Origin of the sequence: Pseudomonas sp. CFBP 13711 (genome assembly GCF_014842265.1) — a bacterium.
Lineage (GTDB): Bacteria > Pseudomonadota > Gammaproteobacteria > Pseudomonadales > Pseudomonadaceae > Aquipseudomonas.
The window spans coordinates 1-115,343 of the sequence record NZ_JACYVI010000007.1; the positions used below are offsets into that span (position 1 = coordinate 1).

The 115,343-nt window shown below is 61.1% G+C and carries 90 protein-coding genes and 2 pseudogenes (1 of these 92 running past the window's edge); 43 read left to right on the forward strand and 49 right to left on the reverse strand.

Going from position 1 to position 115,343, the window contains the following annotated elements; genetic code table 11:
• Positions 1 to 333: 333 nt before the first annotated feature.
• Together IFT47_RS14470 and IFT47_RS14475 are read right to left on the reverse strand one after the other, a co-directional pair.
• Complete coding sequence (locus IFT47_RS14470; protein WP_192171273.1) at positions 334 to 972, reverse strand: TetR/AcrR family transcriptional regulator; 639 nt, start codon at positions 970 to 972, stop codon at positions 334 to 336.
• A 108-nt stretch (positions 973 to 1,080) separates the two neighbouring features.
• A complete protein-coding gene (locus tag IFT47_RS14475; RefSeq protein ID WP_065987362.1) occupies positions 1,081 to 2,457 on the reverse strand; it encodes a glutamine synthetase family protein in 1,377 nt (458 codons plus the stop codon).
• A gap of 652 nt (positions 2,458 to 3,109) precedes the next feature.
• On the opposite strand from IFT47_RS14475, the gene IFT47_RS14480 reads away from it, so the two are divergent.
• The 7 genes from IFT47_RS14480 to IFT47_RS14510 all read left to right on the forward strand — a co-directional run bounded on the left by IFT47_RS14480 (position 3,110) and on the right by IFT47_RS14510 (position 11,446).
• On the forward strand, positions 3,110 to 4,468 hold the full coding sequence (locus IFT47_RS14480) for a glutamine synthetase family protein (protein WP_037016227.1): 1,359 nt from the start codon (positions 3,110 to 3,112) through the stop codon (positions 4,466 to 4,468).
• Positions 4,469 to 4,537: 69 nt separating this feature from the next.
• Positions 4,538 to 5,902: an aspartate aminotransferase family protein gene (locus IFT47_RS14485; protein WP_192171272.1), complete on the forward strand. Its 1,365-nt coding sequence runs from the start codon at positions 4,538 to 4,540 to the stop codon at positions 5,900 to 5,902.
• Positions 5,903 to 5,974: 72 nt separating this feature from the next.
• Entirely contained in the window at positions 5,975 to 7,072 is a 1,098-nt protein-coding gene (locus tag IFT47_RS14490; RefSeq protein WP_192171271.1) for a polyamine ABC transporter substrate-binding protein, read from the forward strand.
• Positions 7,073 to 7,348: 276 nt separating this feature from the next.
• Positions 7,349 to 8,443 (forward strand): polyamine ABC transporter substrate-binding protein, encoded by a 1,095-nt coding sequence (locus IFT47_RS14495; RefSeq protein WP_192171270.1) that lies wholly within the window; start codon positions 7,349 to 7,351, stop codon positions 8,441 to 8,443.
• Positions 8,444 to 8,499: 56 nt separating this feature from the next.
• Entirely contained in the window at positions 8,500 to 9,642 is a 1,143-nt protein-coding gene (gene potA, locus IFT47_RS14500) for a polyamine ABC transporter ATP-binding protein (RefSeq protein ID WP_192171269.1), read from the forward strand.
• Positions 9,639 to 10,559, forward strand: coding sequence for an ABC transporter permease subunit (locus tag IFT47_RS14505; protein ID WP_037016213.1), 921 nt, complete (start codon positions 9,639 to 9,641; stop codon positions 10,557 to 10,559). Before potA ends, IFT47_RS14505 begins: the two co-directional genes overlap by 4 nt.
• Positions 10,556 to 11,446, forward strand: a complete 891-nt coding sequence (locus tag IFT47_RS14510) for an ABC transporter permease subunit (protein ID WP_192171268.1) — start codon at positions 10,556 to 10,558, stop codon at positions 11,444 to 11,446. The genes IFT47_RS14505 and IFT47_RS14510 overlap by 4 nt, the downstream gene beginning before the upstream one ends.
• A gap of 318 nt (positions 11,447 to 11,764) precedes the next feature.
• Here IFT47_RS14510 and IFT47_RS14515 read toward each other — a convergent pair whose 3' ends face one another.
• Positions 11,765 to 14,164, reverse strand: a complete 2,400-nt coding sequence (locus tag IFT47_RS14515) for a penicillin acylase family protein (protein WP_192171267.1) — start codon at positions 14,162 to 14,164, stop codon at positions 11,765 to 11,767.
• A 167-nt stretch (positions 14,165 to 14,331) separates the two neighbouring features.
• Between IFT47_RS14515 and IFT47_RS14520 the strand changes: the two genes are divergently transcribed.
• Positions 14,332 to 15,273 (forward strand): alpha/beta hydrolase, encoded by a 942-nt coding sequence (locus tag IFT47_RS14520; RefSeq protein ID WP_192171266.1) that lies wholly within the window; start codon positions 14,332 to 14,334, stop codon positions 15,271 to 15,273.
• Between the two features lie 119 nt (positions 15,274 to 15,392).
• On the opposite strand, the gene IFT47_RS14525 is transcribed toward IFT47_RS14520, so the two are convergent.
• Positions 15,393 to 16,133, reverse strand: coding sequence for a DUF2059 domain-containing protein (locus IFT47_RS14525; RefSeq protein WP_192171265.1), 741 nt, complete (start codon positions 16,131 to 16,133; stop codon positions 15,393 to 15,395).
• A 195-nt stretch (positions 16,134 to 16,328) separates the two neighbouring features.
• Between IFT47_RS14525 and IFT47_RS14530 the strand changes: the two genes are divergently transcribed.
• Together IFT47_RS14530 and IFT47_RS14535 are read left to right on the forward strand one after the other, a co-directional pair.
• Entirely contained in the window at positions 16,329 to 16,967 is a 639-nt protein-coding gene (locus tag IFT47_RS14530) for a 2OG-Fe(II) oxygenase (protein ID WP_065987352.1), read from the forward strand.
• A 647-nt stretch (positions 16,968 to 17,614) separates the two neighbouring features.
• Entirely contained in the window at positions 17,615 to 18,052 is a 438-nt protein-coding gene (locus tag IFT47_RS14535) for a DUF4399 domain-containing protein (RefSeq protein WP_192171264.1), read from the forward strand.
• A 105-nt stretch (positions 18,053 to 18,157) separates the two neighbouring features.
• Here IFT47_RS14535 and serA read toward each other — a convergent pair whose 3' ends face one another.
• Positions 18,158 to 19,387 carry a phosphoglycerate dehydrogenase gene (gene serA, locus IFT47_RS14540; RefSeq protein ID WP_192171263.1) on the reverse strand — a complete coding sequence of 410 codons (1,230 nt, stop codon included), beginning with the start codon at positions 19,385 to 19,387 and terminating at the stop codon, positions 18,158 to 18,160.
• Between the two features lie 170 nt (positions 19,388 to 19,557).
• Between serA and IFT47_RS14545 the strand changes: the two genes are divergently transcribed.
• From IFT47_RS14545 to IFT47_RS14560, 4 genes are all read left to right on the forward strand, one after another.
• Positions 19,558 to 20,952 carry an FAD-binding oxidoreductase gene (locus IFT47_RS14545; protein WP_192171480.1) on the forward strand — a complete coding sequence of 465 codons (1,395 nt, stop codon included), beginning with the start codon at positions 19,558 to 19,560 and terminating at the stop codon, positions 20,950 to 20,952.
• 37 nt (positions 20,953 to 20,989) lie between these two features.
• Complete coding sequence (locus tag IFT47_RS14550) at positions 20,990 to 21,658, forward strand: fumarylacetoacetate hydrolase family protein (RefSeq protein ID WP_065987348.1); 669 nt, start codon at positions 20,990 to 20,992, stop codon at positions 21,656 to 21,658.
• Positions 21,655 to 22,554, forward strand: coding sequence for an SdiA-regulated domain-containing protein (locus tag IFT47_RS14555; RefSeq protein ID WP_192171262.1), 900 nt, complete (start codon positions 21,655 to 21,657; stop codon positions 22,552 to 22,554). Before IFT47_RS14550 ends, IFT47_RS14555 begins: the two co-directional genes overlap by 4 nt.
• 139 nt (positions 22,555 to 22,693) lie before the next feature.
• A complete protein-coding gene (locus tag IFT47_RS14560; protein ID WP_192171261.1) occupies positions 22,694 to 23,605 on the forward strand; it encodes an SdiA-regulated domain-containing protein in 912 nt (303 codons plus the stop codon).
• An 814-nt stretch (positions 23,606 to 24,419) separates the two neighbouring features.
• Here the strand turns inward: IFT47_RS14560 and rpiA are convergent.
• Complete coding sequence (rpiA, locus tag IFT47_RS14565; RefSeq protein WP_192171260.1) at positions 24,420 to 25,091, reverse strand: ribose-5-phosphate isomerase RpiA; 672 nt, start codon at positions 25,089 to 25,091, stop codon at positions 24,420 to 24,422.
• 154 nt (positions 25,092 to 25,245) lie between these two features.
• Here rpiA and ilvA point away from each other — a divergent pair, with 154 nt between their 5' ends.
• Positions 25,246 to 26,760, forward strand: coding sequence for a threonine ammonia-lyase, biosynthetic (ilvA, locus tag IFT47_RS14570; protein WP_192171259.1), 1,515 nt, complete (start codon positions 25,246 to 25,248; stop codon positions 26,758 to 26,760).
• Between the two features lie 259 nt (positions 26,761 to 27,019).
• Positions 27,020 to 27,448, forward strand: a complete 429-nt coding sequence (locus IFT47_RS14575; RefSeq protein WP_192171258.1) for a DUF2269 family protein — start codon at positions 27,020 to 27,022, stop codon at positions 27,446 to 27,448.
• Between the two features lie 81 nt (positions 27,449 to 27,529).
• On the opposite strand, the gene IFT47_RS14580 is transcribed toward IFT47_RS14575, so the two are convergent.
• The gene (locus IFT47_RS14580; protein WP_192171257.1) at positions 27,530 to 28,186 is read right to left on the reverse strand and encodes a histidinol-phosphatase; all 657 of its coding nucleotides are present in this window, start codon (positions 28,184 to 28,186) and stop codon (positions 27,530 to 27,532) included.
• 166 nt (positions 28,187 to 28,352) lie between these two features.
• Between IFT47_RS14580 and IFT47_RS14585 the strand changes: the two genes are divergently transcribed.
• Positions 28,353 to 28,832 carry an RNA pyrophosphohydrolase gene (locus IFT47_RS14585; RefSeq protein ID WP_062379340.1) on the forward strand — a complete coding sequence of 160 codons (480 nt, stop codon included), beginning with the start codon at positions 28,353 to 28,355 and terminating at the stop codon, positions 28,830 to 28,832.
• Positions 28,833 to 28,853: 21 nt separating this feature from the next.
• Positions 28,854 to 31,133, forward strand: coding sequence for a phosphoenolpyruvate--protein phosphotransferase (gene ptsP, locus IFT47_RS14590; RefSeq protein WP_122533979.1), 2,280 nt, complete (start codon positions 28,854 to 28,856; stop codon positions 31,131 to 31,133).
• A gap of 133 nt (positions 31,134 to 31,266) precedes the next feature.
• Here the strand turns inward: ptsP and IFT47_RS14595 are convergent, their stop codons facing one another.
• A complete protein-coding gene (locus IFT47_RS14595; protein WP_192171256.1) occupies positions 31,267 to 32,013 on the reverse strand; it encodes an NRDE family protein in 747 nt (248 codons plus the stop codon).
• 266 nt (positions 32,014 to 32,279) lie between these two features.
• On the opposite strand from IFT47_RS14595, the gene lgt reads away from it, so the two are divergent.
• The 3 genes from lgt to IFT47_RS14610 all read left to right on the forward strand — a co-directional run bounded on the left by lgt (position 32,280) and on the right by IFT47_RS14610 (position 35,625).
• On the forward strand, positions 32,280 to 33,086 hold the full coding sequence (lgt, locus tag IFT47_RS14600; protein WP_192171255.1) for a prolipoprotein diacylglyceryl transferase: 807 nt from the start codon (positions 32,280 to 32,282) through the stop codon (positions 33,084 to 33,086).
• A 73-nt stretch (positions 33,087 to 33,159) separates the two neighbouring features.
• A complete protein-coding gene (locus IFT47_RS14605; RefSeq protein ID WP_074889717.1) occupies positions 33,160 to 33,993 on the forward strand; it encodes a thymidylate synthase in 834 nt (277 codons plus the stop codon).
• A 183-nt stretch (positions 33,994 to 34,176) separates the two neighbouring features.
• Positions 34,177 to 35,625: a catalase gene (locus IFT47_RS14610; protein ID WP_192171254.1), complete on the forward strand. Its 1,449-nt coding sequence runs from the start codon at positions 34,177 to 34,179 to the stop codon at positions 35,623 to 35,625.
• Between the two features lie 382 nt (positions 35,626 to 36,007).
• On the opposite strand, the gene cadR is transcribed toward IFT47_RS14610, so the two are convergent.
• The gene (gene cadR, locus IFT47_RS14615; protein WP_122533975.1) at positions 36,008 to 36,466 is read right to left on the reverse strand and encodes a Cd(II)/Pb(II)-responsive transcriptional regulator; all 459 of its coding nucleotides are present in this window, start codon (positions 36,464 to 36,466) and stop codon (positions 36,008 to 36,010) included.
• Positions 36,467 to 36,550: 84 nt separating this feature from the next.
• Here cadR and IFT47_RS14620 point away from each other — a divergent pair, with 84 nt between their 5' ends.
• Positions 36,551 to 38,884, forward strand: a complete 2,334-nt coding sequence (locus IFT47_RS14620; protein ID WP_192171253.1) for a heavy metal translocating P-type ATPase — start codon at positions 36,551 to 36,553, stop codon at positions 38,882 to 38,884.
• Positions 38,885 to 39,082: 198 nt separating this feature from the next.
• Here the strand turns inward: IFT47_RS14620 and hutG are convergent, their stop codons facing one another.
• The 13 genes from hutG to hutC all read right to left on the reverse strand — a co-directional run bounded on the left by hutG (position 39,083) and on the right by hutC (position 55,380).
• The gene (gene hutG / locus IFT47_RS14625) at positions 39,083 to 39,886 is read right to left on the reverse strand and encodes an N-formylglutamate deformylase (protein ID WP_192171252.1); all 804 of its coding nucleotides are present in this window, start codon (positions 39,884 to 39,886) and stop codon (positions 39,083 to 39,085) included.
• 13 nt (positions 39,887 to 39,899) lie between these two features.
• On the reverse strand, positions 39,900 to 41,105 hold the full coding sequence (gene hutI, locus IFT47_RS14630) for an imidazolonepropionase (protein WP_192171251.1): 1,206 nt from the start codon (positions 41,103 to 41,105) through the stop codon (positions 39,900 to 39,902).
• Between the two features lie 163 nt (positions 41,106 to 41,268).
• The gene (locus IFT47_RS14635; RefSeq protein ID WP_192171250.1) at positions 41,269 to 42,663 is read right to left on the reverse strand and encodes an amino acid permease; all 1,395 of its coding nucleotides are present in this window, start codon (positions 42,661 to 42,663) and stop codon (positions 41,269 to 41,271) included.
• A gap of 187 nt (positions 42,664 to 42,850) precedes the next feature.
• Positions 42,851 to 44,401, reverse strand: coding sequence for a histidine ammonia-lyase (hutH, locus tag IFT47_RS14640; RefSeq protein WP_407073211.1), 1,551 nt, complete (start codon positions 44,399 to 44,401; stop codon positions 42,851 to 42,853).
• Entirely contained in the window at positions 44,398 to 46,047 is a 1,650-nt protein-coding gene (hutH, locus tag IFT47_RS14645; protein ID WP_192171249.1) for a histidine ammonia-lyase, read from the reverse strand. Before hutH (IFT47_RS14645) ends, hutH (IFT47_RS14640) begins: the two co-directional genes overlap by 4 nt.
• A 13-nt stretch (positions 46,048 to 46,060) precedes the next feature.
• A complete protein-coding gene (locus IFT47_RS14650) occupies positions 46,061 to 46,945 on the reverse strand; it encodes a quaternary amine ABC transporter ATP-binding protein (protein WP_244655849.1) in 885 nt (294 codons plus the stop codon).
• Positions 46,942 to 47,793 carry an ABC transporter permease gene (locus tag IFT47_RS14655; protein WP_192171248.1) on the reverse strand — a complete coding sequence of 284 codons (852 nt, stop codon included), beginning with the start codon at positions 47,791 to 47,793 and terminating at the stop codon, positions 46,942 to 46,944. The genes IFT47_RS14650 and IFT47_RS14655 overlap by 4 nt, the downstream gene beginning before the upstream one ends.
• A gap of 205 nt (positions 47,794 to 47,998) precedes the next feature.
• Positions 47,999 to 48,964 carry an ABC transporter substrate-binding protein gene (locus IFT47_RS14660; protein WP_192171247.1) on the reverse strand — a complete coding sequence of 322 codons (966 nt, stop codon included), beginning with the start codon at positions 48,962 to 48,964 and terminating at the stop codon, positions 47,999 to 48,001.
• A 139-nt stretch (positions 48,965 to 49,103) separates the two neighbouring features.
• Entirely contained in the window at positions 49,104 to 50,573 is a 1,470-nt protein-coding gene (locus tag IFT47_RS14665; RefSeq protein ID WP_192171246.1) for a purine-cytosine permease family protein, read from the reverse strand.
• A gap of 176 nt (positions 50,574 to 50,749) precedes the next feature.
• A complete protein-coding gene (gene hutU, locus IFT47_RS14670) occupies positions 50,750 to 52,447 on the reverse strand; it encodes a urocanate hydratase (protein WP_192171245.1) in 1,698 nt (565 codons plus the stop codon).
• Positions 52,448 to 52,846: 399 nt separating this feature from the next.
• Positions 52,847 to 54,025, reverse strand: a complete 1,179-nt coding sequence (gene nhaA / locus IFT47_RS14675; RefSeq protein WP_192171244.1) for a Na+/H+ antiporter NhaA — start codon at positions 54,023 to 54,025, stop codon at positions 52,847 to 52,849.
• Positions 54,026 to 54,079: 54 nt separating this feature from the next.
• Positions 54,080 to 54,673, reverse strand: coding sequence for a HutD/Ves family protein (locus IFT47_RS14680; RefSeq protein ID WP_192171243.1), 594 nt, complete (start codon positions 54,671 to 54,673; stop codon positions 54,080 to 54,082).
• Positions 54,670 to 55,380, reverse strand: coding sequence for a histidine utilization repressor (gene hutC / locus IFT47_RS14685; protein WP_192171477.1), 711 nt, complete (start codon positions 55,378 to 55,380; stop codon positions 54,670 to 54,672). The genes IFT47_RS14680 and hutC overlap by 4 nt, the downstream gene beginning before the upstream one ends.
• A 190-nt stretch (positions 55,381 to 55,570) precedes the next feature.
• Here hutC and IFT47_RS14690 point away from each other — a divergent pair, with 190 nt between their 5' ends.
• Positions 55,571 to 56,935, forward strand: a complete 1,365-nt coding sequence (locus IFT47_RS14690; RefSeq protein WP_192171242.1) for a formimidoylglutamate deiminase — start codon at positions 55,571 to 55,573, stop codon at positions 56,933 to 56,935.
• A 127-nt stretch (positions 56,936 to 57,062) separates the two neighbouring features.
• Here IFT47_RS14690 and IFT47_RS14695 read toward each other — a convergent pair whose 3' ends face one another.
• From IFT47_RS14695 to IFT47_RS14720, 6 genes are all read right to left on the reverse strand, one after another.
• Positions 57,063 to 57,560 carry a lipocalin family protein gene (locus tag IFT47_RS14695; RefSeq protein ID WP_244655860.1) on the reverse strand — a complete coding sequence of 166 codons (498 nt, stop codon included), beginning with the start codon at positions 57,558 to 57,560 and terminating at the stop codon, positions 57,063 to 57,065.
• Between the two features lie 86 nt (positions 57,561 to 57,646).
• Positions 57,647 to 57,901: an outer membrane protein assembly factor BamE domain-containing protein gene (gene bamE / locus IFT47_RS14700; RefSeq protein WP_192171240.1), complete on the reverse strand. Its 255-nt coding sequence runs from the start codon at positions 57,899 to 57,901 to the stop codon at positions 57,647 to 57,649.
• A 310-nt stretch (positions 57,902 to 58,211) separates the two neighbouring features.
• A complete protein-coding gene (locus IFT47_RS14705; protein ID WP_192171239.1) occupies positions 58,212 to 59,222 on the reverse strand; it encodes a class 1 fructose-bisphosphatase in 1,011 nt (336 codons plus the stop codon).
• A 367-nt stretch (positions 59,223 to 59,589) separates the two neighbouring features.
• Positions 59,590 to 60,936, reverse strand: coding sequence for a DUF3999 domain-containing protein (locus IFT47_RS14710; protein WP_244655859.1), 1,347 nt, complete (start codon positions 60,934 to 60,936; stop codon positions 59,590 to 59,592).
• A 50-nt stretch (positions 60,937 to 60,986) separates the two neighbouring features.
• On the reverse strand, positions 60,987 to 63,857 hold the full coding sequence (locus IFT47_RS14715) for a DUF2339 domain-containing protein (RefSeq protein ID WP_192171237.1): 2,871 nt from the start codon (positions 63,855 to 63,857) through the stop codon (positions 60,987 to 60,989).
• A 278-nt stretch (positions 63,858 to 64,135) separates the two neighbouring features.
• Positions 64,136 to 66,619 (reverse strand): glycogen/starch/alpha-glucan phosphorylase, encoded by a 2,484-nt coding sequence (locus IFT47_RS14720; protein WP_192171236.1) that lies wholly within the window; start codon positions 66,617 to 66,619, stop codon positions 64,136 to 64,138.
• 380 nt (positions 66,620 to 66,999) lie between these two features.
• On the opposite strand from IFT47_RS14720, the gene pip reads away from it, so the two are divergent.
• From pip to mdoH, 4 genes are all read left to right on the forward strand, one after another.
• Entirely contained in the window at positions 67,000 to 67,971 is a 972-nt protein-coding gene (pip, locus tag IFT47_RS14725; RefSeq protein ID WP_192171235.1) for a prolyl aminopeptidase, read from the forward strand.
• Positions 67,972 to 68,409 carry a D-aminoacyl-tRNA deacylase gene (gene dtd, locus IFT47_RS14730; protein WP_192171234.1) on the forward strand — a complete coding sequence of 146 codons (438 nt, stop codon included), beginning with the start codon at positions 67,972 to 67,974 and terminating at the stop codon, positions 68,407 to 68,409.
• Positions 68,410 to 68,673: 264 nt separating this feature from the next.
• The gene (locus IFT47_RS14735; RefSeq protein ID WP_192171233.1) at positions 68,674 to 70,629 is read left to right on the forward strand and encodes a glucan biosynthesis protein; all 1,956 of its coding nucleotides are present in this window, start codon (positions 68,674 to 68,676) and stop codon (positions 70,627 to 70,629) included.
• Positions 70,622 to 73,219 (forward strand): glucans biosynthesis glucosyltransferase MdoH, encoded by a 2,598-nt coding sequence (gene mdoH, locus IFT47_RS14740; protein ID WP_192171232.1) that lies wholly within the window; start codon positions 70,622 to 70,624, stop codon positions 73,217 to 73,219. The genes IFT47_RS14735 and mdoH overlap by 8 nt, the downstream gene beginning before the upstream one ends.
• Before the next feature lie 88 nt (positions 73,220 to 73,307).
• Here the strand turns inward: mdoH and IFT47_RS28150 are convergent, their stop codons facing one another.
• The 13 genes and pseudogenes from IFT47_RS28150 to ubiE all read right to left on the reverse strand — a co-directional run bounded on the left by IFT47_RS28150 (position 73,308) and on the right by ubiE (position 84,543).
• On the reverse strand, positions 73,308 to 74,183 hold the full coding sequence (locus tag IFT47_RS28150; protein ID WP_446731161.1) for a methyl-accepting chemotaxis protein: 876 nt from the start codon (positions 74,181 to 74,183) through the stop codon (positions 73,308 to 73,310).
• A pseudogene (locus IFT47_RS28155) lies at positions 74,166 to 75,251 on the reverse strand (methyl-accepting chemotaxis protein); the annotation flags it as partial. The pseudogene IFT47_RS28155 and the gene IFT47_RS28150, both read right to left, overlap by 18 nt.
• Positions 75,252 to 75,433: 182 nt before the next feature.
• Positions 75,434 to 76,297 (reverse strand): methyl-accepting chemotaxis protein, encoded by an 864-nt coding sequence (locus IFT47_RS28160; protein WP_446731162.1) that lies wholly within the window; start codon positions 76,295 to 76,297, stop codon positions 75,434 to 75,436.
• A gap of 39 nt (positions 76,298 to 76,336) precedes the next feature.
• A pseudogene (locus tag IFT47_RS28165) lies at positions 76,337 to 77,350 on the reverse strand (methyl-accepting chemotaxis protein); the annotation flags it as partial.
• A 994-nt stretch (positions 77,351 to 78,344) separates the two neighbouring features.
• Positions 78,345 to 79,052 carry a 16S rRNA (uracil(1498)-N(3))-methyltransferase gene (locus IFT47_RS14755; protein WP_192171229.1) on the reverse strand — a complete coding sequence of 236 codons (708 nt, stop codon included), beginning with the start codon at positions 79,050 to 79,052 and terminating at the stop codon, positions 78,345 to 78,347.
• Positions 79,049 to 79,843 (reverse strand): twin-arginine translocase subunit TatC, encoded by a 795-nt coding sequence (gene tatC / locus IFT47_RS14760; RefSeq protein ID WP_065986665.1) that lies wholly within the window; start codon positions 79,841 to 79,843, stop codon positions 79,049 to 79,051. Before tatC ends, IFT47_RS14755 begins: the two co-directional genes overlap by 4 nt.
• The gene (gene tatB / locus IFT47_RS14765; RefSeq protein ID WP_192171228.1) at positions 79,840 to 80,412 is read right to left on the reverse strand and encodes a Sec-independent protein translocase protein TatB; all 573 of its coding nucleotides are present in this window, start codon (positions 80,410 to 80,412) and stop codon (positions 79,840 to 79,842) included. The genes tatC and tatB overlap by 4 nt, the downstream gene beginning before the upstream one ends.
• A 10-nt stretch (positions 80,413 to 80,422) precedes the next feature.
• The gene (locus tag IFT47_RS14770; protein ID WP_192171227.1) at positions 80,423 to 80,707 is read right to left on the reverse strand and encodes a twin-arginine translocase TatA/TatE family subunit; all 285 of its coding nucleotides are present in this window, start codon (positions 80,705 to 80,707) and stop codon (positions 80,423 to 80,425) included.
• A 42-nt stretch (positions 80,708 to 80,749) separates the two neighbouring features.
• Positions 80,750 to 81,082, reverse strand: coding sequence for a phosphoribosyl-ATP diphosphatase (locus IFT47_RS14775; RefSeq protein ID WP_192171226.1), 333 nt, complete (start codon positions 81,080 to 81,082; stop codon positions 80,750 to 80,752).
• A 2-nt stretch (positions 81,083 to 81,084) separates the two neighbouring features.
• On the reverse strand, positions 81,085 to 81,477 hold the full coding sequence (gene hisI / locus IFT47_RS14780; RefSeq protein WP_192171225.1) for a phosphoribosyl-AMP cyclohydrolase: 393 nt from the start codon (positions 81,475 to 81,477) through the stop codon (positions 81,085 to 81,087).
• Positions 81,478 to 81,533: 56 nt separating this feature from the next.
• Entirely contained in the window at positions 81,534 to 83,153 is a 1,620-nt protein-coding gene (ubiB, locus tag IFT47_RS14785; RefSeq protein WP_192171224.1) for a ubiquinone biosynthesis regulatory protein kinase UbiB, read from the reverse strand.
• A complete protein-coding gene (locus IFT47_RS14790) occupies positions 83,150 to 83,773 on the reverse strand; it encodes a ubiquinone biosynthesis accessory factor UbiJ (RefSeq protein ID WP_192171223.1) in 624 nt (207 codons plus the stop codon). The genes ubiB and IFT47_RS14790 overlap by 4 nt, the downstream gene beginning before the upstream one ends.
• Entirely contained in the window at positions 83,773 to 84,543 is a 771-nt protein-coding gene (gene ubiE / locus IFT47_RS14795) for a bifunctional demethylmenaquinone methyltransferase/2-methoxy-6-polyprenyl-1,4-benzoquinol methylase UbiE (protein WP_122534362.1), read from the reverse strand. Before ubiE ends, IFT47_RS14790 begins: the two co-directional genes overlap by 1 nt.
• A 141-nt stretch (positions 84,544 to 84,684) precedes the next feature.
• On the opposite strand from ubiE, the gene IFT47_RS14800 reads away from it, so the two are divergent.
• Complete coding sequence (locus tag IFT47_RS14800; protein ID WP_192171222.1) at positions 84,685 to 84,963, forward strand: polyhydroxyalkanoic acid system family protein; 279 nt, start codon at positions 84,685 to 84,687, stop codon at positions 84,961 to 84,963.
• A gap of 15 nt (positions 84,964 to 84,978) precedes the next feature.
• On the opposite strand, the gene IFT47_RS14805 is transcribed toward IFT47_RS14800, so the two are convergent.
• From IFT47_RS14805 to IFT47_RS14830, 6 genes are all read right to left on the reverse strand, one after another.
• Positions 84,979 to 85,356: a gamma-butyrobetaine hydroxylase-like domain-containing protein gene (locus tag IFT47_RS14805; RefSeq protein ID WP_192171221.1), complete on the reverse strand. Its 378-nt coding sequence runs from the start codon at positions 85,354 to 85,356 to the stop codon at positions 84,979 to 84,981.
• Positions 85,357 to 85,483: 127 nt separating this feature from the next.
• Entirely contained in the window at positions 85,484 to 86,821 is a 1,338-nt protein-coding gene (gene hslU / locus IFT47_RS14810; RefSeq protein ID WP_192171220.1) for an ATP-dependent protease ATPase subunit HslU, read from the reverse strand.
• A gap of 69 nt (positions 86,822 to 86,890) precedes the next feature.
• Positions 86,891 to 87,421, reverse strand: a complete 531-nt coding sequence (gene hslV / locus IFT47_RS14815; protein WP_065986638.1) for an ATP-dependent protease subunit HslV — start codon at positions 87,419 to 87,421, stop codon at positions 86,891 to 86,893.
• Positions 87,422 to 87,697: 276 nt separating this feature from the next.
• Complete coding sequence (locus IFT47_RS14820; protein ID WP_192171219.1) at positions 87,698 to 88,387, reverse strand: SPOR domain-containing protein; 690 nt, start codon at positions 88,385 to 88,387, stop codon at positions 87,698 to 87,700.
• A 1-nt stretch (position 88,388) separates the two neighbouring features.
• Entirely contained in the window at positions 88,389 to 90,134 is a 1,746-nt protein-coding gene (gene argS, locus IFT47_RS14825; RefSeq protein WP_192171218.1) for an arginine--tRNA ligase, read from the reverse strand.
• Between the two features lie 120 nt (positions 90,135 to 90,254).
• Positions 90,255 to 92,474 (reverse strand): primosomal protein N', encoded by a 2,220-nt coding sequence (locus tag IFT47_RS14830; RefSeq protein WP_192171217.1) that lies wholly within the window; start codon positions 92,472 to 92,474, stop codon positions 90,255 to 90,257.
• Between the two features lie 168 nt (positions 92,475 to 92,642).
• Here IFT47_RS14830 and rpmE point away from each other — a divergent pair, with 168 nt between their 5' ends.
• The 3 genes from rpmE (at position 92,643) to IFT47_RS14845 (ending at position 95,150) form a co-directional block, all read left to right on the forward strand.
• Positions 92,643 to 92,876 carry a 50S ribosomal protein L31 gene (gene rpmE / locus IFT47_RS14835; protein ID WP_065986634.1) on the forward strand — a complete coding sequence of 78 codons (234 nt, stop codon included), beginning with the start codon at positions 92,643 to 92,645 and terminating at the stop codon, positions 92,874 to 92,876.
• 23 nt (positions 92,877 to 92,899) lie between these two features.
• The gene (locus tag IFT47_RS14840; protein WP_192171216.1) at positions 92,900 to 93,703 is read left to right on the forward strand and encodes a thermonuclease family protein; all 804 of its coding nucleotides are present in this window, start codon (positions 92,900 to 92,902) and stop codon (positions 93,701 to 93,703) included.
• A 178-nt stretch (positions 93,704 to 93,881) separates the two neighbouring features.
• Positions 93,882 to 95,150 carry a malic enzyme-like NAD(P)-binding protein gene (locus IFT47_RS14845; protein WP_122533933.1) on the forward strand — a complete coding sequence of 423 codons (1,269 nt, stop codon included), beginning with the start codon at positions 93,882 to 93,884 and terminating at the stop codon, positions 95,148 to 95,150.
• 243 nt (positions 95,151 to 95,393) lie between these two features.
• Here the strand turns inward: IFT47_RS14845 and IFT47_RS14850 are convergent, their stop codons facing one another.
• Entirely contained in the window at positions 95,394 to 97,868 is a 2,475-nt protein-coding gene (locus tag IFT47_RS14850) for a penicillin-binding protein 1A (protein WP_407073213.1), read from the reverse strand.
• Positions 97,869 to 98,077: 209 nt separating this feature from the next.
• Between IFT47_RS14850 and IFT47_RS14855 the strand changes: the two genes are divergently transcribed.
• The 12 genes from IFT47_RS14855 to hemE all read left to right on the forward strand — a co-directional run bounded on the left by IFT47_RS14855 (position 98,078) and on the right by hemE (position 115,036).
• Positions 98,078 to 99,142 (forward strand): pilus assembly protein PilM, encoded by a 1,065-nt coding sequence (locus IFT47_RS14855; protein WP_074890782.1) that lies wholly within the window; start codon positions 98,078 to 98,080, stop codon positions 99,140 to 99,142.
• Positions 99,142 to 99,711 (forward strand): PilN domain-containing protein, encoded by a 570-nt coding sequence (locus IFT47_RS14860; RefSeq protein WP_192171214.1) that lies wholly within the window; start codon positions 99,142 to 99,144, stop codon positions 99,709 to 99,711. Before IFT47_RS14855 ends, IFT47_RS14860 begins: the two co-directional genes overlap by 1 nt.
• On the forward strand, positions 99,708 to 100,355 hold the full coding sequence (gene pilO, locus IFT47_RS14865) for a type 4a pilus biogenesis protein PilO (protein ID WP_192171213.1): 648 nt from the start codon (positions 99,708 to 99,710) through the stop codon (positions 100,353 to 100,355). The genes IFT47_RS14860 and pilO overlap by 4 nt, the downstream gene beginning before the upstream one ends.
• Positions 100,352 to 100,879: a pilus assembly protein PilP gene (locus IFT47_RS14870; protein WP_065986622.1), complete on the forward strand. Its 528-nt coding sequence runs from the start codon at positions 100,352 to 100,354 to the stop codon at positions 100,877 to 100,879. The genes pilO and IFT47_RS14870 overlap by 4 nt, the downstream gene beginning before the upstream one ends.
• Before the next feature lie 53 nt (positions 100,880 to 100,932).
• Positions 100,933 to 103,017, forward strand: coding sequence for a type IV pilus secretin PilQ (pilQ, locus tag IFT47_RS14875; RefSeq protein ID WP_192171212.1), 2,085 nt, complete (start codon positions 100,933 to 100,935; stop codon positions 103,015 to 103,017).
• Positions 103,018 to 103,021: 4 nt separating this feature from the next.
• On the forward strand, positions 103,022 to 103,540 hold the full coding sequence (gene aroK, locus IFT47_RS14880) for a shikimate kinase AroK (RefSeq protein ID WP_192171211.1): 519 nt from the start codon (positions 103,022 to 103,024) through the stop codon (positions 103,538 to 103,540).
• Between the two features lie 130 nt (positions 103,541 to 103,670).
• Entirely contained in the window at positions 103,671 to 104,774 is a 1,104-nt protein-coding gene (aroB, locus tag IFT47_RS14885; protein WP_122625541.1) for a 3-dehydroquinate synthase, read from the forward strand.
• Positions 104,775 to 104,784: 10 nt separating this feature from the next.
• Positions 104,785 to 106,410, forward strand: a complete 1,626-nt coding sequence (locus tag IFT47_RS14890; RefSeq protein ID WP_192171210.1) for an SPOR domain-containing protein — start codon at positions 104,785 to 104,787, stop codon at positions 106,408 to 106,410.
• Between the two features lie 358 nt (positions 106,411 to 106,768).
• Positions 106,769 to 111,214 (forward strand): glutamate synthase large subunit, encoded by a 4,446-nt coding sequence (gene gltB / locus IFT47_RS14895; RefSeq protein ID WP_192171209.1) that lies wholly within the window; start codon positions 106,769 to 106,771, stop codon positions 111,212 to 111,214.
• A 121-nt stretch (positions 111,215 to 111,335) separates the two neighbouring features.
• On the forward strand, positions 111,336 to 112,754 hold the full coding sequence (locus IFT47_RS14900; RefSeq protein WP_192171208.1) for an FAD-dependent oxidoreductase: 1,419 nt from the start codon (positions 111,336 to 111,338) through the stop codon (positions 112,752 to 112,754).
• A 320-nt stretch (positions 112,755 to 113,074) separates the two neighbouring features.
• Positions 113,075 to 113,839 carry a S1 family peptidase gene (locus tag IFT47_RS14905; protein WP_192171207.1) on the forward strand — a complete coding sequence of 255 codons (765 nt, stop codon included), beginning with the start codon at positions 113,075 to 113,077 and terminating at the stop codon, positions 113,837 to 113,839.
• A 132-nt stretch (positions 113,840 to 113,971) separates the two neighbouring features.
• A complete protein-coding gene (gene hemE / locus IFT47_RS14910; RefSeq protein ID WP_192171206.1) occupies positions 113,972 to 115,036 on the forward strand; it encodes a uroporphyrinogen decarboxylase in 1,065 nt (354 codons plus the stop codon).
• A gap of 53 nt (positions 115,037 to 115,089) precedes the next feature.
• Here the strand turns inward: hemE and IFT47_RS14915 are convergent, their stop codons facing one another.
• Positions 115,090 to 115,343, reverse strand: partial view of a HigA family addiction module antitoxin gene (locus IFT47_RS14915; RefSeq protein WP_192171205.1) — the 3' portion only. Its footprint extends 46 nt past the window's final position; the window shows 254 of its 300 coding nt (coding positions 47-300); the start codon falls outside the window, past its right edge — the gene reads right to left on this strand; the stop codon is at positions 115,090 to 115,092.

The window sequence follows — 115,343 nt, forward strand, 5'->3', positions numbered from 1 at the left end:
CAACATGACGCCCAATCAGTACGAGCGGCAAGCGGTCTGACAATCACCGATTGAGGTGTCCGGAAAAAGTTGACCACTTCAGGCTGACAGAATGCTTTCGCGAGCAAGCTCCCACTGGTCCTCCGAACTAGCCGAAATATCGAGTCAGCCCACCATCCTGTGGGAGTCGAGCTTGCTCGCGAAAATTTAGCTTCAGCCACCGAGAAAGTGGCTGAATGCCCCGGCCTCTTCGCGAGCAAGCTCGCTCCCACAGGTTTAGCGTCTGACTCAGGCTTCGGGTTGGTCGAGGACGTGTGGGCGTGATCGGGGTGGCGCCTCCACAACTGACCTGCGTTATTGCTCGATTAACCGCTTCGGCAAATACGGCGGCAGGTACAACCCCAGATACGCATCGAATACCCGCAATCCTTCCTCGGCCATGCGCGGGGTAATCGCGTTGTGCAGTTGCACCGAGCGCGCGTACACCCGATCGGCCAGTTCCAGCGCCAGGGCAAACACCTCAACATCATCGGGCAGCGTCGGCAGTTGGAAATGCCGGGCGAACAGCGCGTGCATGAGGTTGCCCAGTTCAATGTCGTGCTGACGATCCGCCTGAGTGACTTCGGTCAAACCGTGCTGGGCGAGGATCAGCTGTCGCGCGGCAGCGTCGTCGCTGTAAATCGCGAGCATGCGCGACTCCACCACATGGGACAGGTCTCGCCACTGGTTCAATTGATCATGATCGATGGGCTGCTGCAGGCTTTCGCGAAACGCCTCGTGGACATCAGCCGTCAGCGCTTCCAGCAACGCCGGAACGCTGGCGAAGAAGTGATACACGGAGGAGGGCGGAATCTCGGCCCGCTCGGCGACGCTGTAGATGGAAAGGCTCGCCACGCCGTCCGAGGCCAGCAGCGCACGTGCGGCATCGAGGATCGAGTCGATCCGCGCCTGACTGCGTGCACGCGGTTTGCGGGGTGGGGCAAGGCGGGTCATCGGCGCTCTCTCGGTCGGTGGCGCGGGCATTCTACAGTGGCAGCCGGGAGAATGAAAAACGCCACCGATTCTCTCGAAAAGGTGGCGTTTTCGTAACTCGTGCAGCCATCAAACCGTGTGCAGATACCAGTTGTATTCAAGGTCGGAGATGGAGTGCTCGAACTCCTCCAGCTCACTTTCCTTACACGCAACGAAGATATCGATGTACTTCGGATCGATGTACTTGGCCATGACTTCGCTGTCGTCCAGCTCGCGCAGTGCATCACGCAGGTTGTTCGGCAAGCTTTGCTCGTTCTGCTCGTAGGAGTTGCCTTCCACGGGCGGACCGGGCTCGATCTGGTTGGTCAGGCCATGGTGAATGCCTGCCAGCACCGATGCCATCAGCAGATACGGGTTGGCATCCGCACCGGCAACCCGGTGCTCGATACGTACCGAGTCGGCCGTCCCGGTAGGCACGCGCACGGCCACGGTCCGGTTATCCAGACCCCAGCACGGCGAGTTTGGAACATAGAACTGAGCACCAAACCTGCGGTACGAATTGACGTTCGGGCAAAGGAACGCCATCTGCGCGGGTAGGGTCTCGAGCACACCGCCGATCGCATGACGCAATGCGGCGTTCTGCTCGGGATCCTCACTGGTGAAGATGTTTTTGCCATCACGATCAAGGATCGAAATGTGCACGTGCAGGCCGTTACCCGCCTGGCCTGGATACGGCTTGGCCATGAAGGTGGTGTCCATCTCATGGTCGTAAGCGATGTTCTTGATCAGGCGTTTGAGCAGTACCGCGTAATCACAGGCTTTCAGCGCATCCGCAGTGTGGTGCAGGTTCACTTCGAACTGCGCCGGAGCACTTTCCTTGACGATCGCGTCGGCGGGAATGCCTTGCTCTTTCGCGCCTTCCAGAATGTCCTGGAGGCAGTCGACGTATTCGTCCAGGTCATCGATCAGGTAAACCTGTGTCGAGTGCGGACGTTTGCCGGAAATCGGCGAGCGCGGCGGCTGGGGTCGGCCGTTCACATTTTCCTGATCGATCAGGTAGAACTCAAGCTCGAATGCAGCGCAGATGGTCAGGCCCATCTCGTCGAACTTGCTGACAACCTGGCGCAGCACTTCGCGCGGATCGGCGAAGAAGGGCGTGCCTTCCAGCTCGTGCATGGTCATCAGGAGTTGTGCGGTAGGACGCTTCTGCCAGGGCTCATTGCAGAGAGTGTCGGGGATTGGATAGCAGATTCGGTCAGCGTCACCGATGTCCAGACCCAGACCGGTGCTTTCCACCGTCGAGCCGTTGATATCCAGTGCGAATAGGGAAGCTGGGAGGTTGATGCCTTTTTCGTAAACCTTATGAAGGCTGGTGCGTTCGATGCGCTTGCCGCGCACCACTCCATTCATATCTGCAATCAGAAGGTCAACGTATAGAACCTCAGGATGTTCCTTAAGGAACGCGTTCGCTTCGTTGAGCTGAACGGCACGCGGGGGTACCGACATGATGCAACACCTTTGTTGTTGAAAATATCAATCATCGAGCATTACGGGTTTCAGTCAATCCGAAAGGCCAGACGAAGTCAAGGGAGCCCTGATTTGCCCTAAAAGGGCGCCAAAGAGCCATTTTCGCCGCACTTTAGGGCAAATGTTGTGCGCCAAAGGTCATGCAAACTGCGGGTTTGAGCAGGGCGTGTTTTATTTTTTACGGGTGTGTTGTGGAAAAAAATGAACAACGCTAAGCTCGATTGCAACCCATAACAGCAATAATACCGGGGGTCTCATGCTTCGCCTTCCGCTGATCGGCCTCACCGCCTGCACTCAGCCATTCGGGCACCTGCTTTTTCACATCACATGCTTTCAGTGTAGCGGCCCAGTCAGCGCGCCGGGCACTGCGCATGCCTCTGTGCGGCACCTCGACACCTTACTCTTTATCCGCGCAGCGGTTCCAGCGGGCGCGTCTTTTGCTTCCGCTGACGTATCCGGCCCTGACTTTCCGCGGCATCCGCCGCCGCGCTTTTTGCACAAGCACGACTATCTTTGAGTCTTCCAGGCAATTGGCGATGCCTGTGGAAAACGAGCAGCACCGTAACGCCAGCGCTTCAAAGAACGCCTGACCGCCATGACGGCGACCAGGAATTAAAACCCTGAGGTATTTATGAGTACCAACCTCGACCAGCTCACCGATTGGTTGAAAGAACACAGGATTACCGAAGTCGAATGCATGATCGCCGACCTCACCGGTATCACACGGGGCAAGATTTCACCGACCAACAAGTTCATTGCTGAAAAGGGCATGCGCTTGCCGGAAAGCGTACTGCTCCAGACCGTGACGGGCGATTACGTCGAAGACGACATCTACTACGAATTGCTGGACCCCGCAGACATCGACATGTTCTGCCGTCCTGACCAGAGCGCGGTGTTTCTGGTGCCCTGGGCCATCGAGCCGACTGCGCAGGTGATTCACGACACCTACGACAAGCAAGGCAACCCCATCGAGCTGTCCCCGCGCAACGTCCTCAAGAAAGTCCTCAAGCTCTATGCCGATCAAGGCTGGCAGCCCATTGTGGCGCCGGAGATGGAGTTCTACCTGACCAAGCGCAGCGACGACCCCGACTACCCGCTGCAGCCACCGGTGGGTCGCTCGGGTCGTCCGGAAACCGGCCGGCAGTCGTTCTCCATCGAAGCCGCCAACGAATTCGACCCCTTGTTCGAAGACGTCTACGACTGGTGCGAACTGCAGAACCTCGACCTGGACACGCTGATTCACGAAGACGGCACCGCGCAGATGGAAATCAACTTCCGTCACGGCGACGCGCTGTCTCTGGCGGACCAGATTCTGGTGTTCAAGCGCACCATGCGCGAAGCCGCCCTTAAGCACGATGTGGCCGCGACCTTCATGGCCAAGCCCATGACCGGCGAGCCCGGCAGTGCGATGCACCTGCACCAGAGCATCATCGACATCGAGACCGGCAAGAACATCTTCTCCAATGAGGACGGCACGATGAGTCAGCTGTTCCTGCAGCACATCGGCGGTCTGCAAAAGCTGATCCCCGAGCTGTTGCCGCTGTTCGCGCCCAACGTCAACTCGTTCCGCCGCTTCCTGCCGGACACCTCCGCGCCGGTGAACGTGGAGTGGGGCGAAGAAAACCGCACCGTTGGCCTGCGCGTTCCAGATGCCGGCCCGCAGAACCGTCGAGTGGAAAACCGTCTGCCCGGCGCCGATGCCAACCCGTATCTGGCCATCGCCGCCAGCCTGCTGTGCGGTTTCATCGGCATGGTCGAGGGGCTCAATCCCAGCGCCCCCGTCGTCGGCCGTGGTTACGAACGCCGCAACCTGCGCCTGCCGTTGACCATCGAAGACGCGCTGGAGCGCATGGAAAACAGCAAGACGGTCGAAAAGTACCTCGGCAAGAAATTCATCACCGGCTACGTCGCGGTCAAGCGCGCCGAGCACGAGAACTTCAAGCGTGTGATCAGTTCGTGGGAGCGGGAATTCCTGCTCTTTGCCGTCTGACGTTCCGGGGCGTCGTCGATTCCAGTGGATCCACGGCGCCCCACACGCGATACCTGACTGGAGTGATTCATGAGTTCCAACAACCCGCAAACCCGCGAATGGCAAGCCCTCAGTAGTGATCATCACCTGGCGCCGTTCAGCGATTTCAAGCAGTTGAAAGAGAAAGGCCCGCGCATCATCACCAGCGCCAAGGGCGTTTACCTCTGGGACAGCGAAGGCAACAAGATCCTCGACGGTATGGCCGGGCTCTGGTGTGTCGCCATTGGTTATGGTCGTGAAGAACTGGCGGACGCTGCCAGCAAGCAGATGCGCGAGCTGCCTTACTACAACCTGTTCTTCCAGACCGCTCACCCGCCGGCACTTCAACTGGCCAAGGCCATTTCCGACATTGCCCCCGAGGGCATGAACCACGTGTTCTTCACCGGTTCCGGCTCAGAAGGCAACGACACGGTGCTGCGCCTGGTTCGCCATTACTGGGCGATCAAAGGCCAGCCAAGCAAGAAAGTCATCATCAGCCGCGTCAACGGTTACCACGGCTCGACCGTCGCCGGCGCCAGCCTGGGCGGCATGACCTACATGCACGAACAGGGCGATTTGCCGATTCCGGGCATCGTGCACATTCCGCAGCCTTACTGGTTCGGTGAAGGCGGTGACATGACGCCCGACGAGTTCGGCGTCTGGGCGGCTGAACAACTGGAGAAGAAGATTCTCGAACTGGGCGTAGACAACGTCGGCGCGTTCATTGCCGAGCCGATTCAAGGCGCCGGCGGCGTTATCGTTCCGCCCGACACCTACTGGCCGAAGATCAAAGAGATCCTCGCCAAATACGACATCCTCTTCGTGGCCGACGAAGTGATCTGTGGCTTTGGCCGCACCGGGGAATGGTTCGGCAGCGATTTCTACGACCTCAAGCCGGATTTGATGACCATCGCCAAGGGCCTGACCTCGGGCTACATCCCCATGGGTGGCGTCATCGTGCGCGATGAAGTGGTCAAGGTCCTGAACGAGGGCGGCGACTTCAACCACGGCTTCACCTACTCCGGTCACCCGGTGGCGGCGGCAGTGGGCCTGGAGAACATTCGCATTCTGAGTGAAGAAAAGATCGTCGAACGGGTGAAGTCCGAAACGGCACCCTATTTGCAAAAGCGTCTGCGCGAGCTGAGCGATCACCCGCTGGTGGGTGAAGTGCGGGGCGTCGGCATGCTGGGCGCAATCGAACTGGTGAAGGACAAGGCCACTCGCGAGCGTTATGTCGGCAAAGGCGCAGGCATGATCTGCCGCACTTTTTGCTTCAATAACGGCCTGATCATGCGGGCCGTGGGCGACACTATGATTATCTCGCCGCCGCTGGTGATTACCTTCGCCGAGATCGACGAGTTGATCGAAAAGGCGCGCAAGTGCCTTGACCTGACGCTTGAGTCATTGCAAGGCTGAATTTTTTTCCGGAAATTGCCAGACTGTCCGCCGTCTAGACGCTGCTTACATAAAAACACTGGAGCCGTACGCATGAAGAAATTTGGCAAAACCCTCCTGGCCTTGTCCCTCATGGGCGCAGTGGCCGCTGCTGCACACGCCGATGACAAAGTCCTCCACGTCTATAACTGGTCCGATTACATCGCACCGAACACCATCGCCGACTTCGAAAAAGAGTCGGGCATCAAAGTGGTGTACGACGTGTTCGACAGCAACGAGACCCTGGAAGCCAAGCTGCTGGCCGGTAAATCGGGCTACGACGTCGTCGTTCCGTCGAACAACTTCCTGGCCAAGCAGATCAAGGCCGGCGTCTACCAGGAGCTGGACAAGTCCAAGCTGCCAAATTACAAAAACCTCGACCCTGCCTTGTTGAAAGCCGTGTCCATCAGCGACCCGGACAACAAGCACGCATTCCCGTACATGTGGGGCTCGATCGGCATCGGCTACAACGCTGAAAAAGTCAAAGCCGCTTTGGGCGCTGATGCACCGGTCAACTCGTGGGACCTGCTGTTCAAGCCGGAAAACGCTGCCAAGCTGAAAGGCTGCGGGATCAGCTTCCTCGACTCGCCGACCGAAATGCTGCCAGTGGCGCTGCATTACCTGGGCCTGCCGACCGATAGCCAGAAGAAGGAAGACATCCAGAAGGCCGAGGATCTGTTCAAGAAAATTCGTCCTTCGATCACCTACTTCCACTCGTCCAAGTACATCTCGGACCTGGCCAACGGCAACATCTGCGTAGCCGTGGGCTACTCGGGTGACATCTACCAGGCCAAGGCGCGCGCTGAAGAGGCGGGCGGCAAGGTCAAAGTCAGCTACAACATTCCGAAAGAAGGTGCAGGCAGCTTCTACGACATGGTCGCCATCCCGAAAGATGCCGAAAACGTCGAAGGCGCCTACAAGTTCATGAACTTCATCCTGCAACCGAAGGTGATGGCTGAAATCACCAACTCCGTTCACTTCCCGAACGGCAACAAGGCGGCAACCGAGTTCGTCGACAAGGACATCACCTCTGATCCGGGCGTTTACCCGCCGGCAGACGTCCTGGCCAAGTTGTACGCGATCGCCGACTTGCCAGCGGCGACTCAGCGCTTGATGACCCGCAGCTGGACCAACATCAAATCGGGTAAATAAGCCTGACCGGGTGCGTCGTTTCGTACGGCGCACCTGTGGGAGCGAGCTTGCTCGCGAATGCGGTCTGCCTGAGCCGGATGCACGACTGACACACCGCAATCGCGAGCAAGCTCACTCCTACAGGTTTTGCGTCACCCGTCATGACACCCGCGTCACAAAAAGTTTTTTTGCGAGAAGGGTTTATCGAAGGTAAGTTGCGCGCCGGATGGGTCACAGGCAGTCGTTACTGTCATCGGTACGGGCAACAGGCCCACCTACTAAAAAAGGACTGCACACGTGTCTATTTCTTTATTTTCAAAAGGCTTGCTGCTCGGCGCCGGGCTCACGCTCGCGGCCGGTGCCTACGCGGATTCCACCGTTCGCATTTATAACTGGTCCGATTACATCGGCACCACAACGCTGGAGGACTTCACGTCCACCACCGGCATCAAGACCAAATACGACGTCTTCGACTCCAACGAAACCCTGGAAGGCAAGCTGCTGGCCGGCCACACCGGTTATGACGTGGTCGTCCCATCCAACCACTTCCTGGGCAAGCAGATCAAGGCGGGGGCGTTTCAGAAGCTCGACAAATCACAGCTGCCGAATTACTCCAACCTCGACCCCGAACTGCTCAAGCGCCTGGAAAAGAACGACCCGGGCAACCAGTACGCCGTGCCGTATCTGTGGGGCACCAACGGCATCGGCTACAACGTCGACAAGATCAAGGAAGTGCTGGGCGTCGACACCATCGACTCCTGGGCGACGCTGTTCGAGCCCGAGAACATCAAGAAGCTGCAGAAGTGCGGCGTCGCGTTCCTCGACTCGGCTGACGAGATGCTGCCCGCAGTCCTTAACTACATGGGCAAAAACCCGAATAGCACCGACGAGAAAGACTACAAAGCCGCTGAAGCCAAGCTGCTCAAAGTCCGCCCGTACGTGACCTATTTCAACTCGTCCAAATACATCACTGACCTGGCCAACGGCGACATCTGCATCGCAGCCGGTTTCTCCGGTGACGTCTTCCAGGCCAAGGCCCGTGCCGCAGAAGCCGGCAAGGGCGTCAACATCGCTTACTCGATCCCGAAAGAGGGCGGCAATCTGTGGTTCGACATGCTCGCCATCCCTTCGGATGCGCCGGACGTGAAGGCCGCTCACGCGTTCATCAACTACATCCTCAAGCCTGACGTAATCGCCAAGGTCAGTGACCAGGTGGGTTATGCCAACCCGAACCCGGCTTCGGGCGAGCTGATGGATCAGGAAATTCGCAACGACGAGGCGGTTTACCCTTCGAAGGAGATACAGGAGCGCCTGTACGTCAATTCCGAGCTGCCGCCGAAGATCCAGCGCGTCATGACGCGCAGCTGGACGAAGATCAAAACCGGTAAATAAAGACCTTGGCGCCCGGCCCCATTGGCCGGGCGCAAAAACAGTTGGGAGTTTCACCCATGGCAGTTGCCTCCGGCGCCTACAAGAAATCCCTTGAGGGTGGTCAGCAACCGAAACTGGTGCTGGTCAAAATCGATCGGGTCACGAAAAAGTTCGATGAGACGATTGCTGTGGACGACGTGTCTCTGCAGATCAACAAGGGTGAAATCTTTGCCCTGCTCGGCGGCTCCGGCTCGGGGAAATCCACCCTGCTGCGCATGCTTGCCGGCTTTGAGCGCCCGACCGAAGGGCGCATTTACCTCGACGGCGTCGACATCACCGACATGCCGCCGTATGAACGTCCGATCAACATGATGTTCCAGTCCTACGCGCTGTTTCCGCACATGACCGTGGCGGACAACATCGCTTTTGGCCTCAAGCAGGACAAGCTGCCCAAGGCCGAAGTCGAGGCCCGCGTGGCCGAGATGCTCAAGCTGGTGCAGATGACCCAGTACGCCAAGCGCAAACCGCACCAGTTGTCCGGCGGTCAGCGGCAGCGTGTGGCGCTGGCACGTTCGCTGGCGAAGAAGCCGAAGCTGCTGCTGCTCGACGAACCCATGGGCGCACTGGATAAAAAGCTGCGTTCGCAGATGCAACTGGAGCTGGTGGAAATCATCGAGCGCGTCGGCGTGACCTGCGTGATGGTGACCCACGACCAGGAAGAGGCCATGACCATGGCCGAGCGCATCGCGATCATGCACCTGGGCTGGATCGCGCAGATCGGCAGCCCGATCGATATCTACGAGACGCCGACCAGCCGCCTGGTCTGTGAGTTCATCGGCAACGTCAACCTGTTCGACGGCGAAGTCATCGAAGACATGGAAGGCCACGCGCTGATCAGCAGCCCTGAGCTGGAACGCAAAATCTATGTCGGCCACGGCGTCACCACGTCGGTGGAAGACAAGCGGATTACCTACGCGCTGCGTCCTGAAAAGCTGCTGGTGACCACCGAACAGCCGACGTTCGAGCACAACTGGTCGCGGGGCAAAGTTCACGACATCGCCTATCTGGGCGGTCACTCGGTGTTCTACGTGAAACTGCCGTCGGGCAAGCTGGTGCAGTCGTTTGTCGCCAACGCCGAACGTCAGGGCACACGACCGACCTGGGACGATGAAGTCTTCGTCTGGTGGGAAGACGACAGCGGCGTGGTATTGCGCTCATGAAAATCCGAAAAATAAAACGGGCTTTCAATCGAATAAAGCCCACCGGGCGCCAGGCCGTTATTGGCGTGCCGTTCCTGTGGCTGTTCCTGTTTTTCGCGCTGCCGTTTCTGATCGTCATCAAGATCAGCTTCGCTGAAGCAGACGTAGCGATTCCGCCGTATACCGAGATCTTCACCTACGTCGAGCAGAAGCTCGACATCGTGCTCAACTTCGCCAACTACGCCCTGCTGACCAGTGACGACCTGTACATCTCGGCGTATCTGGGCTCGTTGAAGATGGCGTTCATCAGCACCGTGCTGTGCCTGTTGATCGGCTATCCGATGGCCTATGGCATCTCCATCGCCCGCAAAGAAATGCAGACGGTGCTGTTGCTGCTGATCATGATGCCGACCTGGACTGCGATCCTGATCCGCGTTTATGCGTGGATGGGCATCCTCAGCAACAACGGTCTGCTCAACGCGTTTCTGATGTGGCTGGGCGTGATCAGCGAGCCATTGCAGATACTCAACACCAACCTCGCGGTGTACATCGGCGTGGTCTACTCGTATCTGCCGTTCATGATCCTGCCGCTGTATGCGAATCTGGTGAAGCACGATCAAAGCCTGCTGGAAGCAGCATCGGACCTGGGTTCGAGCACTTTCAACAGCTTCTGGAAAATCACCGTACCGCTGTCCAAGAACGGCATCATCGCCGGCTGCATGCTGGTGTTCATTCCGGTGGTGGGCGAGTTCGTCATCCCGGAACTGCTGGGCGGCCCCGAGACGCTGATGATCGGTAAAGTGCTGTGGCAGGAATTCTTCAACAACCGTGACTGGCCGGTAGCGTCGTCGCTGGCAGTGGTCATGCTGTTGATCCTCATCGTGCCGATCATTCTGTTCAACCGCAGTCAGGCCAAAGAGCTGGAGGGCAAGGCATGAGAGGCTTCCGATTCTCGAACCTGATGTTGGTACTGGGCCTGATCTTCATCTACGCGCCCATGGTCATTCTGGTGATCTACTCGTTCAACGCCTCCAAGCTGGTAACGGTCTGGGGCGGCTGGTCGGTGAAGTGGTACGTCGGGCTGCTCGACAACACCCAACTGATGAGCGCGGTCATGCGCTCGCTGGAAATCGCGCTGTACACGTCGATTGCGGCGGTGGCGCTGGGCACCATGGCGGCGTTCGTGCTGACGCGGATCACCCGATTCAAGGGCAAGACCTTCTTCGGCGGTCTGGTCACCGCGCCTCTGGTGATGCCGGAAGTGATCACCGGCCTGTCGCTGTTGCTGCTGTTCGTGGCGATGGCGCAGTTGCTCGGCTGGCCCGAGGAGCGTGGGATCGTCACCATCTGGATCGCTCACACGACGTTCTGTGCGGCGTATGTGGCGGTGGTGGTGTCGGCGCGTCTGCGTGAGCTGGACATGTCCATCGAAGAGGCGGCAATGGACCTGGGTGCGCGGCCGTGGAAGGTGTTCTTCCTGATCACCATCCCGATGATCGCGCCATCGCTGGCGGCGGGGGCGATGATGTCCTTCGCGCTGTCGCTGGACGACCTGGTGCTGGCGAGCTTCGTCTCCGGCCCGGGGTCGACGACCCTGCCGATGGAAGTGTTCTCGGCGGTGCGCCTGGGCGTGAAGCCTGAGATCAACGCGATTGCCAGCCTGATTCTGCTGGCGGTGTCGATTGCGACCTTCCTGGTCTGGTTCTTCAGCCGCCGCGCTGAAAACAACCGCAAACGCGCCATCCAGCTAGCCATCGAAGAAGCTGCGGCAGACGGTTGGAAACAGCCGGACCTGCGTCGTGCAAAGGTGGTCGAGTCGGTTTGATCCCGATCACTGCTCCAGTGAGGTGTTCCCACTGGATGCACGCGATGCTGTAGTGGGACCGGCTTCAGCCGGGAAGGGGCCGGTGTGTGCGCTACAGATTTGCGGCGTAACGCACTACGCCTTCCCGGCTAAAGCCGGTCCCATAGGTTGGGGCTCTGGCCGGTTTCACCGGATGCACGCGATGCTGTTAGTGGGACCGGCTTCAGCCGGGAAGAGGCCGGTATGTACGCTATAGATTTGCGTTGTAACGTCCGCCGCCTTCCCGGCTAAAGCCGGTCCCACAAGTTGAGGCTCCAGCTAGACCCACCGTTCATACGGTTATCGCCCCGGCACCAACCTCAACACCTCTTTGCTGTTCCCCGCCACATCTCCTTCGCTGAACCGCTCCGGCGCGTACTCGCCGTTGACGTAGCGCTGCGCCTGATCGGCGTAGTGCTTGTCGAACAGCACGCCGCTCTGGCCCACCGGGTTGATCCCCAGGGCGTGGGCCGGGTCGGCGAAATCGATGAGGCGGCGCGTCGATGGTCCGTAAGTCACCGGCCACGGCGCGGGGCCCATGCTCGCTGACAGGTTGTTCGGCACCTCATGGGTACCGGGCGCCGCGAACGGCCCGACGTTGAACAGCATGTCCAGCGGCGGCTGTTTGCCCAGCGGATGCTCGTGGGTCAGCGTATGCGCCTTGCCCCATGTCCACTCATCCGGGTTCTGCCCGTACAGCGATTTCAAATGTGAGACCGCTGCGTGCCAGGCGACCTTCACCGTGTTGTCGCGGCTCTCGGGCTCCCGAGAATGGCGATTGTTCCACCACGGCGAATCGGCGTCGGCAGCCAGTCGCGGCAGGGCTAGGTCAATGAGTCGTGTCGACAGCAGCGTCGTGAACATCCCGTCGCTGAGCTCGTCATGGAAGACTTGGTCGGTCAGGTTGAACAGGAACTGGTTGAACAGCGTCGCGCCCACCGAATCCACGGAGTACTCACCGTTCCACGCCGCCAACCGCTCCAGTAAATCGTGCTCTTCCGGCTCACTCACCACGCGGCGCAGCACCGGAATCAGCGGCGTCAGAATCTGCGCGGCGTAATCCGTCCGCGTGCCGAGCTGCAGCGCCTTGCTGTTCTCCAGATTCCATTTCACCTTGTCGTCGCTCAACTGGTTATTCAACTGGCGACCGCGCTCGGGAAGATTGTAGTAACCCGGAATCTCCATCCCCGTCGGCGACACCGGCTGGAAGTTCGCCGAGACGATATAACCCCGCGCCGGGTTCTCTTCCTGCGGGTTGTCGCTGAAAGGGTAGAAACCGTTCTTGTCAGCCTGCTCGGAGCTGCCGTCGAGAATGAACGTCGGATTGACCCCCGCAGGCCGCTTCGGCAACTGCGCCGCCGCCCACCAGCCGATATCACCCTTGGCGTTGGCGTAGACGATGTTCAGGCCCGGCGACTGAATCTTCTCGGCGGCGCTGCGCATCTTCTCCAGCGTGTCGGCGCGGTTGGCGTCGTAGAAGCCCTGCAGGATCGGGTTGTCCGACTCGAGAAACGACCACCACATCGCAATCGGCGTATCGCTCGGCTGTTGCGCCCCATTGGCGCCCAGCGCGTCATTGACGATCGGGCCGTGGGGTGACTGCCGCAAGGTGATCGTGACGGGGGCTTGACCCTTGACGTCGATCTGCTCGGTGCGTGAGGTCATGTCCACCCAGGCGCCGTGGTACCAGACTTGGTTGGGGTTATCGGGGTTGGTCTTTTCACCGATCAGGTCCAGATCATCGTTCTGGAACATGGTCAGGCTCCAGCCGAAATCCAGATTATGGCCGAGCAGCGCGAAGGGGTTGAGCGCCTGAAAATGCCCGTACAGCTCGAAACCCGGCGCGGTCAGCTGGGCTTCGTACCAGACCGCCGGCACCGAGAAACGAATGTGCGGATCACCCGCCAGCAACGGTTTGCCACTCTCGGTGCGGCTGCCGGACACCGCCCAGGCATTGCTGCCCTCGAACTGCGGCAGGCCGGCTTTCTCAAGCGCCTGCTGGCTGAGCAGTGCCAGGTCATTGAGGCCTTTCCAGTCGTTGCTCGTCAATGCAGGGGACTGGCCAAGGCCCCCTTGCGGCCGCCAGCCCATGTCGAAGACTTTCAGATACTCCGGGCCCAGTTGATCCCGCACATAGGTCATCAACGGCTCGGTGCGAAACGCCGCCGCAAAGCTGTAGGCCAGATAACCGCCGACGCTGAGGGTGTCTTGCGCCGTGAACGGCCGCTCGCGAATGCCCAGCACGTCGAACTCGATCGGTTTGGGATGCGTCGCCTGATATTGATTAATGCCGTCCAGATACGCTTGAAGCGCCTTCCACGCCGGCGTGTTCTTGTCCTGGCGCGCCACGTAGGCGTCGGCGTGCTCGCGGATGCGCAGGCTGCGGAACAGCTTGTCGGTGTTGACCAGCTTGGGGCCGAGGACTTCAGCCAGCTCGCCGCGCGCCAGCCTGCGCAGGATTTCCATCTGGAACAGGCGGTCCTGAGCGTGAACATAGCCCAGCGCGCGGTACAAATCGTCTTGGTTGTCGGCACGAATATGCGGCACGCCGCGCTCGTCGTAACGCACGGTGACCGGGGCCTGCAGCCCTGCGAGTTTGATCTCGCCATCGCGGACCGGCTGCTTGCCGTGGATGTACCAGGCGCCCGCGCCCCCGATGAGCACCAACACTGCGACGACGACATAAAGGCTGCGTTTCATCCGGGGGCTCAAATGAGAATCGTGAAGGTTTTGCAGGCTACAGATTTGTCTCGCGACTGGGTAGACGGACCGCCTATGGATTTAGGCCGCGTAACTTGCCACGCCGCAGCGGACAGATGACACTTCCGTGCGGCCGCTTCCCACACACACCCTCATCTGGAATTCCGATGTCTGACACGTTCGATCCCGATCACCTGCGTGCTGAGCTGTTGCCGCTGAGCGTGTCCCAAGCGCCATCTGAAGAAGCGCAGGCTTATCAGCGTTTCTACGGCCTGAACGCGCTTGGCCTGAATGGTTTGATCAGCAGCCGAATCGGGCGCTTTGAAGTGGGCGGTTACGACATTGTCACGCAGCTGTGGATGCCCGAACAGCCGGTCGGCACGCTGGTGCTGATGCATGGGTTTTACGATCACATCGGCTTGTATCGTCACGTCATCGACTGGGCATTGGGGCTTGGGCTGGCGGTGATTGCCTGCGACCTGCCGGGCCATGGATTGTCCAGTGGGGCGCGGGCAAGTATTACCGACTTCGCGGAGTATCAGGCGGTGCTGGATCGGCTTTTTGTCGTAGCCGAAAGCCTCAACCTGCCGCAGCCGTGGCACCTGTGTGGGCAAAGCACCGGCGGCGCGATTGTCATCGACCACTTGCTGCATCACGGCGACGCCAGCCCGGCGCAAGGTCAGACCATCTTGCTGGCGCCGCTGGTGCGACCGCGTGGCTGGGCCTTGTCGAAACTCAGCTATTACCTGCTGCGCGGCTTCGTCAAAGCCATCGACCGGCGCTTCAGCGAAAACTCCAACGCCCCGACCTTTCTGCCGTTCCTGCTAGCGGACCCGTTGCAGCCGCGGCGCCTGCCGACCGTCTGGGTGGGCGCGCTGGCCAAATGGATCGAGCGCATCGAACGCGCGCCCCGCAGCCGCCGCAGCCCGCTCATCGTGCAGGGCGAGTCGGACATGACTGTGGACTGGAGACATAATCTGCCAGTGCTCAAGGACAAGTTCGCCGAGCCGCAGATCTTCATGCTGCCCGAAGCGCGGCATCACCTGGTGAACGAGTCACCCGAGCTGCGGGCGCGGTTTTTTGAGTTTCTGACGCAGCGGATGGGGTAGGGCTCGGAGGGCGGGTTTCCCGTCTGATATAGCGAATGTGGGACCGGCTTTAGCCGGGAAGGCTTGAGTGGTCACACCGAAAGGAGAGGGTGTTCAAACAGTACTCTTCCCGGCTGATGTTATTTGACAGTCTGCCCCACCGCCAATCCCGCGCGAACGGCGGCCAGCGCGGCGTTGTAATAGGCCTTGCCCTCGTTGGACTCGGCGAAGGTCGCGAACTCGTCCAGCTCGCCATCCGACAGGTCGCGGTACACGTAAAGCAGCGTGTTGTTCACGTCCTTGCCGATCTGCCCCATGAGCCGCTGACGCTGACTGTCGAGCATCGCCTGGGTCGTTCCGCCGCCCATCAGGCCCGGAATCATTGAACTCAGGCTGTCGGCGGCGACGCCCGCAATCGCCATGCTGACCTCGGCGCCGGCTTCCTTGGCGGGGAGCGCGTTGGCCAAGTGGCCGATGATCAGCAGGCGGTTGTCGTCGGCCTGGATGTGCGGCAGGCCTTGGGCGTTTTTGGCCAGTTGGTCCGGGCGCGTCGCGGTGAGCTCGGCGTTGACGATCTTACGGCCCAGGGGCGACTGGAAAAACTGCAGTGCAGGGTTAGGGTCTTGCAGCGTCTGGCGCAGCATTTGCTCCCCGCGCTGGTCCATCGCCTGGGGCGCGAAACGCTGATTGCTGTTGCTCACCAGGGCGTCGAACACGGCCGGCGGAAGGCTGTTGCGGTAACGCTGCTGAGCGGCTTTCAAGGCATCGACAAAATGAGCGCGTTGTTCCGGCCAGCCGGCGAGCGTGTACAGCTGATCGTGGCCGTCTGCCCAGGCGGGCAAAGTGCAGAACATCAACAGCAGGAAAAACAGACGGCGCATTAGAGACTCCTGTCGGCAGGCCGCCATTCTCGGTGGGGCAGCGGGGATTTGTCGAGTTAACACTTGCCAGACCCCGCTAAAAACCGTGGGTTCGATCAGTGGTCGGGCAAAACCGCCGGGCGTATTCAAACCCGCAAAAATATTCCTCATTCGCCGGACTGCAGGCCCTGTCGGATTAATCGGCGTATGGATACTATGCGCGCCATGCGCATATCCCCTGATCACCCGCTGCTGTTGCGAATCGTCGACGACCTGGCCGAGCGTGGCTGGTCGCAGCAGAACATCTTCCTGCCCGACACTCTGACCCGAGAGCTGGCGCTTGAATGCCGCACGCGTGCCGTTCAGGGCGAGCTCGCACCTGCTGCGGTGGGGCGCGGGCCGGCGCAGGAGGTTCGAGAGGGGATTCGCGGCGATCACATTCAGTGGCTGGAAGCGGGGCAGGCCGAACCGTGCGATCGCTATCTGGATCTGATGGAGAGCCTGCGTCAGGCGCTGAACCGAGGCCTGTTTCTGGGCCTTGAGGACTACGAAAGCCACTTCGCGCTCTATCCGCCAGGGGCCTTCTACCTCAAGCACGTGGACCGTTTTCGCGATGACGACAAACGCATGGTCTCGGCGGTCGTCTACCTCAATGACGGCTGGTTGCCAGAACACGGCGGCCAGTTGCGGATGTACCTCAAAGACGGTGTCGAGTATGACGTGCAACCCACCGGCGGCTGCCTGGTGGTGTTCCTTTCGGGCGACATGCCCCACGAAGTCATGCCCTCGACCCGCGAGCGACTGTCGCTGACCGGCTGGTTCAGGCGGCGCGGGAACGAGCCGTTTGAGCTGTAGCAAGCTCACCTCCACAAGTCCTGCAGCAGCCGGAGATTACAAGCCGACTCCGATCCCGTGGGAGCAAGCTTGCTCGCGAAGGCTTACTTTCCGTCTACAGAGAAAGTAGCTGAATGTGCTGGCCTATTCGTGAGCAAGCTCACTCCCACAAGTCCTGCGGTAGCCGGAGATTGCAAGCCGACCCGCGATCCCGTGGGAGCGAGCTTGCTCGCGAAGGCATAGGTTCATTCCCCAGAGAAAGCGGCTGAATGTGCTGGCTTATTCGTGAGCAAGCTCACTCCCACAAGTCCTGCGGTAGCCGGAGATTGCAAGCCGACCCGCGATCCCGTGGGAGCGAGCTTGCTCGCGAAGAGGCCCAGACATCCGCTACATATTGAGCGCCTGAAATGCCGCCTTCGTGAGCAAGCTCACTCCCACATGGACGGTGTTTGCTGCGCAACAGCGGCATGACGGCTCCTACAGGATTTGTGGTTTCTGCCCGACACCGCTCGGTCCAACATGAAATCTTCTACATCCAGCCACTCGGCGAAATACTTCGCGGCCAACCGCAGCTAAGGTAAAGGTCGTTCCTGAGCGGTTGTCTGTCGGGGTGAAGAGACTTCGACTCCCGAACCCGCCAGCCGCACATCGATAAAAACGGAGAGATCATGAAGACGTTATTCGCTAGAACTGCCCTTGCCGGACTGCTGCTGGGGGCTAGTGTCCTGGCCCAGGCCGCCGACATCCCTCGCACGGCATCGCCTGCAGGCGCCGAGGTTTACATTATCTCGCCGAAGGACGGCGCGACGGTCAATGGCGCCTTCAAGGTGCAGTTCGGCCTTAAGGGCATGGGCGTCGCCCCGGCCGGCGTTGACGTCCCGGACACCGGCCATCATCACCTGCTGATCGACGTCAAGGATCAGCCCGACATGACCGCGCCGCTGCCGACCACCGACAACATCCGCCACTTCGGCAAGGGCCAGACCGAAACCGAGCTGAACCTCACGCCGGGTCAGCACACCCTTCAATTGCTGGTCGGCGACAAGAACCACGTGCCGCTGAACCCGCCGGTCGAGTCGCAGAAGATCACCATTACGGTGAAATGACTCACCGCAGATGGGTCGTCTCACGTACAGCCCGCGTGATGCGTGATTTGCGCAAAAAAAAGGAGACCCTAAGGTCTCCTTTTTTATCATCTCGAAACCACCGCTTTAGAACAGAACGCGGCTACGAATGGTGCCTTTGATGTGCTGCAGTTTCTCTTGCGCCAGATCGGAGTACTCGGCGTCGACGTCGATCACCACGTAACCGACTTTCTCGTTGGTTTGCAGGAACTGACCCGAGATGTTGATGCCGTTTTCGGCGAAGACCTTGTTGATCTCCATCAGCACGCCCGGGATGTTCTCGTGGATGTGCAGCAGACGGTGCTTGCCAGGGTGAGCCGGCAGGGCGACTTCCGGGAAGTTGACGGAAGAAACCGACGTACCGTTGTCGCTGTACTTGACCAGCTTCTCTGCCACTTCCAGACCGATGTTGGCCTGGGCCTCAGCAGTCGAACCGCCGATGTGCGGGGTCAGGATCACGTTGTCCAGGCCGCGCAGCGGGCTTTCGAACACGTCGTCGTTGGAACGTGGCTCGACCGGGAACACGTCGATGGCCGCGCCGATCAGGTGCTGATCCTTGATCGCGTCAGCCAGGGCGTCGAGTTCGACCACCGTGCCACGCGCCGCGTTGATCAGGATGGCGCCCTTCTTCATCGTGCGAATTTCTTTCTCGCCGATCATCCACTGGGTTTCGTTGGTTTCCGGAACGTGCAGGGTCACGATGTCGGCCATGCCCAGCAGCTCGTTCAGGCTGGACACCTGAGTGGCGTTGCCCAGCGGCAGCTTGGTCAGGGTGTCGTAGAAATACACCTGCATGCCCAGGCCTTCAGCCAGGACCGACAGCTGAGTGCCGATCGAGCCGTAGCCGATGATGCCGAGCTTCTTGCCGCGAATTTCGAACGAGTTGGCCGCGCTCTTGATCCAGCCACCGCGGTGGCAGGAAGCGTTCTTCTCCGGGATACCGCGCAGCAGCAGGATGGCCTCGGCCAGCACCAGCTCCGCCACCGAACGGGTGTTGGAGTAGGGGGCATTGAACACAGCGATGCCGCGTTCGCGGGCTGCGTTCAGGTCAACCTGATTGGTACCGATGCAGAAGCAGCCGACCGCGACCAGTTTCTTGGCGCTGTCGAACAGTTCTTCAGTCAGTTGGGTGCGGGAACGAATACCGATGAAATGAGCGTCGGCAATCTTTTCCTTCAGTTCGGCTTCCGGCAGAGACTTGGTGTGGTACTCAATGCTGGTGTAACCGGCGGCCTTGAGGACGTCGACCGCGGACTGGTGGACGCCTTCGAGAAGAAGGAACTTGATCTTGCTCTTGTCGAGGGAAGTCTTGCTCATCTGCGTAAACCTGTGTCCCGGAGAGAAATGGCAGTAAGTGAAGCGCGCGCAAATCGGCCGAAAGCTCGATTGGCGGGGGGCGTATGCTAGCATATGCACCCCGCGAAACACCCCATTCCTGGACGTGAGCCGTTCTCAGGATGACCATGAATTGTTCGAGAGTTCTGTTGATGACCCATCCTGCGCTGATAGATGAGCTGAAGACCCTGGTTGAGCCCGGCAAGGTCCTGACCGACGCCGATTCCCTCGAAGCCTACGGCAAGGACTGGACCAAACATTTCGCCCCGGCGCCCACCGCCATCGTCTTTCCCAAGACCACCGAACAGGTGCAGGCCATCGTCCGCTGGGCCAACGAACGCAAGGTAGCGCTGGTGCCGTCGGGCGGCCGCACCGGATTGTCCGCCGCCGCCGTTGCCGCCAATGGTGAGGTGGTCGTCAACTTCGATTACATGAATCAGGTGCTCGAACTTAACCTGACGGATCGCACTGCCATCTGCCAGCCAGGCGTGGTCACCAAACAGCTGCAGAATCTCGCGGAAGAAAACGGCCTGTATTACCCGGTCGACTTCGCGTCGTCAGGCTCCAGCAATATCGGTGGCAACATCGGCACCAACGCCGGCGGGATCAAAGTGATCCGCTACGGCATGACCCGCAACTGGGTCGCGGGCCTCAAGGTGGTCACCGGCAAGGGCGACCTTCTCGAACTGAACAAAGACCTGATCAAAAACGCCACCGGCTACGACATGCGTCAGCTGTTCATTGGCGCCGAGGGCACACTGGGCTTTGTGGTGGAAGCCACCATGCGCCTGGACCGCGCGCCGAAAAACCTCACCGCGATGGTCCTCGGGACCACTGATTTCAACGCGATCATGCCGGTGCTGCACGCGTTCCAGAGCAAGCTCGACCTCACCGCATTCGAATTCTTCTCGGACAAGGCGCTGGCCAAGGTCATGGCGCGCGGCGACGTGCCGTCCCCGTTCGACACCGAATGCCCGTTCTACGCGCTGCTGGAATTCGAAGCGACCACCGAAGAAGTGGCCAACCACGCGCTGGAAACTTTCGAGCACTGTGTCGAGCAAGGCTGGGTGCTGGATGGCGTGATGAGCCAGAGCGAACAGCAACTGCAGAACCTGTGGAAACTGCGCGAATACATTTCTGAAACCATCTCCCACTTCACGCCGTACAAAAACGACATCTCGGTCACCGTTTCGAAGGTCCCGGCGTTTCTCGCTGAAGTGGACGCGATCGTTGGGCAGCATTACCCGGATTTCGAAATCGTCTGGTTCGGTCACATTGGCGACGGCAACCTGCACCTGAACATCCTCAAGCCGGAAAACCTGAGCAAGGACGAGTTCTTCGCCAAGTGCGCGACGGTGAACAAGTGGGTGTTCGAGATCGTCCAGAAGTACAACGGCTCGATCTCCGCGGAACACGGCGTCGGCATGACCAAGCGTGACTACCTGCACTACAGCCGGTCGCCGGTGGAAATCGAATACATGAAGGCCGTCAAGGCGGTGTTCGACCCGAACGGCATCATGAACCCCGGCAAAATTTTCGCGGTGTAAGCGGTTCCCCATTACAACAAGCATTTCAGGAGCGCTCATGAGCTATCAGCACAAGTACGTCGACGGCACCAAGGTTCACTTTCCGCTCGGTAAAGTCGTCTGCATCGGCCGCAATTACGCCGAGCACGCGAAGGAGCTGGACAACCCGGTCCCCACCGAGCCGCTGCTGTTCATCAAACCGGGCAGCTGCGTGGTCGGAATCGAGGGTGGCTTCAGCATTCCTCAGGACCGGGGTTCGGTGCACTACGAAGCCGAGATCGTCGTGCTGATCGGCAAGCCGCTGAGCAAGAACCCGAGTCGTGAAGAAGTCCTCGACGCGATTTCCGGCTTCGCCCCGGGCCTGGACCTGACGCTGCGCGACGTGCAGTCGAAGCTGAAAGAGAAAGGCCTGCCTTGGGAAATCGCCAAGTCCTTCGATGGCGCGGCCGTCATCGCGCCGTTCGTATCCGCTGACGCTTACCCCGATCTGACCGACATCGCCATCCGCCTGACCATCAACGGCGAAGTCCGCCAGGACGGCAACAGCAGCCACATGCTCAACCCGATCGTGCCGATGATCCAGCATATGGCCTCGCAGTTCTCGCTGCAGGCCGGTGACCTGATCATGACCGGCACGCCGGCCGGCGTAGGGCCGTTCACTGTTGGCGATGAGATCGTGCTGGAGCTGACCGGCCAGAGCCGCTTCGAAAGCGACGTACGCGGATGACACAGCGTAAAAGCCGTCTGCGTTTCCGTTGGTGGTGGTTGCTCGTTGCAGCGCTGGTGATTTTGGCCGGTCTGTCCCTGGCCTGGCACTGGGACGATCGCGGTTTGTTGTGGCTGCGCGAGCGCAACGTCACGCCGGCCGAGCGCGCAGCGGGCATCTGGCTGCCGGATTACAAGGTCGACATCGACGCCAAGCCGTTGGCCGGCATGGAAAAGGACGAGGCCTCAGACCTGTCTTACGACCCGTCGACCAAAACCCTGTATTCGGTGATGGGCAAAAACCCCTTTCTTTCCGAGATCACCCTGACCGGCGACGTCATTCGCAAGATCCCGCTTCAGGGGTGGGGCAACCCCGAGGGGGTTGCCGTTCTGGGCGACGGGCAGATTGCCATCGTTGATGAGCGTCAGCACCTGATGACCATCGTCCACGTCACGCCCGAAACCAAAACCCTGAACATCGCCGACTTCCCCAAGTACGATCTCGGTCCGTCGAAGGACCAGAACAAAGCCTTCGAAGGCATCGCCTGGGACCCGCAGGATCAGCAGTTCCTGTTTGGCGAAGAGCGTCCGCCGGCGCTGTACAGCTGGAAGGCCGATGGCAGCAGCGAGGTGAAGGGCGAGAAGCGCAAGCTGATCAATGACAACCTGATCGTGCGCAATCTGTCGTCCCTGTACGCGGACCAGAAGACCGGGCATTTGCTGGTGCTGTCCGCCGAGTCGCACATGCTGCTGGAGCTGGACGGCAAGGGAAATCAGGTCAGCTTCATGACCCTGCTGCACGGCTTCAATGGCCTGAGCGAGACCATCCCGCGCGCCGAAGGGGTGGCGATGGACGAAAACGGCACCATTTACATGGTCAGCGAGCCCAACCTGTTTTACACCTTCAAGCGGCAGTGACGCCGGGCCGGTATCGGCCTGATCGTCTGCCCGCTCGCGCTTGAGCTCTGAAAAGCCGAAACGAGAGGTCACATGGCTTTCAGTTTGGCTTCAGAATACGGTGCTATTAAAACCGCCCCACTGAAGTCGAGCCCCCTGCATGCGTCGTGTTTCCCCGTTCCAGAGCGTTGTGCTCACGTTACTTGTCCTGTTGCTACTGACCGCGTCGTTCTTCGTGGCGCGCGAGTACCGGGTCATCGAGCGGCTCTGGTTCAACTGGTACGTGTTCTGGCAATCCAGCGACGCCCAGGCGCTGGGGCTCGACGCGTACGACGTCGAGATTGAGGCGCGGGTCATCGACGGCCTGAAGGCTAACGTCTCGGCCCTCAGCTTCGATCCGCAGCGCAAAACCCTCTTCACCGTGACCAACAAAAACCCCGAGTTGGTCGAGTTGAGCCTGGAAGGGCGGATTCTCAGGCGAATTCCCCTGACCGGGTTCGGTGACGCCGAAGCGGTCGAGTACATCAGCCCCGGGATTTACGTCATCAGTGACGAGCACAGTCAGCGGCTGATCAAGGTTCACGTGGATGACGACACGACGTTCCTCGACGCGGCCGATGCCGAGCAGCTGACCCTGGGCATCGACGCCGGCGGCAACAACGGTTTTGAAGGCCTGGCCTACGATAATCAGGGCCGTCGGCTGTTCGTCGCCAAAGAGCGACGGCCGGTGCAGATTATTGAGGTGCGCGGCTTTCCTGACGCCGGAACCCATTCCCCAAACATCCTGGAAGTAACGTCCAGCAAGCAGCGGGATGCGGGCCTGTTCGTGCGCGACCTGTCCAGCCTGCAATTCGATGAGCGAAGCGGGCATCTGCTGGCGCTGTCGGATGAGTCGCGGCAGATTCTCGAACTGGACACCGAGGGCAAGCCGGTCGCCAACGTGTCACTGACCAAAGGCAGCATGGGCCTGAGCAAAAGCGTGCCCCAGGCCGAAGGCATCGCCATGGGGGACGACGGCACGTTGTACGTCGTGAGCGAGCCGAACCTGTTTTATGTATTCAAGAAGCGCTAATCCGGCGCTGGATGTGGTGAGGTCGGGAGAGCTGCGCATAACGGGTGTGAGCGACCGAGATCCCGAGCCCTCCGCTATCCCGTGGGAGCGAGCTTGCTCGCGAAGACTTACGTTCAGTCGCCAGAGGAATTCGCTGAATGCTCCGGCGCCTTCGTGAGCAAGGTGGATCGCCGCCCCGGTCACTCCCACAGGTGCGGCGACGTGACCGAGATCCCCAGCCCGCCGCTATCCCGTGAAAGCGAGCTTGCTTGCGAAGACTTACGTTCAGTCACCAGAGAAATTCGCTGAATGCCCCGGCGCCTTCGTGAGCAAGGTGGATCGCCACCCCGGTCACTCCCACAAGTCCGGTGGTGTGACCGAGATCTCGAGCCCTCCGCTATCCCGTGGGAGCGAGCTTGCTCGCGAAGACTTACGTTCAGTCACCAGAGAAATTCGCTGAATGCCCCGGCGCCTTCGTGAGCAAGCTCACTCCCACAGGTGCGGTGTCGTGACCGAGATCCCGAGTTCACCGCCCTCCCGTGGGAGCGAGCTTGCTCGCGAAGACTTACGTTCAGTCACAAGGGAAATTCGCTGAATGCCCCGGCGCCTTCGTGAGCAAGCTCACTCCCACAAGTCTGGTGGTGTGACCGAGATCCCGAGCCCACCGCTATCACGTGGGAGCGAGCTTGCTCGCGAAGACTTACGTTCAGTCGCCAGAGAAAATCGCTGAATGCTCCGGCGCCTTCGTGAGCAAGCTCACTCCCACAGGTGCGGCGGCGTGACCGAGATCCCGAGTTCACCGCTGTCCAGCAAAATCAACCTTGCCCCGCAACCATTAGCGCTTGAGGGTTTTCACGCCTTCCTGGGTACCCAGCAGCAGCAAATCCGCCGGGCGCGCGGCGAACAGGCCGTTGGTGACGACGCCGACGATGTTATTGATCTGCGCTTCCACTTCCGCCGGATTGGTGATGTTCATGTTGTGCACATCGAGGATGATGTTGCCGTTGTCCGTCAGCACGCCGTCGCGGTAAACCGGATCTCCGCCCAGCTTTACCAGTTCGCGGGCTACATGGCTGCGGGCCATCGGGATCACTTCGACCGGCAGAGGAAATGCGCCCAGCACCGGCACCAGCTTGCTGGCATCCGCGATACAGATGAAAGTTTTGGCCACGGCGGCCACGATCTTCTCGCGGGTCAGGGCTGCGCCGCCGCCTTTGATCAGGTTCAGGTGCTCGTCGCTTTCATCGGCGCCGTCGACGTAAAACTCCAGATCGCTGACCGTGTTCAGCTCATACACCGGAATCCCGTGACCCTTGAGGCGTGCGGCCGTTGCGTCGGAGCTGGCGACTGCGCCGTCGAACGCGCCTTTGTGCAGGGCCAGTGCGTCTATGAAGCAATTGGCGGTAGAGCCGGTGCCCACGCCCACGATGCTTTTGTCGTCGAGTTTCGGAAGGATGAAATCGACGGCGGCCTGGGCAACGGCCTGTTTGAGTTGATCCTGGGTCATGCGAGGTGGGCTCCGGTTACAGGGAATAGCGATAGGTCCGAGGGCCGGCAGTATAACGACATGCCGTCGTCAAAGCCTGAGTCTTGATGTGGTCGTGCGCCGGGGCGAGGGGTAGACTTCCGGGTCTTGCCCCTTCGCCAGCGATTCTTCCCCGATGCTCGAGCACTACGTCAAAAAAATCCTCAACTCCCGTGTCTACGACGTTGCCGTGGAAACCCCGCTGCACGCCGCCCGCCAGCTGTCTCAACGCCTGGGCAACAACGTGCTGCTCAAGCGCGAAGACCTGCAGCCGGTGTACTCCTTCAAGATTCGCGGCGCCTACAACAAGCTGGCGCAGTTGAGTCCGGAAGAACTGGCGCGGGGCGTGGTGACGGCGTCGGCGGGTAATCACGCCCAAGGCCTGGCGCTGGCGGCGAAGACGCTGAACGTGTCGGCGACCATCGTGATGCCGAAGACCACCCCGGAGATCAAGGTCGAGGGCGTGCGCTCCCGGGGCGGAAAAGTCGTACTCCATGGCGACTCCTTTCCCGAAGCGCTGGCGTATTCGCTGAAGCTGGTCGAGGAACACGGCTACGTCTATGTCCACCCGTATGACGACCCTGACACCATTGCCGGGCAAGGCACGGTGGCGATGGAAATCCTGCGTCAGCATCAGGGCCCGCTGGACGCGATCTTCGTCCCGGTGGGTGGCGGCGGGTTGATTGCCGGTATCGCGGCGTACGTGAAATACCTGCGCCCGGAGATCAAGGTGATTGGCGTCGAGCCCGATGACTCCAATTGCCTGCAACAGGCCATGGCCTACGGCGAGCGCGTGGTGCTTCAGCAAGTCGGGCTGTTTGCCGATGGAGTGGCGGTGGCGCAGATCGGGCAGTACACCTTCGAGATCTGCAAGGATTACGTCGACGAAGTCATCACCGTCAGCACCGATGAAATCTGCGCGGCAATCAAGGACATCTACGACGATACCCGCTCGATCACCGAGCCCTCCGGCGCGCTGGGCGTGGCCGGGATCAAGAAGTACACCGAGCAGTACGAAGTCACCGGGCAGACCTTCGTCGCCATCGATTCCGGCGCCAACGTCAACTTCGACCGCCTGCGCCATGTGGCCGAGCGCGCTGAGCTGGGCGAAGGCCGCGAAGCAATCATTGCCGTGACCATTCCGGAACAGCCGGGCAGCTTCAAGGCGTTCTGCGAGGCGATTGGCAAGCGGCAGATCACCGAATTCAACTACCGCTACCACACCGACCGAGAGGCGCACATCTTCGTCGGCGTGCAGACCCACCCCGACACCGATCCGCGCAAAGCCCTGATCGCGAGCCTGACGGAACAGGGTTTCCCGGTGCTCGACCTGACCGACAACGAACTGGCCAAACTGCACCTGCGGCACATGGTCGGCGGGCATTCGGAGCGGGTCAGCGATGAAGTGGTACTGCGCTTTGAATTCCCCGAGCGGCCGGGTGCGCTATTCAACTTTCTGAACAAGCTGGGCGGGAAATGGAATATTTCGATGTTCCACTACCGCAATCACGGCGCGGCGGATGGCCGAGTGGTGGCGGGGTTGGTGGTGCCGGAGGATGAACGGCATCTGGTGCCCGGGGCGTTGGCGGAGATTGGGTATCCGTACTGGGATGAGACCAAGAACCCGGCGTACAAGCTGTTTTTGGGGTGAGCCAAATAATGCTGACACCGCAGAGTGCCTGCCGGTCACCGCAATAGTGTGGGGCGAGCTTGCTCGCGAATAGGCCATATCAGGCGCTAAATCTCCGGCGGCTGAAATGACCTCTTCGTGAGCAAGCTCACTCCCACAGGTTTTGTGTTGGCTGAGAGACCTTCATGAGCAAGGTGGAGCGCCACCTCGCTCACTCCCACAAGTTTTGCTTTTGCCGCTGCTACGCTTCAAATACCGCTAGACACAGGGAACAAACGCAATGGAACACTTCGCTGCACTGAAAATCCTGCACGTCGTCAGCACGGTGCTGCTGTTTATCTGCGCGCTGGGGTTGATCGTGTGGATCGTGCGCGGCCGTCGGGCCGGCGATGCGACGGTGCAGAACCGCGCCATGCAACGACCATGGGTATTTGCCTGGGTGCTGATGGGCGTGTGTTTACTGACCCTGCCAATCAGCGGCTGGTGGCTTGTCCACTACGCCGGCTGGCCGCTGGGACAGACCTGGCTGCTGGCGGCGAGTGCGCTGTATCTCTTCGGCGCCTTGAGCTGGGCCTGGCTGGCGGTGCGAGTCAATCGCCTGCGCCGGCCAATCATCGTGGGTAATTCCCGCTTCACCCTGGCGCTGGCCATCTTCAGCGTCGTCTGCTTCGTGGCGATTGCCGGTCTCATGGGCGCCAAACCGGTCTAAACCTCAGTCATCCAAATTGACGCTACCGCAGGTGTTCCTGCCGATAAAGACCGGTGGGAGCGAGCTTGCTCGCGAAGGCTTTCAATCGCGCAGTGAAATCACCGGCCAGCCGCGACGGGTGGCGTCGGCGCGCAGCTTTTCATCAGGATCGACTACGACCGGATTAGCCACCTGCTCCAGCAATGGCAAATCGTTCATCGAATCGCTGTAGAACCAGCTGTCATCGAGATTGAACCCATTCTCTCCGATCCAGCGATTCAGGCGGGTCACTTTGCCCTCGCGGAAGCACGGCACGTCAGTGGTGCGCCCGGTGTAGCGGCCGTCGACGATCTCGCATTCGGTCGCCAGCAAGGTGTCGATGCCCAGTCGGGCCACGATCGGCGCGGTGACGAAACGGTTGGTCGCCGTGATCACCACCAGCTTGTCGCCGGCTTCGCGGTGTTTGGCGATGAGGGCCATGGCTTTCGGCAGGATCAAGGGCTCGATGCAGTCGCGCATGAATTCCCGGTGCCATTCGTCGAGCTGCGCCATTTCAGTGCGGCCCAGAATCTCCAGACTGAAATTCAGGTAGTCGGTCAGGTTCAGGGTGCCGGCCAGATAGTCCTGATAGAACGCATCGTTGCGTGCCTTGTAGGCAGCGCCGTCCAGGATGCCGCGCTCGCACAGGTAATCGCCCCAGGCGTGATCGCTGTCGCCGCCGAGAAGGGTGTTGTCGAGGTCGAACAGGGCCAGGCGCATGGGCTTTACTCGCTGAATTATCAGAAAAAAGAGCATAAGAATACGAGGTTTGCCCGAGAGATCGCATCTATTAATGCAGTTGTCACGATAAGCTGTCCCAGCCTCGTTGCTGCCTTCACGATCTTTGTGGAACAATGCGGCGACATGCGTTTGCGAGGTTGTAGCCGTGATCGACCCCGATGGTTTTCGCCCTAATGTCGGGATAATTCTGACAAATGATGCTGGCCAGGTCTTATGGGCTCGGCGCATCAATCAAGACGCCTGGCAGTTTCCGCAGGGGGGTATCAACCCTCAGGAGACCCCGGAAGACGCGCTTTACCGTGAATTGAATGAAGAAGTCGGGCTGGAACGGCATGATGTTGAAATTCTTGCCTGCACCCGGGGTTGGTTGCGCTATCGTCTGCCGCAACGATTGGTCCGTACCCACAGCCAGCCGCTGTGCATCGGCCAGAAGCAAAAATGGTTTCTCCTGCGCCTGATCTCCAACGAGCAGCGGGTGCGGATGGATTTGACCGGCAAACCGGAGTTCGATGGCTGGCGTTGGGTCAGTTATTGGTACCCGTTGGGCCAGGTGGTGACATTCAAGCGCGAGGTATATCGCCGCGCACTCAAAGAGCTTGCCCCGCGCCTGTTGGCGCGCGACTGACACGGAGTTCGACCCCGAGCCATGCTCAATACGCTGCGCAAGATCGTCCAGGAAGTTAACTCCGCCAAGGATCTCAAGGCGGCGTTGGGCATTATTGTGTTACGCGTCAAAGAGGCCATGAGCAGCCAGGTCTGCTCGGTCTATTTGCTCGATCCTGAAGCGAACCGCTTCGTGCTGATGGCCACCGAAGGCCTGAATAAGCGCTCGATCGGCAAGGTGAGCATGGCCCCGAACGAGGGCCTCGTGGGTCTGGTCGGTACGCGTGAGGAACCGCTGAACCTCGAAAATGCTGCCGATCACCCTCGCTATCGTTACTTTGCTGAAACCGGCGAAGAGCGTTATGCGTCGTTCCTCGGCGCGCCGATCATCCACCACCGCCGGGTTGTGGGCGTTCTGGTCATCCAGCAAAAGGAGCGCCGCCAGTTCGACGAGGGCGAAGAAGCCTTCCTCGTGACGATGAGCGCGCAACTTGCAGGCGTCATCGCCCACGCGGAAGCCACCGGTTCCATCCGCGGGCTGGGCCGGCAGGGCAAGGGCATTCAGGAAGCCCGATTCGTCGGTGTGCCGGGTTCGCCGGGCGCTGCGGTCGGTACTGCGCTGGTCATGTTGCCGCCGGCTGACCTCGAAGTCGTCCCGGACAAAACCGTCTCTGATATCACCGCTGAACTCAAACTGTTCCAGACTGCGCTTGAAGGTGTACGCAACGACATGCGTACCCTTTCGGCGAAGTTGGCGACGCAATTGCGCCCAGAAGAGCGCGCGTTGTTCGATGTGTACCTGATGATGCTCGACGATGCGTCGCTGGGCAGTGAAGTCACCAACGTCATCAAGACCGGCCAGTGGGCTCAGGGCGCCTTGCGCTCGGTGGTCAACGAGCACGTCAAACGCTTCGAGCTGATGGACGACGCTTATCTGCGTGAGCGCGCATCGGACGTCAAAGACCTCGGTCGCCGCCTGCTCGCCTACCTTCAGGAAGCGCGCCAACAAACCCTGGTCTACCCCGACAACACCATTCTGGTCAGCGAAGAGCTGTCGCCCGCTATGCTCGGCGAGGTGCCGGAAGGCAAGTTGGTGGGTCTGATTTCGGTACTCGGCTCGGGTAACTCCCACGTCGCGATTCTGGCCCGGGCCATGGGCATTCCCACGGTCATGGGCGTGGTGGACCTGCCGTACTCGAAAGTCGACGGCATCCAGCTGATCGTCGACGGCTATCACGGCGAGGTCTTCACCAACCCGTCCGAGATCCTGATCAAGCAGTACTCCGTAGTCGTCGAAGAGGAGCGTCAGCTTTCTCAAGGCCTCGACGCGCTGCGTGAATTGCCCTGCGTGACCCTCGACGGCCACCGCATGCCGCTGTGGGTTAACACCGGTCTACTGGCAGACGTGGCCCGCGCGCAACAGCGAGGCGCGGAAGGCGTCGGTCTGTACCGCACCGAAGTGCCGTTCATGATTCAGCAGCGGTTCCCGAGCGAGAAGGAACAGCTCGCCATCTACCGTGAGCAACTGGCGGCTTTCCATCCGCTACCGGTGACGATGCGAACGCTGGACATCGGCGGTGACAAGTCGCTGTCGTATTTTCCGATCAAGGAAGACAACCCGTTCCTCGGCTGGCGTGGCATTCGCGTGACGCTGGATCACCCGGAAATCTTCCTGGTGCAGACCCGCGCCATGCTCAAGGCCAGCGAAGGCCTGAACAATCTGCGGATTCTGCTGCCGATGATTTCCGGCACCCATGAAACCGAAGAGGCGCTGCACCTGATCCACCGGGCGTGGGGCGAAGTCCGCGATGAAGGCACCGACGTCCCGATGCCGCCGGTGGGCGTGATGATCGAAGTGCCGGCGGCGGTCTATCAGACCCGAGAGCTGGCGCGTCAGGTGGATTTCCTGTCTGTCGGTTCCAACGACCTGACCCAGTATCTGCTGGCGGTCGACCGTAACAACCCGCGGGTGGCGGATTTGTACGACTATCTGCACCCGGCTGTGCTCCAGGCCTTGCAGAGCGTGGTGCGCGATGCCCATGCCGAAGGCAAGCCGGTGAGCATCTGCGGCGAAATGGCCGGTGATCCTGCGGCGGCGGTGCTGCTGATGGCGATGGGCTTCGACAGCCTGTCGATGAACGCCACCAACCTGCCGAAAGTGAAGTGGATGCTGCGTCAGATCAACCTGAGCATGGCCAAGGACCTGCTGGCCCAGCTGATGAAGAACGACAACCCGCAAGTGATCAGCAGCTCGTTGCAGCTGGCGCTGAGAAATCTGGGCCTGTCGCGGATGATCAATCCGGGGTCTGTGAAGGGGCATTGACGGCTGGCGCTGCGCTGCTTTTAGTGGGACCGGCTTTAGCCGGAAAGAGGCCGGCTTGAACACCCTAGGATGTTGGGCGTGACACAAGACGCTTTCCCGGCTAAAGCCGGTCCTGCTAAAACCTTGATGCAGGCTAAACCTGCAGGTCCACCTCACCCAATCTCCCGCCATACGGCCCGAAGCTGCGCTCGATCAGGCGCCGGCTGCCATCCGCATTGACCAGTAACACCGTGCTCGCCCGCGTGCCGTAATTGGGGCTGGCAATGAACACGCTCGACAATAACTTTTCCGTCGCAAGGCCTACGCCGGTGCTCGGCAGTTCAGCCTCTGGCGCAGGCGCGTGATCGGTGAGAAAGCCAAACAGCGCTTCAGGATCTGGATTCTCCAAATGTTCAGACAGCGCCGCTTTGGCTTTCACCAGTTTCGGCCACGGCGTATCGATCCCTGCGTTGGACACCCCGTAAACGCCCGCTTCCAGACGGCGGGGTATCGGATCGTTCCCGTTGAGAAAATGCAACTGCTGACGATCACCCACCAGCAGGTTGAACCCACCGTACTCAGACGACCGCGTCGCGATCTCACTCAAATACTCATCCATGAAGACATCGCTGGTCAAAAAACGAGCAACCAAGTCGCCCCGCGAACGGCGGCCAGGCGGTTTGCCCGGCTCGCGGATATTGGTGAGCGCCGCAAAACGTCCGTCAGCATTGATGCCCAGCCATGTCCCGCCCGCTTCAAGATCGCGCCCGGCGTAGACCTGCGGCGCGTCTTCCCACTGCGCCAGCGGCAGAGTAGGGCGGGCGTAGAACTCGTCACGATTGGCCGCCAGAATCAGCGGCTGAGCGTGAGATGGCCGCCAGGCGAAGACGATAAGGCACATGGATGACTCCTTTTTGCGCCACTTTACCCACCCCGCACGCCGACATCCATCGCACGCTGCTAGAGCGGATCGGCGCGGTCCGGTAACATGCCGCACTGTTTTTGAGAGATGTCCGCGCAAGTCATGGCGGCTTCGTCAGCGTGCGGGTTCTCCGTCATGGCGGCTCTTGCACCAGATTTCATCATTATTGGGTGGCACTACCTGCTACCGCCGCCGCATAGTTCTGCTTCGTCGCTCAATGAGCGCTTCTATTTCAAGGAGTCGCAATGCTGCCTTACCCGCAGATTGACCCGGTAGCCGTGGCCATCGGTCCGCTGCAAATTCACTGGTACGGCCTGATGTACCTGGTCGGTATTGGCAGTGCCTGGTACCTGGCATCTCGTCGTTTGAATCGCTTTGACCCGACGTGGACCAAAGAAAAGCTCTCGGACATGATTTTCTGGGTCGCCATGGGCGTCATCGTCGGTGGCCGTCTCGGCTACGTCCTGTTTTACGATCTGCCCAACTACATCGCCAACCCGCTGCTGATTTTTGAAGTTTGGAAGGGCGGCATGGCGTTCCACGGCGGTTTTATCGGCGTGATGATCGCGACATACTGGTTCGGCAAGCGCAACGGCAAGTCATTCTTCCAGCTCATGGACTTCATCGCCCCTATGGTGCCGATTGGTCTGGGTGCCGGGCGCATCGGCAACTTCATCAACGCCGAGCTGTGGGGCAAGCCGACTGATCTGCCCTGGGCCATGGTGTTCCCCACCGACCCTGCGCAACTGCCACGCCACCCGTCACAGCTCTACCAGTTCGCCCTGGAAGGCGTGGCTTTGTTCGTCATTCTTTATTTCTACTCCCGCAAGCCGCGTCCGACCATGGCCGTTTCCGGCATGTTCGCGCTGTTCTACGGCATCTTCCGCTTCGTAGTGGAGTTCGTCCGCGTGCCGGACGCCCAGCTGGGTTATCTGGCCTGGGGCTGGGTCACCATGGGGCAGATCCTCAGCCTGCCAATGATCATCGGCGGCCTGGTGCTGATCTGGCTTGCCTACCATCGCGCGCCCGCTGCCAACAACGCTACGGCTTGACGCGCCGGGTACATTTGCTGAACGCCGGGCCCGAAGGGTTCGGCGGATTCACCGAAACAGAGGGCCTCTGGTCATGAAGCAATACCTTGAACTGCTGCAGGACGTCATCAACAACGGAACCCGCAAGGGCGACCGCACCGGGACCGGCACCACTGCCGTGTTCGGTCGGCAGATTCGCCACAACCTGGCCGATGGCTTCCCGCTGCTGACCACCAAAAAGCTGCACTTCAAGAGCATCGCCAACGAGCTGATCTGGATGCTCAGCGGCAACACCAACACCAAATGGCTCAACGAAAACGGCGTGACCATCTGGGACGAGTGGGCCACTGAAGACGGCGACCTTGGCCCGGTATACGGCGCGCAGTGGACTGGCTGGCCGACCAAGGATGGCGGCAAGATCAACCAGATCGACTACATGGTCGACTGCCTGAAGAACAACCCGAACAGCCGCCGCATCCTGTTCCATGGCTGGAATACCGAATACCTGCCAGACGAGAAGCTGTCGCCGCAGGAGAACGTCAAGGCCGGGCGCCAGGCGCTTGCCGTGTGCCATTTGCTGTACCAGGCCTTCGTGGCCGACGGCAAGCTGTCGATGCAGCTCTACATTCGCAGCTCCGATGTCTTCCTCGGACTGCCCTACAACATCGCTGCGCTGGCGCTGCTGACCCACATGCTGGCTCAGCAATGCGACCTGATCCCCCACGAGATCATCGTCAGCCTGGGCGACACCCACGCTTACTCCAACCACGAAGAGCAGATCGCGACGCAGCTGACCCGCACGCCTCGACAGCTGCCGCAGCTGAACATCAAGCGTCGTCCGGAGAGCATCTACGACTATCGCTTCGAAGACTTCGAGATCGTGGGTTATGACGCGGATCCGAGCATCAAGGCGCCTGTAGCGGTGTGATCCCGCTGCGCTCATGAGCGGAGGCTATTGATCAATCGGCAATCGATTGAAAAGCTCTATCCGCCCAGTGCGCAGTGACAATGAGCTTAAACGCGTCGATTTTCCTATCGTTCTCCCCATCGGACAGACACAGGGCGGCCTCAATAGAGGTCGCCCGCCAGTATCCTTGGTGGAGAAACACGCATGAGCAACAAACTGACGACCGCTTTCGGCGCCCCTGTAGTCGATAACCAGAATATCCAGACCGCCGGCCCCCATGGCCCTGCGCTGCTGCAGGATGTCTGGTTCCTCGAAAAGCTCGCCCATTTTGATCGTGAAGTCATCCCCGAGCGCCGTATGCACGCCAAGGGTTCCGGCGCGTTTGGCACCTTCACCGTCACCCACGACATCACTCGCTACACCCGTGCAAAAATCTTCTCTGAGATCGGCAAGTCCACTGAAATGTTCGCCCGTTTCTCCACCGTTGCCGGTGAGCGTGGTGCAGCCGATGCCGAGCGCGACATTCGCGGTTTCGCGTTCAAGTTCTATACCGAGGAAGGCAACTGGGACATGGTCGGCAACAACACGCCGGTGTTCTTCCTGCGCGACCCGATGAAGTTTCCCGACCTGAATCACGCTGTCAAACGCGACCCACGCACCGGCATGCGCAGTGCCGAGAACAACTGGGATTTCTGGACTCAACTGCCGGAAGCGCTGCACCAGGTGACTGTCGTGATGAGCGAGCGCGGCATTCCCCGCAGCTACCGCGAGATGCACGGTTTCGGCAGCCACACCTACAGTTTCCTCAACGCACAGCACGAGCGGTTCTGGGTGAAATTTCACTTCGTCTCGCAACAAGGCATCGCCAACCTGACCGACGCAGAAGCGCAGGAACTGGTCGGCCGTGACCGTGAGTCCCATCACCGCGATCTGTACGAAAACATCGAGCAGGGCAACTTCCCGCGCTGGAAGCTGTTCGTGCAGATCATGCCGGAGAAGGAGGCAGGCTCGTACCCTATCAACCCGTTCGACCTGACCAAGGTCTGGCCGAAGGGTGACTACCCGCTGATCGAAGTGGGCGTGGTCGAGCTGAACCGTAACCCGGAGAACAACTTCGCTGACGTCGAGCAGGCGGCATTCGCGCCTTCCAACGTGGTGCCCGGCATCAGCTTCTCGCCGGACAAAATGCTGCAGGGTCGGCTGTTTTCCTACGGCGATGCCCAGCGCTACCGCTTGAGCGTCAACCACCATCAGATCCCGGTGAACTCGCCACGGGCGGCGCTGCACGTGAACAGCTACCACCGCGACGGCTTGATGCGCATTGACGGTAATCGTGGCGGCATGACTTCTTATGAGCCCAACACCAAGGGCGCGTTTCAGGAACAGCCGGATTTCAGAGAGCCGCCGTTGTCCATCGAAGGCGCAGCCGCTCACTGGAACCACCGCGTGGATGGCGACTACTACTCGCAGCCAGGCAACCTGTTCCGTCTGATGAACGCACGGGAGAAACAGTCGTTGTTCGACAATACCGCCCGCTCGCTGCGTGGCGTGTCGGCACCTATCATCCAGCTGCACATCGAGCATTGCTCGATGGCTGATCCCGAGTACGGGATTGGGGTCGCGGCTGCGGTTGAGCGTATTCACAACGCTTGATCCCTGTAGGGCCGGCTTTAGCCGGGAAAGCGTCGGATGCCACACCGCGAAAGTGATGTTGCCCCCAATGGCCTCTTCCCGGCTAAAGCCGGTCCCACTAAAGCATTCGCGTGCATTCAATGGGACTGGCTGAAACGCCGACTTGTAGGACCGGCTTCAGCCGGGAAGGCGTCGGATGCCTCACCGTAAAAGTGATGGTGCGCAGACTGGCCTCTTCCCGGCTGAAGCCGGTCCTACTAAAGCATTCGCGTGCATTCAATGGGACTGGCTGAACGCCGACTTGTAGGACCGGCTTTAGCCGGGAAGGCGTCGGATGCCTCACCGCAAAAGTGATGGTGCGCAGACTGGCCTCTTCCCGGCGAAAGCCGGTCCCACTAACCAGTCAATGCCCGTGGCTGCGGCCTACGTGGGAGTGTTCGACGTCCGCTGCCACGACACTCCCGCTGATCTCCAGTCGATCAAGAATCCCGCAGTGATCCGGCGCCCCTTCGCTGCAGCGTTGGCGCAGGTCGACCAGTTGCTCCTGCAGCGCTTGCAGGCTCGCGACGCGGGCGTTCACGTGCTGGATGTGTTCGTCGATCAGCGCGTTGACGTTCTCGCACTGGTCCCGCGGACTGTCGCGCAACGCCAGAAGGCTGCGGATCTCGTCCAGCGTCATGTCCAGGCTGCGGCAGTTGCGGATGAACGTCAGGCGTTCGACGTGCTCCTGGGTGTACAGCCGATAGTTGCCGTCGCTGCGCGCGGGTTCGCTGAGCAGGCCCTCGCGCTCGTAATAGCGGATGGTTTCCACCGGGCAGTCCGTGAGTTTTGCCAGTTCGCCGATTTTAAATGAAGGGTTCATGTGCACGATCTAGATAAGGACGCTTGACCCTATAGTGGCTACAGGGTGTTCACTTGGCAACACGCACATTTAGAGACTCAATCCATGAGTGACTCTGTACCCACATCTTCATCGCACAAGCCTGCCCACGACTCGCACAACCATGCCGAGCACGATCACGCAGGGCATGACCATTCTGCCCATGATCACGCTGGGCACGATCACGCCGGTCATGAACACGGGCAAACCAAGCTCACGCCCGTGCACGACCATGCCGCCCACGCCTGCTGCTCCCACGACAGCGCGCCCGCCGTCGTGACCATCGATGGCGCATCAAATGCCGATGGAAAACTGAGCAGCTTCCGCATCGAAGCCATGGACTGCCCCACCGAGCAGACGCTGATCCAGAACAAGCTCGGCAAGATGAAGGGCATTCAGAAGCTTGAATTCAACCTGATCAATCGCGTGCTGGGCGTGTGGCATGAGCTGCCGTCCACCGATCCCATTCGCGACGCCATTGGCTCGCTGGGCATGCAGGCGGACCTCATCGAAGAGGGCGCCGACAAGGAAACAGCCTCGCTGCCACCTGCCAACAAACCGTGGTGGCCGCTGGCGCTGTCGGGTGTCGCTGCGTTGTCTGCTGAAGTCATCCACTTCACCAATGCCGCGCCCACCTGGGTGGTCGCCATCGTTGCGCTGGTCGCCATTTTCAGCGGCGGCCTGACCACGTACAAAAAGGGCTGGATCGCCCTGAAAAACTTCAACCTGAACATCAATGCGCTGATGAGCATCGCCGTCACCGGTGCGGTGCTGATCGGGCAATGGCCGGAAGCGGCGATGGTGATGTTTCTGTTCACCGTCGCCGAGCTGATCGAAGCCAAATCCCTAGACCGTGCCCGCAATGCCATTGGCGGCCTGATGCAGCTGACGCCGGAAACCGCGACCGTGCAGCAGAACGGCGAGTGGCTAGAGCTTGAGGTCAAAGATATTGCGCTGGGCAGCATCGTTCGGGTCAAGCCGGGTGAGCGCATCGGGCTGGACGGTGAAGTGGTTGCCGGCCAGTCGAGCATTGATCAGGCCCCGATCACGGGCGAAAGCCTCCCGGTCGAGAAGACCGTAGGCGACAAGGTCTTTGCTGGCACGATCAATCAGGCCGGTTCGCTGGAATACAAAGTGACCGCCGCTGCCAACAACTCGACGCTGGCGCGGATCATCCATGCCGTCGAGGCGGCCCAGGGTGCGCGCGCGCCGACTCAGCGTTTCGTTGACAGCTTTTCAAAGACCTACACGCCCGCCGTGTTCGCGCTGGCGCTGGGGATTGCGATCATCCCACCGCTGTTCATGGGTGCAGTGTGGTTTGACTGGATCTACCGCGCCCTGGTGCTGCTGGTGGTCGCGTGCCCGTGTGCGCTGGTGATTTCCACGCCGGTGACGATCGTCAGCGGTCTGGCGGCGGCGGCGCGCAAAGGCATTCTGGTCAAGGGCGGTGTGTACCTGGAAATGGGCCACAAGCTCGATTACCTGGCCCTCGACAAGACCGGCACCATCACCCACGGCAAACCGGTGCAGACCGATTACGTATTGCTCAACGAGTCACTGGGTGAGCAGGCACTGGCGATCTCGGCAAGCCTGGCCGGTCGCTCGGATCACCCCGTGTCTCAAGCCATCGCCAAGGCGGCGCAAGAAGGCGCTCGGTTGCCGGTCGAGGCGTTCGAAGCCCTTGCCGGGCTTGGTGTGAAAGGCGAGGTGCAAGGGCGTTTGTATCACTTGGGCAATCACCGCCTTGTGCATGACGCCGGGTATTGTTCGCCGGAACTGGAAGCGCAACTTGAAGCGCTGGAAAGCCAGGGCAAAACCGTGGTGCTGCTGTTCGACGCCTCCGGCCCGCTGGCGTTGTTTGCGGTCGCCGACACGGTCAAGGACAGCAGCCGCGAGGCCATCGAGCAGCTGCATGCGCTGGGCGTGAAGACGATGATGCTGACGGGCGACAATCCGCACACAGCCAAGGCCATCGCTGCTCAGGTGGGCATCGATCAGGCCCAGGGCAATCTGATGCCGACCGACAAGCTGCAAGCCATCGAAGCCCTGTACGCGCAGAACCACCGAGTGGGCATGGTCGGCGACGGCATCAACGATGCGCCGGCGCTGGCCCGGGCGGAGATCGGTTTTGCCATGGCGGCAGCGGGCACGGACACCGCCATCGAAACCGCTGATGTGGCGCTGATGGACGACGACCTGCGCAAGATCCCGGCCTTCATTCGTCTGTCGCGGGACACGGCGGCGGTGCTCAAACAGAACATCGCGCTGGCGCTGGTGATCAAGCTGATCTTTCTGGCGGTGACCTTCGCCGGGATGGCGACCATGTGGATGGCAGTGTTTGCCGACATGGGCGTCAGTCTGCTGGTGGTGGCCAACGGGTTGCGGTTGTTGAAGAAGTAACGCTCACCATCAGGAGACTGATGGCGCCCAGACAGGCCTCTTCCCGGCTGAAGCCGGTCCCACAAACGCCGCGTGCGCATCCAGTGGGACTGGCTTTAGCCGGGAAGGCGTCAGGTGCAATGCCGCAAAACTGATGGCGCTCAAACTGGCCTCTTCCCGGCTGAAGCCGGTCCCACCATGAGAATCATCAAGCCGGGTCTACTTGCCGTACTTTTCACGTGCCCAGGCGATCATTTCTTCCAGCAGCCCTTTCAACACCACCTGCGTCGGCTCAGCCAGGTCCGGGCGGTAGTGGAAGGGCACGAACTCGTCCATGTACGTGCTTTGCGCCAGTTCCAGTTGCACGGCGTGGATGTGGTTGGCCGGGTCGCCATAGTGGCGGGTGATGTGGCCGCCCTTGAAGCGCCCGTTGAGCACATGGCTGTAGTTCTTCGCGGCAGCGCACGCGGTATCCAGACGCTGGGCCAGCGCTTCATCACAGCTGGCGCCATTGAAGGTGCCGAGGTTGAAGTCCGGCAGCCGACCGTCAAACAGATGTGGAATGTGCCCACGAATGGAATGCGCGTCGAACAGCAGCGCATAACCGAACTCGGCGCGCAGGCGTTCAAGCTCGCCGCGTAGCGTCTCGTGATAGGGCGTCCAGATCTTCTCCAGATAAGTCGCGCGTTCTTCCTTGCTCGGCGCCTGACCCTCTTTGAACAGCGGATCGCCCTCGAACAGCGTCGACGGGAACAGCCCGGTGGTCGCGCCGGCGTACAGCGGCGTGTCGTCGGACGGACGATTGAGGTCGATGACGAAGCGCGAATATTCCGCCGAGAGCACGCTTGCCCCCAGATCAGACGCAAAGTCATACAGGCGCGGAATGTGCCAGTCGGTGTCCGGCAGGCTCACGGCCTCATCCACCAGACCGTCCCGCACGGCGGGCGTCAGGTGCAGTCCCGGGTGCGGCATGCTGATCAGCAGCGGTACGCGACCGCGAGTGAAACTCAGAACCTTGTCCACAGTATTCCCCTGATTAGAGAGTGCGTTCCACGCCATGACGCACGACGCGTTTGTCCAGATCGCCGCCCAGCCAGTAGGCGAGGTCGGCGGGCCGTTCGATGTGCCATGCGACAAAATCCGCCGTTTTGCCAACTTCCAGCGAGCCATGGGTCTCGGCCATGCCCAGCGCCTGTGCTGCGTGGACAGTTGCGCCGGCCAGGGCTTCTTCCGGCGTCATGCGGAACAGTGTGCAGGCCATGTTCAGCATCAGCCGCAGCGACAGACCCGGCGACGTGCCCGGATTGAGATCGGTGGAAATGGCGATCTTCACCCCGTGTTTGCGCAGGGCATCCATCGGCGGCAATTGAGTTTCGCGCAGGAAGTAGAACGCCCCCGGCAGCAGTACCGCGACCGTGCCTGAGGCCGCCATCGCAATGGCGTCTTCTTCGGTCATGAACTCCAGATGGTCAGCCGACAGCGCTTGATAACGCGCCGCCAGACTCGAGCCATGCAGCGAAGACAACTGCTCGGCGTGCAGCTTGACCGGCAGGCCCAGCTGGCCGGCGGTGATGAACACCTGTTCGACCTGGGCCGGCGAGAACGCCAGGTATTCGCAGAACGCATCGACGGCATCCACCAGATTTTCCGCCGCCAGCGCCGGCAGCATTTCGCTGCAGATGTGAGCGATGTAGTCGTCGGCGCGGTCTTTGTATTCCGGCGGCAGGGCATGGGCGGCCAGGCAGGTGCTGCGCACGGTGACCGGCAGGTTTTCACCCAGCTGGCGAATCACCCGCAGGATTTTGCGTTCGCTGGCGAGGTCCAGGCCGTAGCCGGATTTCATCTCGATCGTGGTCACGCCGTCCCTTAGCAAGTGCAGCAGACGACGTTCAGCGCTGGCGTAAAGCTCTTCTTCACTGGCGGCGCGGGTGGCGCGCACGGTGCTGGCAATGCCGCCGCCCGCTGCCGCGATTTCCGCGTAGCTGACGCCCTGCAGACGCTGCTCGAACTCGCCGCTGCGGTTACCGCCGAACACCGTGTGCGTGTGGCAATCGATCAGGCCGGGCGTCACCCATGCGCCGTTCAGGTCGACGCGCTTGATGTCGCCCTGGTCCGGCAGCGCGTGGAGAGGACCGATCCAGACGATCCGCGCTGCATCGGTCACGATGGCGGCGTCCTCGATGATCGAGTACGTGCCGTTCGCCATGGTTGCTGCGTGACAGTGGTGCCAGAGCGTTTTCATCGATCTCTCCAAAGTTTCGGTTTTACAGCCTGTTGCAAGTACTAAGTGTAGGAGTGAGCTTGCTCGCGAAGCGGCAAGTGTCTCCGCCGAATATTCGGCGCCTGAAATTCAGTCTTCGCGAGCAAGCTCGCTCCCACACGGACCGTTCATGACAGTCCATTTATCAGCTGTTTGATGTGGCCTTTATCAGGTTCTGCTTCGGCTTTACCCAGATCCAGTACGCAACCACCAGCAACCCGATCCACACCGCCCCCACCACCAGCGCGGCCTGGCTGTCCGGGAAATAACCCAGCACGCCGAACACGAACACCATGAACAACGTGGCAACAATCGGCGCGACGGGCCAGAACGGCACCGGGAATTTCAGCTGGGCGACTTCTTCTGCGCTCATCGAGCGGCGCATGGCGATCTGCGTGACCAGAATCATCAGCCACACCCAGACCGTCGCGAAGGTCGCGATCGAGGCGATCAGCAGGAACACGTTTTCAGGAATCAGGTAATTCAGCACAACGCCGCAGAGCAGCGCGACGCCCATCACCAGCACGGTCATCCAGGGCACGCCCTGGGCGGACAACTGAGCAAAACCCTTGGGCGCCTGACCTTGTATCGCCAGGCCGTACATCATGCGTCCGGCGCCGAAGATGTCGCTGTTGATCGCCGAAACGGCGGCAGTGATGACTACGATGTTGAGGACGGTCGCCGCAGAGGAAATCCCCAGGTGATCGAAGATCTGGACGAACGGGCTGCCCTGGCTGCCGATCTGCTGCCACGGATACAGCGACATCAGGACGAACAGCGTGAGCACGTAAAACAGCAGAATCCGCAGCGGCACCGCGTTGATCGCGCGGGGAATTACGCGCTCCGGGTTGCGTGCTTCACCGGCGGTGATGCCGATGATTTCGATGCCGCCAAAGGCGAACATCACCACCGCCAGCGAGGCCACGAGACCGCCGATGCCGTTGGGCATGAAGCCGCCGTAGGCCCATAGATTGCTCACGCTGCTGACGCCGCCGCCCGAGACCGAGCCGAGTCCGAACAGCATGATGCCGAAGCCGGCGAGGATCATCGCGATGATTGCGCCGACCTTCAGCAGCGACAGCCAGAACTCTGTTTCACCGAAGACTTTGACGCTGCACAGGTTCAGCGCGCCGATCAGAAAGACAATGCCGAGCACCCAGATCCAGCGCGGCACTTCGGGAAACCAGAAGCCCATGTAGATGCCGAACGCAGTGACATCGGCCAGGCAGACGATGACCATTTCGAATGCGTAGGTCCAGCCGAGGACAAACCCTGCGAGCGGACCCAGATACGTGGTGGCGTACTCGCCAAACGAGCCGGACACCGGGTTGCGCACGGCCATCTCGCCGAGAGCGCGCATGACCATGTAAACCGCAGCGCCGGCGATGATGTACACCAGCAGAACGGCGGGACCGGCCAGTTTGATGGCCGACGCGGAACCGTAGAACAACCCGGTGCCGATGGCCGAGCCCAGCGCCATGAAGCGAATGTGACGCGCGCTGAGCCCGCGTTTCAGATCTGTAGCGTTTTGCGATGTCATTTCACACGTTCCTAGTCTTACTTTTTGCTGCGAAACGAGAGGCTTTTGTAGGCGTGAGCTTGCTCGCGATTGCGGTGTGTCAGACGGTAAATGCGTTTCTGACCTATTGCATCGCGAGCAAGCTCATTCCTACAGGGGGTAATCCCCCCACTCATTTCAACGACAGGCCATCCCTGGCCTGTCCCGATCAGAAGCTCGGCAGCAGGTCAGCAGAAACCAGGTCGCTCAGGCAGTTGGAAGCCAGCAGCTCGATGGCGGCCTCGATATCAGGGGCGAAGAAGCGGTCTTTCTCGTAGAACGGGACTTTGCCGCGTAGCGTGGTGCGGGCGATTTCCAGTTTTTCGGAGGTCTTCAGACCGTTGCGCAAGTCCAGACCCTGACACGCAGCCAGCCATTCTACAGCCAGCACGCCGCGAGTGTTCTCCGCCATTTCCCACAAGCGCTTGCCAGCGGCGGGTGCCATCGATACATGGTCTTCCTGGTTGGCGGAGGTCGGCAGGCTGTCGACGCTGTGGGGGTGGGACAGCGCCTTGTTTTCACTGGCCAGCGCTGCAGCCGTGACCTGGGCAATCATGAAGCCGGAGTTGACGCCGCCGTTGGCCACCAGGAACGGCGGCAGCTGCGACATGTGCTTGTCCATCATCAGCGAGATGCGGCGTTCGCTCAGCGAGCCGATTTCAGCGATGGCCAAAGCGATGTTGTCGGCGGCCATGGCAACCGGTTCGGCGTGGAAGTTACCACCGGAAATCACTTCACCTTCGGCCGCGAACACCAGCGGGTTGTCTGACACCGCGTTGGATTCGATCGCCAGCACTTCGGCGGCCTGACGCAGTTGGGTCAGGCAGGCGCCCATGACTTGCGGCTGGCAGCGCAGAGAGTAGGGGTCCTGAACCTTGTCGCAGTCGCGGTGGGAGTCGGAGACCTGGCTGCCGTCGCCAAGCAGATCGCGATAGGCCGCAGCCGAGTCGATCTGGCCGCGCTGACCCCGTGCCGCATGAATACGTGCGTCGAAGGGTGCGCGAGAGCCAAGCACGGCTTCAACGGTCAGCGCGCCGCAGCTGAGGGCGCCGGCGAACAGGTCTTCGGCTTCGAACAGGCCGCGCAAGGCATAGGCCGTAGACACCTGCGTGCCGTTGAGCAGCGCCAGGCCTTCTTTGGCCGCCAGCGTCAATGGCTTGAGCCCGGCGATGGCCAGTGCTTCCACGGCATTCAGCCATTCGCCCTTGTAGCGCGCCTTGCCTTCGCCCAGCAGCACCAGCGACATGTGCGCCAATGGCGCGAGGTCGCCGGAGGCGCCCACCGAACCCTTGAGCGGGATGTGCGGGTAAACCTCAGCGTTGATCAGCGCAATCAGCGCGTCGATGACCTGACGGCGAATCCCGGAGAAACCCCGGCTCAGGCTGTTGACCTTGAGCACCATGATCAGGCGCACCAGCTCATCGCTGATCGGCTGACCAACGCCCGCGGCGTGGGACAGCACCAGTGAACGCTGCAGGTTTTCGAGGTCGGCGCTGGCGATGCGCGTTGACGCCAGCAGCCCGAAACCGGTGTTGATGCCGTAAGCGGTTCGGTTTTCGGCGAGTATCTGCTCGACGCAGGCCACGCTGTCTTCGATCTGCCGATTGGCGCTGGCGTCGAGGGTCAGCGTGACGGGCCGCTGATAAATCGCGCGCAGCTGGGCGAGGCTCAATTGGCCGGGGATCAGATTCAGCGGGGTCGCCTGTTGGGTGTCGGTCACGATGCTGCTACTCCTGATTGGGTATCGGTCGTCTGCGCTGAACCGGCGCCTGCCTGTCCTGCGCGAGGGGCGCTTGCGCTGCGACCGTTGTTGTCGGTGTTGTGGTGAGCGCCCACCGCGTAATCGCGGCAACGCTGGAATACGGTTTCCAATGACTCTTCGTTCTTGAGCAGGGTCACGCTGCTGGCGATGTCCGGCGCCAGCCAGCGGTCTTCGTCATAGGCCGGCACGCGCTCGCGCAACAGACGCCACGCCGCTTCGGTGCCCACGCCAAAGCGCGGGCCCTTGAAGAACTCGAACGCCTGGGCGGCCAGCAAATACTCGATCGCGAGGATCTGCGTCACGTTCTCCAGCACCTTGTGCAGCTTCAAGGCGGCGCTGGTGCCCATGCTCAGATGATCCTCCTGCAGGCCGGACGTCACGTAGTTGTCGATGACCGCCGGTTGTGCCAGCTGGCGGTTTTCCGCGCACAGTGAGGCGGCGACATATTGGGTGATCATCATTCCGGAGTTGACCCCCGGCTGGCTGACCAGAAACGCCGGCAGCCCGCTGACCGTGGGGTTGATCAGCCGGTCCAGCCGTCGCTCGGCAATCGAGCCCAGTTCGGCCATGGCAATCGCCAGCAGATCAGCCGCCATCGCCACGGACTGGCCATGGGGATTGGCCTGGGAAACCACGCGGTACGCTTCAGGCGTGCCGAGCAGCAGCGGGTTGTCGGTGGCCGAGTTGAGCTCGATTTCGATCTGCCGTGTGGCGTGGGCCAGCTGGTCGCGGGTGGCGCCGTGGACCTGCGGAATCGAGCGGATGCTCAAGGCGTCCTGGGTGCGGATGCCCTGACTGTTGGCGAGCACTTCACTGCCGGCGAGCAGGCCGCGCAGGTTTTTGCCGACTTGCTGCATGCCGGGGTGTGGCTTGAGCGCAATAATGGTTTCGTCAAAAGCGTCGAGCTGGCCGCGCAGGCCCTCGAAGGTCATGGCGCTGATCACATCCGCCCACTGCATCAGGCGATTCACGTCGGCGATGGCCAGGCAGCTGAGGCCGGTCATGCACGGCGTGCCGTTGACCAGACACAGACCGTCCTTCGCTCCCAGCTCCACCGGCGACAAGCCTTCTTCGCTAAGCGCCTGCAACGCCGACATCACCTGCCCGCGATAACTGACCTGGCCCACACCGAGCAGTGCGACGCCGATGTGCGCCATGTGCGTGAGGTATCCCACCGAACCCTGGGACGGCACTTGCGGGGTGATGCGTCGATTGAGCAGGGCGAGCAAGGCCTCGACCACCTGACGATGAATCCCGGATTTGCCCTGGCTGTAGTTGATGATCGCAGCACAGGTGATCGCGCGGGTCTGCTCGTCCGGTAACGCCGGGCCGACGCCGCAGGCATGGCTGAGCAGGGTGTTGCGCGACAGTCGGCCAAGCTGCTCGTCGGCCAGTGACACGTTGCACAGCGCGCCGAGGCCGGTGTTCACGCCATAGGCGCGTTCGCCGCTGGCAACGATGCGCTGCACGATCGCCTGGGCATTGTCGATCCGCGCCCACGCGCTTTCCGACAGCGACAGCGTCGCGCCATGACGGGCAACCGCGGTCACGTCCCGCCAGCTGAGCGGGCCTTCGCCGATGATGATCTGTTCTGCTCGCGACATGACCACAGCGTCCTTAGAGAGTCGCCACGCGCCGCTGCACGAAACGATCTACGTAATCGTCGGCGGGCGAGTAGAGGATTTCTTTCGGCGTGCCGACCTGAATCAGCCGACCGTCCTTGAGAATGGCGATGCGGTTGCCGATGCGCACGGCTTCGTCGAGGTCGTGGGTGATGAACACGATGGTTTTCTTCAGGCTCGACTGCAGCTCCAGCAACTGGTCCTGCATCTCGGCGCGAATCAGCGGGTCGAGTGCGCTGAACGCTTCGTCCATCAGGATGATGTCGGTGTCAGCCGCCAGCGCCCGTGCCAGGCCGACGCGCTGACGCATGCCGCCGGAAAGCTGATGCGGGTACTTTTTCTCGTAGCCCTTCAGGCCCACCGTGGTGATCCAGTGCTGCGCGCGCTCGGCGCATTGCGCTTTGCTTTCGCCACGAATGGTCAAGCCGTAGGCGACGTTGTCGATCACAGTCTTGTGCGGCAGCAGGCCAAAGCTCTGAAACACCATGCTGATCTTGTGCCGACGGAAGTTGCGCAGCGCTTCCATGTCGTAGGTCAGGATGTTCTCGCCATCGACCAGGATCTCGCCGCTGGTGGGATCGATCAGGCGATTGAAGTGCCGCACCAGGGTCGATTTGCCGGAGCCCGACAGGCCCATGATCACGAAGATCTCGCCGCTGGAAATGGACAGCGACAGGTCATTCACCCCGACCACGCAGCCGGTCTGCGCCAGGACCTGATCCTTGCTCTGGTTGTTCTGCACCATGGCCAGCGCATCTTTCGCGCGGTTGCCGAAGATCTTGTACACGTTCTTGACGACGATTTTGCCGCCCGTGTTCTCTGGAACGCCCGCGCTCAGTGGATTGCCCGAGCTCGCTGGATTAATAGTCTCGACGCTCATTTGTTCGCCTCATGCCGTGGACGGCCGTAGGCCTGCGTAATGCGGTCGATCACGACCGCCAGAATGACGATGGCCAAACCCGCTTCCAGGCCACGACCGACGTTGAGGGTCTGGATGCCGACCAGCACGTCTTCGCCCAGACCGCGGGCACCGATCATCGAGGCGATCACCACCATCGACAGCGCCATCATCGTGGTCTGGTTGATCCCGGCCATGATGCTCGGCAGGGCCAGCGGCAGTTGCACGCCAAACAGTTGCTGCCAGCGGTTGGCGCCGAACGCGTTGATCGCTTCCATAACCTCGCCATCGACCTGACGAATGCCCAGATCGGTCAGGCGAATCAGCGGCGGCGCAGCGTAGATGACCGTGGCGAAGATCGCCGGGACCTTGCCCAGACCGAACAGCATCAGCACCGGAATCAGGTACACGAAGCTGGGCATGGTCTGCATGATGTCCAGCAGCGGCATCAGCACCGAGCGCAGGCGATTGCTGCGCGCCGACAGAATGCCGAGCGGTATGCCGATGATCACCGAGATCACCGTGGCGACCAGCATCAGCGCCAGGGTCTGCATCAGCTTGTCCCACAGGCCCACGGCACCGACCAGGAACAGCAGGCCGACGATGACCACCGTGGTGGTGATCTTGCGGGTCGCGTGCCAGGCGATCAGGCCGACGATGGCCAGCAGCAGCCACCACGGCGCAACGCGCAGCAGGCCTTCGAGCTTGACGATGGCCCACAGCAGCGTGTCGGAGATGTGCCGGAACACGTCGCCGTAGTTGGTGACCAGCTTGTCGACCCAGTCATTGACCCAGTCGGCGATGGAGAACGTGAAGCTTTCGGGAAACATATCGTTATCTCATTCAAATACTGCGTGCGGATCCGTGCTCTGCTAATGCCTGGGGCGGGTGGTTGACGACGAATCTGTGGGAGCGAGCTTGCTCGCGAAGTTCTTGTATTCGCCACATTTTCGACGCCTGATCATCCCCATTCGTAAGCAAGCGAAGGCCTACAGGTTCGGATGCCGCCGGATCGCACGGCACCCGGATCAAGGTTTACAGCGAAGCATCCACCTTCTTCGCCGCATCCTCGCTCACCCACTGATGCCACACTTCCGGGTGTTCCTTGAGGAAGATCTTCGCCAGCTTCGGCGACTCGATACGTTCCTTGGTCATGCGCGCCAGATTCTGGTTGAGCAGGTCGATCGGGATGTTGACCTTCTCCATCACCGCCACCAGCTCAGGCGCCTGTTCGTGGAATGCCTTGGACAGGCCGACCTTGATCTCGATGGTCTTGTTCACGCCGTCTTTCTCTTCCAGGCGCACCATGTCCACCTGGCCCATCAGCGGGGTCGGCGACCAGTAGTACGCCAGAATCGGCTCGCCACGTTTGTAGCTGGACAGAATCGCCGCATCCAGCGCCGGGCCGGTGCCCGGGCGGAAGTTGGTGTATTTGCTTTCCAGGCCATAGCTTTTCAGCATCTCGCTGTTTTCCAGCTCGCAGGTCCAGCCCGCCGGGCAGTTATAGAAACGGCCTTTCTCCGGCTCCTCGGCGTCCTTGAACAGCGCTGCGTATTTACCCAGGTCGGCGATGGACTTCAGGTCAGGCGCCTTGGCTTCCAGCTTGCGCTTGGCGTCGCCTTCGATCACATAACGCGGCACGTACCAGCCTTCCACCGCGCCCTTCACCGGCGAACCGACGCCGACCACTTTGCCGGCGGCTTCAGCCTTGTTCCAGACTTCGCTGCGACCCACCCACTCTTCGGCAAACACTTGAATATCGTTGGTGCTCAGGGCGTTTTCCATGGTGATGGAGTTGCCCGGCAGGCTGTCCGTTTCGCAGCCATAGCCCTTGTTCAGCACAACTTGCAGCACGTCGGTCAGCAGCATTGCGCTTTCCCAGTTCAGGCCGGCGAATTTCACCGGCTTGCCGGACTCGCACCATCCCGCAGCCTGACTGGCGCCACTGGCGAGCACGCCCGCGGTGAGCAACGTGGATAGCAGGGCCTTTTTCGTGTTCATTGAGTGACGCTCCGGTCTTGTAGTGGATGACGGCAGTAACGAAAACAGACGGCTTCCAGCCTAGGGGAGAGGCACTTGTCGGCCTCGTCCCGCTTCTCTCTCCAGCATGCCCCCTGCAACAGACGTGCATGACGAACGGTCAGTTCACCGCGACGTGCGCAGGGGCAACGGTGCAACTTGCCTGATGCGCCCCCGAATCCGCCGGCAGGATCAGGCGATCGGCCACGTTGCCCGGCCACCTCTTCGCCGCCACGTAGTACAGCACAGCCGGCACGATGAGGCCGATGATCCACGAGATGTCGGTGTCATCAAGGCTCGCCACCAGCGGCCCGGTGTAGAAATGTGTGGAGATGAACGGCATCTGAATCAGCACGCCCAGCACGTAAATCCCGATGCCCATCCCGTTCCAGCGGCCATAGCGACCGTTCGGGTCCGACAGAGCGGGAATGTCGTAGCGCTCTTTGGTGATGCAGTAGAAATCCACCAGATTGATCGCGCTCCACGGCGTGAAGAACGCCAGCAGAAACAGGATGAAGGCCGAGAAGTCCTTGAGAAACGAGTCCTTGCCCAGCAGCGCAAGCGCCGTCGCGATGCCGACCATGGCGAAGATGTACGTCAGCCGCAGCGCGCTGGAGATATGCCGGTTGCCGCGAAAGCCGCTGACGATGGTGGCGATGGACATGAAGCTGCCGTAGGCGTTGAGCGTGGTGATGGTCACCTTGCCGAACGCGATGCTGAAATACAGCGCGGCGGCCACCGCGCCGGTCCCGCCGAGGCCGACGATGAACGAGACCTCGTGATGGGCGAAGTTCTTGCCGGCCAGCGCCGCCGCGAACACGCCGAAGACCATGGACGCCTGCGCGCCGATCACCGAACCCAGGCCCACCGCCCAGAAGGTTTTGCCAGCCGACGTGCTGCGCGGCAGGTAGCGCGAGTAGTCCGCGACGTAAGGGCCGAAAGCGATCTGCCAGGACGCCGACAGGGAAATCGCCAGCAGGAAACTGCTCAGCGAGAAGTGCTTGTTGCCCAGCAGCGCGCCTACGTCGTTGCCCGCCAGCAGCGCGGCGAACAGATAGACGAAGGCAATCACGCCGATGAGGCTGGCGACACGGCCGATCATGTGGATGACCCGGTAGCCCAGAATGGTCAGTACCACGATGGCGGCGGCGAAGATGACCACGCCCTGCCAGTCCGGCACGTTAATCAGTTGCGCCACCGCCTGGCCTGCGAGCAGCGAGCCGCTGGCGGAAAACCCGATGTACATCAGGCACACCAGCACCAGCGGAATTACCGCGCCGTAGACGCCGAACTGCACCCGGCTGGAAATCATCTGCGGCAGGCCGAGCTTCGGTCCTTGTGCCGCGTGGAGCGCCATGACGCCACCGCCGATGAGCTGACCGATGAACAGCCCGATCAACGACCAGAACACATCGCCGCCCAGCACCACGGCCAGGGCCCCGGTGACGATCGCGGTGATCTGCAGGTTGGCGCCCAGCCACAGCGTGAACTGACTGAACAGACGACCGTGTCGTTCGGCGTCAGGGATGTAATCGATCGAACGCCGCTCGATCACGGAAGCAGGTGCAGCACGATCATCTGGAACAGCCATCTCAAACATCCCCCTAAGCGAGTGTCGGCACGCGCAAATTCTGCAAAATGCATCCCTCTGTAGGAGTGAGCTTGCTCGCGAAGAGGCCGGTACAGACGACGCTTCACCTGCGTCTGGGCCTAAGCATTCGCGAGCAAGCTCGCTCCCACATGGGCTGCGAGCAACCCGGGCATTGATCAGTTATTGATCATCGGCAGGTTCAGACCCTGCTCTTTGGCGCAGTCGATCGCGATCTGATAACCCGCATCGGCATGACGCATCACGCCGGTGGCCGGGTCGTTGTGCAGGACGCGGGCGATGCGCTCGGCGGCTTCATCGGTGCCGTCGCAGACGATGACCATGCCCGAGTGCTGCGAGAAGCCCATGCCGACGCCGCCGCCATGGTGCAGCGAGACCCAGGTCGCGCCGCTCGCGGTGTTGAGCAGGGCATTGAGCAGTGGCCAGTCGGACACGGCGTCGGAGCCGTCCTGCATCGATTCGGTCTCGCGGTTCGGGCTGGCGACGGAGCCGGAGTCCAGGTGATCGCGACCGATGACTACCGGCGCCGACAGCTCGCCGCTGCGGACCATTTCGTTGAACGCCAGGCCCAGCTTGGCGCGCTGACCCAGCCCGACCCAGCAGATACGTGCCGGCAGACCCTGGAAGCTGATGCGCTCACGGGCCATGTCCAGCCAGTTGTGCAGGTGCGCGTCGTCCGGGATCAGCTCTTTGACTTTGGCGTCGGTCTTGTAGATGTCTTCAGGATCGCCCGACAGCGCGGCCCAGCGGAAAGGACCGACGCCACGGCAGAACAGCGGACGAATGTAAGCGGGCACGAAACCGGGGAAATCGAAGGCGTGGGTCACGCCGACTTCCTTGGCCATCTGACGGATGTTGTTGCCGTAGTCGAACGTTGGCACGCCCATTTTCTGGAACGCCAGCATGGCCTCGACGTGCTCGACCATGGACTGCTTGGCGGCCTTGACCACAGCGGCAGGCTCGGTGGCGGCGCGCTCGCGGTACTGCTCCCAGGTCCAGCCTTTTGGCAGGTAGCCATTGAGCGGGTCATGGGCGCTGGTCTGGTCGGTAACCATGTCCGGGCGCACGCCACGTCGGACCATTTCCGGGAGGATCTCGGCGGCGTTGCCGCACAGGGCGATGGAGATCGCCTTGCCTTCGGCGGTGTATTTGGCGATGCGGGCGAGGGCGTCGTCGAGGTCAGTGGCTTGCTCGTCGACGTAACGGGTCTTCAGGCGGAAATCGATGCGGCTCTGCTGGCATTCGATGTTCAGCGAGCAGGCGCCCGCCATGCCGGCAGCCAGCGGCTGTGCGCCACCCATGCCGCCAAGGCCTGCGGTCAACACCCAACGGCCTTTCAGGTTGCCGTCGTAATGCTGGCGACCGGCTTCGACGAAGGTTTCGTAGGTGCCCTGAACGATGCCCTGGCTGCCGATGTAGATCCAGCTGCCGGCGGTCATCTGGCCGTACATGGCCAGGCCTTTGGCGTCCAGTTCGTTGAAATGCTCCCAGCTCGCCCAGTGCGGCACCAGGTTGGAGTTGGCGATCAGTACGCGCGGTGCGTTGCTGTGAGTCTTGAACACGCCGACCGGCTTGCCGGATTGCACCAGCAGGGTTTCGTCGTCATTCAGGTTCGTCAGGCTTTCGACGATCTTGTCGTAGCATTCCCAGTTGCGCGCTGCACGACCGATACCGCCGTAGACCACCAGTTCGTTCGGGTTCTCGGCGACTTCCGGGTCGAGGTTGTTCATCAACATCCGCAACGGTGCCTCGGTCATCCAGCTCTTGGCCGTCAGTTGCGTGCCACGGGCGGCGCGGATTTCCACATCGCGGCGTTTGGTCCATTGCTGAGCAGGGGTGTTGTGGTCAGTAGTCACTTAACAATCCTCGATGATCAATCCGGCCGGGACGCGGGGTCCGTGACGAATGTGGGAATAAGGTTCTGCATGAGCGTCGCTGCTGTGATCCGAACCGGGCGTGGACGCCTTTTATCGACTCATGCTTACTTGTACATACAAGCATATGCAACCAAGGGGCCAATGTTGGTTTTGCAGGCGCAGAAATCCCGTCGGCCCGCTCTGCGTCGGGCTTGCCAAGATTTCAGGTGTAAGGAGGGTTACGGATGCAAAGAAGATGAAACGAAGGAAATTGTTACTTTTCGGTGCGAACGCCCCAGCTCAGTGCGCGAATTGGGTAACAGAACGTCGTGTGCAGATATCGCTGCCGACACCTGACCTGTGGGAGCGCTGGGTATATCAGGGTAGTCTCAGCGCTAATCAGTGCTGCGCCAGCTTGCTGCGCAACAGCAACACCCCGGCAAGCGCCGACGCGATCGACCCCAGCAACACGCCCACTTTCACTTCATCGATCAGATGCGCTGCGCCCGGGAAGGCCAGGTTGCCGATAAACAGGCTCATGGTGAACCCGATGCCGCAGAGCAGGGCCACGCCATACAGTTGCGGCCAGTTGCTGCCTTCCGGCAGGGTTGCCAGGCCGGATCGGATCGCCAGCACGGCTGCGAGAAACACGCCGATCTGCTTGCCGACGAACAACCCCAGTGCCACGCCCAGCGGCACCGGATCGACCAGATTGCCGAGGGTGATGCCCGACAGGGACACGCCCGCATTGGCGAAGCCGAAAATCGGCACCACCGCGAACGCCACCCAGTAGTGCATTTTTTCTTCAAGGAACAGCAGCGGCGAGCGGGCTTCTTCCTTGGGCGTGCCCAGCGGAATGCACAGTGCCAGCGCCACACCGGCCAGCGTCGCGTGCACGCCGGATTGCAACACGAAGAACCACAACAGCAGACCCAGCAGCAGGTACGGCAGCAATCGCTGCACGCCCATGCGGTTCATGATCACCAGCACGGCCAGCGTCGCGAAGGAGGCACCGAGCATCGGCATGTTCAGGCCGCTGCTGTAGAACAGAGCGATGATAGTGACGGCGCCCAGGTCATCGAGAATCGCCAGTGCGGCCAGAAACACCTTTAACGACGTCGGCACCCGCTTGCCCAGCAACGAAAGCACGCCGAGAGCGAAGGCGATATCGGTGGCCGCAGGAATCGCCCAGCCGCTCAGGGTTTCGGCGTTGCCCATGTTGATGCCGATATAGATCAGCGCCGGCACCAGCATGCCGCCCGCTGCCGCAAAACCGGGGAGCGCGCGCTGACCCCAAGTGGCAAGGCCACCGGCCAACACTTCGCGTTTGATTTCCAGACCGACCATCAGAAAGAAGATCGCCATCAGCCCGTCGTTGATCCACAGCTCGATCGACAACCCGCCCCACACACTGTGCAGTGCGGCGAAATACGAGGGGGCGAGGGGGGAGTTGGCAACGATGATTGCCGCGAGGGCAGCGCCCATCAGCACAAGGCCGCCTGCCGACTCCGATGAAAGAAAACTGGCAAGAATGGCGAGGGCTCGGGGGCTTTCTTTATTGTTGTTGAGCGTCGTCATGGTCGTCCCTGTGCTGGCGAAAAAAAACGCAATCTACCACAGGGACGGCGGGACTCAGACGCGTGACAATTCGATCACGCACACGCGACTGGCGCGAGGGGCGTAGAGCACAACCTCCAGCAGCCCGCCTGCAGCGTTGTCCAATTGCAGGCAATCGTGTTTTTCCAGCCGTTGCGGCGGATGCTCGCCGACATTGGCGGCCATCTGCTCGGCCGCGCTGAATACCACGAACATGTTGGCCGAACTGAAAAACCGCTGCGGCTGCATCACGTCGATCCACTGCAGGCGCGCGCGGTAGCGGGCGGGCGAGTAGATCAGGTTGAAGTCGCGTATCGGGCCGTCGAGTAGCGTGCATGACACTGCGCTGTCGCCGCTGAACGCGAACGGATCGGACGGCAGCAGTGGCTCGCTGTCCTTGCCATCGATGTTCAGCGTCATGCCTGCGCCTTGCAGCACCGTGATGATGCGCTGATAACCGGCGAACACCGAAAAGCCGCCCGACTCACCGATGTCGGCAATCGACAACCGCCAGCCGAAACCCTCCAGGCCTTCGCCGGCATCGCGAGTGATTTCCTCGGTGCTGCCGCCGCCGTTTTTCCAGGGCATGCGCGGGTAGTCAGCGGCGCGCAGAACAGTCAGTTGAGTCATTTGCTGAAGCGTCCTTCCAGGCGGTGGCGTGAACCGGGATGAATCAGGCGGGCGGCGGTCACTGGTTGGCGGCCGGACCAGGTGCGCCGACGCACCAGCAGGCACGGCTCGCCCTTCTCGATCTGCAGCAATGTGCACTCGTCGGGCTCAGCGAGAATCGCCTCAACCACGTGCTCGCCCTCGGTCAGCGGCGCGACCTGAGACAGATAGGCGTAGGGCGTTTGTTGGGTGAAATCCTGCTGCAGGTAGTCCGGCGCGACGAGGGCGTTAACGAAACGGTCCTCGATTTGCACGGGGATATCGTTTTCGAAATGCACGATCAGCGAGTGAAACACTCGCTGGCCTTCACGCATGTCCAGCGCCAGCGCGCGTTCGGAACCAGCGGCTTCTTCCGTGAGGATGATCACCTGGCAGGTGTGGGTATGTCCGCGGGCGGCGATCTCATCGGCGATGTTATGCACTTCGAACAGTGCCGATTGGGTCTTGGGCTCGGCGACGAATGTACCGACGCCTTGCATGCGCACCAGCAGCCCTTCGGCGGTCATCTCGCGCAGGGCGCGGTTGATGGTCATGCGGCTGAAGCCCAGCTGCGTCACCAGTTCGCTCTCGGACGGTACGCGGTGGTGCGGCGGCCACGTGCCGTTCTGAATCTGTTGGGTGATCATGTGCTTCACCCTGGCGTACAGCGGCGCCGGACTGTCACCCATCTGGGAGGCCAGCGGCAAATTGGCAGGCGGAGTCGGCACAGAGAAATCCTTGTTATGGCGTTATTCAGGCGAAAGAGGTTACAGCGTCCACGCTAACCATTAACAGGTGTGCCGACAAGCGCGGCGCAGTTTACCGGCCGTATAAACGTCTGTATATGTATAGACAATTTCACGCAAGGGGTGCCGAGTCATGTCCGTTTTCTTTGCCGAACGCGCGCTATTGCCCACCGGCTGGGCGAATAACGTTCGTTTCGAGGTCAGCGCCGATGGCCTGCTGAGCCAAGTTCAAGCCGATGCCGAACGCGCTGGCGCCGAGCTGCTCAACGGGCCGGTCGTGCCGGGCATGCCCAATCTGCACTCCCACGCCTTTCAGCGTGCCATGGCGGGCCTCGCGGAAGTGGCCGGCAATCCCAATGACAGTTTCTGGACCTGGCGTGACCTGATGTATCGCGTCGTCGGGCAGATCAGTCCGCAGCAGCTCGGCGTCATCGCGCGGCAGCTGTACATCGAAATGCTCAAGGGCGGTTTTACTTCGGTTGCGGAGTTTCACTACGTCCATCAGGACACCACCGGCAAGCCCTACGCCGACCCCGCCGAGCTGGCGCTGCAGGTCAGTCAGGCGGCGAGTTCGGTCGGCATCGGCATGACCCTGTTGCCGGTGCTCTACAGCCACTCCGGTTTCGGCGGCCTCAACCCAAACGAAGGCCAGCGCCGATTCATCAACAGCACCGACAGTTACCTGGACCTGCAAGCACGTCTTAAGCCCGTCATCGCCGCGCAACCCGCCCAGGCGCTGGGGCTTTGCTTTCACTCGCTGCGTGCCGTGACCCCGCAGCAAATCAGTGACGTGACGGCCGCCAGCGACACCCATTGCCCGATCCACATTCATATCGCCGAGCAGCAAAAGGAGGTCGACGATTGCCTGGACTGGAGCGGTCGCCGGCCGCTGCAGTGGCTGTATGAAAACGTCGATGTCGACGCGCGCTGGTGCCTGGTTCACGCGACCCATGCCGAGCCTGACGAAGTGGCGTTGATGGCGAAAAGTCGTGCGATCGCGGGACTGTGCCTGACCACCGAAGCGAACCTGGGCGACGGGATTTTCCCGGCGGTGGATTACATCGCTCAGGGCGGGCGCTGGGGTATCGGCTCTGATAGCCATGTGTCGCTGAACGTGGTCGAAGAGTTGCGCTGGCTCGAATACGGTCAGCGTCTGCGCGATCAGCGTCGTAATCGTCTGTATCGGCCGGATCAGCCGATGGTCGGTCGCACGCTATACGACGCGGCGCTGGTGGGCGGTGCCCAAGCGATGGGCCAACCGGTAGGTGCGCTGGAAGTGGGCAAACGGGCCGACTGGCTGGTGCTGGACGGTAACGACCCTTATCTGGCAACGGCGTCTGGCGATGCCATTCTCAATCGCTGGCTGTTCGCCGGGAGTGATCGTCAGATCAAGGATGTGATGGTCAATGGCCGCTGGGTGATCCGCGACGGCCACCATCCCGATGAAGGGCAGAGCAGCCGTGCGTTCGCTCAGGTGCTGAGGGAATTGCTGGGCTGAACATGTGTGCAGAGGCAAAGGGCCCCTTCGCGAGCAAGCTCGCTCCCACAATTTTTGTGTCCACAGGTAGAACTGCGGCGCTGTCATGTTTCATGAGAGTGAGCTTGCTCACGAATGACCGAACAGGTCAGTCCTTTGCCTTGCCCACTTTCGAATCCGCCACCCGCCAGATCAGCTTGGTGGTGTCGTAGCCCTGTTGCTGCGCTCTCATCAGCAGGTCGTTGCGCACTGCATCCGGCACTTGAGGCGTGCGCGACAGCAGCCAGAGGAACTTGCGGTTCGGACTGCCCACCAGCGCCACCTTGTAGTCGGGGCTCACGTACAGCACCCAGTAATCGCCCTTTGCCACACCCGGGAAGAGGTTCGAGAACCAGTTGTCGAACACGACCCACAGCTTGTCGGTCTTGCCCTGAACCTGCGGTGAAGCCGTTCCGGTTGCTTGCTCCCACTTGCCCTCGATCGTGCGGCAGCGGTTGGTGACAGCGATGTTGCCATCGTCCTTCAGCGTGTAATGCGCTTCGGACTGCGCGCAGTTGCGCTGGAAGAACATCGGCAGCCGCGCCACTTCGTACCACGTGCCCTGATAACGCTTGAGATCAACATGATCAACCGTCTTCGGCGCCATGGATTCGGTTTCTGGCTTAACCGCACAGGCGCTGATCCACAATGCTGCCAGCGCCACGGCGCCGATTTTCAATCCCTGACGAATATTCATTCAAGCCCCTGCGCCGAGAACAGCACGACCTTGTCGGCGGCGTATTGGACGCTGATGAAGGTCTTCGCATCGCCCCACGTGCAACTGGACATTCCCAACGCGCCGGAGCATTCGGTCGGACTGCCGAGCAGTTGCTCGACTTGGGCCTTGGGCATGCCGGCCGAGATTTTCGAGTAATTTTCCTGAGTGACCTTGCTGCAGGCCGCCAGCAATACGCAGAACGACAACACCGCGAGAGTGCGCAAAGACATGAGATGAAGCTCCTGAATCGAGGGGGAGAGCAGCGTCGCAGCGCCGCCCTGATGCCGCAAGCTTAGAAGAAAAAAGGGGAGGACTGGTTCCGAGGAAGAGATTTTTCCGCTCGGCCAGACAGCACGCGGTTGTGCAGCAAAAGTAAACCCTGTGGGAGTGAGCTTGCTCACGAAGACGGAATTTCAGCCGCATGAAATTTAGCGGATGTTCTCGCCCGCCTGCGACAACAGTGAAGCGCCACCCAGGTCACTTCCACTTAACCGGGTCCTGCAGAAAAGAAATGGCCGCCAAAGGCGGCCATCCAGGACGTTACTCCTTGTGATACGCCGTTGCGCGTTCCACTTCTTCTTTCGAACCCAGGAACACCGCGACGCGCTGGTGCAGGCCTTCGGGCTGGATGTCGAGGATGCGCTGATGGCCATCGGTCGACGCGCCACCGGCTTGTTCCACCAGGAACGACATCGGGTTGGCTTCGTACATCAGGCGCAGTTTGCCCGGCTTGGAAGGCTCGCGGGAATCGCGCGGGTACATGAACAGGCCGCCACGGGTCAGGATACGGTGTACATCAGCGACCATCGCCGCGACCCAGCGCATGTTGTAGTTCTTCTTCAACGGACCGTCTTCGCCCGCCAGCAGCTCTTCGACGTAGCGCTTGACCGGGGCTTCCCAGTGACGCTGATTGGACATGTTGACCGCGAACTCCTGAGTGGACTCCGGGATCTTGATGTCTTCGTGGCTGAGGACAAAGCTGCCCATCTCGCGGTCCAGCGTGAAGCCTTTGACGCCGTCACCCAGGGTCAGCACCAGCATGGTCTGCGGGCCGTAGATGGCGTAACCGGCGGCGACTTGCTGGGTGCCTGGCTGCAGAAAGGCCTTCTCGTTCAGCGCTTCGTTCTGGCTCAGGTACTCGTTCGGGCAGCGCAGCACCGAGAAGATCGTGCCCACCGGCGCGTTGATGTCGATGTTGGACGAGCCGTCCAGTGGGTCGAACACCAGCAGGTAGGCGCCTTTCGGGTATTTGCCGGGGATCTGGTAGGCGTTGTCCATTTCTTCGGACGCCATGCCAGCCAGGTGACCACCCCATTCGTTGGCTTCGAGCAGAATCTCGTTGGACATCACGTCCAGTTTCTTCTGCACTTCACCCTGCACGTTTTCAGTGCCCATGCTGCCGAGCACGCCGCCCAGGGCGCCTTTGGATACCGCGTGGCTGATCTCCTTGCACGCACGCGCCACCACTTCAATCAGAAAGCGCAGATCGGCAGGGGTGTTGTTGGTGCGGGTCTGCTCGATCAGATAACGACTCAAGGTAACGCGGGACATGGAGAGCTCCGAAATGGGGGATAAAAACGCGCACAGTCTAGCGTGAGCGGAGATTTAATACTGCCTGTCAGACCGGTTAGGTAGTGATTCAGTTCACGGGCTACATCCAAGTGGGATCGGCTTTAGCCGGGAAGAGGCCAGTGTGAACACCGCAAATCTTGCAGCGTGACCACCGACTCCTTCCCGGCTGAAGCCGGTCCCACAAGGGATCGTCGCACCCGGTCGCATCGGGTGTGCGTTAAGCCTAACCCGATCGGGGTGACGAATCGGCGGGCATCGTCTGCAATTTTTTCGATGCCGGATCGATTCAGCGTCATCACCCCGACACTTATAATTTGGCGCCTCGATTGGCGCGTTATTTTGCGCGTTACTTGCTACGAGACCCGCGCAGTGTGCCAAGCGCCATCCAGGCCAGAAAAACCACGCCGAGTATCAGCACGGCCCACAAACCGATGCGTTTCAGGTCGGGACCACTGGCCTCCACGGGTGCAGCCGCAGCAACCGGCGCGACCGGTGTGGAGGCCATGGACGCACTGCCCAGCGCCGCCAGTTTCTCGGGGCTGACACCGGGAATCAGCGTCGCCAGTGGCAGCGCCGCGCTTTTCACCGTGGCATTGCCGACGGCCAGGCTGTAAGGCGGCGCGCCGCGGCCGAGAAACACCAGTTGCGTGGCGCGCACGGCAAAACTCAGCGTAGGCGCGTCATTGCCCAGGCCGCCGCCACGGTCATCCACCTCAAGTTTCAGCTGCTGCACGACGTTGCCCGGCAGCTCCATTTCATCCTGCACAACGTCCTGACCGTTCTGGCTGAGCCGATAAAGCAGGCCATTGTCGATCAACTGCCACGGCGCATTGCTATCGCGACGCCCATACAGCGTGGCGGGCGCGAGGCTGTTGGGTTGCGCGATGTCGATCCGCATCCGTTCCAGCGGCAGGGCCACTGGCAATTGCCACACATACACGCCCGGTTTTTCGACGCGTCCATTGATGGCCGGTGACCAGCTCAACGGCAGCACGCCGGGTTGCGTGCTGATCAGTTGCATGGCGTTCAGCGTGGGCGCGGAAAGCGGCGATTTCCACAGCAAACGCAGATAGCGGGCGCTGCGCCCCGGCAGATTGACGACGCGCTGCTCAACCAATTCCTCGGCAAATGACAGCCTCGCCACCTGACCATCGCCCCAGCGCTGCCAATGCTGGAGGTCGTCGCTGGCCTCGATGCTGAACCGCTGAAAACCATCGCGCTCGCTGCTCCAGTCCAGAATCAGTTGATCCAGCGGCGCGTTGATCGCGCTGGTGTCGAGCAGCCAGCCGCGCAGAATCTCTTCGCCCGCCTCGATCTCGCCTTGGGGCTGAACCTCCACCAGCGTGCCGTTGGGCGTGCGCTCGACGCGGATTTTCGGCTCGGCGTCTTTCGCGCCATCGCTGTTGTACAGCGGGAACCATTTCACCGAGACCGGGCTGGCGTCGGCGGCACGCTGAGGCGGGCTTTGAGTGATCGCGTAGGGCTGGGCCTGGCCGTCCGCATTGAAAACGCGCACATCGTTGAGATTGCTCTGGCGCGCGTTCAGCTGCACGCCGAGGGGCAATTCCAGCCGATACCAAGGCCCTTCACCGCTGACGGTCAGAGGCGCATGGGTGGTGAAATCATCCGGCAGATCCTCCGCCTGACTGAGCGACGCCGCGCACAGCAGCGAGCCCAGCAACGGGACAAGCAGGGCAGCCTTGATGAAGAACTGACGACTCAACTGAACACTCCTTACACCCTTCATTTCGATGCCCGGTCCGCAACATCCGCATCGGTTAAACCCTCACTTCGGGCCGGATGCCGGGGCGGCAGGGGGGCGAAATATCCCACCACCAGCAACAGAACGCCAACGCCGATGAAGGAAATGATTCGCTCCAGGCCGCCGCGATTGCTCAGCTCGACGAAGAACAGTTTGGCGACGACAACCCCAATCAGCGCGGCGCCGACGATCCACAGGTCGCGGCGGGCGCTTAGGTGGCCACCGATCATCAGCGCCAGAGCGGTCAGCGTCCAGACGATGGAAAGCCCGGCCTGCACCCGCATGGATTCAAACAGCGCATCCAGATACCAGGCCACGCCCAGCCAGTGATGCGCCGTGCGCAGGACCATGGCTGTGATCAACGCAAATAGCGATGCGCCGGCAATGACCAGCGCCGCTTTTTGAGCATGGCCCTCACTGACGCCCAACTGCGGGAGTTGCTGGCGGCTCCAACTGAAGATACCGGTCAGTGTGATCAGCAAGCCCAGCTCCAGCGGGTTCAGCAGCGGCAGATAGGGCAGGGGATCGGTAGCGCCTTCGCTGAACCCGTTCGCCAGCCAGAACCAGCCGAGCATCAATGCCGCCAGCGGCGCGGCGGCCCAGACGCGGTATTCGCGCGGGTACGCCCCGACAGGCCAGGGCCACGTGCGGGATGCGGTCATCGCCAGCAAGTACAGGCTCGGCAGCAACGCCCAGCCCAGCCAGCGCCAGGCGTTATACGACTCCGACAACACCAGCAATCCGTAACGAAGTTGCAGCGAGAGCACGGCGATGATCAGCCAGCAGCCGATCACATGGGCTGCACTGCGCAAGCGCGGGAGCAGCAGTTTGTCGAGCCGATTCAGCGACCACAGATGAACCGCAAAAACCGCGAGCCAGCCCAGCCAGCCCCAATTGGCGGCAGGGTTGTAGTAAGAGTTGAAGCTCATCAGCGCCAGCAATACCGCACTCATGGGCGTCAGCAGCGTGGACAGCTGCGCGATTCCCGCCCAGTTCAGACGCAGGGCCGCCATTGTCCACAGCCCGACACTGAAAGCGCCCAACAGCAAGAGCGTCGAGAACTCGGTCGCTCCCGGCACGTAATGGGTGCTGACGCCTACTGCCGCGGACCACCACAGCGCGCCCCAGATCAACAGCAACGGCTGCAGGAAACGATTGCTCAACGACAAACGCAACGTGCCTACGCGCTCGACCGTGAAGGCGCTGACCAGGCCGGCAAGCGCGATGATCAGCGGTGTCCAGAAATCGCCGTGGTTGAAGTTCGGCACAAACCAGCGGCCGACCACGCCAAGGAACGCGATCCCCGCGCCCAGTTGCAGCAGCAAGCCGAACGCCCGCGCCAGCAAGCGGTTCTGGCGCATGCCGAGCCAGAACACCGCCGCGCCTTCGACGGCCCAGGCGACCGTCGTCCATTGCGCGCTCAGGCCCAGCGGAATCGCCAGCGTGCCAAACACCACGCCCAGTGACAGGCACGTTTCGACCAACAGCAATGCCCGACCCGGTGCGCGCCTGGCCAGGAACCGAGCAATGCCCATGTACAGCAAGCCAAGCGCCAGTGCGCTCAACGCAGCGCCGAATTCCAGATGTTTGACGAGCGCGTATTGCAGGCCGAACCCCACGATGGGCGTGCCGAACAACAGGCTGCCATCCACGTAGTGAGTCTGGCGCGCGGACCAGCGCAGGGTGGCTTCGCGGCTGTCGTCGTCGGGCCCGGCGGCATGCTCTTGCAGCTTGCGCCGGGCGAACAGCAGGCCGATGGCCAGGTACATCAGGAAGAACAGAATCAGGAAGGGTTCGGTGCTCCAGAACAGCTCGGGCGTGTACGCGTCCATGCCCCAGGCGAAGCCAATGCCGAACGTGCCGATGAAGCCGATCAGGTTCAGCGGGCGCCATGCCTTGAACCACGCGATGGCGAAAATGCCGGCGTTGAGCAGGGCGAAATAACTGAACAACGCGACATGACTCCCCTCGCCGGAGGACGTCAGCAGCGGCGCGGCAAACCCGCCCAGCGCGGCCACGCAGGCGAGGGCCAGGGAGTTTTGCGTGACGGCGAGAATGGCCGAAAACACGGTGACTGCAACCAACAGGCTGAACGCCATCCCCGGCGCCAGCAGGGTGTGGACTTTCATGGCGGCGAATACGGTCAGGTACAGCACCGCGACGCCCGTCCCCTGCAGCATCAACGCGAAGGATTCGTTGCGGTGACGCAACCACCAACCCAGACCCAACAGCGCCAGGGCGGCCAACGCCACGCCGGCATAACGGGCTTCGATCGGGACGACCATGCCTTCGGTGGCGTAGCGCAGCAGAAACGCCAGGCCGAGAAACAGCAGCACCACGCCGACCCGCAGCACGGTGTTGCCACCCAGCAGCCAGTTTTTAGCGCGCAGTAAGGCGCTGTCGAAGAGGCTGTGCTGGGGAGGAGCGGGCTGGGTTGAAGCGGGCAGGGAGGCGGGCGGGTAGCTCGAGGCTATAGGTGATGGCGCGTGCGCAGGCCTGCTCCATTCTGAGTCGCCAGCGTCCGAGGTGGCCGGTTCAAGATCCGGGAGGTCCCACAGCAGTTCCGGGCCGTCGTCTGCGATGGGCTGAACATTCAACGGCGCAGGCGCGGGCGCATCCGGCAATTGCGCGGCGGCTGAGTCCAGCTGGCTAAGGCGTTGTTGAACGGCGTTGAGGTCCAGCCGGGTTTTGGCGAGCTCGGCTTTCTGCGCAGCGGTCTCCCGCGTCAATGCGCTGAGCCGGAAGCTCAAGCCCGCGGCCAGGCCAATGACCGCGCCGACAGCGCCGCCCAACAGCGACTCATCAAGAAGCGCTCCGATTACCAGACCGGCCAGCAGAAGAATCCATTGCACGCGACGACATCCCTTTTCGGCCGATTAACGGCGATGGCGAAAAGTATATCGGGCCTCAGGAAAGGGGAAACATTTTGTGTCGGGGAGGGGATCTCAGCACGCTGGTGAACTTATGGGAGTGAGCTTGCTCACGAAAAGGTCGGTACATCCGCTAAATCACCAGCGGCTGAAATACCTATTCGCGAGCAAGCTCGCTCCCACAGGATTTGTACTTGCTGCGAGAGCGAGCGGTCACATGAAGGTGATCGCCTCCGCTGAGGCGATCACCCCACGCGTCCTTAATCCAGCGCGTTCCAGATTTCGGTCGCGTACTCGCGGATGGTCCGGTCCGAAGAGAACCAACCCATGCGCGCGGTGTTGAGCACCGCCGAGCGCCACCATTCTTTCGAATCGTGCCAGCGCGCTTCCACCTTGGCCTGCGCGTGCCAGTACGACTCGAAGTCCGCGCAGACGAAGAAGCGGTCGTAGTTGATCAACTGATCGATCAGCCCGGCATAGCGATACGGATCATCCGGCGAGAACACCCCGCCCCGAATCGCTTGCAGCACGTCATTCAGACGCCCGGACGCCGCGATGTCCTGATGGGCGTTGAACTCACCGGCATGCTTGCGCGCTTCGACTTCCTGCGCGGTCATGCCGAAGATGAACATGTGCTCCAGGCCGACCTGCTCGCTCATCTCCACGTTGGCGCCGTCGAGAGTGCCGATGGTCAGCGCACCGTTGAGGCCGAACTTCATGTTGCTGGTGCCGGAAGCTTCCAGACCTGCCGTGGAAATCTGCTCCGACAAATCCGCCGCCGGAATGATGCTTTCCGCCAGGCTGACGTTGTAGTTGGGCATGAACACCACTTTCAAACGGCCGCGCAGCGTCGGGTCATTGTTGACCGTACGCGCGATGTCGTTGGTCAGCTTGATGATCAGCTTGGCCGAGTGATAACTGGCCGCCGCCTTGCCGCCGAAGATCTTCACCCGCGGCACCCAGTCGGTGCTCGGGTCGGCACGCATGGCCTGATACAGCGCCACAGTGTGGAACAGGTTCAGCAACTGACGCTTGTACTCGTGGATGCGTTTGACCTGCACGTCAAACATCGCCTCGGGGTTAACCGAGATGCCCATGCGTTCCTGAATGATGGAGGCCAGGGCTTGTTTGCTTTGCAGGCGCTGAGCAGCGAACTCCTTCTGGAAACGTGCGTCGTCGGCCAGCGGCTCCAGTTTCAGCAGTGCGGTCTCGTGGTTGTCGAGCACCTGCTCGCCCAGCTCGTTGACCAGCATGGACGTCAGTTGCGGGTTGGACTGGAACAGCCAGCGGCGGAAGGTGATGCCGTTGGTTTTGTTGTTGATGCGATCCGGGTGCAGCTTGTGCAGATGGGCGAAAACGGTTTTTCGCATCAGCTGCGTGTGCAGCGCTGACACACCGTTCACGCTGTGCGAACCGAGGAATGCCAGGTTACCCATGCGCACGCGACGGCCGTTGTCTTCTTCGATCAGCGACACGGCGCGCAGCAGGTCGAACAGTGCGGGGTCGTCTTTGAAGTCCTGGCGAACCTTGTCGATGTGCTGAGCGTTGATCATGTAAATGATCTGCATGTGGCGCGGCAACATGCGCTCCATCAGGCCGACCGACCAGGTTTCCAGCGCTTCAGGCAGCAGCGTGTGGTTGGTGTACGCCAGGGTGCCCACGGTGATGCGCCAGGCCTCGTCCCACTCCACGTCGTGCAGGTCGATCAGAACGCGCATCAGCTCTGCCACAGCGATCGACGGGTGCGTGTCGTTCATCTGGATGGCCACGTGTTCCGGCAGGCTGCTGATGCTGTAGCCCATGTTCTTGTGACGGCGCAGCAAATCCTGCAGCGACGCCGAAACGAAGAAGAACTCCTGACGCAGGCGCAGTTCCTGGCCCGCTTCGGTGCTGTCGTTTGGATACAGCACACGGGAAATACTTTCTGCCCGCACCACTTCCGCCACCGCACCGACGTGGTCACCGGCGTTGAAGCGTTCCAGGTGCAGGTCTTCCACGGCGCGCGCACGCCACAGGCGCAGCGTGTTCACCGCTTTGCCGCGCCAGCCCACAACCGGGGTGTCGTACGCGATCGCGCGGACGGTTTCACCTGCGGTCCAGACCTGACGGGTTTCGCCCGAGGCATCCAGTACTGGCGCGCCGGCTGCATCAAGCAGGGGCTGGACGCTGCCGCCGAAGCCGATCTGATAAATCACTTCAGGGCGTTCGAATTCCCACGGGTTACCGAAGTCCAGCCAGTTCTCGGTCTGCTCCTGCTGCCAGCCATCGACGATGGCCTGACGGAAGAGGCCGTGCTCGTAACGAATGCCGTAGCCATGACCCGCAATGCCGAGGGTCGACATGCTTTCCATGAAGCACGCCGCCAGACGACCGAGGCCGCCGTTGCCGAGTGCAGCATCAGGCTCCAGCGAGCGGATTTGCTCAAGGTCGACGTTCAGGCCCTTCAACGCTTCGCGCGCGGTTTCGAGAATGCCCAGGTTGCTCAGGCTGTCGAACATCAGACGGCCGATCAAGAACTCGAGGGATAGGTAATAGACGCGCTTCTTTTCCTGCCGGTAGACGTAGCGCGTGTGGTTCATCCAGCGCTCGGCCATTTTGTCGCGCGTCGCCAGGGCGATTGCCATGAACCAGTCATGATCGAAGGCATGGTCGGGGTCTTTACCGACGGCATACTCGAGTTTGTTCAGCACAGCTTCTCGGAAGGCTGCCACTTCAGCGTCACGAACGTTGGGTTCCGGAGACATCGGGTACGACCTCAAGTTGGTTTGACGATTAAATGGGTGGGTTGACTGTAGGGCGTGTCATTGGTTATTTCCTCCCGATCGGATGAAAAATACGCGGTTGCACGACCCTCGGTTCGACTCGAACAAGCTACCTCGGTTCGCCGTCAATGCACACCGGCGGCGAATATCTGGCGCTTTCCCCCTGATCTGGAGACGGCTTGCATTGATCGTTCCACTCTGGCGTTGATCTTGCTCATGCCTGCTTTCAGTGGGCTTATGCCGCGTGAAACAGGGGATCACAGTTGGCCAGAATGAGGCAGACATGTTCATTCGCTGATTCGGGTTTATGATGCCCCACGGCAGATACACCGCAGCCCCTGAACCGGACTTTTGGAGCACCTATGCAGACTTTGTACCCGCAGATCAAACCTTACGCCCGGCACGATCTGGCGGTGGAAGAGCCGCATGTGCTGTATGTCGATGAAAGCGGCTCGCCAGACGGCTTGCCCGTCATCTTCATCCACGGCGGGCCGGGTTCGGGATGCGACGCACAGAGCCGCCGCTACTTCGATCCGAACCTCTACCGCATCATCACGTTCGATCAGCGCGGTTGCGGCCGGTCCATTCCTCACGCCAGCCTGGAAAACAACACCACCTGGCATCTGGTCGACGACCTCGAACGCATTCGCACTCATCTTGGCATCGACAAATGGGTGGTGTTCGGTGGCTCGTGGGGTTCGACGCTTTCCCTGGCCTACGCGCAGAAGCACCCGGATCGGGTTCACGCACTGATTTTGCGCGGCATCTTTCTGAGCCGTCCCCAGGACATCAAGTGGTTCTATCAAGAGGGCGCAAGCCGGCTGTTCCCTGATTACTGGCAGGATTACATGGCGCCGATTCCGCCGGACGAGCGCCACGACGTGCTCGGCGCATTCCACAAGCGCCTCACCGGCAGTGACCAGATTGCGCAGATGCACGCCGCCAAGGCATGGTCGACGTGGGAAGGCCGCACCGCCACGTTGCGTCCGAACCCGCAGGTGGTCGATCGCTTCACTGAGCCCCATCGCGCCCTGTCCATCGCGCGCATCGAATGCCACTACTTCACTAATGGCGCGTTCCTTGAAGAAAACCAGTTGATTCGCGACATGCCGAAGATCGCCCATTTGCCGGGCATCATCGTCCATGGCCGCTACGACATGATCTGCACGCTGGACAATGCCTGGGAACTGCATCAGGCGTGGCCGAACAGTGAGCTGCAGGTCATCCGCGACGCCGGGCACTCGGCGTCCGAGCCGGGTATCACCGACGCGCTCGTGCGCGCAGCGTCAGAATTGGCGCGCCGTTTGCTGGATCTGCCACCGGAAGAGGCGTAAATGAAAGCCTTGCTGCAGCGCGTTTCCCAGGCGCGCGTCGACGTCGCCGGCGAAACCATTGGCGCGATTGATCAAGGATTAATGGTCCTGATTGGCATCGAGCCTCAAGACACGCCGACCAGCGCCGACAAGATGTTGCACAAGCTGCTTAACTACCGAGTATTCAGTGACGCCGACGCAAAGATGAATCTTTCGTTAACCGACGTTAATGGCGGGTTGTTGCTGGTCTCTCAGTTCACACTGGCGGCGGATACCAAAAGCGGGATGCGGCCGAGCTTTTCAAAAGCCGCGCCTCCGGCACTCGGTGCCGAGCTGTTTGGCTACTTGGTGACGAAGGCCAGAACTTCTCACCCGACCGTGGAAACGGGCCAGTTTGGTGCAGATATGCAGGTGCATCTGGTCAACGATGGCCCCGTGACATTTTTGCTTGAGACCTGAATGGCCAAGTTTGTTTGATGACCCCGGATTTACGCGCTTTAAACGCAATAAATAGTTTGCGTCACCTGATGCGTTGTAACGCGAGCTACTGGATAATCGCGCGCTACAAGGACGGGCCAGGGCCCGTCAAATCGGTAAAACGCAGACTGGTCCGACACCGCTTGGGGAATCATTGGCCCCTTTTGGAGTCGGAACAATGCTCGCCAACCCGGCATTTGATAGCTGGCCGTTGGTTTCTTCATCTGTTTTCGGCGAGGGTTGCTCGTGATTGTTAGTCCATGTAATGCACCAAAGAACCCGGGTGGTCGCTTGCGTAGCGCACTGCTGGCAGGGTCGGCTTTGTTTTGTCTGTTCGGCGCCAGTCAGCTGTGGGCGTTCGATCTCGACGACGTGGCGACAAAGGCCAAAGATCTGGCCGGACAGAAATTCACCGCGCCGAAGAGCAATCTTCCGGCCGAATTCCGCGACATGAAGTTCGCGGACTATCAAAAGATCCGCTTCCTGCAAGACAAAGCCGAATGGGCCAATGACAAGACCCCGTTCAAGGTGTCTTTCTACCACCAGGGCATGCACTTCGACACCCCGGTCAAGATCAACGAAGTCACCGCCAACTCCGTCAACGAGATCAAGTACGACCCGAGTCGTTTCGATTTCGGCGACGTGAAGTTCGATCCGAAGTCGACCGAGAACCTGGGCTATGCCGGTTTCCGCGTGACTTACCCGATCAACAAAGATGACAAGCAAGACGAAATCATGACCATGCTGGGCGCGAGCTACTTCCGCGTGATCGGTAAAGGTCAGGTGTATGGTCTGTCTGCTCGCGGGATGGCGATCGACACGGCCATGCCATCGGGTGAGGAATTCCCTCGCTTCACCGAATTCTGGATCGAGAAGCCGAACCCGGATGACAATCATCTGGTCATCTTCGCCCTGCTCGACTCCCCTCGCGCCACTGGCGCGTACAAGCTGACCCTGCGTCCGGGCACCAACACACTGGTTGATGTCCAGTCGCGCATGTACCTGCGTGACAAGGTCGGCAAACTGGGCGTTGCGCCGCTGACCAGCATGTACCTGTTCGGTGCCAATCAGCCGTCGAAAGTCCTCAACTATCGTCGCGAGCTGCACGACTCCAGCGGTCTGTCGATTCAGGCCGCCAATGGCGAGTGGATCTGGCGGCCGCTGAACAACCCTAAACACCTTTCGGTCAGCAGCTTCTCTGTGGAGAACCCGCGCGGTTTCGGTCTGCTGCAACGTGGCCGCAACTTCAGCCACTACGAAGATCTGGATGACCGCTACGACAAACGTCCAAGCGCCTGGATTGAGCCGAAGGGCGACTGGGGCAAGGGCACTGTTGATCTGGTAGAGATCCCGACTGCCGATGAAACCAACGACAACATCGTTGCGTTCTGGAAGCCGGAAACCCAGCCAGAGCCGGGTCAGGCGATCGACTTCAACTATCGTCTGCACTGGACCATGGATGAAGATGCCATTCACTCGCCAGATCTGGGCTGGGTCAAGCAGACCCTGCGCTCCACTGGTGATGTGAAGCAGTCGAACCTGATTCGTCAACCGGACGGCAGCGTTGCCTACCTGGTCGATTTTGTTGGCCCGACCCTCGCCAAGCTGGGCGAAGATCCGTCGATCCGGAGTCAGGTCATCACCGATGACAACACCGATCTGGTCGAGAACAACCTGCGCTACAACCCGGTGACCAAAGGCTGGCGTCTGACGCTGCGCCTGAAGGTCAAGGATCCGGGCAAGGCGGTTGAGATGCGTGCTTATCTACTGCGCGAAACCCCTGCCGAGCCAGGCAAAGAGCCCGCGGTGATCACAGCTGACAAGTCCGACAAGAAACCGGCCGCCAAAGCTGATTCCAAGCCTGCCGTTGCCGCTGCGCCAGTCGTTGCTGCACCGAAAGACGAGAAAGCTGAAATCGTCAAAACCGACGCCTTGAAGGCGGGTGATGCGAAGGAAGCCAAAGGTCCTAAAGCCGACAGCAAAGACGCCGCCAAGTCTGCCGACGCCACTAAAATAGCGGAAGCCAAGTCGGACGAGGCCTCCAAGCCCGAAGCCGCTCTGGGCGACGCTGCCAAGGCCAACAAAGGCGTGAAAGATACCCCGCAGCCAGCGGTAGAGGCTGCATCCACCCAACAGGGGCCGGCCATGATTCAACAAGTCCTGACCGAAACCTGGAGCTACCAGTTGCCAGCCGATGAGTAATTCACACGCGGTGCCAGAGCCTTTGAATGAGTCTCTCAGCGAGTACCTGGCGCACTTGCCGATGACCGATGCGCAGCGGGCAGAACTTGCCAGCTGCACCTCGTTCGCTGAGTTGCACGAACGCCTTTCGGCGCAGACCGTCGCTGATTCTGCCGAGGCCTCCCAGGCTTCGGTGGGTCGTCGCCTCACCCTGACGACCGCTGATGAACTGCGCGAAGCCGAGATGCTGAGTGTCGACGCCAGCGGCCGCGTGGTCCTGAAAGCGACGCCGCCGATTCGTCGGACCAAAGTCGTGCCGGAGCCGTGGCGGACCAACATCCTGCACCGCGGCTGGCGCCGGTTGACCGGGAAATCCAACCCGCCGCCGCCAAAGGACGATTTGCCACGGGATCTGCCGAAGGCGCGCTGGCGCACCGTCGGTTCGATCCGTCGCTACATTTTGCTGATTCTCATGCTGGGCCAGACCATCGTCGCCGGCTTCTACATGAAAGGCATCCTGCCGTACCAGGGCTGGTCGCTGGTTTCGTTCGACGAAATCAGTCATCAGACTCTGTGGCAGACCGCTGTTCAGGTCATGCCGTACGCGTTGCAGACCAGCATTCTGTTGCTGTTCGGCATTTTGTTCTGCTGGGTATCGGCGGGTTTCTGGACCGCGCTGATGGGCTTCCTCGAACTGCTCACTGGCCACGACAAGTACCGTATTTCCGGTGCCAGTGCGGGCAATGAGCCGATCGAAGCCGGTGCTCGCACTGCGCTGGTCATGCCGATCTGCAACGAAGACGTGCCTCGCGTATTCGCGGGTCTGCGGGCGACGTTCGAATCGGTCAAGGCCACGGGCGATCTGGATCGATTCGACTTCTTCATTCTCAGCGACTCCAACGAAACCGACATCTGCGTGGCCGAGCAACAAGCCTGGCTGGACGTGTGCCGTGAGACCGGCGGTTTCGGCAAGATCTTCTATCGTCGTCGCCGCCGTCGCGTTAAGCGCAAGAGCGGTAACCTCGATGACTTCTGCCGTCGCTGGGGCGGTGAATACCGCTACATGGTCGTGCTTGACGCTGACTCGGTCATGAGTGGCGACTGCCTGACCAGCCTCGTGCGCCTGATGGAAGCGACGCCGGACGCCGGTATCATCCAGACCGCGCCACGTGCTTCGGGCATGGATACGCTGTATGCCCGCATGCAGCAGTTCGCGACTCGCGTATACGGCCCGCTGTTCACGGCCGGCCTGCACTTCTGGCAGCTGGGTGAATCCCACTACTGGGGTCACAACGCGATCATCCGCATGAAGCCATTCATCGAGCATTGCGCCCTGGCGCCGCTGCCCGGGAAGGGCGCCTTCGCCGGTGCGATTCTGTCCCACGACTTCGTCGAAGCAGCGCTCATGCGCCGTGCCGGCTGGGGCGTGTGGATTGCCTACGACCTGCCGGGCAGTTACGAAGAGCTGCCGCCGAACCTGCTGGATGAGCTCAAGCGTGACCGTCGCTGGTGCCACGGTAACTTGATGAACTTCCGCCTGTTCCTGGTGAAAGGCATGCACCCGGTACACCGTGCGGTGTTCCTGACCGGCGTGATGTCCTATCTGTCGGCGCCGTTGTGGTTCTTCTTCCTGGTGTTGTCCACTGCGTTGCTGGCGGTGAACACGCTGATGGAGCCGACCTACTTCATGGAGCCGCGTCAGCTGTATCCGTTGTGGCCACAGTGGCACCCGGAAAAAGCCGTCGCCTTGTTCTCGACGACCGTCGTGCTGTTGTTCCTGCCGAAACTGCTCAGCGTGATTCTGATCTGGGCCAAGGGTGCGACCGGCTTTGGTGGTCGTATCAAGGTCACGATGTCGATGCTCCTGGAAATGCTGTTTTCCATGCTGCTGGCGCCGGTGCGCATGATCTTCCACACCCGCTTTGTACTGGCCGCTTTCCTGGGCTGGGCAGCGACCTGGAACTCACCGCAGCGTGATGATGACTCGACGCCGTGGAGCGAAGCGGTCAAGCGTCACGGGCCGCAGACGCTGCTGGGCTTTTGCTGGGCGCTGCTGGTGGCCTGGCTGAACCCGAGCTTCCTGTGGTGGCTGGTGCCGATCGTGGGTTCGTTGATGCTGTCGATCCCGGTGTCGGTGATTTCCAGCCGCACGAATCTGGGTTTGAAGGCGCGCGACAATAAGCTGTTCCTGATCCCGGAAGAGCACACGCCGCCGCAAGAACTGGTGTCCACTGACAAGTACACCCACGAGAACCGCTGGCACGCGCTGAACGACGGCTTTGTTCGCGCCGTGGTTGATCCGCAGCAGAACGCCTTGGCCTGTGCGCTGGCGACCTCTCGCCATCGCGAAGCCGAGCCGATCGAGTGGATGCGTGTCGAGCGTGTGCGTCATGCGATCAAGGGTGGCCCTGAACTCCTGAACAACCATGAGCGCCTGCAATTGCTGAGCGATCCGGTTGCACTGGCTCGGTTGCACGAACTGGTCTGGAGCGAAGGCAATTCTGCGTGGCTCAATGCCTGGCGCGCCTCGGTCGAAGCCGATCCTCATGCGCCGCTGCTGCCTCTGCAGCCAGCGACCCATGTGAACGACGCGACCCTCGTCAACGCCTGATTGACCCGCTAAACAAAACGCCGCCGAAGAGCCAATCTTCGGCGGCGTTTTTGTTTGGGGATCGGTGTTGGCGCTTCCCCGTTTCGCCTCAACTCACCCGAAATTTCCCGACCATCTCCTGCAACTGCACCCCCAGCCGCGCCAGTTCGATGCTGGAGGCAGCGGTCTCTTCGCTGGACGCGGCGGTTTGCTCGGACACATCCCGCACGTTCAGCACGCTGCGGTTGATCTGCTCCGCCACGCTGCTCTGCTCCTCGCCCGCGGCAGCGATCTGCTGGTTCATCGTCTGAATCGTCGACACCGGGCGTGTGATGTGTCCCAGGGCATCGCCGGCCTGACGACTCAGCTCGACGCTGCTGTCGGTCAGTGTTCGGCTGGCATCAAGGGTCATCACCACCTGCTGGGTGCCACTTTGCAGCGCCGCGATGAGTACTTCGATTTCTTCGGTGGATTCCTGAGTGCGCTGCGCCAGGCCGCGAACCTCATCGGCCACCACCGCGAACCCGCGTCCCGCTTCGCCTGCCCGGGCCGCCTCGATTGCGGCGTTCAAGGCGAGCAGATTGGTCTGCTGCGACACTGACTTGATCACGTCGAGCACCCCGCCGATCTTGTCGCTCTCCAGTTTCAGCTTGCCCATGGCTTGGGTTGAGTTCTCGACCTCCACCGCGAGGCGCTCGATCTGCGCGATAGCGTCGTTGACCACCTTGTCGCCGTCCCGCGCCTGCTGATCCGCATGCCGTGCGGCTTCGCTGGCTTCTTCGGCATTGCGGGCCACTTCCATCACGGTCGAGGTCATCTGGTTCATCGCCGTGGCGACGCAGTCCGTTTCGTCTTTCTGGCTGGTGACGCCCACGCTGGTCTGCGCAGTGACGGCCGACAATTGCTCCGCCGCGCTGGCGATCTGGGTCACGCCGTCGCTGATGCCGCTGATGAGTTGCCGCAGGCTCAGGGTCATGTCCTGCATGCTGCGCTGGAGCATGCCCATTTCGTCGCGACGGCCGATTTCCAGGTCCTGACTCAGATCACCCTTGGCGATGCGCGCGGCGGCGCTCAAGGTCAGCCGTAGCGGCGCGATGATCTGCTGGGTGATCAGCCAGGCGGCCAGCAGGCCAAGCAGCATCGCCAACCCGGCCACGCCACTGAGCGTCTGCCGCGACTGAGTGGCTTCGGCATCACGCCGCTGGCCTTGCAGCGCAGTGATCTCCCCGGTTGATGTCAGCAGATTCTCGCTGAGCGCCTCCATGGACTCCTGGGCCGCTTCAACCTTGACCTGGAGGTCCTTGAACTGGCCCATGTGCTCGCGGTACTTGAGCAGCGTCTTACGGGCGTTGAGCAATTCACTGACATTGCCATCGGCCTGGTCGGTGGCAATTTGTTCGACTTCCTTCAGCGCTTCGTCGATGGCGGTAATGGCGGCGACCTCGTAGGACTCCTTACCGCTGAACACGTACGCCTGGACTTCGTAACGGGCGTTCTGCACCTGGCCGCGCAATTGCTGGATGTTGGTGAACTCCCCCAGCCGCTCGCTGCTGTCCTGCTCCTGACTCACGGCCTTCAAGACTTCGCTTTCCACCTGGCCAATGGACGTGATCGCCTCTTCAGACAGAACGGCCAGTTGCGCGCGGGAATCTGCCCGCGCACTCAACAGCTTGGCCAGATCGGCGAAGGTGGCTTCGAGGGCCCGCACGGTGTCGCTTTGCCCGTTGAGCAACGTGAGGATGTCGGCAGGTGGGGCGTTATCACGCAGGAGCACCAGATGCGCTTCGATCTCATTGATGCGGGTAACGACGCGCGAGGCGCTGTCAGCGGTGTTTTCGACCCGAAAGACAATGCGCTCGGCGCGCAGGTCCTTGGTCATCGCGTTGAGCTGGGCGATGGAGGTCAATGACTCCGAGCGCTCGATCATGGTGTCGAGCCCATGCCAGCCGGTCAGCGTGATGGCCAGGGTCAGAAGCAAAACCAGGCCGAAGCCCAGCGAGAGTTTGAGTTTGACGCTGGTGTTAGCCAGCGTCCGGTTGATGCCTTGCAGCATGATGCGTCTCCTGCGGATGAGCGATAAACGCGCATCGGCAGGGCAAGCGGAGGCGTGACCTGATCAGGTCGTAGGAGATTTCCGAGGGGCGGGAAGGGGTGACGCGTGTCACAGATTCCACCCCTGATCGGAGGTTTTGCGGCAGGTGCGTTACTGAGACGGGTGCGGATCAGGCAACTGAATCAGACCCGGAAGCGACCCACCAGCGCTTGCAGATGGCTGCCCAGTCGCGCCAGTTCGACGCTCGATGCGGCAGTTTCCTCGCTCGCGGCCGAGGTCTGTTCCGATACATCGCGCACGTTGAGCACACTGCGGTTGATCTCTTCGGCGGTGGCGCTTTGCTCCTCGGCCGCGGCAGCGATCTGCTGGTTCATGGATTGAATCGCAGACACGGTGCGGGTGATGCTTTCCAGGGAGGTGCCGGCGCGGCGGGTCAGCTCTACGCTGCTGACAGTGAGCTCGCGGCTGTTGTCCATGATCGTCGCCACCTGCCGCGTACCGTTCTGCAGGCCGGAAATCAGTTCCTCGATCTCTTCAGTGGATTTCTGAGTGCGCTGCGCCAGGCTACGCACTTCGTCCGCCACGACAGCAAATCCGCGACCAGCCTCGCCCGCCCGCGCAGCCTCGATAGCGGCGTTCAGGGCGAGGAGGTTGGTTTGCTGTGCGACGGACTTGATCACGTCGAGGACGCTGCCGATCTTGTCGCTCTCGCGCTTGAGCTCGGCCATGGCCTCGGTGGAGTGACCGACTTCGGTGGCGAGAAGCTCGATCTGGGCGATGGCCTCGTTGACCACCTTGTCGCCTTCGCGCGCCTGGAGGTCGGCAGCTACGGCGGCCTCGGACGCTTCTTCGGCGTTACGGGCGACTTCCTGCACCGTGGCGGTCATCTCGTGCATCGCCGTCGCTACCTGGTCAGTCTCGACCTTCTGGCTGTTGACGCCGGCGCTGGTCTGTTCGGTAACCGCCGATAGCTCTTCGGCGGCGCTGGCGATCTGAGTCACACCTTCGCCGATGCCGCTGATCAACTGACGAAGCTCCACGGTCATGCGCTGGATGCTGCCCTGCAACTGACCCAGCTCATCGCGGCGGTCGACGCTCAAGTTGTGGGTCAGATCACCTGACGCCACGCGCTCGACCGCAACGAGTGTCTGGCCCAGCGGCACTGTGATTTGTCGTGTGATGATCCAGGCGGCGAGAACACCGAGGATCAGGGCCACTATCGTAGCGATGCCAAGAGTCGATTGGGCCTGACGAGTGTCTGCATCACGCTTGGCGTTTTGCGAACTGTTCAATTGTTCGCTGTTGTCCAGCAGCTGCTGGCCCAGCTCGGTCATTTTGGCCAGGGCCTGAACGCTGACCAGTTGTGCGTCACGGTACTGGCCGACAGCGTCGCGGTAGCCTTTGAGCGCCAGGTTGGCCTTTTGCAGCTGCGGGATGTATTGGGAGGAAACGTCCCCGGCCAGCGTGTTCACTCCGACGATGGCTTCGTCGATGGCGGCGGTGGCGTTCTTCTCGAAATCCGCTTTGCCGCTGAAGGTGTAACCGCGCACCTGGAAGCGTGCCTGCTGAATCTGTTTGCTGACATCCACCGCGCTGTTGAATTGCAGGATGTTGTCGTGCTGGATCAACGCTTCTTCGATCTTTTTGACGACATCTACAGCTGCGTCGGCCGTAGTTCCCAGATTGGTTCGGCTCGCTTCGCGGGTCTGGATGGCTTTGGTCATGTCGCCAAAGGCGCGGCGGTATTCGCCCGCGGCCTGAGCCTGAGCGTCCATCAGTTTGAGATCGCCGACACCTTTGACCATGCTCTGCGCGGTTTTCAGGTCGGCGTCGAGATTGTCCAGCGCGGTCATGACAGCCGTCGCGGCTTCAGCGGTGTATTGGGTTTCATACACCATGCGTGCCGTGCGCAGATCCATCGTCCGCTCACTGATCTGCGAGATCATCCCCAGCTTGTCGCCGCGCTCGATCAACGCCTTCACGCTAGACCACCCCGTCGCCGTGATGAGCAGCGTCAGCAATAGCACCAGGCCGAAACCGATACCCAGTTTGAGGCTGACGCTCATATTTCCAAGGCGTTGGGTAAACCAGCGAGACATGATGATTCCTGCGAATTGTAGTTATGGACGCCTGTACATCGGCCGCTGCGTGACGAACTGAAGCGTGGGGTGATGAAGAGGGAGTGGGGGTGTTGGATGGAAAATTCCCCATCGCTCTGACACCGCGTAATTCAGCCAGCCAACACTGCCCATGTGGGACTGAGCTTGCTCAGGAAGAGGCCGGGACAGTCAGCAACGTTGTCGGGTGACTGACAGTGAGCCTTCGCGAGCAAGCTCGCTCCCACGGGTTATCAGTCGGCGGGGAGATCGGTGTCGCCATGTGCTCTGAGCGCGGGCCTGTGTTTTGACACCGCGCTGTCGAACAGCAAACACAGGACTTGTGGGAGTGAGCTTGCTCACGAAGACCGCATTTCAAGCGCCGGATATTTAGCGGATGTATCGGCCCCTTCGCGAGCAAGCTCGCTCCCACGGGTTATCAGTCTGCGGGGAAATCGGTGTCGCCATGTGCTCTGAGCGCGGGTCTGTGTTTTGACACCGCGCTGTCGAGCAGCAAACACAGGACTTGTGGGAGTGAGCTTGCTCACGAAGACTGCATTTCAAACGCCGGATATTTAGCGGATGTATCGGCCCCTTCGCGAGCAAGCTCGCTCCCACGGGTTATCAGTCTGCGGGGAAATCGGTGTCTCGATNGCAAACACAGGACTTGTGGGAGTGAGCTTGCTCACGAAGACTGCATTTCAAGCGCCGGATATTTAGCGGATGTATCGGCGTCTTCGCGAGCAAGCTCCTCCCACGGGGTCTTCGTCGGCGGGGAGATCGGTGTCGCCATGTGATCTGAGCGCAGGTCTGTGTTCTGACACCGCGCTGTCGAGCAGCAAACGCAGGACTTGTGGGAGTGAGCTTGCTCACGAAGACTGCATTTCAAACGCCGGATATTTAGCGGATGTATCGGCCCCTTCGCGAGCAAGCTCGCTCCCCACAGGTTTTGCGTCTGCGGGGAAACGGGTGTCCCCATGTTCGATGTGCGCGGGCCCTAGAACAATCGGGCGAGCAGCGCGGTGACGGCGGTTTCGACGCGCAGGATCCGCGCGCCCAGCTGGACTGGAGTCAGGCCCGAGGCCTGCAGCAAATCAACTTCGTAGGGAATCCAGCCACCTTCAGGGCCGATCGCCAGGGTGACAGGCTGCTCAACCGCACGCGGGCAGGCGGGGAAGTCACCCGGATGACCGACCAACCCCAACGTTCCGTCCACAATGGCGGGCAGTCGGTCCTCAACGAAGGGCTTGAAACGCTTCTCGATGATGATCTCCGGCAGCACGCTGTCCCGGGCCTGTTCCAGCCCGAGAATCAACTGTTCGCGGATGGCCGCAGGCTCCAGAAAAGGCGTCTGCCAGAAGCTTTTTTCGACGCGGTAGCTGTTGACCAGGATGACCTTGGGCACCCCCATCGTCGCTACGGTCTGAAACACGCGGCGCAGCATCTTCGGGCGGGGCAGTGCCAGGATCAGCGTCAGAGGGAGTTTGGCCGGCGGGGCGTGCTCGAAGCTCACTGACAGCTCGGCTTCCCGCGCTTCCAGCCGCAGCAGTTGCGCATTGCCCAGCAGTCCGCTCACACGACCGACCCGCAGGCTGTCGCCCACTTCGCTGCGATGCACTTCCTGCATGTGCTTGAGGCGCCGATCACGCAGCACAACCCGGTCCGCCGCGATAAAGTCGGCGTCCTCAAGCAACAGCAGGTTCATGGCTGGGTCGCTGGCGGTTGGCTCTGTTCGTCTTCGGCTTTTTCGTCGTCTTCATGATCGCCGCGCTTGGTGATCATCGAACTGCACAACACGCCGATTTCAAACAGCAGCCACATCGGCACAGCCAGCAGGGTCTGCGAAAAGATGTCCGGCGGGGTGAGGATCATGCCGACCACGAAGCAACCGATCACCACGTACGGACGAATCTTCTTCAGGTATTTGACGTCGACGATGCCGATCCACACCAGCAGCACAACCGCCACCGGGATCTCGAACGCCACACCAAACGCCAGGAACAGCGTCATGACGAAGTCCAGGTAGCTGGCGATGTCCGTCATCATCGACACGCCTTCCGGGGTAACGCTGGCGAAAAAGTGGAAAATCAGCGGGAAGACCAGAAAGTAGGCAAATGCCATCCCGGCATAGAACAGGATGATGCTGGAGATCAACAGCGGCACTGCCACGCGTTTTTCATGCTTGTACAGCCCCGGCGCGATGAAGCCCCAGATCTGATACAGAATCACCGGCATCGCCAGGAACAGCGCCACCATCATCGTCAGCTTGAACGGCGTAATGAACGGCGAGGCCACATCGGTCGCGATCATCGTGGCGCCGTCAGGCAGAAACTTGCGCAGCGGGGCAGAGACGAAGGTGTAGATCTTCTGGGTGAAGTAGAACAGCGCGCCGAAGATCACGAAGATCGCCAGCACACAGCGCAGCAGTCGCGAGCGCAGTTCTGTCAGGTGCGAGACCAGCGGCATTTGCTGGTCATTTTCCGGAATTTCGCTCATGGGGCTCGTGGTGGCAGTGACGAATCGTTGGCAGAAGGCGCACTTTGCACCGCTGTTGCGGGGGTGATGACGGGCGCGGGTGCAGGTGCAGATGCGGATTCTGGTGCAGCAGGCGCGGCAGGCCCGACGTGAGCAGGCGGCGGTGTGACCGACGCACTTTCAGCCGGAGCGGCCGGACCAATGTCCGCGCTCTGTGCCAGAGATGCGGCACCTATAACCGGCGCTGTAGAGGCCGGAGCCGGTGAAACCGGCGTATCGGCAGCAGGTTCGGCCGGCGCTGGCGCAACAGTCGCCGCCGGGGCGACCGGCGCAGCAGGCGGTTGCTGCGGCTGCATGATTTTGCGGGCTTCTTCTTCCAGCGAAAGAATGTGCTCGTTGTGCAGCTGACGCCGAATTTCGTCAGCGCCGATTTCGCGCTCAACTTCCTGTTTGATCGCATTGAAGCTGCGTTTCAGGCGGCCGATCCAGAGCCCGGCCGTCCGTGCTGCGCCCGGCAGACGCTCGGGGCCCAGCACCAGCAGGGCAACGAGGCCGACCAGCAGCAGTTCAGAAAAGCTGATACCAAACATGCGTCACGACCTAGTCTTTGCGGAGGGGGTCTTCGACTCGTTGTGCCTGAGCGTCGATGGTGTGCGGCTGGTGCAGCGGCTGAGTCGGAGGCACAGGCTGCGCGGTCGGCTGTGGTTGAACCGGCGGCTGCACCGATGGCTCTTCCGGATGCTTGTCGTCGTCATTCATGGCTTTGCGAAAGCCCTTGATCGACTCACCCACGTCAGTCCCCAGGTTCTTGAGTTTCTTGGTGCCGAACACCAGCACGACAACCACAAGAATGACGATCCAGTGTTTCCAGTCAAAAATGCCCATGACGCGTTCCTCACAAGAAATTTCGGGCCGCAGCCCAGGTGTTTATTCCGCCGAGCGAGACGCTTTCTCGGCGTGTCCGGACAGGCCGAAGCGGCGGTCCAGCTCATCGAGCACGGCTTGCGGGTGTTGGCCCAACTGGGCAAGCATCACCATGCTGTGGAACCACAAGTCGGCGGTTTCGTAGACGACATCACTGCAGTCACCGCTGATGGCAGCGTCCTTGGCAGCGATTATGGTTTCGACCGACTCCTCGCCGACCTTCTCCAGAATCTTGTTCAGTCCCTTGTGATAAAGGCTGGCGACGTAAGAAGAGTCGGCAGCCGCGCCCTTGCGTGCTTCAAGCACCTCGGCAAGGCGTGACAAGGTATCAGTCATGTTCAGTGTCCTGCTTGGTAAATGGCATCCGGGTCTTTGAGCACCGGGTCCACGGTCTTCCAGCCGGCGTCGTCGTAGACGCGGTAGAAGCAGCTCTCGCGGCCAGTATGGCAAGCGATGCCGCCGATTTGCTCGACCACCAGGATAATGACGTCGGCATCACAGTCCAGGCGCAGTTCATGAAGCTTCTGCACGTGGCCCGATTCTTCGCCCTTTCGCCACAACTTGCCACGTGAACGTGACCAATAGATAGCGCGCTGTTCGCTGGCAGTCAGGCTCAAGGCTTCGCGGTTCATCCAGGCCATCATCAGCACGCGACCGGTCTTGTGGTCCTGCGCGATGGCGGGCACCAGACCGTCCTTGTCCCACTTAATCTCGTCCAGCCAGTCTTTCATCATCGGCTCCGGCCGTTCCAGGGGAGGGTTAGTGTGCCAGCGGCTCGCGCCGATGGCTATCGGCGAACGACCAGATAGACGCCTGCCGCCAGCATCAGCAAGGCAGGCCAGGCGCTCAGGGTGTTCAGTGCTTCGCCGGTCTGGGTATGGGTGATCGCCAACAGTACGCCGCCGGCCAGCAGGCCAGCGCCGAGCAAGCGAAGGGCCCAATGATCGCCGTCGCGCCGATAGGGCGGGGGCGGATCGTGGCGATGGGGCTGGGACAGACGCTCGAGTAAATCCCGGGTCATGTTCGCCAGATGCGGAATTTGTTCGACCTGGGACTGCAGATTGCCGAGCAGGGTCTTCGGGCTGACGCGTTCGCGCATCCAGCGTTCGAGGAACGGCTGCGCAGTCGCCCAGAGATCCAGCTCCGGATACAGCTGACGGCCCAGGCCTTCGATGTTGAGCAGCGTCTTTTGCAGCAGCACCAGTTGCGGCTGCACTTCCATGTTGAAGCGGCGAGCGGTCTGGAACAGGCGCATCAGCACCTGGCCAAAAGAAATGTCCTTCAGCGGCTTCTCGAAAATCGGCTCGCACACCGTCCGGATGGCCGCTTCGAATTCATTCAGCTTGGTCTCGGCCGGCACCCAGCCCGAGTCAATATGCAGCTGTGCCACACGGCGATAATCACGCTTGAAGAACGCAAACAGGTTGCGCGCCAGATAGTCCTGATCCTCAGGGGTCAGGCTGCCGACAATGCCGCAGTCGATGGCAATGTACTGCGGATCCCATGGCGTGACCGTGCTGACGAAAATGTTGCCGGGGTGCATGTCGGCGTGGAAAAAGCTGTCACGGAAGACTTGGGTGAAGAACAACTCGACGCCGCGCTCGGCCAGCTTCTTCATGTCGGTGCGCTGATCGGCGAGGGTTGCCAGATCGGTCACTTGCACGCCGTAGATGCGCTCCATGACCAACACCTTCGGCCGGCACCAGTCCCAATAGACCTGCGGCACGTAAAGCATGGTCGAGCCTTCGAAGTTACGGCGCAGCTGGCTGGAGTTGGCCGCCTCGCGCAACAGGTCGAGTTCGTCGTAGATGGTTTTTTCGTAATCGGCGACCACGTCCACCGGGTGCAGCAAACGCGCATCAGCCGAAACTCGCTCGGCAATCTTCGCCAGGATGAACAGCCACGCCAGGTCAGAGCCGATGATCGGCTTCAGGCCCGGCCGCACGACCTTCACCACCACTTCTTCGCCTGTTTTCAGGCGCGCGGCGTGGACTTGAGCGACAGACGCCGAAGCCAGCGGGGCCACGTCGAAACGACTGAAGACCTCGCTGATGGTCGCGCCCAGCTGTGATTCGATCAGCGCAACGGCTTTGGCAGAGTCGAACGGCGGCACGCGGTCCTGCAGCATCATCAGCTCGTCGGCGACGTCTTCAGGCAGCAGGTCACGGCGGGTGGACAGCAGCTGCCCGAACTTGATGAAAATCGGCCCCAGGTCCTGCAACGCCAGCCGCAGACGCGCGCCACGGCTCAGTTCGTTCTTGCGCCGCGGCAGCCAGCGCCATGGCAGTACAAAACGCACGGCCAGCAGCCACCACGGCAGGGGCAGGGCGAACAACAGATCATCAAGGCGGTAACGGATTACGACACGCTGGATGCGAAACAGGCGGCGGACGGCAAGCAGGCTCATGCGTTATCGCTGGATTTGAGGGAGTGGGCCAGACGCTCGAAGCGGGCTTCGAGGCGTTCCAGGTCTTGTTTGGTCTGATCCAGTTCGGCGAAGCGGGCTTCGGCCTCGCGTTTGCCGACCAGCGTGCGGGATTCTTCGGCCAGGTATTCGGCCAGGTTGTGGCTGAGGCTGGCTGCGCTGTCGCGGGTCCAGCGCGCGCTGTTGCGCAGGTGCCCGCCGATCAGGGGCGCCGCGACGGGACCGAGCCAGCGTTGCAGCTCGTATTCCCAGTCGAGGTCCAGGTCCTGCAGCACGCCCACCAGCTCAAGCAGCACGGCGCTTTCGCCATCCAGCTCGACTTCCGGGCTGTGCAGCACGGCATTTTTGTCATTGCTCATCGCCAGGCGCATCAGGCTCGCAGCGGGGGCGCGCAGGGTTACGTCGGCACCGCCTTCCCAGTTCGCCGCCAGCATCAGGCCGTCGTCGCTGGGCAGTACGTGAAGATGAAACGCCGGGCTGGTGCACTCGATCGCGATGACCTTGCCGCTCAGTCGGTCAAGGCGTGGCAAGGCGGTGCTGTCCATGCGCAGCACACGATTGATGCCGTGCTCGGCACTGGCGAGCAAGCCGTTGATCAGCATCAGGGCTTGATGCCCCGGTGCAGCGCGACGATGCCGGACGTCATGTTGTGGTAGGTCACGCGGTCGAAACCGGCCTGGACCATCATCGACTTCAGGGTTTCCTGATCAGGGTGCATGCGGATCGACTCCGCCAGATAGCGGTAGCTTTCCGAATCGTTGGTGATCAGCTTGCCGGCCAGCGGCATGAAGGCGAACGAGTAGGCGTCGTAGATCTTGGACATGACTTTGCTGGTGGGCTTGGAGAATTCCAGCACCAGCAAACGACCGCCCGGCTTGAGCACGCGCAGCATGGAGCGGATGGCGTCTTCCTTGTGGGTCACGTTGCGCAGGCCGAAGGCGATGGTCACGCAGTCGAAGTAGTTGTCAGGGAACGGCAGCTTTTCAGCGTCGGCCTGGACGAACTTGATGTTGCCGGCCACGCCGCGATCCAGCAGGCGGTCACGACCGACCTTGAGCATCGAAGCGTTAATGTCGGCCAGTACGACTTCGCCGGTCGGGCCCACGAGATGGGAAAACTTCTTCGCCAGGTCGCCAGTGCCGCCCGCGATGTCGAGCACGCGGTTGCCGCTGCGAACGCCGGACAGTTCGATGGTGAAGCGCTTCCAGAGGCGATGCATGCCGCCAGACAGGACGTCGTTCATCAGGTCATATTTGGCCGCGACGGAGTGAAATACCTCGGCGACTTTCTCGGCCTTCTGGCTTTCCGGTACGTTTTTGTAACCGAAGTGGGTGATGGGTTCGGCATCGCTGCCTTTGCGCGGATCATTCATATCGCTGTCGCCGGAATAAAGTGGCGCCATTCTAATCGTCGGGGCTGGCTTTGTCTTGACAAGGCTCACGGCCAACAGTTTCTTCGGTCCGGGCCGCTGGTATAGTGCGCCGACGATTTAAGCCGAAGCAGGAGCCCGTCAGTGGCCAGAATTACCGTGGAACGCCAGCACACGCTGGGAAAGGAAAAGGCCCGCGAGAAGGCTGAAATCATGCTGCAGAAGCTGTCCGACAAGTACGGCATCGAGCACGAGTGGACAGGCGATACCGTCGCCCTGGAAGGCAAGGGCGCCAAGGGCACGGTCGCTGTCGAAGATGAGTGGGTGCGGGTGAGTATCGACCTCAACTTCTTCCTCTCGGCCATGAGCGGTTCGATTCAGACCGAAGTTGAACGGCAACTGGACAAGGTATTGACGGCCTAAGCCCAGAGAGCCGAGCTATAGCATCAGCCTAATGACTTGCTCGGAAGGGTCGCGGGATTTGCCGGCGGCCTTGAGCTCGGCCAAATACTCGTCCCACAGTTGCGTCTGGCGTTGCGCCAGTTGCTCCAGGTATTCCCAGGTAAACAGCCCGCTGTCATGACCGTCGTCGAAGGTCAGCTTCAGCGCGTACTGGCCGGCGGGCTCCACTTTGGTGAGTCCGACGCCCAGCTTGCCGAATTGCAGAATCGGATTGCCATGGCCCTGTACCTCCGCCGACGGCGAGTGCACCCGCAGGAACTCCGCCGGCAAGCGGTATTCCTCATCCGACCCGTATTTCAGGCTGAGGACTTTCGAGGCTTTGTGCAGCTGGATAGCGGTGGGGATGCGGGTCATAGAGGTAATCTCAGCTACAAGCTACAAGCTACAAGCTACAAGCTACAAGCTACAAGCTTCAAGCGAAGCAGATTCGTGCAGCCAGTGAAATCTGCTTGCCGCTTGAAGCTAACCGCTTGCAGCTGCTTTAAAGGATATAGCGCGACAGATCTTCGTCTTCCGCCAGCTCACCCAGGTGACTGTTCACGTATTCAGCGTCGATCTGGATCGTCCCACCATCCTGCGCGCCTGCCAGGTCGCCGGCACTGAAAGAAACCTCTTCCAGCAACCGCTCAAGCAGCGTGTGCAAGCGACGCGCACCGATGTTCTCGGTTTTCTCGTTGACCTGCCAGGCAATCTCGGCCAGGCGCTTGATGCCATCCGGCAGGAACGCAATGTTCAGGCCTTCGGTCTTCAGCAGCTCGCGGTATTGCTCGGTCAGCGACGCATGGGGTTCGGTCAGGATGCGTTCGAAATCCTGCGGGCTCAGCGCTTTCAGCTCGACACGAATCGGCAGACGACCCTGCAGCTCAGGCACCAGATCGCTTGGCTTGCTCAGGTGAAATGCACCGGAAGCGATGAACAGGATGTGATCGGTCTTGACCATGCCCAGCTTGGTGTTGACGGTGCAGCCTTCGATCAGGGGCAGCAAGTCGCGCTGCACGCCTTCGCGGGATACATCGGCGCCGCCAACGTTGCCGCGCTTGGCCACTTTGTCGATCTCGTCGATGAACACGATGCCATGCTGCTCGACGGCTTCCAGCGCCTTGGCTTTCAGTTCTTCGTCGTTGACCAGACGGCCCGCTTCTTCATCGCGAACCATCTTCAGCGCGTCTTTGACTTTCAGCTTGCGGCTCTTCTTCTTGCCCTTGCCCATGTTGGCAAACAGGCTTTGCAACTGGTTGGTCATCTCTTCCATGCCCGGCGGCGCGGAAATGTCGACGCCGCCCATCTCGGCAACCTCGATCTCGATTTCCTTGTCGTCCAGCTGGCCTTCGCGCAGACGCTTGCGGAACAGCTGGCGGGTGTTGGAATCGCTGCCCGACGACGCATCTTCGTTGAAGCCCGCGCGTGCCGGTGGCAGCAGGGCGTCGAGAATGCGGTCTTCGGCGGCGTCTTCGGCGCGGTGGCGAACCTTGGTGATTTCCTGTTCACGCAGCAGCTTCATCGCGGCGTCGGCGAGATCACGGATGATCGACTCGACGTCGCGGCCTACGTAGCCGACTTCGGTGAATTTGGTCGCTTCGACCTTGATGAACGGCGCGTTGGCGAGTTTCGCCAGACGACGGGCGATTTCGGTTTTACCGACGCCGGTCGGGCCGATCATCAGGATGTTCTTCGGGGTGACTTCGACGCGCAGCTCTTCGGGTAACTGCATCCGGCGCCAGCGATTACGCAGCGCGATGGCGACGGCGCGTTTGGCATCGTCCTGGCCGATGATATGGCGATTGAGTTCGTGGACGATTTCACGGGGAGTCATGGACATGGTTTTCAACGGTCCTCGGCAGATGGCAAGTCGGGCAGGCCGCGATGAATGGCGGCCAGCACCTCAGGCTTACTCGGCGAGGTCCTGCTCCTCAATGGTGATGTTGTGGTTGGTGAAGACGCAGATGTCGCCGGCAATGTGCAGGGCGGTTTCGGCGATTTCACGGGCAGAGAGTTCGGTCTTCAGCAGCAATGCGCGGGCAGCGGCCTGGGCGAAGGCGCCGCCGGAACCCATGGCGATCAGGCCGTCTTCGGGCTCAACGACGTCACCGTTACCGGTAATGATCAGCGAAGCGTCCTTGTTGGCAACGGCCAGCATGGCTTCAAGGCGGCTCAGGGAGCGGTCGGTACGCCATTCTTTCGCCAGCTCTACGGCGGCGCGAATGAGGTGACCCTGGTGTTTTTCCAGTTGGGCTTCGAAACGCTCGAACAGGGTGAAGGCGTCAGCGGTGGCGCCTGCGAAACCGGCGATGACCTGGCCGTGGTAAAGGCGCCGGACTTTCTTGGCGTTGCCTTTCATGACGGTATTGCCCAGGGAAACCTGGCCGTCACCGGCCATGACGACTTTGCCTTGGCGGCGCACTGAAACGATGGTGGTCAAGGGGAGAGTCTCCACGCTGCGGGGCGAAAATGCCCTGATGGAAACTCATATGGGGGTGGGGGCGGGTATTTCAACCGTTGAGTGGGTGGAGGGATGAATGGTGGTGCGTCAGGTTGCTTCAAGTTTGTGTAGGAGTGAGCTTGCTCGCGATTGCGGTCAGTCAGGCACCCATTATGTTGGATGTGCCGATTTCATCGCGAGCAAGCTCACTCCTACAACTGATCGCCCCCGCGTGGAGCGGGACCAATTTTTTGCCCTGCGGCGGGTGGCAGTGCCTTAGCGAGCCTGGCGCTGTTGCAGCAGCAGGTTGCTGAAACCGCCACCTGCCAACTGCTTCTGCGCTGTGGTCAGCTGTTCGCGGTTGCTGAACGGGCCGACCAGCACGCGGTACCAGGTTTCATCCTTCACCGTGCCTGACTCCACAGTCGACGTTTGCCCCAGCAGAATGATTTGCGCGCGCACCTTCTCGGCGTCGGCCTGCTTGCGGAACGAGCCCGCTTGCAGGAAGAACGTCGTCACCGCCGCCGGCTTGGTCACCGGAGGCGCTGGCGGTGGCGTCAGACCGCTGAGCGCCGCCTGGGCGCGAGCGGTGTCGATCTTCGCGGCCACTTCAGGCGTAACCGGCGTGCTTGGCGCAACGACCGGTGGCGTCTTCTCCGGCACTGCTTCGTTCGGCACGATGACTTCCGACTCAGGCAACAGCGTGTAGAAGTCGTATTTCGGCTTCACAGGCGCGGTCGGGCTGGGCGGCGTCTTGTTTGCTTCGGCAATCTTCGCGGCCTTGGCTTCAGCCTTGACGCGCTTGATGTCGTCGCCGCTGCCGGGTTCGAGCTTCATCAGGAAAACAACGAACGCGCCGACGGTCAGGCCGATCGCCATCCACACCCAGCCCGGAATCGGCTTCTTGGCGGGTGCCTGATACCGGCTGGCGCCGCGCTTGGGAGCAGGTTTCTTTTTAACGGCCAACTTACATACGCTCCAGAGTGTCCAGACCCAGCAACTGCAGGCCTTGCTTGAGGGTGCGACCGGTCAGGGCGGCGAGGCGCAGACGGCTTTGCTGTTGTTCAGGGTTTTCCGCCGCCAGGATCGGGCAGTTCTCGTAGAAACTGGAGAACAGGCCGGCGAGGTCATACAGATACGCGCAGAGCACGTGAGGTGTGCCCTTGTCAGCAACGGTGTTCACGGTCTCACCGAACTGCGCCAGGCGCGCGGCCAGGTCTTGCTCCTGGGCGGCGTCCAGGATGATTTGGCCCTCGCTCGCGTTGAAGCTTTCGCCCTTTTCTTCGAGCTTGCGGAACACGCCGGCCACGCGGGTGTAGGCGTACAGCAGATAAGGCGCGGTGTTGCCTTCGAAGCTGAGCATCTGGTCGAAGTTGAAGCTGTAGTCGCTGGCGCGATGCTTGGACAGGTCCGCGTATTTCACCGCGCTGATGCCCACGGCCTTGGCGATCGAGCGCAACTCGTCTTCGGCGACGTCCGGGTTTTTCTCTTTGACCAGCGTATAGGCGCGCTCTTCGGCTTCATCGAGCAGGTCGACCAGCTTGACCGTGCCGCCATCGCGGGTCTTGAACGGACGGCCATCGGCGCCGTTCATGGTGCCAAAGCCCATGTGCTCCATCTGCATGCCGTTGGTGACGAAGCCTGCGCGGCGCGCCACTTCGAAGACCTGCTGGAAGTGCAGCGCCTGACGCTGATCGACGAAATACAGCGCGCGATCGGCTTTCAGTACGTTGCTGCGGTAGCGAATGGCGGCGAGGTCGGTGGTGGCATAGAGATAACCGCCACCGGCCTTTTGCACGATCACCGGCAGCGGCGTGCCTTCAGCGGTTTTGAATTCTTCAAGAAACACACACTGCGCGCCGTTGCTCTCGACCAGCAGTCCGGCCTTCTTCAGGTCGGCGACGACATTGGCGAGGTCGTCGTTGTAGGCGCTCTCGCCCATGACGTCCTTCGGCGTGAGTTTGACGTTCAGGCGCTCGTACACTTCCTGGCAGTGGGACAGCGAGATGTCTTTGAAGCGCGTCCACAGGCTCAGGCACTCGGCGTCGCCGGCTTGCAGCTTGACCACCAGCCCACGTGCGCGCTCGGCGAACTCTTCGGACTCGTCGAAACGGCCCTTGGCGGCGCGATAGAAGTTTTCGAGGTCAGCCAGCTCATCGCTGGTCGCCGGGGTTTCCTGCAGATAGGCCAGCAGCATGCCGAACTGAGTGCCCCAATCGCCGACGTGGTTCTGACGGATCACGGTGTCGCCAAGAAACTCAAGGACGCTGGCCACGCCGTCGCCAATGATGGTCGAGCGCAAGTGGCCGACGTGCATCTCTTTGGCCAGATTCGGCGCAGACAGGTCGACCACAACGCGTTGAGCAGGGCCGTTCTTGCGCACGGACAAGGTCGCGTCGGCGAGAGCTTCGTCGAGGCGCGAAGCCAGGGCCTGGGTGTTCTGGAAGAAATTGAGGAAACCGGGGCCGGCGATGTCGACCTGGGTGATCTGCTCGTCCGCGGGCAACGCGGCGACGATTTTCTCGGCCAGGTCACGCGGCTTCATGCCCGCAGGCTTGGCCAGCATCATGGCGATATTGCTGGCGAAGTCGCCGTTTTTCTTGTCCTTGGCGTTCTCCACCTGAATCGCCGGCGTCAGCCCTTCCGGCAAGACGCCATCGGTGACGAGTTGGCTCAGAGCTTGTTGAATCAGCTGGCGAATGGTGTCTTTCATGGTGCTCTCTTTCGACCGCAAGCGCGGCCGCGCCTGGATGCGCGGGTGGAAAAACTGGGCATTATCCGTGGCCGGGGCCACCTTGCCAACCGCGCTGGATGCGCGGTCAACCGATGCGAATCAATAAAGGTCCACCGGATCCACGTCCAGCGACCATCTGACCTGGCGCCCGCTGGGCATGTTTTCCAGTGTCAGCAACCAGGTCGCGAGCAGCTTGTGCAGCGGCGCGCGGGCGTTGGCCTGGACCAGCAACTGAGCGCGATAGCGCCCGGCGCGTCGTTCCATCGGTGCCGGAACCGGGCCCAGCAGCTCAATGCCGCCCAGCGCCATGTCTTTCAGCAAGCGCTCGGCTTCGGTGCAGGCTTCGTCGAGAAAACCCTCGGCGTGACCCGGCTTGTGCGCTTCGGCGCGCAACAGCGCCAGGTGCGAAAACGGCGGCAGCCCGGCGGCGCGACGTTCGCTCAAGGCCTGCTCGGCAAACGCGAAATAGCCCTGTTCGGTCAGTTGAATCAACAAAGGATGGTCGGCCAGGTGAGTCTGGATGATCACCTTGCCCGGCTCTTCGGCGCGCCCGGCTCTGCCTGCGACCTGCACAATCAATTGCGCCATGCGCTCGCTGGCGCGGAAGTCGCCGGAGAACAGCCCGCCATCGGCATCGAGAATCGACACCAGCGTCACGCGCGGGAAATGGTGCCCTTTGGCGAGCATTTGCGTGCCCACCAGAATGCAGGGCTGGCCTTTCTGGATGGTCGCGAAGAGCTGATTCATCGCGTCCTTGCGCGAAGTGCTGTCGCGATCAACGCGCAGCACCGGGTAGTCGGGAAACAGAATCGCCAGCCGCTCCTCGGCACGCTCGGTCCCCGCACCCACCGGGCGCAGATCGACCTTGCCGCACGCCGGGCAATTGCGTGGCACCCGTTCGACATGGCCGCAATGGTGACAACGCAGCTCGCCCGAGCGCTGGTGCACGGTCATGCGGGCGTCACAGCGAGGGCATTCCGACAGCCAGCCACAGTCGTGACACAGCAGCGTCGGGGCAAAGCCTCGCCGGTTGAGGAACACCAGCACTTGCTGGCCCGCCGCCAGAGTCTGACCGATGGCTTGCTGCATCGGGCCCGAGATGCCGCTGTCGAGGGGGCGGCTTTTGACATCCAGGCGCAGGAAGCGGGGTTGCTGAGCACCACCCGCGCGCTGATTCAGACGCAGGAGCGCGTATCGACCGGTGTGGGCGTTGTGCAGACTTTCCAGCGAAGGCGTCGCCGAGCCGAGGACGATCGGGATGTCCTCCTGATGCGCCCTCACCAGCGCCAGATCCCGGGCGTGATAGCGCAGGCCTTCCTGCTGTTTATAGGAGCCGTCGTGCTCCTCGTCGATGATGATCAGCCCGGGGTTTTTCATCGGGGTGAACAGCGCCGAGCGGGTGCCGATGATGATGTCGGCTTCGCCATCGCGCGCCGCCAGCCAGGCGTCCAGCCGGTCGCGATCATTGACTGCCGAATGCAGCAGCGCGATGCGCGCGTTGAAACGCTGCTCGAAGCGCGCCAGGGTCTGCGGACCCAGGTTGATTTCCGGAATCAGCACCAGCGCCTGCTTGCCCGCTTCCAGCGTTTCGCGGATGAGCTGCAGATACACCTCGGTCTTGCCGCTGCCGGTGACACCCGCCAGCAGTGAGGCATGAAAGCTGCCGAAACCCGAGCGGATGGCTTCATAGGCGGCCCGCTGCTCAGTGTTGAGCGGCAGTTCCGGCTGCGCCAGCCAGTGCTCGTGCCGCTCGACCGGCCCATGACCGCGCACCTCGACGGTCACCAGCCCCTTGGCGAGCAGCAGATTCAGGCTGTCCCGGTTGAGCATCAGCTTGCTCAGCAACTGGTGAGCCACGCCGTGGGGGTGCTGGGCCAGGGTGCGCAGCGCTTCCTTTTGTTTCGGCGCCCGGGCGATGCGCGGGTCATCGACGCTGGCATCTGGTGCCGCGTGCCAGAAACGCTCCTGCCGCGCTTCCGCCGGCTCGCCCTGACGCAGCAACACTGGCAACGCCCAACTGAGCGTGTCGCCCAGGCTGTGCTGGTAATACTGGGCCGTCCACAGGCACAACTTGAACAGTGCGGGCGGCAACGGCGGTTCGGCATCCAGCACAGCAATGGCTGGCTTGAGCTTGTCGGCCGGCACGTCGCTGTGATCGACGACTTCCACCAGCACGCCGATCATTTCCCGACGGCCAAATGGCACGCGCAGGCGCATCCCCGGCTGCAACGTACTGCGCGCCACACCTGCAGGGGCAAGGTAGTCGAACAGGCGACGCAGCGGCGAGGGCAGGGCGAGGCGCAAGATGGCGTCGGGCACGCGGGGGATATCCTGTTACGGAGTATGACGAAGGGCGCGATCTTAGCAGACGACCGGCGTGAACGTTCCCTTGCGTGATTGGCGTTGTCTGTTAATATGCGCGGCCTAATTCCGTGCGGTATTCAACAATAGTGTTGGGTGGCGGCACGATAGCCTGAGGAAATACCCATGAAAGCTGATATCCATCCAGTTTACGAAGCCATTGACGCAACCTGCAGCTGCGGCAATGTCATCAAAACCCGTTCCACACTGGCCAAGCCTCTGAGCCTGGACGTGTGCAACGAGTGCCACCCGTTCTACACCGGTAAGCAAAAAACTCTGGACGTCGGCGGTCGTGTCGACAAGTTCAAGTCGCGTTTCGGTGCGTTCGGTCCTACCAAAGCTCCTGCTGCTGCAGAGTAAGGTTGGCCGTTCTGGAGTCGCCGATGCGTTTCTCCAGGCTGCTTAAGAAGGCGTCCCTCGCGGGCGCCTTTTTTATGGCTGCGATTTGGCTTTCGACGGCCCAGGCCTTGTGCCCTGCGCCGCCGTCGCTGCCTGTGGCTCAGGTGCAGCGCGTGGTCGATGGCGACACGGTGCGCCTGAGCGATGGTCGCAGCGTTCGCATGATTGGCCTCAATACGCCGGAAACCGGCAAAAAGGGTCAGTCAGCCCAGCCGTTTGCAGATGTGGCGAAGCGTCGTTTGCAGGCGTTGATCGATGCCAGTGATGGGCAGGTCAGGCTGCGCGTGGGTGAAGAGCCGACCGATCATTACGGCCGTACTCTCGCTAACGTCTATGGCCGTGATGGCGCCAACCTTGAGGCGCAACTCCTTGCCGAGGGCCTTGGCTATCTCGTCGCGGTTTCCCCGAACGTTGCGCTGGTCAGCTGCCAGCAGGTCGCAGAGCAGTCAGCTCGACGGGCCGGCCTGGGTCTGTGGCGCAATTCGCCGGTTCAACCGGCCGAGCAGATCAGTACCGGCGGGTTCGCGCTGGTCAGCGGGCGCGTGACCAGCGTGCAGCGCAATGGCGGCGGCCTGTGGATCGAATTCGGCGATTCGTTGGTGCTGCGCATTGCGCCCAAGCTGCTCGGCCAGTTCGACACTGCCGCGCTGCAGCGCTTGAAGGGGCAGCGAATCGAAGCCCGTGGCTGGGTGTTCGATCGTTCGCGTCGGGGCGGTCTGAAATCAGGTCAACCGCGCTGGATGATGTCGATCACTCACCCTGCAATGTTGGATACAGTTAATAAATAAATTGTAGACATTTTTGCTGAGGATTGTTGCCGCTCCAGGCCTTATGTTCTGCGGCTCTACGCTGAAAGTCGTAGATGCGGCCTCTTGACACAGGTGACCCGCCAGTCTTGTTAGGACTTTATGACTTGCGTATGCTCGGCGGTCCGTCTGTCCAACAGCAAAAAAGCGGAATGCCCCCATGTCAGATTTGAAAACTGCCGCTCTCGAATATCACGCTCATCCCCGTCCGGGGAAACTCAGCGTCGAGCTCACCAAAGCCACTGCTACCGCTCGCGATCTGTCGCTGGCCTACAGCCCGGGTGTGGCTGAGCCGGTCCGCGAAATCGGTCGCGATCCGGAACTTGCCTACAAGTACACCGGCAAGGGCAACCTGGTAGCGGTCATCTCTGATGGCACCGCGATTCTGGGTCTGGGTAACCTCGGGCCTCTCGCGTCCAAGCCGGTCATGGAAGGCAAAGGCGTGCTGTTCAAGCGCTTTGCCGGTATCGATGTGTTCGATATCGAAGTCGATTCTGAAAGCCCGCAGGCCTTCATCGACACCGTGCGACGCATCTCCATCACCTTCGGCGGCATCAACCTGGAAGACATCAAGGCACCTGAGTGCTTCGAGATCGAAAAGGCGCTGATCGAGCAGTGCGACATCCCTGTTTTCCACGATGACCAGCACGGCACCGCGATCGTTACCGCAGCCGGCATGATCAACGCGCTGGAAATTGCTGGCAAGACCCTGGAAGCGGCGAAGATCGTCTGCCTGGGCGCTGGCGCTGCGGCCATCTCCTGCATGAAGCTGCTGGTGAGCATGGGCGCGAAGATCGAAAACATCTTCATGATCGACCGCAACGGCGTGGTTCACGACGGGCGTACCGACCTGAACCAGTACAAGGCCCAGTTCGCTCACTCCACCGACAAGCGCACGCTGGCCGATGCACTGGAAGGCGCCGACGTGTTCGTCGGTCTGTCCGGTCCGAACCTGCTGAGCGCCGAAGGCCTGAAGTCGATGGCGGCCAACCCGATCGTGTTCGCCTGCTCGAACCCGGATCCGGAGATCTCGCCAGAACTGGCTCACGCCACCCGCAGCGACGTGATCATGGCCACCGGCCGTTCGGACTACCCGAACCAGGTCAACAACGTACTGGGCTTCCCGTTCATCTTCCGTGGCGCACTCGACGTTCGCGCCAAGCGCATCAACGAAGAGATGAAGATCGCAGCGGCCAACGCTTTGCGCGAACTGGCCAAGCTGCCGGTGCCTCAGGAAGTCTGCGACGCCTACGGCGGCATCGCCCTGGAATTCGGTCGTGAGTACATCATCCCGAAACCACTGGACGTGCGCCTGCTGACTATCGTTTCCGATGCCGTGGCTAAGGCTGCCATCGAGAGCGGTGTCGCAACCCTGCCGTATCCAAAGCACTACCCGCTGAAAAGCGTGGATGACGTGTTTAACGGCTGATAGCAACGCCCACAAAAAACCCAGCCAAGTGCTGGGTTTTTTATGGGCGCTCGTTTTGCTGTCCGGCTGGACACAACACCTTTGTTCAGGATACGCAATCCTTGTGGGGGTGAGCTTGCTCACGAAGACGGTGCTTCAACCGCTGAAGATGCAGCGGATGTTCCGACCTTTTCGCGAGCAAGCTCGCTCCCACATGGGCGGTGTTGATGCCTGAGGATCAACCTCCTACTGATCTACGCCTCACTAGAACAGATCGATCGGCGCCGACTCGTCCGCCGGCAGCGGGCTGCCTGGAGGCGGGCTGCCGCCGAGTTCGTTCACGCTAGGCGGCGTGTCCTCGCTCTTGAACAGTTCGAAGAACGCACCCGGCGTGCTCGGTGTGGCGGAGCGGCCGCTGACGGGATCGATGCGCAGGCTGAGGATGCCGTCCGGTTCGGCTTGAACATGGGGCGGTTTGTCCTTCAGCGCGGCGCTCATGTACTTCATCCAGATCGGCAGCGCGACCGTGCCGCCGAACTCATGGCGACCCAGGCTTTCCGGCTGATCGAAACCGGTCCAGACCGTCGTCACGTAATCCGCGTTATAGCCCGTGAACCACGCGTCTTTCGAATCGTTAGTGGTCCCGGTTTTGCCGGCGATGTCCGGACGGTTCATCGCCAGGGCACGGCGGCCAGTACCGCGTTTGATCACGTCCTGCAGCATGCTGTTGAGGATGTAGACCGTTCGACCGTCAACGATCCGTTCAGCGACCACGGGGGCGGGCGCTGCACCCGACGCGTCGAGTGCGTTCGGTACGACGTTGGCCGTCAGTGGCGGGGTCTCTGGCGCTGCATAGGTCGATGCACTGCTGATGGCCGCTTCGCTGACCGCTTTCGGGTTCGGGTCGTTGGCAGGCACCGTCGGCGGGTTGGCTACGAACAGGGTTTTGCCTTCACGGTCCTCGATCTTCTGAATGAGGTACGGGCTGATCTTGTAGCCGCCGTTGGCGAACGCACTCCAGCCGCCGACGATTTCCATCGGCGTCAGGGTTGCAGTGCCCAGTGCGAGGGACAGGTTGGGCGGCAAGTCCTGTTTGTTGAAGCCAAAGCGGGTGATGTAGTTGATCGCGGTGTTCACGCCCAGGCTTTGCAGCAGGCGGATCGACACCAGGTTACGTGACTTGTACAGCGCCTCGCGCAGCCGAATCGGACCGAGGAAGGTGCCGGTGTCGTTCTTTGGCCGCCATACTTTGTCGATGGCCTCGTCGACGAATACGATCGGCGCGTCGTTGACCAGGCTGGCGGCGGTGTAGCCGTTGTCCAGCGCCGCCGAATACAGGAACGGCTTGAAGCTGGAGCCCGGCTGACGCTTGGCCTGCATCGCGCGGTTGTAGTTGCTTTGCTCGAACGCGAAGCCGCCGACCAGCGCACGAATCGCGCCGTTCTGCGGATCCAGCGAAACCAGCGCGCTCTGCGCCACCGGAAGCTGGCTGAACTTGAGCGAGTTGTCCGCCTGACGCTGCAGGCGCACCAGATCGCCGACATGGGCGACATCGCCGGGCTGCTTGGGATTGGCGCCGACGCTATTGGTGTTCAGGAACGCCTTGGCCCACTTCATGCTGTCCCAGGTGACGGTTTCTTCGTTCTCGCCGTTGCGGGTCAGGACGCGGATGCCGGTCTTGTCGACCTGAGTGACGATGGCCGGCTCCAGACCGCTGATCGGACGCTGTTTGCTCAGCTCCTGCACCCAGCCCTCGCGGGTCAGGCCTGGGAATCGGCTCTCAGGCCCGCGATAGCCATGGCGCTGGTCGTATTCGATCAGGCCGTCCTGCACCGCCTTGTTGGCGTCTTCCTGCAGGCCGCTCGGGACAGTAGTGGTGACGCGGAAGCCTTCTGTATAGGCTGCGCTGCCATAACGACCCACCATCTCGGCGCGCGCCATTTCAGCGATATACGGCGCGTTCACTTCAGGGCTCTGAACGTGATAGCTGGCGTTGATCGGCTCGGCAAGGGCAGTCTGGTAGGTGTTCTGGTCGATTTTCCCCAGCTTGAACATGCGGCCAAGAATCCAGTCGCGGCGCTCTTTGGCGCGCACCGGATTGGCCAGTGGGTTGAATCGTGACGGAGCCTTGGGCAGGCCGGCAATCATTGCCATCTGCGCAACGCTCAGGTCGCGGATGGATTTGCCGTAGTAAACCTGCGCTGCGGCCTCGATGCCGTAAGCGCGGTTACCCAGATAGATCTTGTTGACGTACAGCTCGAGAATCTCGTCCTTGGTAAGTTGGCGCTCGATTTGCAAGGCCAAGAGAATCTCGGTGGTTTTGCGCGAAAAACTGCGCTCGCTGGTCAGGAAATAGTTTTTCGCGACCTGCATGGTGATGGTCGAGCCGCCAGACTGAATGTGACCGCTCTTGACCAGTTGGCTGGCCGCGCGCATCAGGCTGCTCGGGTCCACGCCATAGTGGTTCTCGAAGTTGTCGTCTTCGGCGGACAGCAGGGCATGGATGAAATCGGGCGGAATGTCGGCGAAACGGATGGGAGAGCGGCGCATTTCGCCAAACTCTGCAATCAGCTTGCCGTCGCTGCTGAAGACGCGCAGCGGGATCTGCAGCTGGATGTTGCGCAGCGCATCGACCGATGGGAGGTTCGGGGCCAGGTAGAGAAAGGCGCCGCTCAGGCCGAGGAGCAGCCCGCAGACGACCGCGACGATGGACCACCAGACAAACTTCAGCAGGCGTATCAAGGCTTTTGGATTTCCAGAAAAAAGAATGAGTTAGACGCAGGCATTTACAAATGAACACGCCTTGAAGCTTTGGTACACGAAAAAAACGCTGGGCATTATAAGCATTTTTCGTCGTCGAGCGTTATTTGCGCTACTGTCAAGTCAGCCGACAGTGGCACTGGACTAGAAATCATCCGTAAGTGACGGAAACGCATAGGGAATCGGTTGTGTTCGAACTCTTCAGTAAGAAGGCCAACACCCTTCTGGGGATCGATATTAGCTCCACCTCGGTCAAGCTCCTGGAGCTAAGTCGTTCCGGCAACCGTTACAAGGTCGAGTCTTATGCGGTCGAGCCACTGCCAGCCAACGCAGTGGTCGAAAAGAACATCGCGGAGCTTGAAGGCGTCGGCAGTGCTTTGACGCGTTTGCTGGTAAAAGCCAAGAGTAACGTCAAAATCGCGGCGGTTGCTGTCGCGGGTTCGGCTGTTATTACCAAGACCATCGAGATGGATGCGGGACTTTCCGACGACGAGATGGAAAACCAGCTCAAGATCGAGGCCGACCAGTACATTCCCTATCCGCTGGAAGAAGTCGCCATCGACTTCGAAGTCCAGGGCTATTCAGCCCGTAATCCAGAACGCGTCGAAGTGTTGCTTGCCGCCTGCCGCAAGGAAAACGTCGAGGTGCGCGAAGCTGCTCTGGCACTGGCCGGGCTGACCGCCCGCGTGGTCGATGTCGAAGCCTACGCGCTGGAGCGCTCGTTCGGTCTGTTGTCTGCGCAGTTGGGCCAGGACCACGAACAGCTGACGGTCGCCGTCATCGACATCGGCGCGACGATGACCACCCTCAGCGTGCTGCACAACGGCCGCATCATTTATACCCGCGAACAATTATTTGGCGGTCGCCAGTTAACCGAAGAAATCCAGCGCCGTTATGGTTTGTCCGTCAGCGAGGCCGGGCTTGCGAAAAAGCAGGGCGGGCTCCCCGACGACTACGTCATGGAAGTCCTGCAGCCGTTCAAGGACGCCGTGGTGCAGCAGGTGTCCCGTTCGCTGCAGTTTTTCTTTGCGGCCGGCCAGTACAACCGCGTCGACTACATCATGCTGGCCGGCGGGACCGCCTCTATTTCCGGTCTTGATCGGCTGATCCAGGAGCGCCTCGGCACGCCGACGCTGGTGGCTAACCCCTTTGCGGACATGGCACTGAGCGTCAAGGTCAACGCCGGCGCGCTCGCCAGCGATGCTCCCGCACTGATGATCGCTTGCGGTCTGGCCCTGAGGAGCTTTGACTAATGGCACGGATCAACTTACTTCCCTGGCGCGAACAGCAACGCGAGGAGCGCAAGAAGCGCTTCATCCTGGCGCTGGCGGGTGTGCTGGTGCTGGGCATCGGCGCCATTCTTTTGGCTGATCAATATTTGAGCAGTGCCATTGCCCACCAAAACGCCCGCAATCAATTCATCAGGACCGAAATCGTCCAGCTCGACGCGCGCATCAAAGAGATCAGCGAGCTCAAGGCACGTCGCAAGCAACTGCTGGAGCGGATGAAGATCATTCAGGACCTGCAAGGCAACCGGCCGATCATCGGGCGCATCTTCGATCAGATGGCCCGTACCCTTCCCGATGGTGTCTATTTCAACGACGTGAAGATGACCGGGCAGATGATCAGCATTTCCGGGGCTGCCGAATCCAATAACCGGGTTTCGGATCTGCTGCGTAATCTGGATGCGTCTGACTGGCTTGAGTCGCCGAGTCTGACCGAGGTCAAGGCAAACACTGCGGCGGGCGGCGTGGATCAGACCAACACCTTCCAGTTGACGGTGCGCCAGACGCAGCCAGCGGTTGAGGGGGTCAGGCCATGAACATGAATGATTGGCTCGATAGCCTGAAAAAGATCGACATCAACGACCTGGACATCAATAACCTGGGTTCCTGGCCCGCCGCGGTGAAGACCATTGCCGGCGCGCTGTTGCTGGCGCTGGTGTTGGCCGGTGGGTATTTCTTCTATATCCAGGACATGCAGACTCAGCTCGATCAGGCCCGTGGCGAAGAAACCGCACTGAAAGAGCAGTTCGCGACCAAGGCGTATCAGGCTGCCAACCTCGCGGCTTACAAGAGCCAGATGGTGGAGATGGAAAACACCTTCGGCGCCTTGCTGCGGCAGTTGCCAAGCGACACTGAAGTCCCCGGCTTGCTGGAGGACATCACCCGCACCGGTCTGGGCAGCGGCCTGGAGTTCGAGGAGATCAAGCTGCTCCCCGAAGAGGCCCAGCAGTTTTATATCGAATTGCCGATCCAGATTACCGTGACGGGCAGTTATCACGACCTCGCGACCTTCGCCAGCGGCGTCGCCAGCCTGCCGCGAATCGTGACCCTGCATGACTTCGAGATCAAACCGCTGGACGCCAAGTCCCCCGGGAAGCTGCGCATGAGCATCCTTGCCAAGACCTACCGCTATAACGACAAAGGTCTTCAGAACGTCGACACGAAAGGGCCAGCGAAATGAGGGCGATGCGTTGGTTGTGCGTCGGCGTCACGCTGATGGGGCTCGCGGGTTGCGACAGCTCGAACGAATTTGACGATCTCAAGCAGTTCATGGCCGAGGTGCGCGCGCGGCCGGTGGGCACCATCGAGCCGATGCCCAAATTTCGGCCGTACGAAGCCTTTACCTATGCGGCGGCCAGTTTGCGCAGTCCGTTTCAGCCGCCGATCAAGATTGATCTGGTCAACCGTCCAAAGGGCTCGCACCTGGTGCAGCCTGATCCGACGCGGGTGAAGCAGTTCCTCGAAGGCTTCAACATCGACTCCTTCGAAATGGTCGGCACGTTGAGCAATGAAACCGGCACGTTCGCGCTGCTTCGCGGGGCGGGTGGCGTGCATCGGGTGAAAGTGGGCGATTACCTGGGACGTAACGATGGCCGGATCACGGCGATCACCGACTCGGCGGTGCAAGTGATGGAAATCGTTCCGGATGGAGAGGGGGCGTGGCTGGAGCGCCCGCTCAGTATTTCCCTCAAGGAGCGCTCATGAAGACGGCAAGCAAGCGAAGCACCTTCGGATCGGCACAGTGGTGGAATGTGAACATGAACAGGATTCTCTCGATTATCGGCCTGTCGGTAGGGATGGCGATGCTTTCACCGGTTGTCCAGGCGGCTAACCTCAAGACGCTGGATGTGGCTGCATTGCCGGGGGATCGAGTCGAATTGAAACTGTCCTTCGACGGTCCGGTGGCGGCGCCGCGCGGCTACACCACCGAGCAACCGGCGCGCATTGCGCTGGACCTGCCGGGGGTCACCAGCCAACTGGCGATCAAGAGCCGTGACCTGGGTTCAGGCAACGCCCACAGCGTTGTGGTCGTCGAAGCCAAGGACCGCACGCGGGTGATCATCAACCTCACCACGCTTGCGCCCTACAGCTCGCGTGTCGATGGCAACAACCTGTTCGTGGTCGTGGGCCAGGGCGCCGCTGCGGCCCAGGGTTCGCAGCCGAGCACCGCCATGGGCGCGGCGCGAGTGAGTGTGCCGAGTGGGCCTGCCGCTCAATCGAAACCTGTTGCCCGCTCGTATGCGCCAGGCCCGCGTTCGGTGAAAAACGTCGACTTCCAGCGCGGCGAGTTGGGTGAAGGCAACGTCATCATCGAGCTGAGCGACACCGGCATTGCCCCGGACATTCAGGAGCAGGGCGGCAAGATCCGCGTCGACTTCGCCAAAACGCAATTGCCTGAACCGCTGCGCGTGCGTCTGGACGTGAAGGATTTCGCCACCCCGGTGCAGTTCGTCAATTCCAGCGCCACGGGTGACAAGGCCAGTATCTCCATCGAACCGTCCGGTGCGTTCGATTACTCCGCCTACCAGACCGACAACAAGCTGACCATCAGCGTGCGTCCCCTGACCAACGAAGATCAGGAGCGGCGCAACTCGGAAAAACTGGTCTACACCGGCGAGAAGCTGTCGCTGAATTTCCAGGACATCGACGTGCGTTCGGTGCTGCAACTGATCGCTGACTTCACCAACCTCAATCTGGTGGCCAGCGACACCGTTCAGGGCGGCATCACCCTGCGCCTGCAGAACGTGCCGTGGGATCAGGCGCTCGATCTGGTGCTCAAGACCAAAGGCCTGGACAAGCGCAAGATCGGTAACGTCTTGCTGGTCGGTCCGGCTGACGAGATCGCCGCGCGTGAGCGCCAGGAGCTGGAATCCCTCAAACAGATTTCCGAACTGGCCCCGCTGCGCCGCGAGTTGCTGCAGGTGAACTACGCCAAGGCCGCGGACATTGCCAAGCTGTTTCAGTCGGTGACCAGCGCTGAATCGAAGACCGACGAGCGTGGTTCGATCACCGTCGATGAGCGCACCAACAACATCATTGCCTACCAGACCCAGGATCGTCTGGACGAGCTGCGCCGCATCGTGTCGCAACTGGACATCCCGGTGCGTCAGGTGATGATCGAAGCGCGCATCGTTGAAGCCAACGTCGATTACGACAAGGCCTTGGGCGTGCGCTGGGGTGGTTCGAGCAACAAAGGCAATTTCACCACCGGCGGTAATGGCACGGTCTCGGGCGCATCAGCGACCAATGGTCCTTACGTGGACATGGGTGTGACCGATGCCACCTCGTCGATTGGCCTGGGCTTCCTGACCAACAACACGATTCTTGACCTTGAGCTGACGGCCATGGAGAAAAGCGGGAACGGCGAAGTGGTCTCGCAGCCGAAGGTCGTCACGTCGGACAAGGAAACGGCGAAAATCCTGAAAGGTACGGAAGTGCCTTATCAGGAAGCCAGTTCCAGCGGCGCGACGTCGGTGTCGTTCAAAGAGGCATCGCTGTCGCTGGAAGTGACCCCGCAGATCACCCCTGACAACCGCATCATCATGGAGGTCAAGGTCACGAAAGATGAGCCGGACTATGTGAACACGGTGCTGGGTGTGCCGCCGATCAAGAAAAACGAAGTGAACGCCAAGGTGCTGGTGGCCGACGGCGAGACCATCGTAATTGGTGGCGTGTTCTCGAATACGCAGAGTAAAGTCGTCGACAAGGTGCCATTTTTAGGCGATGTGCCGTATGTTGGCCGCCTTTTCCGGCGCGATGTGGTTTCGGAGTCAAAATCCGAGCTGTTGGTGTTTCTCACTCCGCGTATCATGAATAACCAGGCGATTGCTGTGAGTCGTTGATTCTGTGCGAAATTTAATTCTTGTGGGGCCGATGGGGGCTGGCAAAAGCACCATCGGTCGCTTGCTGGCCAAAGAGCTTCGACTGCCGTTCAAGGATTCCGACAAGGAAATCGAGCTGCGAACGGGTGCCAATATTCCCTGGATCTTCGACAAGGAAGGTGAAGCGGGCTTTCGCGATCGTGAGCAAGCGATGATCGCCGAACTCTGCGCGCTGGATGGCGTGGTCGTGGCCACCGGCGGTGGCGCGGTCATGCGCGAAGAAAACCGTCGCGCCCTGCACGCCGGCGGTCGGGTGGTGTATTTGCACGCGTCGGTTGAGCAGCAGGTGGGTCGAACCTCACGAGATCGTAATCGCCCCTTGCTTCGTACGGCTGACCCGGCGCGGGTGCTACGTGAGCTGCTGGAGATCCGCGATCCGCTGTACCGCGAGATCGCCGATGTCATCATCGAAACCGATGAGCGGCCCCCGCGAATGGTGGTTATCGACATCCTCGCCTTGCTGGCCGAGCTTCCTCCCCGTTAAAGCGCAGACGGAAATGCGCTATCCTCGGCGACCATAAAAAGTGGGGTCGCTACATGGCCTTGCGCCATAGCCGGTGTCGGCGTTTTTCAAGACCCGCACAGGCAACCAATTGTTAACAGCGTGGGGACACATGCAGACACTCAAGGTCGAGCTTGGCGAACGCAGCTACCCGATCCATATCGGCGAAGGCTTGCTGGATCAGCCCGAGTTGCTCAAGCCGTACATAGCCGGAAAACAGGTGGCGATCGTTTCCAACGCCACCGTCGCGCCGTTGTACATGGACCGCCTCACCCGCTCCCTCGCCGGTTACAGCGTCTTGCCGATCGTGCTTCCCGACGGTGAAGCCTTCAAGAACTGGGAAACCCTGCAAACCATCTTCGATGCGCTGCTCACTGCACGCCATGATCGCCGCACCACTGTGATTGCGTTGGGCGGCGGCGTCATCGGTGACATGGCCGGCTTTGCCGCTGCCTGTTACCAGCGCGGCGTCGAATTCATTCAAGTGCCGACCACGTTGCTGTCCCAGGTCGATTCCTCGGTCGGTGGCAAAACCGGCATCAATCACCCGCTGGGCAAAAACATGGTGGGCGCCTTCTACCAGCCCAACGCGGTGCTGATCGACACCTTGTCGCTGAACACCCTGCCTGAGCGCGAGCTGTCCGCCGGTCTTGCCGAGGTCATCAAATACGGTTTGATCTGTGACGAACCGTTCCTGACGTGGCTCGAAGAGAATGTGGACAAGCTGCGCGGGCTGGATCAGGCCGCGCTGACCACGGCGATCGAGCGTTCGTGCGCCGCCAAGGCTGCGGTAGTCGGTGCCGATGAGCGAGAGTCAGGCGTGCGTGCCACGCTGAACCTCGGTCATACCTTTGGCCACGCTATCGAAACTCACATGGGCTACGGCGTGTGGCTGCACGGCGAGGCGGTGGCCGCGGGCACGGTGATGGCGCTGGAAATGTCCGCGCGTCTGGGCTGGATCAGCGAGCAGGAACGTGACCGCGGCATCCGTATTTTCCAGCGCGCCGGCTTGCCGGTGGTTCCGCCGGAAGACATGACGCCCGAGCACTTCCTCGAGCACATGGCGGTGGACAAAAAGGTCATTGACGGTCGTCTGCGCCTGGTGCTGTTGCGTCGCATCGGTGAAGCAGTGGTAACGGACGAATATCCACAAGAAGTACTACAGGCCACACTGGTCGCGGACTACCGCGCCTTGGTGGATCAGCTTAGAGGTTAATGAGAAATCCATGACTAGTTTGCACGCCGATGAGGCCTTCCTCGGTCATTACCAGTTGAGTCATGACCCCTTTGCAACGCGGGTTCCCGGCTTCAAATTTTTCCCGGCACAGCGCAAGCCCGTGCTCGGTCAGCTGCATCACCTCGCGCGCTACAGCCAGCTGCTTCTGGTCGTCACCGGGCCTCAGGGCAGCGGCAAGACGCTGCTGCGTCAGGCACTGGTGGCGAGCACCAACAAGCAATCGGTGCAGAGCGTTGTGGTGTCGGCGCGTGGCGCCGGTGATGCGACGGGCGTGTTGCGTCAGGTCGCTCAGGCGCTGAACGTCGCTCAAGCGGAAATGCGCCCGATCCTGGCGCAGGTCGTGCAGTTGGCGCTGACCGGTCAGGAAGTCTACATCCTGGTCGACGATGCCGAACAACTGGGCGAATCCGCACTCGAAGCGTTGTTGGGATTGGCAGCAGGCACCCCGGAAGGGCGTCCGCATGTCTTCCTGTTCGGCGAGGCTTCGATCATTGATCGCCTGGATCAGCTGTGCGCCGAGAGCGGTACCGAGGAAGAGCGCTTCCACGTTATCGAGCTCGCGCCGTACACCGAAGAAGAAACCCGTGAGTATCTGGCTCAGCGTCTCGAGGGCGCAGGGCAGGGCGTTGAGTTATTCAGTGCCGCACAGATCACTGATATCCACGAGCAGTCCGGTGGATGGCCAGGCGCGATCAACCAGGTCGCGCGCGATTCGATGATCGAAGCCATGATTGCCAGCCGCTCTGCGGTCAAGCGTCCAAGTATGGGGTTCAAAATGCCTAAGAAACACGTGTTGGCTTTGGGTGGGGTTGTTGTCGCAGCCGTTCTCGCGGCGTGGCTGATTCCAGGCCGCAGCAACGCACCTGCCACCGCGCCAGCCAACTCTCAGGCTCAACTGCCTCTGGGTCAGGGCCAGGCGCCGGCGCAACAATCGAACAACGGTGGTCCGGCCATCGAATTCGCCGGAAATTCGCAGCCGATGCCGCTGCCGATGAATGGCTCGCAACCGGCGACCCGCGCGCCACTGGCTGAAGCTGCGGGCTCGGGCGAAGGTGATGGCGAAGATGGCGGCCCGGCAGCCAACCAATCGCTGCAGCCACCGACGGTGACCACCACTGCGCCACCGGCGGGCGCGACGGCAAGTCCTGCACCGACCATGGCGCAGCAGCCGGTTCCGGCAACACGTCCGGCCCCGGCCGCCAAGCCAACGCCTGCTCCGGCGGCGGCTGCGAAACCTGCGCCAGCGCCGACGCAAGTGGCCACCGCCAAACCTGCCCCGGCACCAGCGGCCAAGCCAGCAGCGGCGGCCGCAGCGTCCGGCGCTGCGGGCAGCGGCTGGTACGCAGGTCAGGCTCCGACCCATTACGTGGTGCAGATCCTCGGCACCAGCTCTGAAGCCACCGCTCAGAGCTACGTGAAAGAGCAGGGCGCCGAGTACCGTTACTTCAAGAAAACCCTGCAGGGCAAGCCCCTGTTCGTGGTGACTTACGGCAGCTTCGCTGACCGCAATGCGGCACTGACCGCTATCAAGGCCTTGCCAGAGAAGGTTCAGGCTGGTAAACCTTGGCCTCGTACTGTCGGCAGTATCCAACAGGAACTCGCCGCCGCCCGCTGATGACGCAGGGACCTTATCCAGGTCCCTCGCTTGGCCCTCCCGATATCACGCATGAGCGTGCTGCCAACGAGCAGCGCGCCTTGCGGTGTCTGCGTCTCAGACACGCATTGATCTTCGGGCTCTCATTGGTCAGACTCGCAAAAAAGCTCTGACTAGCACGAGAATCGATATAAAGCCTTTCATGAATGCGACATAAATTTGCGACACTTCGTCGTCAAATTTGTGAGGACTTGTGTCGCTGTGTACAATGACCTCCCTTTTGCTCCCGCAAAGCCGGCATACGTTCGGCGTGGATGGTAAATGGTTGAATTGAAAAGAAATTTGTCTCGTTAAGAGGCAGCCTGGTGAGAATGTGTCTATGAAAGCAGGTCTGTACCATCCAGAAGAATTCAAGGATAACTGTGGTTTCGGCCTGATCGCCCATATGCAAGGCGAGCCCAGTCATCACCTGTTGCAGACGGCTATCGAAGCCCTGACCTGCATGACCCACCGGGGTGGGATCAACGCCGACGGCAAGACCGGTGACGGTTGCGGGCTGTTGATGCAAAAACCTGACACCTTCCTGCGTGCGGTGGCCACCGAGCACTTCGGCGTCGAGCTTCCGCGCCAGTATTGCGCAGGCATGGTCTTCCTCAATCAGGACGACACCAAGGCTGAAGCCGCCCGCGAAAACATGAACCGTGAAATCCTCGCGGCCGGCCTGACCCTGATTGGCTGGCGCCAGGTGCCGATCGACACCAGCGTTCTGGGTCGTCTTGCCCTCGAGCGTCTGCCGAAGATCGAGCAGGTGTTCATCGGCGGTGAAGGCCTGAGCGATCAGGAATTCGCGATCAAGCTGTTCTGCGCACGTCGTCGCTCCTCGGTGGCCAACGCTGCCGACACCGACCACTACATCTGCAGCTTTTCCCACAAGACTATCATCTACAAAGGCCTGATGATGCCGCGTGACCTCACGGCATTCTTCCCGGACCTCAACGACGAGCGCCTGCAAACCGCGATCTGCGTGTTCCACCAGCGTTTCTCGACCAACACCCTGCCGAAATGGCCACTGGCTCAGCCATTCCGCTTCCTCGCCCACAACGGCGAGATCAACACCATCACCGGTAACCGCAACTGGGCCCAGGCCCGTCGCACCAAGTTCACTAACGACCTGATGGACCTCGACGAGCTCGGCCCGCTGGTCAACCGCGTGGGTTCCGACTCTTCGAGCATGGACAACATGCTCGAGCTGATGGTGACCGGCGGCATCGACCTGTTCCGTGGCGTGCGCATGCTCGTGCCGCCGGCGTGGCAGAACGTCGAGACCATGGACCCGGATCTGCGCGCGTTCTACGAATTCAACTCCATGCACATGGAGCCGTGGGACGGCCCGGCCGGCATCGTCATGACCGAAGGTCGTCACGCCGTCTGCCTGCTGGACCGCAACGGCCTGCGTCCTGCGCGCTGGGTCACCACCAAGAACGGTTACATCACCCTCGCCTCGGAAATCGGCGTGTGGAACTACAAGCCGGAAGACGTGATTGCCAAGGGCCGTGTCGGTCCGGGTCAGATCTTCGCCGTGGACACCGAAACCGGCCAGATCCTCGACACCGACGCCATCGACAGCCGCTTGAAGTCGCGCCATCCGTACAAGCAGTGGCTGCGCAAGAACGCCCTGCGTATTCAGGCGACGCTGGAAGACCATGACCACGGTTCGGCCTTCTACAACCCGGATCAGCTCAAGCAGTACATGAAGATGTTCCAGGTCACGTTCGAAGAGCGTGATCAGATCCTGCGCCCGCTGGGTGAGCAGGGCCAGGAAGCAGTCGGCTCCATGGGCGATGACACGCCGATGGCGGTGTTGTCCCGTCGTGTCCGCACGCCGTACGACTATTTCCGTCAGCAGTTCGCGCAGGTCACCAACCCGCCGATCGATCCGCTGCGTGAAGCCATCGTCATGTCGCTGGAAGTCTGCCTCGGTGCCGAGCGCAACATTTTCCAGGAGTCGCCGGAGCACGCTTCCCGCGTGATCCTCAGTTCGCCGGTCATTTCCCCGGCCAAGTGGCGCTCGCTGATGACCCTGGATCGTCCGGGCTTTGATCGTCAGATCATCGACCTGAACTATGACGAAGCCATGGGCCTGGAAGCGGCTGTGCGCAACATCGCCGATCAGGCTGAAGAAGCCGTGCGTTCGGGCAAGACCCAGATTGTCCTGAGCGACCGTCATATCGCACCCGGCAAACTGCCGATTCACGCATCGCTGGCCACCGGTGCGGTGCACCACCGCCTGACCGAAAAAGGCCTGCGCTGCGACAGCAACATCCTCGTCGAGACAGCAACGGCTCGCGACCCGCACCATTTCGCCGTGTTGATCGGCTTCGGCGCGTCGGCGGTCTATCCGTTCCTGGCGTACGAAGTGCTGGGCGACCTGATCCGTACCGGCGAAGTGCTGGGCGATCTGTACGAAGTCTTCAAGAACTACCGCAAGGGCATCACCAAAGGCCTGCTCAAGATCCTGTCGAAGATGGGTATTTCGACCGTTGCTTCGTACCGCGGCGCCCAGCTTTTCGAAGCCATCGGCCTGTCGGAAGAAGTCTGCGATTTGAGCTTCCGTGGCGTGCCGAGCCGCATCAAGGGCGCGCGTTTCGTTGACATCGAAGCCGAGCAGAAAGCCCTCGCTTTTGAAGCCTGGAGCGCGCGCAAGCCGATCCAGCAGGGCGGGTTGCTGAAGTTTGTCTACGGCGGCGAATACCACGCGTACAACCCTGATGTGGTGGCGACGCTGCAAGCCGCCGTTCAGCAGGGTGATTACAGCAAATTCAAGGAATACACAGCGCTGGTGGACAACCGTCCGGTGTCGATGATCCGCGACCTGTTGAAGGTCAAAGAGCTCGACACGCCGTTGGGCATCGATGAAATCGAGCCGCTGGAAGGTATTCTCAAGCGCTTCGACTCGGCGGGCATCTCGCTGGGTGCGTTGTCGCCGGAAGCCCACGAAGCGCTGGCCGAGGCGATGAACCGCTTGGGCGCGCGCTCCAACTCCGGTGAGGGCGGCGAAGACCCGGCGCGCTACGGCACCATCCGCAGCTCCAAGATCAAGCAGATCGCGACCGGCCGTTTTGGCGTGACGCCTGAGTATCTGGTCAACGCTGACGTGCTGCAGATCAAAGTCGCCCAAGGCGCCAAGCCGGGCGAGGGCGGGCAATTGCCGGGCGGCAAGGTCAACGGCCTGATCGCCAAGCTGCGTTACGCAGTGCCGGGCGTGACGCTGATCTCGCCGCCACCGCACCACGACATCTACTCGATTGAAGACTTGTCGCAGCTGATCTTTGACCTCAAGCAGGTCAACCCGGCCGCACTGGTTTCGGTCAAGCTGGTGGCTGAAGCAGGCGTGGGCACGATTGCGGCCGGTGTGGCCAAGGCCTATGCCGACCTGATCACCATTTCCGGCTATGACGGCGGCACCGGTGCATCGCCGCTGTCGTCGATCAAATACGCGGGCTCGCCGTGGGAAATCGGCCTGGCCGAGACTCACCAGACCCTGCGCGGCAACGACCTGCGCGGCAAGGTTCGGGTGCAGACCGACGGCGGCCTGAAAACCGGCCTGGACGTTATCAAGGCGGCCATCCTCGGCGCCGAAAGCTTCGGCTTCGGCACCGCGCCGATGATCGCGCTGGGCTGCAAATACCTGCGCATCTGCCACCTGAACAACTGCGCCACCGGCGTCGCGACTCAGAACGACAAGCTGCGCAAGGACCACTACATCGGCACCGTCGACATGGTGATCAACTTCTTCACCTACGTGGCTGAAGAAACCCGCGAGTGGCTGGCGAAGCTGGGCGTGCGTTCGCTGGAAGAGCTGATCGGGCGTACCGATCTGCTGGAGATCCTGCCGGGTGAAACCGCCAAGCAGCAGCACCTGGACCTGACGCCGCTGCTGGGCAGCGACCACATTCCGGCCGACAAACCGCAGTTCAGCCAGGTGGACCGCAACCCGCCGTTCGACAAGGGCCTGCTGGCCGAGAAGATGGTCGAACTGGCGATCTCCGCCATTCAGACCAAGAGCGGCGGCGACTACGAACTGGACATCTGCAACTGCGACCGCTCCATCGGCGCGCGGATTTCCGGCGAAATCGCCAAGCTGCACGGCAACCAGGGCATGAACGATGCGCCGGTGACGTTCCGCTTCAAGGGCACGGCCGGGCAGAGCTTTGGTGTGTGGAACGCCGGCGGCCTGAACATGTACCTGGAAGGCGACGCCAACGACTACGTCGGCAAAGGCATGACCGCCGGCAAGCTGGTCATCGTGCCGCCAAAAGGCAGCCCGTTCAAAACCCAGGACAGCGCCATCATCGGCAACACCTGCCTGTACGGCGCGACTGGCGGCAAGCTGTTCGCGGCGGGTACGGCGGGTGAGCGTTTCGCGGTGCGCAACTCCGGCGCCCACACGGTTGTGGAAGGCACGGGCGACCACTGCTGCGAATACATGACCGGCGGTTTCGTCTGCGTGCTGGGCAAGACCGGCTACAACTTCGGCTCAGGCATGACCGGCGGCTTCGCTTACGTGCTCGATCAGGACAACACCTTCGTTGACCGGGTCAACCATGAGCTGGTCGAGATTCAGCGCATCAGCGGTGAAGCGATGGAAGCCTATCGCAGCCACCTGGAGCGCGTGCTGGCCGAATACGTGACCGAAACCGACAGCGAATGGGGCCGCAACCTCTGGGAAAACCTGGACGACTACCTGCGCCGCTTCTGGCTGGTGAAGCCGAAGGCCGCAAGCTTGAAGTCGCTGTTGTCCAGCACCCGCGCGAATCCGCAGTAAAGCAGCTGCGAGCGGCACGCTTCAAGCCGCACGCTAACGGCAGCGCGCGAGTGCCTGCGAACATGATTTTCTTGCAGCTTCAAGCTTGGCGCTTGAGGCTGTAGTCAGGAGTTTTAACACCATGGCTGAACGTCTCAGTAACGACTTCCAGTTCATCGAAGTCGGGCGTAAAGATCCGAAGAAGAAACTGCTGCGTCAGCGCAAAAAAGAGTTCGTGGAAATCTACGAACCTTTCAAGCCTCAGCAGTCGGCTGATCAGGCGCACCGTTGCCTGGGTTGCGGCAACCCGTACTGTGAATGGAAATGCCCTGTGCATAACTTCATTCCCAACTGGCTGAAGCTGGTGGCCGAGGGCAACATCCTCGCGGCCGCCGAGCTGTCGCACCAGACCAACACCCTGCCGGAAGTCTGCGGCCGCGTGTGCCCGCAGGACCGTCTGTGTGAGGGCGCGTGCACCCTCAACGACGGCTTTGGCGCGGTGACCATCGGCTCGGTCGAGAAATACATCACCGACACGGCCTTCGCCATGGGCTGGCGCCCGGACATGTCCCGCGTCGTGCCAAACGGCAAGCGCGTGGCGATCATCGGCGCAGGCCCGGCCGGCCTGGGCTGCGCTGACGTTCTGGTGCGTGGCGGCGTGAAGCCGGTGGTGTTCGACAAGAACCCGGAAATCGGCGGTCTCCTGACCTTCGGCATCCCCGAGTTCAAGCTCGAGAAGAGCGTGCTGAGCAATCGCCGCGAAGTCTTCACCGGCATGGGCATCGAGTTCCGCCTCAACACCGAGATCGGCAAGGACATCACCGTCGAGCAGTTGCTGGAAGAGTACGACGCGGTGTTCATGGGCATGGGCACGTACACCTACATGAAGGGCGGCTTCCCCGGTGAAGACCTGCCTGGCGTGCACGATGCGTTGGATTTCCTGATCGCCAACGTCAATCGCAACCTGGGCTTTGAAAAGTCGCTGGAAGATTTCGTCGACATGAAGGGCAAGAAGGTCGTGGTCCTGGGCGGTGGTGACACGGCGATGGACTGCAACCGCACGTCGATTCGCCAGGGCGCCAAGTCAGTGACCTGCGCGTATCGTCGCGACGAAGAAAACATGCCCGGCTCGCGCAAGGAAGTGAAGAACGCCAAGGAAGAAGGCGTGAAGTTCCTCTACAACCGTCAGCCTATCGCCATCGTTGGCGAGGATCGGGTCGAAGGCGTGAAAGTGGTCGAAACGCGTTTGGGCGAGCCGGATGCGCGCGGCCGTCGCAGCCCCGAGCCAATTCCGGGTTCCGAAGAGATCATCCCGGCGGACGCCGTGGTCATCGCGTTCGGTTTCCGTCCAAGCCCGGCGTCGTGGTTCGATCCGCAGGGCATCCAGATGGACAGCCAGGGCCGCGTCGTGGCACCGGAGCAGGGCCAGTTCAAGCACCAGACCAGCAACCCGAAGATCTTCGCCGGTGGCGACATGGTGCGCGGATCTGATTTGGTGGTGACCGCGATCTTTGAAGGCCGGAATGCGGCTGAAGGGATTCTGGATTATCTGGGCGTCTGATGACGCCTGCGGCAAGCTGCTAGCGGTAAGCTACAAGCTACAAGCTACAAGCAGACGCGATCTGCTTCTACTTGAAGCTTGCCGCTTGAAGCTTGCCGCTGCTCCATGCTGGCAGCTGCTTCCACATCTGTTTCGTTTCCTTCCTCGGCTCTCCCGTTCGTGAAAACGTCAGGCACCGCTACGAGTGTCATTTCTGACAGTTCCCAACACGATTCAATAAGTTTCTAATTCGGCAAGGTCTCGGACGCTAGCGAGCCTTTCTGAAATTGAATGGAAGCACGGGCCGGTGTCTGGCGGCCTGTTGGATCACGGAGCGAAAAATGAACAAGTTAGTTTGCTGTCTTGGCCTCGCGGCTTTTTTGACCGGTTGCGGTGAATTGGCGGGTGTGAATGAAAGCAAAAAAATCGTCGGAGGAGAGCCAGCCCCGAGAGGGCAGTACCCGTTCTTTGCAGCAATTGTTAAAGAGGATGGGTCGCACCTCTGTGGCGCTGCATTGATTGCGCCGCGGTGGGTACTGACTGCTGAACACTGCATCGACGGCCAGGCTCCTCACTCCGTGAGCATTGGCCTGGAACAATACCGGCCGACTGTCGTCGAGAAGGACCGGGTCAGGATCCAGGCCACATACGGGCATCCGCAGTTTGATCACAGCGGGCGATACGATATTGCATTGATCAAGCTGGAGCGCGCGGCCAACAGTACCGATTTCCTTGAGTTCGACGGGGCCGAGTCTGTGATGGAACCGGGGGTTGGCTACCCCGTGACGCTGATCGGGTTCGGGAGAACCGAGACGGGATACGGGCCAGATGTGCTGTATCAAGGCCTTGGCGAGACGCTGGAGGACAAGGCGTGTATCGAAGTGCCTCCCGGCTACCCGGCCACCCACTTCGATCCATTGGTCAACCTCTGCGCCGGATACAATCAGGCGTCTGGCGATTCCGGAGGGCCTCTGCTCTACAAGTCAGGCAGCCACTACCTTGAAATCGGACTGGTCAGTCGTTCGTTGTGGATGAATGCCGGTCAGTACACCAGAGTCGCTCACTTCGCAGGCTGGATTACAAAGACGATGGAGGACAACCAATAGGTCGCCGACGTCAGCAAAGCCGGCAGGGCATTGATGCGACAAATCGCCCCGATAAATAAATGGCACGGCACCGACCGTGCCTTTTGCGTTGGTGTCTGAGAAAATGCCCGCACTTTTTTTCCGGATGCCGACATGACTGCCCTGAAGAACGACCGTTTCCTTCGCGCCCTGCTCAAGCAGCCTGTTGACGTCACGCCTGTATGGATGATGCGCCAGGCCGGCCGCTATCTCCCGGAGTACCGCGCCAGCCGCGCCAAGGCCGGAGACTTCATGAGCTTGTGCATGAACCCGGCGTTCGCCTGTGAAGTCACCCTGCAGCCCCTTGAGCGCTATCCGCTCGACGCCGCCATTCTGTTTTCCGATATCCTCACCGTTCCCGACGCCATGGGCCTGGGCCTGTACTTCGAAACCGGCGAAGGCCCGCGCTTCCGCAAAACTGTCACCACCCTGGCTGATATCGAAGCGCTGCCGATCCCTGACCCACAAAAAGATCTCGGCTATGTCATGGACGCAGTCAGCACCATCCGCCGCGAGCTCAACGGACGCGTTCCGCTGATCGGGTTCGCCGGTAGCCCGTGGACCCTGGCGACCTACATGGTCGAAGGCGGCTCGTCCAAGGACTTCCGCAAATCCAAGGCCATGCTCTACGACAACCCGCACGCCATGCACCTGCTGCTCGACAAGCTGGCGCAATCGGTGACGGCGTACCTGAACGGCCAGATTCTCGCAGGCGCCCAGGCGGTGCAGATCTTCGACAGTTGGGGCGGCAGCCTGTCGGCCGCGGCGTATCAGGAGTTCTCACTGGCCTATATGCGCAAGATCGTCAACGGCCTGATCCGTGAGCACGACGGGCGCAAAGTGCCGGTCATTCTGTTCACCAAAGGCGGCGGTATGTGGCTTGAAAGCATTGCCGACGCCGGCGCCGACGCACTGGGCCTGGACTGGACCTGCGACATCGGCGAAGCCCGCCGTCGTGTCGGCAGCAAAGTCGCGCTGCAAGGCAACATGGACCCGACCGTGCTCTACGCCAACCCAAACGCCATCCGCCAGGAAGTCTCGAACATCCTCGCCAGCTACGGCAGCGGTACCGGCCATGTCTTCAACCTCGGCCACGGCATCACCCCCGAAGTCGACCCGGCCAACGCCGGCGCCTTCATCGAAGCGGTACACGAAATGTCGGCCAAGTACCACCAGTAAGCGCTTTGCAGCTATGAAAACGCCCGGCAATTGCCGGGCGTTTTTGTGTGGAGTCAGGCTGCAGTGATCGTCGGGACGACATACAACGGCGTTATGGGCGGCTGCTCCCGGTGCTCGGCCTGCCAGAGGTCGTGGCTCATCTGTACAGCTAGCCAAAAGCGAGCAGTGCTTAAACCTGCACGTTCCAGTCGTACCGCCAGATCTGGGCTAACCGGAGCACGGCAATTGATGACCCGAGACAACATTTCACGTGAAAAATGGAGCCGCCGTGCCATTTCGGCAATTTTGATGTTCATCTCCGGCAGCA

What these genes read in the sequence shown, in the direction of transcription:
- IFT47_RS14690 (WP_192171242.1), top strand. Translation starts at nt 55,571, where the DNA reads ATGTCCGTTTTCTTTGCCGAACGCGCGCTATTGCCCACCGGCTGGGCG.
- IFT47_RS14520 (WP_192171266.1), top strand. Translation starts at nt 14,332, where the DNA reads ATGTCTGACACGTTCGATCCCGATCACCTGCGTGCTGAGCTGTTGCCG.
- tatB (WP_192171228.1), bottom strand. Translation starts at nt 80,412, where the DNA reads ATGTTTGGTATCAGCTTTTCTGAACTGCTGCTGGTCGGCCTCGTTGCC.
- hslU (WP_192171220.1), bottom strand. Translation starts at nt 86,821, where the DNA reads ATGTCCATGACTCCCCGTGAAATCGTCCACGAACTCAATCGCCATATC.
- IFT47_RS28150 (WP_446731161.1), bottom strand. Translation starts at nt 74,183, where the DNA reads ATGCAGGACATGACCCTGAGCCTGCGGCAACTCATCAGCGGCATCAGC.
- IFT47_RS14905 (WP_192171207.1), top strand. Translation starts at nt 113,075, where the DNA reads ATGAACAAGTTAGTTTGCTGTCTTGGCCTCGCGGCTTTTTTGACCGGT.
- IFT47_RS14595 (WP_192171256.1), bottom strand. Translation starts at nt 32,013, where the DNA reads ATGTGCCTTATCGTCTTCGCCTGGCGGCCATCTCACGCTCAGCCGCTG.
- IFT47_RS14605 (WP_074889717.1), top strand. Translation starts at nt 33,160, where the DNA reads ATGAAGCAATACCTTGAACTGCTGCAGGACGTCATCAACAACGGAACC.
- rpmE (WP_065986634.1), top strand. Translation starts at nt 92,643, where the DNA reads ATGAAAGCTGATATCCATCCAGTTTACGAAGCCATTGACGCAACCTGC.
- aroB (WP_122625541.1), top strand. Translation starts at nt 103,671, where the DNA reads ATGCAGACACTCAAGGTCGAGCTTGGCGAACGCAGCTACCCGATCCAT.
- IFT47_RS14650 (WP_244655849.1), bottom strand. Translation starts at nt 46,945, where the DNA reads ATGAGCGTCGAGACTATTAATCCAGCGAGCTCGGGCAATCCACTGAGC.
- nhaA (WP_192171244.1), bottom strand. Translation starts at nt 54,025, where the DNA reads ATGACGACGCTCAACAACAATAAAGAAAGCCCCCGAGCCCTCGCCATT.
- hutH (WP_192171249.1), bottom strand. Translation starts at nt 46,047, where the DNA reads ATGTCGCGAGCAGAACAGATCATCATCGGCGAAGGCCCGCTCAGCTGG.
- IFT47_RS14790 (WP_192171223.1), bottom strand. Translation starts at nt 83,773, where the DNA reads ATGCTGATCAACGGCTTGCTCGCCAGTGCCGAGCACGGCATCAATCGT.
- pilQ (WP_192171212.1), top strand. Translation starts at nt 100,933, where the DNA reads ATGAACAGGATTCTCTCGATTATCGGCCTGTCGGTAGGGATGGCGATG.
- IFT47_RS14655 (WP_192171248.1), bottom strand. Translation starts at nt 47,793, where the DNA reads ATGTTTCCCGAAAGCTTCACGTTCTCCATCGCCGACTGGGTCAATGAC.
- hutI (WP_192171251.1), bottom strand. Translation starts at nt 41,105, where the DNA reads ATGAAAACGCTCTGGCACCACTGTCACGCAGCAACCATGGCGAACGGC.
- IFT47_RS14695 (WP_244655860.1), bottom strand. Translation starts at nt 57,560, where the DNA reads ATGGCGCCGAAGACGGTTGATCATGTTGATCTCAAGCGTTATCAGGGC.
- rpiA (WP_192171260.1), bottom strand. Translation starts at nt 25,091, where the DNA reads ATGACCCAGGATCAACTCAAACAGGCCGTTGCCCAGGCCGCCGTCGAT.
- IFT47_RS14550 (WP_065987348.1), top strand. Translation starts at nt 20,990, where the DNA reads ATGAGCTATCAGCACAAGTACGTCGACGGCACCAAGGTTCACTTTCCG.
- bamE (WP_192171240.1), bottom strand. Translation starts at nt 57,901, where the DNA reads ATGTCTTTGCGCACTCTCGCGGTGTTGTCGTTCTGCGTATTGCTGGCG.
- IFT47_RS14490 (WP_192171271.1), top strand. Translation starts at nt 5,975, where the DNA reads ATGAAGAAATTTGGCAAAACCCTCCTGGCCTTGTCCCTCATGGGCGCA.
- IFT47_RS14680 (WP_192171243.1), bottom strand. Translation starts at nt 54,673, where the DNA reads ATGACTCAACTGACTGTTCTGCGCGCCGCTGACTACCCGCGCATGCCC.
- IFT47_RS14890 (WP_192171210.1), top strand. Translation starts at nt 104,785, where the DNA reads ATGACTAGTTTGCACGCCGATGAGGCCTTCCTCGGTCATTACCAGTTG.
- IFT47_RS14610 (WP_192171254.1), top strand. Translation starts at nt 34,177, where the DNA reads ATGAGCAACAAACTGACGACCGCTTTCGGCGCCCCTGTAGTCGATAAC.
- pip (WP_192171235.1), top strand. Translation starts at nt 67,000, where the DNA reads ATGCAGACTTTGTACCCGCAGATCAAACCTTACGCCCGGCACGATCTG.
- cadR (WP_122533975.1), bottom strand. Translation starts at nt 36,466, where the DNA reads ATGAACCCTTCATTTAAAATCGGCGAACTGGCAAAACTCACGGACTGC.
- IFT47_RS14470 (WP_192171273.1), bottom strand. Translation starts at nt 972, where the DNA reads ATGACCCGCCTTGCCCCACCCCGCAAACCGCGTGCACGCAGTCAGGCG.
- IFT47_RS14755 (WP_192171229.1), bottom strand. Translation starts at nt 79,052, where the DNA reads ATGAACCTGCTGTTGCTTGAGGACGCCGACTTTATCGCGGCGGACCGG.
- IFT47_RS14705 (WP_192171239.1), bottom strand. Translation starts at nt 59,222, where the DNA reads ATGTCCCGCGTTACCTTGAGTCGTTATCTGATCGAGCAGACCCGCACC.
- IFT47_RS14635 (WP_192171250.1), bottom strand. Translation starts at nt 42,663, where the DNA reads ATGACATCGCAAAACGCTACAGATCTGAAACGCGGGCTCAGCGCGCGT.
- hemE (WP_192171206.1), top strand. Translation starts at nt 113,972, where the DNA reads ATGACTGCCCTGAAGAACGACCGTTTCCTTCGCGCCCTGCTCAAGCAG.
- IFT47_RS14475 (WP_065987362.1), bottom strand. Translation starts at nt 2,457, where the DNA reads ATGTCGGTACCCCCGCGTGCCGTTCAGCTCAACGAAGCGAACGCGTTC.
- IFT47_RS14900 (WP_192171208.1), top strand. Translation starts at nt 111,336, where the DNA reads ATGGCTGAACGTCTCAGTAACGACTTCCAGTTCATCGAAGTCGGGCGT.
- pilO (WP_192171213.1), top strand. Translation starts at nt 99,708, where the DNA reads ATGAACATGAATGATTGGCTCGATAGCCTGAAAAAGATCGACATCAAC.
- IFT47_RS14510 (WP_192171268.1), top strand. Translation starts at nt 10,556, where the DNA reads ATGAGAGGCTTCCGATTCTCGAACCTGATGTTGGTACTGGGCCTGATC.
- IFT47_RS14665 (WP_192171246.1), bottom strand. Translation starts at nt 50,573, where the DNA reads ATGGCTGTTCCAGATGATCGTGCTGCACCTGCTTCCGTGATCGAGCGG.
- mdoH (WP_192171232.1), top strand. Translation starts at nt 70,622, where the DNA reads ATGAGTAATTCACACGCGGTGCCAGAGCCTTTGAATGAGTCTCTCAGC.
- IFT47_RS14720 (WP_192171236.1), bottom strand. Translation starts at nt 66,619, where the DNA reads ATGTCTCCGGAACCCAACGTTCGTGACGCTGAAGTGGCAGCCTTCCGA.
- IFT47_RS14480 (WP_037016227.1), top strand. Translation starts at nt 3,110, where the DNA reads ATGAGTACCAACCTCGACCAGCTCACCGATTGGTTGAAAGAACACAGG.
- ilvA (WP_192171259.1), top strand. Translation starts at nt 25,246, where the DNA reads ATGCTCGAGCACTACGTCAAAAAAATCCTCAACTCCCGTGTCTACGAC.
- gltB (WP_192171209.1), top strand. Translation starts at nt 106,769, where the DNA reads ATGAAAGCAGGTCTGTACCATCCAGAAGAATTCAAGGATAACTGTGGT.
- IFT47_RS14660 (WP_192171247.1), bottom strand. Translation starts at nt 48,964, where the DNA reads ATGAACACGAAAAAGGCCCTGCTATCCACGTTGCTCACCGCGGGCGTG.
- IFT47_RS14870 (WP_065986622.1), top strand. Translation starts at nt 100,352, where the DNA reads ATGAGGGCGATGCGTTGGTTGTGCGTCGGCGTCACGCTGATGGGGCTC.
- IFT47_RS14860 (WP_192171214.1), top strand. Translation starts at nt 99,142, where the DNA reads ATGGCACGGATCAACTTACTTCCCTGGCGCGAACAGCAACGCGAGGAG.
- IFT47_RS14580 (WP_192171257.1), bottom strand. Translation starts at nt 28,186, where the DNA reads ATGCGCCTGGCCCTGTTCGACCTCGACAACACCCTTCTCGGCGGCGAC.
- IFT47_RS14805 (WP_192171221.1), bottom strand. Translation starts at nt 85,356, where the DNA reads ATGACCCGCATCCCCACCGCTATCCAGCTGCACAAAGCCTCGAAAGTC.
- IFT47_RS14840 (WP_192171216.1), top strand. Translation starts at nt 92,900, where the DNA reads ATGCGTTTCTCCAGGCTGCTTAAGAAGGCGTCCCTCGCGGGCGCCTTT.
- IFT47_RS14485 (WP_192171272.1), top strand. Translation starts at nt 4,538, where the DNA reads ATGAGTTCCAACAACCCGCAAACCCGCGAATGGCAAGCCCTCAGTAGT.
- IFT47_RS14515 (WP_192171267.1), bottom strand. Translation starts at nt 14,164, where the DNA reads ATGAAACGCAGCCTTTATGTCGTCGTCGCAGTGTTGGTGCTCATCGGG.
- IFT47_RS14530 (WP_065987352.1), top strand. Translation starts at nt 16,329, where the DNA reads ATGCGCGCCATGCGCATATCCCCTGATCACCCGCTGCTGTTGCGAATC.
- ptsP (WP_122533979.1), top strand. Translation starts at nt 28,854, where the DNA reads ATGCTCAATACGCTGCGCAAGATCGTCCAGGAAGTTAACTCCGCCAAG.
- IFT47_RS14620 (WP_192171253.1), top strand. Translation starts at nt 36,551, where the DNA reads ATGAGTGACTCTGTACCCACATCTTCATCGCACAAGCCTGCCCACGAC.
- IFT47_RS14535 (WP_192171264.1), top strand. Translation starts at nt 17,615, where the DNA reads ATGAAGACGTTATTCGCTAGAACTGCCCTTGCCGGACTGCTGCTGGGG.
- ubiB (WP_192171224.1), bottom strand. Translation starts at nt 83,153, where the DNA reads ATGAGCCTGCTTGCCGTCCGCCGCCTGTTTCGCATCCAGCGTGTCGTA.
- IFT47_RS28160 (WP_446731162.1), bottom strand. Translation starts at nt 76,297, where the DNA reads ATGACCGTGGAGCTTCGTCAGTTGATCAGCGGCATCGGCGAAGGTGTG.
- IFT47_RS14560 (WP_192171261.1), top strand. Translation starts at nt 22,694, where the DNA reads ATGCGTCGTGTTTCCCCGTTCCAGAGCGTTGTGCTCACGTTACTTGTC.
- hisI (WP_192171225.1), bottom strand. Translation starts at nt 81,477, where the DNA reads ATGAAAGACTGGCTGGACGAGATTAAGTGGGACAAGGACGGTCTGGTG.
- IFT47_RS14775 (WP_192171226.1), bottom strand. Translation starts at nt 81,082, where the DNA reads ATGACTGATACCTTGTCACGCCTTGCCGAGGTGCTTGAAGCACGCAAG.
- IFT47_RS14545 (WP_192171480.1), top strand. Translation starts at nt 19,558, where the DNA reads ATGACCCATCCTGCGCTGATAGATGAGCTGAAGACCCTGGTTGAGCCC.
- serA (WP_192171263.1), bottom strand. Translation starts at nt 19,387, where the DNA reads ATGAGCAAGACTTCCCTCGACAAGAGCAAGATCAAGTTCCTTCTTCTC.
- IFT47_RS14845 (WP_122533933.1), top strand. Translation starts at nt 93,882, where the DNA reads ATGTCAGATTTGAAAACTGCCGCTCTCGAATATCACGCTCATCCCCGT.
- IFT47_RS14555 (WP_192171262.1), top strand. Translation starts at nt 21,655, where the DNA reads ATGACACAGCGTAAAAGCCGTCTGCGTTTCCGTTGGTGGTGGTTGCTC.
- IFT47_RS14575 (WP_192171258.1), top strand. Translation starts at nt 27,020, where the DNA reads ATGGAACACTTCGCTGCACTGAAAATCCTGCACGTCGTCAGCACGGTG.
- IFT47_RS14505 (WP_037016213.1), top strand. Translation starts at nt 9,639, where the DNA reads ATGAAAATCCGAAAAATAAAACGGGCTTTCAATCGAATAAAGCCCACC.
- IFT47_RS14770 (WP_192171227.1), bottom strand. Translation starts at nt 80,707, where the DNA reads ATGGGCATTTTTGACTGGAAACACTGGATCGTCATTCTTGTGGTTGTC.
- potA (WP_192171269.1), top strand. Translation starts at nt 8,500, where the DNA reads ATGGCAGTTGCCTCCGGCGCCTACAAGAAATCCCTTGAGGGTGGTCAG.
- argS (WP_192171218.1), bottom strand. Translation starts at nt 90,134, where the DNA reads ATGAAAGACACCATTCGCCAGCTGATTCAACAAGCTCTGAGCCAACTC.
- tatC (WP_065986665.1), bottom strand. Translation starts at nt 79,843, where the DNA reads ATGAGCGAAATTCCGGAAAATGACCAGCAAATGCCGCTGGTCTCGCAC.
- hutC (WP_192171477.1), bottom strand. Translation starts at nt 55,380, where the DNA reads ATGGGTGACAGTCCGGCGCCGCTGTACGCCAGGGTGAAGCACATGATC.
- IFT47_RS14525 (WP_192171265.1), bottom strand. Translation starts at nt 16,133, where the DNA reads ATGCGCCGTCTGTTTTTCCTGCTGTTGATGTTCTGCACTTTGCCCGCC.
- dtd (WP_192171234.1), top strand. Translation starts at nt 67,972, where the DNA reads ATGAAAGCCTTGCTGCAGCGCGTTTCCCAGGCGCGCGTCGACGTCGCC.
- ubiE (WP_122534362.1), bottom strand. Translation starts at nt 84,543, where the DNA reads ATGAATGATCCGCGCAAAGGCAGCGATGCCGAACCCATCACCCACTTC.
- lgt (WP_192171255.1), top strand. Translation starts at nt 32,280, where the DNA reads ATGCTGCCTTACCCGCAGATTGACCCGGTAGCCGTGGCCATCGGTCCG.